Here is a 115,343-nt window from a genome sequence, read left to right as displayed (position 1 = left end):
AAGCCGTAAGCTGTAAGCGAATACACTTCTGCGCGCCGTCGCAGCTCCGCATTGCGAAACTCAGAACCTAGAACTAAGAACTCAATAACCTACAAACCCAAGAACTCAAAACTTTCAACTTTAAACTTTAAACTTTCAACTTTAAACTTTAAACTACTGTACTCCCAATAATGTAACCTTACCATCCATAGTAGAAACAATCAACTCCTTCTTACTTAGAACACGAACGGTATTTACCATGGAGTTATCTATTTTATGCGCCCAGATGGCTTTTTGTTTGGCCGGGTCAATCGCATACACTACTCCATTGCGCGTACCAAAGAAAACCTGTCCGTCTTTTTCAATCAGCATACTGGGCACGTGTTCATAACCAAAACCGGCATTCATTACCCAGGCGGGGTGTTGCTCTGTTTTACTGGTAGCATAAGCCGCAATTGTGTCCTGCATGGTTTTACCATATACATATTTTCCATCGGCCGACATACCTATCGACTCGCGCACCCGTGTTTCACTGTTCTTCCATAATGTATTACCCGATATCGCATCTATCGCATACAAGGTGCGGTTCGGACAAACCACATACACCACGCTGTCGTGCGCTACCGGTATACAAGCCGCTGGTGAAAAGTTAATTACTGAAAAACCGGGATTCCATTGCCAGGCCAGTTGACCATTGCTTCTGTTTACGGCATACAGGTTCTTATCCCAGGCGCCAAAGATCACGTTACTGCCATAGATCAGCGGCGTACTCACAACTGGTCCCTGCAGGCCGGCGAATTTCCAGAAAGGTGTGCCATTCTTTATATTCAATGCATTGAAATTATGATCGCTGCCACCAATGAAAACCGTATCCTTAACGATCACGGGCGAACCGAGTACAGACGCTTCTGTTTTATATTTCCATATCAGCTGACCGGTCAGCAAATTCAAACAATATACATACCCATCTCCTGAACCCAATACTATTTTACCAGCACTTACAGCAGGCGATGAAAAGATAGCGCCGCTTGTTTTATAACTCCATTTCTTTTTACCGGTTTGTTGTACGAGGGCCGTTACCATGCCATTTTGATTTCCAAAGATCACCAGGTTGTTAGCTACTGCCGGTGTGGAGATCACATTGGCATCGGAGGCAAATACCCATTTCGGTTTTACCTGGGCGTATTCTTTATTGATGGCATAAGACGGACGTTCGTAATGCCCGGTCGTATCTGGTTTATGCAACATTACTTTTGTCCAGGGTTGCAGGGGTTCGCTACCAGGGCGGCGTTCGGTGTATACAATAGAATCAGGTGTTACATCAACCAGGTTATAGCCACCTAATGGCGCTTTTGCCCGTAGGTTCGAGCGCCCCATTACACCGGGAATACCTTCAAAATTCAAAGCATGGTTGTTATGTCCATGACCACACATGATCATCAGCGTATTGTACTTCTTTAACCGGTCGGTAACCTCGTACCAGTTATCGAGCGCGTTGTCGATGGGATAGTGGTTACAAAAGATAATAGGTTGATTGCGGGATGTTTTAGCCAGCACGCTATCCAGCCAAACAATGGCATTACGGGGCACATGGCCATCACTCATGCGCACATACGGACCGGAAGCGCAGCCGATAAACCGGATGCCATTGTGATCGAACTGGAATTTATCGTACCCAAATGTGCTGGTATAATGAACGCCGCCGCTTTCACTCCAACCGGCATCGTGGTTACCGGGAATGATGTAATATTTTGGTTTCAGGCTGTCGAGGATCTGTTTGGCCGATGCCAGTTGCGCATCGGTTCCCAGTTCGGTAATATCGCCGGTGATGATCACAAATGCGATATCGTTCAACTGGTTAATATCCCGGATCGTACGCCGCAGGTCTTCCTCGGCCGATCCATTTGGCGACCCAATGTGAGTATCGCTAATATGAATAAAACGAAAGGATTTTATTTGCGCCCGGGTAATAACAGCGCCAAGCAATAACATTGAAATAAAAAATAACCTTTTCATGGGCGCCAAATTAACGTAATAATAAAACCGAATTACCAGCAGAAAACAGCAACCTCATTAAATCCTCATAAATTTATCATGCCTTTTGTAATGTTTGAAACGATTCAACTACCAATAATTAATTGAGTCGTGCCACGGTTCAATTATCAATTATAAACCTTTGAACCACTATGCTGCTCAGCATTTCTACCTGGTGGCAACACCTCGATACCTTTGAAAAGATCCTTTGGGGGATCGCCCTTGCCTTTTCTTCGTTCTATCTGTTACAAAGTATGGTGTCCCTTTCCGGCGGCGATACCGATCATGCCGATGGCCATGGAGACGGTTCCGTCGATCACGACGATGGCGCCAGCTACCAGTTCTTCACGCTCAAGAACATGATCGCCTTTTTCACCATGTTCGGTTGGGTGGGCCTGGCAGCGCATTACGGCGGCATGGGTAAAACAATTACAGTGTTGCTTGCATTGGGTGGCGGTACAGGGCTCGTGCTGCTGATGGTGCTTATACTGGGAAATATGAGCCGCCTGCGGCACAGCGGCACCCTGAAGATCGAAAACGCCATCAACCTTACCGGCAGTGCCTACCTGTTTATTCCGGCCAACCGCAGCGGTATTGGTAAAGTACATATTACGGTACAGGGCTCGTTGCGTGAGTTACCGGCCATGACCGATGATGAAACGGAAATTGCCACCGGTGCCCTGGTGCGGGTAAAGAAGATCATCGACGATCGAATTTTACTGGTAACACTGGCAGAAAACAACCTGCCTTTTAGAATATAAATCATCATTCAACTTCAAACCCCAAAAAAACTACTATTATGGATTACATTCTGATTGTAGCTGCCGTGACCATGCTGTTCCTGTTCATTATGGTCATGTCCATGTTCCGGCGGTACAAGCGATGCCCCAGTGACCGCGTGCTGGTTGTATACGGTAAAGTAGGGCGCTCACAAGATGGTACCGATGGCAACCTGAGCGCCAAATGTATACACGGAGGCGCGGCTTTTATCTGGCCGGTTATACAGGATTACAAATTCCTCGACCTCACTCCTATTTCCATTGAGGTGAACCTTACCAATGCCCTGAGTAAGCAAAACATCCGGGTAGATGTTCCTTCGCGCTTTACCGTTGGTATCTCTACCGAGCAGGGCGTTATGCAAAACGCCGCCGAGCGGTTACTGGGCTTACTGCAACCCCAGATCCACGACCTGGCCAAAGACATCATTCTGGGTCAAATGCGCCTGGTAGTGGCCATGATGGATATTGAAGAGATCAACAGCAACCGCGATAAATTCCTGGCCAACATTGCCTCTAACGTGGAGGCCGAGTTGAACAAGATCGGTTTAAAGATGATCAACGTAAACGTAACCGATATTAAAGATGAAAGCGGTTACCTGGAAGCGCTGGGTAAAGAAGCTTCGGCCAAAGCCCTTAACGAGGCAAAGAAAAGCGTGGCCGAGCAGGATAGAATGGGTGAAATTGGTAAAGCCATCGCCGACAGAGAGCGCGATGTAAGCATGAAGCAAACCCAAAAGGAACGCGACGTACAAATTGCCGAAACACAACGTGACCGCGACTCCATGATCGCCGTGGCAGAAAAAGACAAAGAGATCCTGATCGCTGCCGCTAAAAGAGACGAACAAATTGGTAAGGTAGAAGCCGACAGAGACACGCGTATTAAATCTGCAGCTGCCAACTCTGTTGCCGTACAGGGGGAAAACCTCGCCAAAATACAGATAGCCGATTCAGAAGCTTCGCGTCGTGAAAGAGAAGCAGAAGCCCTGAAGCGGGCAATCGCAGCTGAGAAAGTACAGGCTGCTAAAGCGCTGGAAGAAGCTTACCTCGCCGAGCAAAAAGCAGAAGCCGCCCGTGCCGACAGGGAACGCGCTTCGCAAAACGCCAACATTGTAGTAACGGCCGAAATACAAAAACAAAAAGCCATTATTGAAGCACAGGCCGAAGCAGAAAAGATAAGAGAAAAAGCAAAGGGTGAGGCCGATGCTATTTACGCCAAACTGGAAGCGGAAGCAAGAGGGATGTATGAGATCCTGACCAAACAGGCCGAAGGTTTAGACAGGATCGTTAAAGCGGCGGGCAACAACCCGAAAGATGCAGTACTGCTGCTTATCTCCGATAAACTGCCAGAGCTGGTGAAAATGCAAACAGACGCTATCAAAAACATCAAGATCGATAAAGTAACGGTTTGGGAAAACGGGCAAAATGGGTCGGGCAAAAACTCAACCGCCAACTTTGTGTCGGGCCTGTACAAAGCAGTACCGCCGTTAAAAGATCTTTTCGATATGGCGGGCATGGACCTTCCCGGTTACCTTGGTCATTCAAAAAAAACAGAAGAGAATAATATAACAGAGCCGATCGAAAAAGAATAATTCTTCTTCCTATCTTTAAAGAGTCCGCCAAAGGCGGACTCTTTTATGTTACGATCATCTACCATTCAACTACTTCGTTTTCATTTTTCGTTTTTCCTGTTACCGGTATACCTGTTTGCCGTAAGCCAGGTACCGGTTATTCATGCAGGACATGCGGTATTGATATTTTTCATTTTACACTTACTGGTATATCCATCGAGCAATGGCTATAACTCGTACATGGACCGCGACGAAACGCCTATTGGCGGTATCAAAAATCCCAAACAGCCCACGCGTGAATTATTTTATGTAAGCATGATGATGGATGCGGTGGCCATTATATTAAGTCTTTTTATCAGCTACTGGTTTACTATTTGCATTATAACCTATATCGCCGCCTCCAGGGCGTACAGCTACCGGGGCATCAGGCTTAAAAAGCATCCGGTAGCAGGCTACTTAACGGTAATACTATTTCAGGGCGCCGTAACATACTTTATGGTTTATCATGGAAGCAGTATCGACAAAACACTGACTGTGCCGCCCCTTGACATGGTGGCGGCCAGCTTACTGATCGGAGGCTTTTATCCCCTCACCCAAATTTACCAGCACGAAGCCGACAAAAAAGATGGTGTAATTACCATCAGTGCCTTACTGGGTTACCGCGGCACCTTTGTTTTTGTGGCGTTGGTGTATACATTGGCCATGAGTTTGCTTGCGGTATCGTTCTTCGCGCACAACGAACAAAAAAAGTTTATTGTCTTAGCAACTATGATGCTGCCAATTCTCGTATATTTTTTCAGTTGGGCAGGTTTGGTGTGGAAAGACACGGGCAATGCAAATTTTGCCAATACCATGCGGATGAATATCCTGGCATCTATCTGTACCAACCTCGCATTCCTTACCTTATTAATCTGGAGGGGTTTTGAGTAAAATAATTGCCATCGGTACCGCCGTGCCTGCATTCAGGCACCGGCAGGAAGACATTCTGCAATTCATGCAGCTTATTTATTCGTTTACTGAAGCCGACAAACGCCGGTTACGTTTTTTGTATCACCAAAGCCATATTGATACCCGTTATTCTGTAATACCCGATTACAGCCGGCCCGTGCCGGAGTGGAAATTCTATCCGCACACCGAGAACCTGGAACCATTTCCATCCCTTGAACAGCGCATGACCTGGTTTCACAAGTATGCCCCGCAATTATCGGTGAATGCTGTCCGTGACTGTATAGATGGCAAAATTTCCGAATCGGAGATCACGCACCTGATCACGGTCAGCTGTACCGGACTCAGCGCTCCCGGCCTCGACCTGCAGGTAATGGAACTGCTCGATCTGCCGCGGCATACCGCCCGTTCTTCCATTAATTTTATGGGTTGCTATGCTGGCATTCACGCCTTAAAAACCGCCGATGCTATTTGCCAGGCCGACAAACAGGCAAAAGTACTGGTAGTGTGCACGGAGCTGTGTACGTTACATTTTCAACGGGAGCCAACGATGGATAACATGGCATCGAGCCTGTTGTTTGCCGATGGCAGTGCTGCCGCGGTAGTTACAGCCGATGAACACCCGCTTAAAGGCCTGCATCTCGATGGGTTTTATTCAGAAGTAATGCCCAAAGGCAAAAAAGACATGGCCTGGGAAGTGTCCTCTACAGGTTTTTTGATGACGCTGAGCAATTATATTCCCGACCTGCTGGAAGAAGATTTCACCGGGCTTACCAACCGGGCGCTGGCAAAAAACGGGTTAACCCGCCAGGATATTTCGCACTGGTGCATACACCCCGGTGGAAAAAAGATCCTGGAAACCGTTCACAAAACACTATCGTTTCAGGCAAACGAATTACAGGCATCGTATGATGTAATGCAGCAATATGGGAATATGTCGTCCTCCACCATATTCTTCGTGCTTAAAAAAATGGCATCTGCCCTTCTGCACAACCACAACGGAAAAGAACACATTTTTGGCGCGGCTTTTGGGCCCGGTCTCACAATGGAAACATTTGTGGCATCAACGAATTGCTAATATTTTATTCGGTTTGAACAGGCGTTTCGCGGGTCAGGCAGAAAGTCATATATTACAAACGTGAATTTTCGTCACAGATCATATCAATCCGAATTGCTCGACCGTCCGGATATTCCTTTTGAAGATATAAAACGGAATATGCAGGAGTTAAACTTCATCAACACCTGGCTGGGCGGGCATGCCATCACACTGAATGGCCTGGCGGCACTGATTGATAAAAAGAAACCGGCGTCGGCAGTCACGATCTGTGAAGTTGGCTGTGGCGGTGGCGATAACCTGGTAGCCATAAAGAACTGGTGCGAAAAACGAAAGATCCCGGTTGCTTTTATTGGCATCGACATCAACCCGCATTGTATTGAAGTAGCAGCCAAACGATTACTCAACAATGCTCAATGGATCGCCTCCGATTATAAAGAAGTGGAACTGGAAACACCACCGGATATTATTTTCTCCTCCCTGTTCTGTCATCATTTCTCTGACCGGGAAATGGTAAAACAATTACAATGGATGAAAACCAATGCCCGGCTTGGGTTCTTTATAAATGACCTGCACCGGCACAAGGTAGCTTACTATTCCATTAAAGTGCTGACGAATTTGTTCTCAAAAAGCTATCTCGTTAAACACGATGCGCCCTTATCTGTAGCCCGCGGTTTTACCAGGGATGAATGGATCCAGTTTTTAAGTATTGCCGGCATCCCTGATTTTACAATAGAATGGAAATGGGCCTTTCGCTGGCTGATTGTATCAAAAAACAAATGTGATTAAGCTATAACCCGCAACGTGAGCCTTCAACCCAAATATGATATTGCCATTGTTGGCGGTGGACTGGCCGGTTTGGCCCTGGCCATTCAAGGCGCCCGTGCCGGTTATAAAACCGTGTTGTTCGAAAGAGAGAAATACCCTTTTCACAAAGTTTGCGGTGAATACATCAGCCTGGAAAGCTGGAACTTTTTGCAGGACCTGGGCCTGCCCCTGAGCGATATGCAATTGCCCATTATCAACCGCCTGCTTATTACAACGCCCAATGGGAATTATATAGAATCTACCCTGCCGTTAGGCGGTTTCGGCATCAGCCGGTTCACCATCGATAAACTACTGGCCGATATTGCCCGCCAGGAAGGCGTTACGCTGCTGGAAGAAACCAAAGTGCTGAATGTGGTTTATCGCAACAACAACTTTCTGTTATTCACCAATAAAGGCGATGTAGAAGCAACCGTGGTGGCTGGCGCCTATGGCAAACGCGGCAACCTGGATATAAAATGGAAACGCCAGTTTACCAAAGTAAAACCCAATGCACTCAACCACTACATTGCTGTAAAATACCACATTCGCACCCATCACCCGGCCGACCTGATAGCCCTCCACAATTTTGAGAATGGCTATTGTGGAATTTCCCAAATTGAGGAAAACAAATATTGCCTTTGTTATTTAACTACGGCCGCCAACCTGCGTAAGTGCCGGAACGATATTAGTAGTATGGAAAAGGATATCCTGATGAAAAATCCTTTCCTGGAGAAGATCTTCTCCAATGCAGAAATGTTATATGAAGAGCCGTTAACCATTTCCCGGGTCTCTTTCAATAAGAAAACACAAGTTGAAAACCATGTTTTAATGATTGGCGATACCGCCGGCCTTATTGCACCACTTTGCGGTAACGGCATGAGCATGGCACTGCACAGCAGCAAACTTGCTTTTGAAGAGATCAGTTCGTTTTTACAGGGACGAATTAACCGGTACGAAATGGAAATTCAATACACCGAGCAGTGGGAGAAAAAATTTGGCCGGCGTTTGCAGGCCGGCCGCCTGTTACAAAGCTTCTTCGGAAGTACGATCCTATCCAACGTACTCATAAAAATGGTCAAGCCCTTTCCAAAGTTTGTAGCGTTTCTAATACAGCAAACACATGGTAAACCATTTTAACAAAAAATGGTTATTGCACGCTCTATGGTTACTACTGGTTCACACAAATGGTTACGCGCAGAATTACTATGCGCTTCAGGGCAGTAATTATGCGGGCAGCCTGGGCATCGGCAATAACCCTGCCTCCATTGTAAATACCCCTTACAAATGGGATGTTACCATTTTTGGGGTACAGAAAAAGAATGCCACCAATAGCGTTGTTATTCACAACTGGTCGCTCTTCAGCAATCCGGCTAAATCGGAATATAGTATCAGGGAAGGCGACTTCAAGCGGTTTGTCTATGACGATCTTAATGTAAACCTGCTCAATACCCGCATTGCCCTTAACCGCAAACAGGCTATCGGTTTTGGGTTGAACCTGCGCAGTTATACGCAGGCAAGCACCGGCCCCGTCAACTTTGTAGATACGCTCACCAGCACCCGCGACTTTTTCGACCTTGGCAATTACGACCGTAAACTATCTGCCGATGCCATACACAGCGCCTGGGTAGAATTCTTTGTGACCTGGGCACAAACCATTTGGGACAGAACCGATTCGCGTCTGAATGCCGGTGTTACAGCAAAACTAACCCGGGGTGTCAGCGGCGCCTACGTCAATATCCTGAATGGCAGCGCTACCTCCACCGTACACAACAATATCAACGATTATACCCTGCAAGACGTGTACGCCGAATACGAATATTCGAGCAACTACGATGGCTGGCAAAAAGAAAAAGGTACCCGCCAGAACCTGCGCGACTTTCTAAGCCATTCCCAAACCGGCGTTTCCTTCGACTTCGGTCTTGAATACCTCATTAAACCGCAACAGATCCTCACTGTGTTTGATGATGATACGTATTACGACTACAACTGGAAGATCGGGTTATCGTTGCTCGATGTAGGTTTCAATCCTTATAAATATGGCGTCAACAGCCGCAGGGTAAGTGGTTTTCACGATAACATTACCGATACCGTGCTGGACATCCGGTTCGATGATATCGATAAACTACAGGACTTCAATGAACGCCTAAACGGAATTGCCAAAAACATTAAACAACCCGGCGGTACGTTCCATGTTGTTAATCCCATGCGACTGGTATTGAACGTTGATCATTTTATTACCGGTGCCTGGTATGTAAACGGCAACGCCTCGCTTAATTTGTCTTCCTTAAGCGGCAAGGAACGGCGGCTTACCGAACTGAACATGCTAACCGTTACGCCCCGCTGGGAAACCCGGCGCCTGGGATTTTTTCTGCCCATACAATTCAACACCAAAGAAAAACTGTGGGTGGGCGGGGCCGTTAAATTCGGACCGCTGTTATTAGGCATACACAACTGGGCCAACGTATTCAGTAAAAACAAAATGCAAAATGGCGGCGCCTACCTGGCCCTGGTACTGCGTCCGGGAAAAAACACGGCTACCCGCTTAGACAAAAGACTTGATTGCCCACCCAACTAACTTTCAATAAGTTTTGAAAATTCAGAAACGCGCCTTATCTTTGGGCAGTAAATATGAAACTCGCAGAAGCGCAACAACAATTCATTGCTTCCTGGGGAGCATTCGGTTCACACTGGGGCATTAACCGCACCATGGCGCAAATACATGCGCTGTTGATGATCAGTCCTGACCCACTGAGCCAGGATGACCTTATGGAACAACTCAGCATCAGCCGTGGCAACGTGAATATGAACATTCGTGACCTGATTGACTGGGGCCTGGTAAGCAGGATATTGATCCCCGGTGAACGAAAAGAATATTTCTCGGCAGAAAAAGACATCTGGAAAGTAGCCACGCAAATTGTAAAGGAGCGTAAGAAACGGGAGCTTGATCCCATGCTGCGCCTGCTGGACCAACTGGAAGACATTGAGGGTGATAAAAAAGACAAGCACAGTAAACAGTTTACCGAAACCATTGGCAACATCAGGAAGTTTGGCCAGCAGGCCGACAGAATGCTCGATACCATGGTAAAGGCCGATGAAAACTGGTTCTTAGGCAATCTGCTGAAACTGTTCAAATAACAGCAACTACCAAACAACAAACAATATTAAGCCGGTCACCGGCTTTTATTTGACCCTATACTTTCATTTATTTCTGAAAATATGGAAAATACAGATAAAATATTAATCTACGACGATGATTGTCCGCTCTGTGCAGTCTATACCAGCGCCTTTGTAAAATCAGGATTATTAACCACAGAAGGCCGTAAATCTTTCACCGCCGTTTCGCCCGAACTGTTACATACCATCAACTGGCAACGCAGTGTAAATGAAATACCCCTGCTTGACCCTGGTACCAAACAGGTTTGGTATGGCATAGATGCCTTACTGGAGATACTGGGACAAAAATGTGCGTTGATAAAAACCATTGGCCGGGTAAAGCCCATTAACTGGTTCCTCAAAAAATTGTACAGCTTTATATCCTACAACCGGAAAGTGATTGTAGCCGTTAAAACTTCGCCGCTTAAAGTTGATTGCACACCTTCGTTCAACCTGTTTTACCGCCTGTTATTCCTGGTCACATTCCTGGTAGTTAATACCCTGATGATTTTGCCGGTTCACCAACACCTGTTAACCCAACTCCCCGGTTATTCATTATCGCTTATTCAATTATTGGGGCTGCATGCCAGTATGGTTGCGCTCAATTGTATAGTGGCCTTGTTCCTGCCTAAACAAACCGCCTTCGACTACCTGGGCCAGGTGAACATGCTTACGCTGGTGACCAATTTATTGCTGATTCCACTGGTGCTCACCGATGCTTATATACAACCAGGCAATTGGGTTAATTATGGTTACCTGATACTGGTGTCTATTGTGGTCTTTCACGAATATTTCCGGCGAATGACTTTCGCCAATATGCTCGACCGTTACCAGCTGGTGCTGTCGATCAACCTGGCCTGCATTATGGGTTTGTGCATCTGTTTGTTTATTCCTTTCAACTAATATCTGTACCTGTATGAAACACAAAAAGATCGTTATTGCCGGTGGCACCGGATTTATTGGCCAGGCAATGGCCCGTTATTTTGGAAAAGACAACCATGTAATACTGTTAAGCCGTCATTCGGTAAACAAACAGCAAAACAACCACACTAATAAATTAATAAGAGCGGAAGATGGTTATAACATCACCTACTGGCGATGGGATGGCATACATGTAGAAAAACACTGGCTGCAGGACATTGACGGGGCCGATGTGGTAATTAACCTGGCCGGCAAATCGGTGAACTGCCGTTATACAGAAAAGAACAAACAACAGATCATCGACAGCCGCACGCAATCGACCAAAGCCATTGGCGATGCCATCAGGCAAACCGTGGTTCCACCCAAATTATGGATCAATGCGGCTTCGGCCACTATTTACCAGCATACCCTGGATAAACCCAATGATGAATATACCGGGCTTATCAGCGATGCCAGGAAAGACAATATGCCGTATTCCTTCTTCGACCGGTTACGGTACCGGTACAAAAAATTCAGCGCCCGTTTGCGGCATGGGAAATACAGCGCCGCTTACGAAGCACCTGATAAAGATTTCTCCGTTCAGGTTTGTCACCAATGGGAGAACAGTTTCTTTGATCAGCGAACACCCTTCACCCGTAAAATAGGTTTGCGAATTGGTATTGCGTTAGGCCCTGGCAGCATCATGACGCCCTTTTACAACCTGATAAATGCGGGCTTAGGCGGCCAACAGGGCAATGGACACCAAATGTTCAGCTGGTTACATATTGAAGATCTGTGCCGGCTTGTTGACTGGTGTTATGAACAAAAAGAGATGGAAGGAATTTACAATTGTTGTACGCCCAATGCCGTATCCAATGCCCATTTTATGAAAACACTACGTACCCTGAAAGGCAAACGATCGGGGCTGCCGGTTTATACCTGGCTGCTGGAGCTGGGAGCTGCACTGATAGGCACAGAAAGTGAAATGGTGCTGAAGAGCAGGTGGGCCTATCCCGCCAAATTATTACAGTCGGGCTTTTCATTTAAATATAACGAACTGGAGCACGCGCTTACCAATATTGTTCGCAATACACAAGGAAATGAATAGCACCATAACATTTTACCCCGCCTTTTGTTTACCCGGAAAATATTATAGTTTTGAAATACAACCAACTGCCTAAAATAGTTGTTGTAATGGGTATGGAAACAGGTAGTAAAAAAACGGTGGTCCTGGGCGCATCTGCCAACCCGGGCCGGTATAGTTTTCTGGCTTTAAACAGTTTACGCAAGCACCAGCACCCCGTGGTGGCCATCGGGCGCAAACAGGGAAAGGTGCTGGATGTGGATATTTCCACGGAGAAAAACCCCGAGGAAACGGTTGATACTGTTACGTTATACCTGAACCCTGCCAATCAGAAAGAATACTACGATTATATACTATCCCTGCGGCCAAAACGTATTATTTTCAACCCGGGTACCGAAAATCCTGAATTATACGACCTGGCAAAAAGCAATGGCATCCAGCCCATGGAGGCCTGCACTTTAGTGCTGCTTAGTACGGGTCAATACTAACCACCCCTGGTAATAACCCTTAGTACAACCCATATTTTACACTCAGATCATTTGATTATATCCCCATTGTAAAATAACCGCATACCATTTGCGTTTTAACTTCGTATTGAATCGAAGCGATCGTAGATTTAGTATATCCCTAAGACCCGTACCCTGGCAATCCAGATCCGAACACTAAAACCCGTACAAATGAAAAACCAGAATGCTGTAGGGCTCTTAGTGGCGTGCATGTTTGCATTCCAATCAATATCCGCCCAGCAACAACCACCCGTTATCCTTAACCCCAAACCTGTATTAAGCAGGGCCTCAAGCGTAGGTCAGCTTCCTCCCAAACTGGAATGTAATTTTTCAGTGATCAAAGGGCTTTCTGCCCGTCGTATTGCAGACAAAATAGATCTGGCGCTCGGAAATTTTGAATTCTCCGGCGAACTTGTTGAACGAGTTCAGTCATCGCCCAACGTAATGAACATGAACATCAGGTCAACCAGTATGCCAGGCACTTTTTGCTCCATATCCGTAATTACGCAAAACGATAATACAGAAAAACTGGTAGGCACCATCATCAATCCCAAAGCTGATGAAGTGTTGGTACTAACGGAAGAAAACAACCGGTATTTCTGGGTAAAGAAACAAAAGCAATTTTTCCTGGTTGAGTAACCAATTGATCCGTACCCCCCTGAAAACGCTGAACACCATTTAATCGTCCAAATTCGCATCTGAAATCCAATGAAATCCATTTTTACCGTACTGCTTGGCCTGTCTATTGCCACAGGGGTAAGGGCACAGGTTCCTTTATTAAACAGCTATCCATCGGCAAAAGCTACCATTTACATCGACTTTGACGGCGAATACGTAACCGGTACACCCTGGAACTGGAGTGGGCCTATTGATGCCCAGCCTTCCGGTTTTTCAGCGTCTGCCATTACTGAAATGTTTAACCGGGTGGCTGAAGACTACCGCATCTTTAATGTAAATATCACTACAGACTCTACTGTATTTAAAGCAGCACCCATTTTCCAACGCATCAAAGTAATTGTTACCCCCACCTATCAATGGTATGGTGGCGGCGTTGGCGGTATTGCTTATGTGGGTACTTTTTCCAATGGCGCCGGCACACCTGCCTGGGTATTCAGCGGCCTATTGAGCAACAGCACCAAGAACGTAGCAGAAGCCATTTCACACGAGGCAGGCCATACCCTGGGTTTGCAGCACCAGAGCTCCTATAATGCCAGTTGTGTAAAAACTGAATACAACCCCGGCACCGGTTCCGGAGAAACCAGCTGGGCGCCTATTATGGGCGTAGGATATTATAAAAACCTCACTACCTGGCACTATGGCACCAACACCTATGCCTGTAATTTTTACCAGAATGACCTGGCTATTATCTCCGGGGCTGCCAATAACTTCGGTTTCCGCCCCGATGATGTAGGCGATACCCATTCCACCGCTACTACCATGGGGTTTTCAAATACCGGTTTTGCCACCAGTGGTTTAATTAATTCCGGTACCGACAAAGACGTATTCAAATTCACGCTAACCTCACCCACATACGTACACATAAATGCAATACCAGAGAATGTAGGTGTTAACAATTCAGGTGCTAACCTCGATATTAAATTAAGCCTGCTCAATTACAAAGCAGACACCCTTGATCAATACAACCCCATCGCACTGGTAAATGCCGGCATCGACAGCAACCTGAACAGCGGTACTTATTATCTGGTAATAGAAGGCACGGCCAATGCCAACTTTGTAAAGAACGAAAGCCTCGGTTATTATACGCTCAGCGCTTCGCCCCTTGCCATTTTACCTATACACAAGTTCACCTTATCGGGTAAATCAAATGATGGCATCCACAACCTGAGCTGGATCTATGAAACTGATGAAACAGTTAAAACCATCGAGGTGCAAAATTCAAAAGATGGTATTCATTTTGAAACCCTGGCCCAGGTAAGCCCCGGCACCAAATCCTTTTCGTGGAAGCCATTAACGGACAACGCTCCTTTTTACCGCACCAGGATCATTACAACAGGCGACGATAAATCATACTACTCCAACACCATCACCATACACGACAAAGACGACAATAAAGCTTCCGTAAGAGTTATGAGTACCATGATAACCAACTCAATCATAGCTAATGCCGATAAAGACGCCAGTTACCAGGTATTGGATGGAACAGGCCGGTTATTGCAACGTGGCAGACTGGTTACCGGAACAAATAACATCGATATAACAAATGCACAAAAGGGCCTGATACTCCTTCGTATACAGAGCGATTTGGAGACCAACACCCTTAAGTTAATAAAACAATAATAGGCATCTGATTTGGTGAACAGCGGGTTTTTCGGTAAATTACAAAAACCCGTTTCACTATGATGTTATGGAGAAAATTTAATGGCGACCCGATTGATCTGCCAATTATTGATGCCGTTGAAAATGCCATCAAACGCGAAACTGAAAAGGGCTATCACCTTAAAGTTTGCATCGGCACTGATTCGCAGGTAAAGGGTGCAGAAACAGAATTTGCTACTGTAATTGTTTTTTTACGTGAAGGGCATGGCGGTTTCATGTTCATACACAATGAAAAAACTAAAAAACAGTACAGTATCAAAGAACGCATGCTGGTAGAAGTTGCCAAGAGTATTGAAATCGCTTACGACCTCTGCCACCTGTTCAATCTGTATAATGTAGACATGGAAGTGCATGCGGATATTAATACCAATCCGCATTTCAAAAGCAATGACGCATTGAAGGAAGCCATGGGTTACATACTGGGAATGGGGTTTGCTTTCAAGGCCAAACCCGAAGCATTTGCCAGTAGCAGCTGCGCCAACAAAGTGGTAAACTAACGAACCCTCACGCTGTAAACGGAGGGTTTTTTAATGTTTGGTTGTGAATCACTCTTTTCACAGCTCAGGGCATTGTCACCTCCAAAAGCAACAGATACACCTTCACATTGCCTGATCATCGAACAACAATCGACTTCACTTTATCTACCAGTGGCTTGGGAAACAAATGCGAAATACCTGAAAGCATTTTTACGGTTTGTTGTTGCAGGTACAGTTTTGTATTTACTTTCACTTCCTTACCGAAATAAGTATTCATAACTTTTTCACCGGTAACGATATTGGTAAGATCGTTCAGGTACAGTTTATTGATAGCTATGTCCGATAAGCGCGGCACATAGTATATGCAGTTGTCAAAATAATAATGCGTTACCTGCGAATGACGGCTGGCGCCTTCGCGCAGGATCTTTTCCCCGCCATGCAACAGATTGGCCGACCAGATCATCGCCTGTCCTTTTTTGATCTTCAGCACCTCTTTCTTTAACCCAAGCGCATCGATCATTTTCTGAATAAAGTTCACATAATCGACGGCGTAAGCCATAAACGCTTTTTTCATTTCCACACTGGCGCTGGCTTTTACACCTACGTCTATCATATCGTAAAACGGCAGTTTATTGCTTCCGGGATAATAATGCAGCGGACCATTGGTTTCGTCAATATCTTCAAATGGCACCCAAACCCCGCACATAAACCGCTGCGGAATTGAATTGAAATGGATCATATCTGAATGGGTATCCTGCTGCGTGCCTACCGGAAAATTGAGGGTTTGAAAGGGAAAGGGTTCGCGCTGATATAAAAGCCTGAGTTTATTCAATACGGCTTCCGACGAAGCTACCTTGCGTACATGCTCATTGTATTTCCAGGCATCCTGTATTCGGTAATTATTGTCGGTAATTTTCGCAAACCGGGGCGCCAGTTGTTCAATAATACTATTGGCAGTGGTATCATCGAGCCCAAGGTCGATGATCACATAACCATCATCGGCAAACTTTTTTACAAAAGCTTTATCTGCTTCGCTAAGCGTTGATTTGCTTAACTCTGCTTCAAAAAAAGGAGATTCGGTCCAGGGTAAGTTGGCGTGTTGTTGGTGCATGGCAGGGGTGTTTGACAGTATACTGCCACTCACTTCCCTAAGGTTGGAAAATGCTGAAAAAAAATATTCAACCCGCTAATTAATCGTTATTATTATTCCCGGCCTGTTCCGCTTCGATATTACAGGTTTCAATAAATTGAAGCATTTTATCCCGGCCCATTTTTTTCTCGGCGCTGGTTACAAAACTCTGTGGTAAGAATTGCCAGGTTTTACGCATGGCATCTAAGAAATCCTTTACGTTTTTACTTACTATTTTCTGGGTTTCTTTATCGGCTTTGGTAAATGCCAAACAAAAAGGCACTTGCCACTCGCCCAGGCGATCTATAAATTCAAGGTCGAGCTTTTGGGGGTTATGACGGCTGTCGATCAATACAAATACACTGATCAGGTTTTCGCGTTTGCGCAGGTAATTCTCGATCATCTGTTCCCACTGTTTACGCTGCGATTGCGAAACTTTGGCAAAACCATACCCTGGCAGGTCAACCAGGTACCAGGCATCTGGTTTAACCGAGCCGCCGGCATGAGCCTGAGGATAGCTTTTTATATCAAAATGGTTTATCAATTGGGTTTTACCGGGTGCAGAAGACGTTTTTGCCAGCTTTTGGTTATCAACCAGCATATTTATCAGCGACGACTTACCCACATTACTACGGCCAATAAAGGCGTATTCGGGCCGGTCGGGCTTGGGGCATTTGGTATAATCCGGGCTGCTGATGAGGTAGGTGGCAGATTGAATAATCATACTGCAAGATAGAACTAGTTTGTGGTTTGTTGTTTGTGGTTTGTAGTTCTATTAACTTTGCCACCCATGTCTAAATATTCACACGATAATATAGTGCCCTTCAACGAGTCGGAGCAGAGCAAAAAAGAACAGGTAGCGGCTATGTTTGACCAGATAGCTTTCCGATACGATTTTCTGAACCGTTTTCTATCAGGAGGTATTGACGTAAGCTGGCGTAAACGCGCCATTCGCGAATTGAAAGAAGTTAATCCCCGTAAAGTGCTCGATGTGGCTACCGGTACTGCCGATGTGGCCATAATGACATGGAAATATTTACGCCCGGAAAAGATAATTGGCATAGATATTTCTGAAGGAATGCTCAATTTGGGGCGTCAGAAGGTTGATAAATTATTGCTATCTAAGCAAATAGAATTGTTAAAGGGCGATAGCGAAGCAATAAACTTTCCCAACGAAACGTTTGATGCCATTACCGTGGCTTTTGGGGTGCGGAATTTCGAAAACCTTGAAAAAGGGCTGGCTGAAATGTACCGGGTACTAAAACCGGGCGGTAAGGTGGTTATCCTTGAATTTTCTAAACCCCGTAAAACGGGCTTTAAAAGTTTATATAACCTGTACATGAACGTCATTGCTCCGCGCGCCGGCCAATGGGTATCGAAGAACAAAGACGCGTATCAGTATCTAAATCAATCAGTTAAAGCATTTCCCGAAGGCGAAACATTTCTACATATTTTACAACAAGTTGGGTTTAAGAATACGACACTAAAACGGCTGAGTTTAGGAATATGTACAATTTATTGCGGCAAAAAAACCGCCAATTAAACAGATGGGCAGCAGGGCTATTGCTTTTGATCGCCTCACAACAACAGGTAAGTGCTCAATTAAGAGACTATTTAAACCTACCTGACCACGATAGTAAAAAATACTATCTGGGTATTGGTCTTATTTATAATAATGCCAGGTTCCAGGTAAGCCAACATCCTTCATTCCTTTCGAATGACAGCGTTATGGTGGTGGAACCGGAAAATACCGGTGGTTTTGGCCTGGCAGGCATGCATACCCTTCGTCTGTCGCCCCGGTTTGAAATCCGGGCCATCTTCCCCCAGTTATTATTCGCCTACAAGAATCTCACCTATCATATTAAATATCCGGACCCGTCCAAGGATGAAACGGCCATCATGAGCAAGAAGGTGGAAAGCTTTCTGCTCGGGATCCCCATCCATCTTAAATTCCGCAGTGACCGCATCGGTAACTTCAGGGTTTATATGTTTGGGGGCGGAAAGATCGAGTATGACCTGGCTTCCAATTCAACAGCCCGCAAAGCAGAAGACCTGGTTAAACTGAAAAAATTCGATTACGGAGTGGAAGCCGGCGTTGGGTTCAACTTTTATTTCCCGGTATTTATTCTTTCTCCCGAGATAAAGATCAGCAACGGGCTTGGTAATATTCATTCCCGTGACCCAGACCTTAAATATTCCAGCGCAATTGACAAACTGAACTCGAGGATGATCATTTTCTCGCTGATATTTGAAGGATAAAAAACAGCATACTTATAAAAGCAAACAGGTGTCGCGTAAAACCGGACACCTGTTTTGTTATATGAGCCTCATCAGGTATAGCAACTGAAAAACAATTCTTTTCACCTTTGCATTATATATAATACAAGCGCGTATTATTTATTCTCCTATACTTATGCTTTTCTTTTACATTTGTGCATAAACCCTTTCTGCCTGATTTGCAACCAAACATACCTGCGGATAATAGCCGTTATGCTGGCGTATTGTGGTTTTTCCACTGCGTATGCGCAGGACCGCCTGAAGAAACAGGACAGCCTCAAAAAGTTATTGCCCGCTCAACGGGAGGATACCAATAAGGTTAAACTCCTAAACAGCCTCGCCAGCACGTATTATCAATCCGGAAAAGATTCCATCTATTATTATGCTGAGCAGGCAGTTCAGCTGGCAAAAAAAATTTCGTACCGAAAGGGCGAAGCAAGAGGCGAAGCACACCAGGCCTCCTATTACCGGATGCAGGGGGAATACACTACAGCCGTTAATAAACTATTGCACAGCATCTCCATTAATGAAGAACAGCATGATCTTATAGCTGCCGGTGATCGTTACCTCGATCTGTCGCAGGTATATAAAGACATGGTGGGCGCCACCAGCACCCTTGAGTACATCAATAAAGGAGTGGCGTACAGCCAATATGCTTATAACCTGTTTAACGGCTTACACGATACCTTAGGCATGGTGGAAAGCCTGAACCAGAGCGGTATCCTGTACCGCGACCGGGCGAAAATAAAAGGCCAGGAAAAATATTATGATGCTGCTTTTGCCACCTATCTAAAAGCAGTAGCTATGGTGGAACGATCGGGAATAAACAAAGGCGCTTTAAGTAAATTATACAACAACATCAGCCAGGTATACAACGAGTATTGGAAAGATTATAAAAAAGCGCTGGAATACCTGCTCAAGGCTGAAGCGCTGAACAGCAATGCACACAACCTCAACGGCCTCTCCTTCAATTATGGCAACATTGCACTGGCCTATACAAAACTGAATCAACCGGCACAGTCATTACTATATTCCCGCAAAATGTTGGCAACAGCCCGGCTGCTCAACATGCCCGAACGCCTGCGCAATGCCTACAATTCCATGTACAACTCCTTTGCCGCCACCAAACGGTACGATTCAGCCCTGTATTACTATAAACAGGCCGACGTACTGGACGACTCGCTGAACAATGTGGCAAAAACCAATGAAGTGATTGCCTTGCAAACAAAGTTCGAGACCGGCAAAAAGGAATCGGAAATAAAACGGTTGCATACTGACACCCTTGCCAAGAACAGGCAGATCGGCTTCCTGGTTTCGGCGCTGGTGATCTTTGCACTGCTGGCAGGTTGTATGGTTTGGTTGTATTATCGCATCAGAAAACAACGGCAGCAGATAGCGGGGCAGTCAAAAAAACTGGAAGTAATGATGAAAGAGCTGCACCACCGGGTAAAGAACAACCTGCAGATCGTAAGCAGCCTGTTGAGTTTGCAAACCTATAAGGTACAGGACGAGGAAGCCCTGCTGGTTTTAAAAGAAAGCCAGCAGCGGGTACAGGCCATGAGTTTTATTCATCAACGCCTGTACAAAACCGAATCACTCACCGCAGTGAATATGAAGGAATACCTTACCGACCTGGCCGAATCGCTGGTAACATCATATGGGTTTAACCGCGACGGCTTCGACCTTCACATTGTAGTGGAAAAAGAAATGCTGGATATTGACAAAGCATTACCCATAGGCCTCATCGTCAACGAGCTTATGACAAATGCCCTGAAATATGCTTACCGCAATAGTCATCACCCCGCATTGAAAATTACCCTCACCGAAGAGGATACAAAACTGGTTTGCACCATAAAAGACAATGGACCCGGCATTGACGAACAGCAATGGCAAACAAAGAAAAACTCCTTTGGTAAACAGCTGATAACAGCACTTTGCAAACAGCTGCGGGCACAACAATCGCTGGTAGTTGATGGCGGTACCCAGTTTACTATAACCATTCCAAAACAAGTAGCTTAACAATGCCTGCCGAAAAAGTAAACATCCTGATTGTAGAAGATGAAAGTATTGTGGCGCTTGACCTGGCCAGCGGTCTTGAACACGATGGGTATAACATCGCCGGCATTGCTGATAATGCGGTAGAAGCCCTGCAGTTGTTTAATGAAAACGACGTCGATATTATCTTAATGGATGTGAACATCATCGGGGAAAAAGACGGCATCGATACGGCTGCCGAAATATTGAAACAAAAGGCAGTACCCATCATTTACCTTACTGCATTTACTGATGCAGTTACCATTGAACGGATAAAACAAACCCATCCTGCAGCATTTTTATCAAAGCCTTACAATCTTACCAATGTACGCATAGCCATTGACCTGGCAGTGAACAATTTTGCTGTATCCCGCGAACAACAATCTACCGGAAAGATCATTCCGCTCGATAAAGACGGCAACCGCAGCACCAGCTCGCCTGAGAAAGAGATGATCCTTCGGATACAAGACCATATTTTTGTAAAACACAATTATGCCTTTGTAAAATTAAAACTCAGCGACCTGCTCTATATTGAGGCAGACAATAACTACACGTCCATTATCACTTCCGAAAAAAAGTTCCTGCTGCGGTTATCCCTGATCCAGTTATTGGAAAAGATCAACTACAAGGCGCTGGTTCGCATTCATCGTTCCTATGCGGTAAACATCAACACGATACAGTCATTCAACGAACAGGAAGTAGAGATCAACCAGCAGCACCTGCCTATTGGCAGGAATTATAAGGAAGAATTTTTGAAACAATTCGATTTCAGGTAATATTCGGTCGGTGTATCACCGATGTAAAAAAAGGCAGGCGGCAATAATGCCGCCTGCCTTTTTTTATAATAAGCAGTTATAATCTTAATAATCGTATTCGCGTCTGAACATATTCCATCGTACTCCGGCAGTTAAAACCGAGACATTTCTATTGCTTACCTCTGGTAAACCCGATTTATAATTCCTGATCAATGCACTGCCTTCGAGGAACAGGTTCTCTTTTACTTCATACGATACCAGTACCTGGGCATTTACCCCGGTGGCCAACGGGCCATTCGGTAATTTGTAGCCATAATCTCCGGCAGGGCGGTACGTATTGGGGATGAAGATATTGGTACCCACATTGCTGCTGGCGGTATCGGTCCCCTGTCTCCAAACAATAAGGCGGGCGCTGGTTGTCCATTTAGGATGTGGCTGATACCTGACAATACCGATTGCCTCCACAAAATTAGCGCCCAAAGGATGCGCCAGCGGCTGGTTGTAATGTGTATAATTGGCCACGCTATCGAAGTGGCTGTAAGTAAATGGCCGGGTAAGATTGAACTCACCCTGAAGATCGAGGTTCTTCACTCCAAAAGCATTGATGTATTTCGCACCTGCCTGTATACCAAATTTATTGGCCCACCAGCCATTGCCGGCCTTCAGTTCTTTTGTTACCAGTTCATCGAGCAACAACTGGCCATACAGCTGTACACGTTTGGCTATATTGGCTTTCAGATCGATGCCCACAAAAGCATTGTCGGCACTGCCATTTGCCTGTTCGGCCAAACGTAAAAATATGACCGGATTCAGGTAACTGAACTCAAAATGATTTTTGCGGCCAAAGACCACCGATTCAAAAACACCGATATTCAGCCATTTGGTAACGTCCATACTCAAATGATGCATAGCCGCATATTTTTTATCGAGTATTTTGTTACCCATACTGATATCAACGGTTTGGGGTACCAGCTCGGTGAACAGGTTCATATAGTTGAACTTCCAGATGCGGGTATTGATCTTCAAAAACAGGTAGCTGTTACCAAAGTCGCTCAGGAATAAACTGCGGTAACCATTGCCTATAAAATTTTTATCATATCCGAATTGAAAATCGAGGTATTTGGCTGCCGTAAAATTAATGGAACCGCGGGCATCCAGGTAATCATTACCGGTATTCTTATACGTTTTATAGAAGCCAACACCAGGTACGGCGTCGAATGTACGAACCCTTTCCTGTACAAACAGCGGCCCGCGTTCCTGATTGTCGGTCATATAAGCAGAAAACCCAAGCCTTTTGGCTATCATACCCCTAACGGCAAGTCCTTTTGAGGTGAGAAAAAGCTGATCATCGGATTTATCACCACTTTCCACGGAAAAGGTTTGCTGGAAAACAGGGTTAACAACGAAGAAAAAATCCTTTACATTAACCTCCAATAAATTGGCCTTGGTTTTATAAAATACATTCCACAAACTCTTCTTACTATAAAAATCGCTGGTATCAGTACTGGTTACCCATTCTGAGCTGTTCATGAACAAACTACGCAGGTTATACTGATCTACTTTCGACAGCTGGAGGGCACCCGCTTTATTTAAAGAATCGGCATATTCCCCGGCCTGCACCGCAACTTTCCGGCTCATTGGTTTAAGCGTGGAAAGATTCAGATCATCATTACTTTGCAGCATTATTTCAAGACGGTTCAAAAAAGGCTGGTGTTTGGAACCCTGGGGTAAATAAGTTGACTGTGCAAACAATCCGAAGGGAAATAATAAAAACAGTAAGCGGACAAAAGTTTTTACAATATATTGCATGGCCAGTATTTAAAAATATTATTTTTTCAAGATATGCAAAATTACCTGATAAAAAATATAATGGTCGTGAATGAAGGGGTGTCAGCCGTGAAGGATGTGCTGATCAAAAACGGCCGCATTGAAAAGATTGATGGTAACATTCAACCAGATATATTAGTTACTGAAATTAACGGCCAGGGGTTGCATTTATTACCCGGTGCCATCGACGACCAGGTTCACTTCAGAGAGCCGGGTCTTACCCACAAAGCTAGCATTTATACCGAATCGAAAGCGGCCGTAGCCGGTGGGGTTACCTCCTTTATGGAAATGCCCAATACCATGCCGCCTGTGTTTACCCAGCAGCTGTTAGAAGACAAATACGTCATTGGCGCGAATAGCGCCCTGGCCAATTACTCGTTTTACATGGGCACTTCTAACGACAATGTCGAAGAAGTACTAAAAACAAATGATCGTAAAAAAGATATCTGCGGCATCAAGATCTTTATGGGTTCTTCAACCGGCGGGTTACTGGTCGATAACTACCTTACCCTCGATAAAATTTTTCAGGAAAGCGAGGTATTGATCGCTACCCACTGTGAAGATGAAAAGATCATCAAAGCCAATTATGAGAGAATAAAAAAAGAAAAGGGTACGCTGGATCCGGCAGATCATCCAAGGATACGGGATGAATATGGCTGTTTTGAAAGCTCACTGGTCGCCATTCAGTTTGCCCAAAAATATAATACCCGTTTGCACATCCTGCACATCACCACGGAAAAAGAGCTGGCGTTATTCTCCAACATGAGGCCGCTGGAACAAAAAAATATAACGGCTGAAGTGTGTGTGCATCACCTGCATTTTACCAGCAATGATTATGATACCCTGGGAAATTTAATAAAGTGCAACCCCGCCATCAAAGCACCACACAACCGCGAAGCGCTTTGGCAGGCCCTGCTCGATGACCGGTTAGATGTAATTGCCACCGATCACGCACCACATACCCTCGAAGAGAAAGGCGTGCAAAGAAACGCAGCCGGTTTGCTGACGCTGCCGCCGGTAGAACCGGGCAGTTATGAAAAATCCCATGCCGGTTTGCCACTGGTACAACACAGCCTGCTGCTCATGTTGCATTACGTAAAAGAAGGACGCATAACCATTGAAAAAGTGGTAGAGAAAATGAGCCATGCTGTAGCCAAATGCTACCAGATTGCCGACCGGGGTTACATCAGGGAAGGCTACAAAGCCGACCTGGTAATAGTAAATATTAACGCAACTACCACAGCAACAAAAGAAAACATATTGTATAAATGCGGATGGAGCCCCCTGGAACAATTTACGTTCCCCGCTGCCATTACCCACACTTTTGTAAATGGCAATCTGGTTTATGGAAATGGACAGTGGAATGAATCTAATAAGGGAGAGCGATTGTTATTTAATCGGTAACTTACGAAAACCAAAGAAGGAGCGACAGCATGGAACTGGACAATACCACCTATAACGACCTGTCTGTATTTCAGCATGAGGAAGAATTTTCGATATTCCACCGGCTTTGTTATACCCAAACATCACAGGGGCGCGACTGGCTGTTTAAATTTTTCAGCAACCCCTTCAACGATCTGAAGCCAATCCTGGAAACACAGCAGATCCTTCGGTCAATTATCGCCCATATGGATAACTGGCCCCGGGAAATCAGCAATGGTACCCTGATGGTGATTGAAAAATTCTACGACAGCAATGTAGATGCCATTCCCAATGCCAATTTATTCCATGCAATCACTTATAAAATCCTGAATGTCGCCGACTTTTCCCTCGTGCGCTATTCTATTTCCCACTTTTCAGACCTGGTGAAGGGAATGACAAAACTGGTGGAGTTGTTGGACAACGACCAGGCGCCCCTGATGATCCGTACCTACCTGCGCCGGGCAGCCGATTTAATGAATAAACCCGTATTACAGGAACTGAAGGAACATGAACGCGGCAAACAGTTTACCTTACGCGAAACCTTACATTACGGGGCGTATATAAGAGATGAATTCAGACTGTCTGCCCATGAGCTCATAGCCATTTACGGCCGTATAGACGCCTGGTATGCCATGGCGGTAGCCGTGAAAAAGCTGGGACTTTGTTTTCCCGAGTTTGTAGACCAGCAACAACCGCTTGTTGAAGCCCGTAAGCTGTACCATATTCTTTTATCAACCCCAACCCCTTATGATGTGCAGTTGAGTCCGGGTAATAACTTCCTGTTCCTTACCGGGGCTAATATGGCTGGTAAAAGTACTTTTATCAAAGCCGTGGGCAGTACCGTGTTCCTGGCACACCTTGGTTTGGGCGTACCGGCCGAGTCTATGCGCTTAACCCTGTTCGACGGACTGCTGAGCAATATAAACGTAGTTGATAACATAATAAAAGGCGAAAGCTATTTCTTCAATGAAGTTCAGCGTATAAAAAACACCATCACAAAAATTAACGATGGCCGCAAATGGCTGGTGTTGATCGATGAATTGTTCAAAGGCACCAATGTACAGGATGCCATGAAATGCTCATCCGTTGTGATACAGGGGTTGATAAAAATAAAAAGCTCGCTCTTTATTCTGTCGACCCATTTGTATGAAATAGGGGAAGAATTAAAACAATACCCCAATATTTCCTTCCGCTTTTTTGAAACTTCGGTTAAGGAAGATCAGCTGGAATTTAGTTACCAGTTGCGCGAAGGTATCAGCAATGACCGCCTGGGTTACCTGATACTTAAACGGGAAAAGGTGGTGGATATGCTGGAGAAGTTGTAACAGAAAATGATTATAACAATAAAGGCTATCGATTGATAGCCTTTATTGTTATATTTCTTTAGTTAGCATCTTTTTTCTTATCTAGGACGGTATACAGTGTAGACAACTGTTCGGCCAATGCCTTCTGATATTTAACGGTAGTTTCCAGAATTAATCCGCAGGCGAACAACAGCAGGGCAATGATCTCCAGCGCAGCAGCCAATATAGCAGATGGAACGTGGTACACGTAATGCTCTTCGATGAAGTCGATTACAGGTACAGTACCAATGGCAAGGCCAATAACAGCGAAAATTAAACTACATACCCCAAAAAACAACAGGGGTCTGTAATCTTTGAATAACATGAAAACCACTTTAAGCACTTTAAACCCGTCTGAATAGGTGTTCAGCTTCGAAACGCTTCCGACGGGTCTGTCGCGGTATTCAATGGGAATTTCCACCAACCGGTAATTATGGTGCAGCCCATAAATGCTCATTTCCGTTTCAATTTCAAAACCCTTGCTCATCACCGGGAACGTTTTTACATAATACCGGTTAAAAACCCGGTACCCCGACATGATATCCACCAGATTTGACTTGAACAGAAAATTAATCAGTCCTTTAACCAGATTATTGCCGAAACCGTGGAAAGCCCGGCTGTTCTCTTTTGAATAGGTTCCATTCGACATTCTTTCACCGATGACCATATCCGCTTCATTTTCAACAACCGGCTTCATCAACTCATGCACAAAAGTAAAAGGATAGGTATCGTCGCCATCTATCAGAATGTATATATCTGCATCTATGTTTCTAAACATGGAACGCACTACATTGCCTTTCCCCTGACGACGTTCTTTTACTACAATAGCACCATGAGCCGCAGCTATTTCAGCGGTTTTGTCTTTGGAGTTATTGTCATATACATATATAGCTGCGTCGGGAAGCTGCTCCTTTACATCATTTACCACCTTTCCGATGGTGACAGCTTCATTATAGCAGGGGATTAGAACGGCAGTTTTCATTATTGGCTTTTATAATAAGGATAAAGCAATTAAATTAAGTTATTTTACATTTACCATACCGGTGCAAATGTAACCGTAGTTTGTTAAACAAAAAACTGTTCATGAAAAGAACGCTCCTGCTGATAGTAAGTACCTGTTTGGCTATAATTGTTACTGCACAACAACCTGGCGCCACCATAGATGTACAACACTATACTTTTTCAATCACTTTAAATGATACCAGCGACCTTGTAAAAGGCAATGCCGCCATAGAAATATTATTTATCAAAGACGCGCCAGCCATAGCCCTTGACCTGATCTCTGAAAACAATAACCACAAAGGCCAGACGGTATTACAGGTTACAGAACAAGGAAAACCGCTCCATTTTACCCATATCAATAACCAGCTTACCATACAATTTGCAGCACCGGTTAAAAGCGGGGAACGCAGAAACATCGAAATAGCGTATGAAGGCATTCCTGCCGATGGGCTGGTGATCACCCAAAATAAATACGGCCACCGCGTTTTCTTTGCCGATAACTGGCCTAACCGCGCACACAACTGGTTGCCCTGTGTTGACCATCCGGCCGATAAGGCTTCGCTTGATTTTATTGTAATAGCTCCTGCTCATTACCAGGTAATTGCAAATGGGGTAAAAACCCAAGACACTACCATTAACCAGCTACGGTACACACATTATACCGAAACCACTCCCCTTTCTACCAAAATAATGGTTATTGGCGTAGCCGAATTCGCCATACAACAATCGGGCACGGTGAATGACATTCCGGTATACAGCTGGGTATATCCTGAAGAAAAAGAAAAAGGTTTTTACGACTATGCGCTTGCCGTAGACATTCTACCCTACTTCATTAAAAACGTGGGGCCTTATGCTTTTAAAAAACTGGCCAATGTAGAGTCAACCACCATATTCGGCGGTATGGAAAACGCCAGTGCCATTTTTTATTCCGATGATGCTTCCATTACCGGTACCCGCAAAAGCGAATCGTTACTGGCCCATGAAATAGCGCACCAGTGGTTTGGCGATATGGCCACGGAGGCCGATTGGAGCCATTTGTGGTTAAGTGAGGGCTTTGCCACTTATATGACCATCCTGTATTTCGAACAGAAACATGGTCCTGATACAGCCAAACAAATGCTGGTAAAGAACCGGAATATGGTAATCGATTTCGCCAGGAAGGAAATGCGGCCGGTGGTTGATTCATCTGTTACCAACTACATGAAATTACTGAACGCCAATTCCTATCAAAAAGGAGGCTGGGTGTTACACATGCTGCGCCGCCAGTTGGGCGATGCCCTGTTCTGGAAAGGCATTCAAACCTATTATAGCCGCTATAGCGGTAAAAATGCCGTAACCGGCGATTTGTGTAAAGTCATGGAAGAAGTATCAGGTACAAACCTGCAACCCTTCTTTCAACAATGGCTGTTCAGGGCCGGCCAGCCTAAACTGGATATAACCTGGAAATACAATACTGCTAAAAAAGAGATAAACGTTACAGTTATACAACAACAAAATGAGCCGTATCAATTTCCACTTGAGCTGCAAATCGGAAATGATGGCATAAAGCAGCTGGGTATTCGCAACCGGGAAACCCATATCACCTGGCCTGTAACAGAGAAACCGGGAACGGTTATCGTCGATCCACAGGTTAACCTGTTGTTTGAAGGACAAATAAAAGAGACCCGGTAAACCGGCTACCAGCCTCAGGATCAGGCGGTTTCTTCATTTGCCAGCTTTTCTCCCTGGCTGTTGCCGGTAAATATCTTGCCAGCCATTTTGTATACAATTTGGTTCCCTATCAAAAGGGTATTAAATTGCGGGATTGAAAACCGACTTATGTACACTTGCCCTATCTGCGCTTCTGAGCTTTCTCTTAAATTAAAGCTTTCGTCCAACATCTTTCATTGTAAATCATGTGGATTGGATGTAGCCCCTAAAGTAACTTTTGATAAAAGCTTTGTTTCCGATTACGACCAGGAAAAAGGAAAGCTTGCCTTAAGAGAGCTCCGGATCAATAATTACAAGGAAATTTTCAAACACCTTAAAAAATTCCTTAAACCCAACAGCCGCGGTCTTGAGGTTGGTTGTGCTTATGGTTTGTTCCTTGAAATGTGCCGGGATAACAATATCGCCTGTACAGGAATTGAACCCGAACCCGATCTGGCCGAGCGGGCCAGACAAAGTGGCCACCAGGTAATTACAGGTTTCTTTCCCGACGATTTAAAAGGACAGGTTTCAAATGTTGATTTCATCATCTTTAATGATGTTTTTGAACATATTCCCGATATCAAAAAAACTGTAGAAAGCTGCCATCAATTACTTTCCAAGGATGGCGTTCTAATCATAAACCTGCCGTTGAGTTCAGGCTTTTTTTATAAAGCCGGAACCCTGTTGTATAAACTGGGACGCAAACAACCTATGGAGCGTTTGTGGCAACTGCAATTCCACAGCCCCCATTTTCATTACTTCAACAAAGAAAACCTCACCCGATTCGTGGAGGCTAACGGCTTTAAACTGGATAATTTCCATCATCTTACCACCATTACCAAGGATAGCATAAAACACCGGATAGAGATGGATAAGAATCAATCAATAGTTAAAAAAGCTACCATAGGAATAATAAAATTGTTCCTCCCGTTGATCAACACCCTGCCAAAGGATATTGGCTGCTTTTACTTCAAGCCCATCAAATAAATATTTTTCATTATCTTTCCATACGTATAACCATAAACTTTATTCATGCTTGTCAAAACGTATGGAAGCGCCGTATATGGCGTGGAAGCCATTACTATTACTATAGAAGTAAATGTAATGCCGGGCAACATCCATTATTACATTGTGGGGTTGCCCGATAATGCGGTGAAAGAAAGCCTGCAACGAGTAGAAAGCGCCATAAAGACCAACGGCTACCAAATGCCCCGCACCAAACTGGTTATTAACCTGGCGCCCGCCGATATAAAGAAAAGCGGTTCCTCCTTCGACCTCGCCATCGCCATTGGCATACTCGCCGCCAATAATCAGCTCAAGGATCCCCACCGGTTAAAAGACTATATGATCATGGGCGAACTCAACCTCGATGGAACGGTTCATCCCATAAAAGGCGCCTTGCCCATTGCCATTACGGCCCGCAAAGAAGGTTTTAAAGGCCTCATAGTTCCCAAACAAAATTGCCGTGAGGCAGGTATGGTCAATTCGCTGCCGGTTTACGGCATCGGCCACCTTACCGAGCTGATAAAATTCATGAATGATGAATTAATTATAGAACCGGTAGCTATAAATACCCGGGAAGAATTCTTTGACGCCCAGGAAGATTTTGAATATGATTTCAGCGAAGTAAAAGGGCAGGAATCAATCAAACGGGCGCTTGAGATAACAGCAGCCGGTGGCCACAATGCCCTATTAATAGGACCACCCGGCGCCGGTAAAACCATGCTGGCTAAACGCCTGTCTACCATTCTTCCCCCACTTTCAATAAAAGAAGCGTTGGAGACCACCAAAATACATTCCGTAGCAGGCAAACTACCAGCCCATGCAACGTTGATAGCCAAAAGGCCATTTCGCTCACCTCATCATACCATCAGCGACGTGGCGTTGGTTGGCGGGGGCAGTGTACCGCAGCCCGGTGAAATTTCGCTGGCACATAACGGTGTATTGTTTCTGGATGAATTGCCTGAGTTTAAACGCAGTGTGCTGGAAGTGATGCGGCAGCCCCTGGAAGAACGGCGCGTAAGTATAAGCCGGGCCCGGGTAGCTGTTGACTTTCCGGCCAGTTTTATGTTGATCTCGGCTATGAACCCCTGCCCTTGCGGTTTTTATAATCACCCCGAAAAAGAATGTACCTGTGCGCCAGGCATTGTTCATAAGTATCTGAATAAAATATCCGGGCCTTTACTCGATCGCATAGACCTGCACGTCGAAGTAACCCCGGTTCCCTTCAGCGATTTAAGCAGACAAAGAGACGCAGAACCTTCTTCGGACATACGAGCACGGGTAATAGCCGCACGGGCCATACAAACGGAGCGTTTTAAAAAAAATAACGGTATTTATTGCAATGCCCAAATAAACAGCAAGTTGTTAAGAGAAGTATGCACTCCAAATGCAGCGGGGTTAAACCTACTGAAAGCCGCAATGAATAAGCTTAACTTATCCGCGCGGGCCTATGACCGTATTTTAAAAGTGAGTCGTACCGTTGCCGACCTGGCGGCGAGTGAAACCATTTTAACTGAACATGTGGCGGAAGCTATAACCTACAGGAATCTCGATAGAGAAAGTTGGGGCGGGTAACGGGAAGCACCAATCTATGGCAAAAGAAAAAATGATGGCAAGCAAACATCAGGGATCGTTCAACTAGTTCTGGATCGTTTTAAGCGAAGACGAGTTCCACTCTTCGGTAGAAACAGTGTTTTCGCTTTTGCTCTTAAAGATCCGGGCAAATACTTCACCAAGGATCTGGGCAATTGTTTTACGAACAATACGTATATCTAACCAGAAGTTTGCATTACGAACATAAAAAGCATCAAACTGGTACCGGTGAAAAATGCTTTCAAAATCTTTGGTAGGGCCACGAAATCCTTTGATTTGGGCCAAACCGGTGATACCAGGTTTTACCAGGTTTCTGAATTTATAACCACTAACGGCATCAGCGAATTTATTGCAGTCGGCATTCATATGCGGGCGTGGACCAACAATACTCATCTGACCCATCAGAACATTAAAGAATTGGGGAAATTCATCCAGGCCGGTAACACGCAAAAACCGTCCAATACGGGTTATCCGGGGATCATCTTCGCTGGCCTGACGAATATCAGCTTCCCGATTAATGTACATAGTACGCAGTTTGTAGCACCAAAATACCCGTCCCAGAAACCCAACCCGTTTTTGTTTAAAAAACACAGGGCCCCTTGAATCCAATTTAATAAGCAGCATTAAAACGGGTAATAACCACGAAAGGACCAACGCAATGACCATCAGCGAAGTAACTATGTCAAAACAACGTTTGGCAACGAAATAACCATGCTTACGCTCCAGATACAGCCTGAGGGAAGGTGTCTTTTCTGTAAAAAACTTGACTCTTTTATAAACTAAATTTTCGGGTTGCTCGATCATAGCATAGGTATTATGGTTCTTCAAGGACTTTGTTAACGAAATTAATGCCGTATTAGTGCCTCGTCCTGGCTTTGGGGACACATTTAACATCTAAAAACAACAAAATCGCTTAAACCCCTAAAGATTAAATGTTAAAACAAAATATTACAATCAAAAATCCCACCATTGACAATGCAAACTTAAGAAAGGTTGCACCAAAAAAGGTTTAAAATAATTTTCCTATTTTATTTTATATCAGGCTCTTTCACGAATATTCCTTAAAACAACACGTTTATTGCTAAAACTGCGCACTTATTGGTTAAATCACACAATTTATTCAGATTTTTAGTGATCCCTCAGGCAACGTTTTTAGGCATTTTTACACTCCTTTAGCAGTCAAATGTTTAAAATTGCGATTACATTTGCACAATTAATAAAAAAACACTGTCTGTGAAGGTTAGATTTTGAATAACCGTTATTTAGAAGATGGAATCTAATCCCAAAAAAATTGATTTTTACCTGCTAATACCCTTCTACAATAACCTGCCGGGATTGCTTCAGTCATTGCAGAGTATGCAATATGATGCAGACAAATATGCAGTGGTGATTGTGGATGATGGTAGTGCTCAACCTATTACCCTGGAGGATATATACAGGCAGGTTCCCGGAAATATTCGTATTGAGATTATACAATTGCCTTGTAATAAGGGTATTACAATAGCTTTGAATACCGGGCTTCAATGGATCATGCAACAAAACAACGCCCATTTTGTTGCCAGGCTTGATTGTGGGGATATTTGTGCGCCAGAAAGATTTTATCGCCAGGTAACATTTTTACATGAACACCCACAAATAAACCTGGTAGGCAGCTGGTGTATATTCAAAGACTTTAGCACCAATGTGGCATTCCGGTATATTACCCCTACCAGGCATAAAAAAATAAAAAGGGGTATGCATTTTCGGAATATTTTCATCCATCCTACCGTAATGTGGCGGTTCGATTCGATGAAGGATAACGGTCAATACCCCGATACTTATCCTGACGCAGAAGATTATGGTTTTTTTTACCAGTTTCTGCAAAAGGGTGAAAGTGCCATCATTCCGGAATACCTGGTGACGACCGAAATAAATCATAAAGGTATTTCGCTGAATTCCAGAAAAAAGCAGCTGAATAGCCGAATTAAAGTGGTTAAGGAATACGGAAGAAATAGGGTTTTGCGTTATTTGGGGGTTTTAAAATTAAGATTACTATTGATTATTCCATATAACCTTGTATTTGCAATAAAAAGAGCGCTATATGGAGTATAATAATAATTATATATCAAATGCCATATGATGAATACGGGAACTTGTCTTAAGTCCCTGTAGACAAATGAGTTGCTGTTACCATTAAATCCATTTATTATGAAAATTGTACATGTGGCGGAGGCTTTTGCGGGAGGGATCGTAATGTTTGTTAAATCCTTGGTTGAGAATATGCCTGATGATGAGCATATTATTGTACATGGCGAAAGAGCCCATGTAACACGTTTTACAGAAATCAGAAAACAGTTTGCCAGAACCAATGCCCGTTTTGTCCGGTGGCATTCAGCTCAACGAAGCATCCGTTTATCAAAAGATTTTGCGGCGTTTTTTGAATTATATAAAGTTTTAAAACGGCTGAAAAAACAACATCAGATCGATGCTGTTCACCTGCATTCCTCAAAAAGTGGATTTATTGGAAGAATGGTGTGTAAGGTATTGGGAATCAACAATGTAATTTATACCCCCAATGGTGCCCCTTTCCTGGTAGGCACCAGCAAAATGTCTAACTTTCTTTACAAACAACTCGAACGCCTGGGCAATGGCTTCGGTGGTCAGGTTGTTTGCTGCTCCCCTTCTGAGCAAGAAGAATACGAAAAGGTTGGTATACAAGCCATTACCATCAATAACGGCATCACATTCGAACGTTTCAACGGCCTTGATTTGGAACCATCCAGTAAAAAATTCTGTATTGTAACCAGCGGCCGGATCATCAATCAAAAAAATCCCGCCTTATTCAATAGCATTGCTCAGTATTTCCAGGAGTTTAAACAGTTTGAATTCATTTGGATAGGCGATGGGCCGGAAAGAGCCTTATTAAGCTCCTCCAATATAACCATTACTGGTTGGATGCCCGGCGACGAGGTAGCCCGCATTATCTCCTCAGCCAATGTATACTTATCTACTGCCAATTTTGAAGGCCTGCCTTATGCGGTGCTGGAAGCCCTGGCATTAAGAAAGCCCGTTCTGCTTACCGACAGCGTTGGAAACCGGGACCTGGTAAAATCATGTTTGAACGGTGACCTTTTTAAGCACCACTCTGAAGCTATTGTTAAACTGTTGCAATATTTTAACAATACCAGTATGCTCAATATCATGGGAGAATTTTCTGCCGTGCATGGTAAAGAATCATTTAATGTAAATCATACCTTTACCCGTTACAGGAATTTATACAAGGGCAATAGTGATCACATTAAAAATGATAAGTATTTAAAGCCAGCCCTGGTAAACGCCTAAAATTGATTATACCATGGAGAAGCAACTTAACGGGGTTATGAGTCATGACATGATCAGGCAGCATCTTGATCAGATTCGCACCTTTATTGAATTAGAGCTGGCAGAGAAAAAAGAAACCATTAAAGAACAGGCTGCAGAAATTGAGGAACTGAAAAAACAGTTGCAACAAAAAAACATGGCCATCAGTATGTTTGAAGCCAATACCCGTGAGTTTCAGGAAACGGCTGAAGGCAACAGACAACTTATTAATAAACTATTAGGAGATATCAGCAGGTTGCAAAATGATATAGACTGGTATAGGCGTACGTACGAAAAAAGGAGTTTCCTGGGCACGATCAAGGAAAAATTAAAAAGAAAATAGCCTTTTCCATAACCAACTAATTATATGCTTTTTTCCCGTAGTCTTATTCTCAGATACGTCATATCTATTTTATGTTCTTTCTATCTTGCTCTTGTACTTAATGCGCAAATTCACCTTCGTGATTTCAGTTTAATCCTTATCGGGCTGATATTTTGCGTACTCATCTTTCACTTATTGAGTTATTTGACAGATAAATTCAGCAGCCAGATTTACGACAAACGAATTGCCTTCGTTAGCATTGCGTTGGCCGCTATGCTGCTGTTTATATCACCCAAAGGGCTGAATCCGTCAGTGGAACCAGACAAGATTGCTTCCATCAATGTCACTGCACTGGGTCAAAAGACCGATAGCGCTAAAGCCAGCGAAGTATGGATAGCACAGGTGTCAAACGGCGGCGTTGAATTACCCCTGAATAGTATTCCGTCTCAAAAGGGGTGGGAAGACAAATACAGTGCATTGGTTTCTTACCAACAACAGCCCACTTCTCTTGCGATAGAAATTGAAGAACCGAATAATCTGGAGATCACTTTCAGCACGCATCCCTGGTCGGGAAAGGTGAAAATTGAAGAGGGTAAAAAAACAACCATTCAGGACCTTTATAGCTCACAACCCGGGAAGTATAAATACACAAGCCAGGTGACCCGGGCACAAAAGAGAAAATACTCCCCTGCCGACAAAATATTTATATCCATTGCTTCCTTTCTGGCATTGATATTCCTTTGCTACATATGCTTACTCTTAGGCAAAATAAAAAACAACCTGTTCCTGCTGAACATCATTTTATGTTTTGCCGTTTTTTTTTCATCAGATTACCTGATGCTTACGCTTTTTCAAAAGCAGCTGTTACTGGCACTTAGCATTGGCAGTTGTTTCATCATGCAAACAATAAGGGCAAACAAGTTTATTGCCGGCTACCTGAATCGTAAAAAAATACTGCTGGGAATACCGGTGATACTTTATGCCGGGTTCGCGTTTGTAGGTATCCGGGTTTTCTTTTCCGAATATCCTCTCACCCATCTGATTAACAAAATAGCTTTTTTCAGCCTTTTCTGCGGTTGGCTGACATTCATGGTTTTATTATTCCTGTACCTTACCGACCTGTGTAAATCAAAAATAGCAAGCACAAACATCCAGATAAACAAACAAACACCCCGGGCAACCCTCATAAAGCAATACCTTATTTTTGGAGGAATCATGTTGGCTTGCTGGTCGGTATATCTAATTGCTTATTTCCCCGGCAATATGACGCCAGATTCTTTAGATCAATGGAGGCAGGCAACAGGAATTTTGGATTATAATGATGCACATCCCGTTTTTCACACGCTTATAATTAAGATCTTAATTTCCATCTGGCGTTCACCTGCCATGATTTCCCTGGCCCAAATATTTGCGCTGGTGGCTGTTTGTTCATCCTTTTTCGTATACCTCTCTAAAGCTGGCATACCATTAATATGGCTTGTTATAGCCAGTTTAATAGTGGGAGTAATACCGGCTAATGGCATTTTTTCCGTAATGCTCTGGAAAGACATTCTTTTCTGTACCTCGGTTTTATGGGTTACGCTTATACTTACCGAACTGGCAACAGACACCTATATTTTTAATTATAAAACTACTGTAGTCTTTCTGGCAATCAGTCTCTTTGCAATGGCCCTGCTCAGGCATAATGGAACGTTTGCCGTGTACATTACTATTGCATTCCTGTTTTTCTGGGCCTTTAAAAAGCGGCAAAAGCCTGTTTTGATTGCTGTAGCCATCGCCTTGTTCAGTGTGATCGCTTTTAAAAAAGTAATGATCCCATACGTTTTAAAAATACGGGAGATGCCATCAGGCTATACATTGTATATGCCTGTTCATGGAATGGCCGCTGTAAAGCATTTTGAAGGTGATTTTACGCCGGAAGCAAACAAGTTTATGCTTGATCTCCTTCCTGATAGTATTTGGAAAAACCATTTTGATCCTTACTCCGCCGACTACTATTTATTCTGGACCGGTACCGATTTCCTAAGGAACCTTTCTGATATTCCGACCTCAAAAGTACTGCATGAGTATGCATCCACCTTTGTTAGAAATCCTTTTATAATGAGTAAAGCCAGGTTAAATGGTTCAGAACTGTTATGGGATGTGACTATGGCACAAGGCTCCTTTAATTATATTTATTATACCAACATTGATTCTAACAAGGCTGGATTGAAGCAACACCCCAATCCAATATTAAAGCCTGTTTTGAATCACTATTTAGAGTACACCGAAAAGCATTTTCAACCTGTTTTGTGGCGGCCTGGCATTTATAACATACTGTTGGCGATCCTGCTGTTATCACTTTTCTCAATGCGTAAACGGTATTTACTCATTTTTCTACCTTTAATTGGAACCAATTTTTCTTTAATAGTTGCAATGACGCATCAAAGCTTTAGATATGTTTATTATGTACCACTGATTTTTGGGTTTATATGGTTATTGGCAATTTCGAAAATAATATCACCGGCAAAGATTAAAAACAACACAACCAACTTGTAAAATGAACCCAGCTATACCAATAACCTGCCGGCATCCAACTGCAATAGCGTTGCATCTTTGCCTGAACGCTTTAGCCAAAAATCCATACCTTGTAATAAGGGATGATCTCGTTGGTGCAGAAATAGTTTAGAACGTAATTGAGGCAATCATGCGAGGTATAGCGGATCCAATTTAAGGTGCGCGGGAATTTATAACTATTGCTATTGTTATTGAAGCTGCCATTGGTAAACCGAAAAAAGGGTACCTGTTACTGTTTATTCCCGTATTCGGGACCAATTTTTCGCAATTGCTTTCCATGAGCTTCAAAATTTCAGATATGTTTTTAACGTACCGATTGTCTTCGGGTTCATTTGGCTATTGTCTGTAACAACCATTATGGCGGGGGAAAAATTAAATCAAACAGTTAACGCTGAGTAATTTAAAATGAAAAAAGCCGGTTGAAGCAAATGCTAAGGTGAAATTGCACAAGTGGAATGAATATTGAATTTATAGCATAACGAGAGCTTGAGCCATTTTATTTTTTTTATTTTAACAAAAACTCATGTTACCTAAAGTAATTCATTATTGCTGGTTCGGCGGTTCAGAAATGCCCGAAAGTTATAAAAGTCTCATTGCGGAATGGGAGACATTACATCCATCCTGGTCTATAAAACGATGGGATGAATCAAATGCACCAATGTCTTTACCCTATATCAAAAAGGCAAAAGAGAATAACAATTGGGCTAACATCAGTAATTATGTAAGGTTGTATGCGCTCGGCCGGGAAGGAGGAATATATCTTGATACAGATATGAAAGTTTTGCAGCCGCTTGATAAATTATTGTTGCATAATTGCTTCCTGGGATTTGAATCGGGAAGTAATGAAGGCGGTGAGTTTTGGGTGAACAATGCTATCATGGGGGCTCAGGCCAATCATCCTTTTGTTATGGAATGTGAGCAATATCTTTTGGAACAATTCGATGGAACGGAGCAGGCTAACCTGTCTTCGCCCCAGTTAGTAACCGCCTTACTTAAAACCAGACGAGGGTTGAAACAGTATGGCCGTCAGTCCCTGGATGATATAATGCTTTATGAAAAAGAAGTGTTTTATCCAATACCGGTTGACAAAGCTTATTTGTTGAAAGAGGTCAATGCCTATCCTGAAGAAACAGTCGCAGTTCACCTGTGGGGCAGAACCTGGTTCACGAATGAGATGCTCATTGACGAAATGGATAACCTGAGGCGATATACCCATGAATTGAACGATCTTATTCAGAAAACAACGAAAACACTTACCCAATCACAGAGCGACCTGAACGTGGCAAATTCCAGACTACAGGAAGTTCAGCTTGAGAATACAATGCTTAAAACCATAATTAAGGATTCGTTAGAGAAAAAAATAAATGAATTAATAAGTAACCAGAAAGACATGACCGAACAGCAGGGAAAAATGAATCAGCAACAGGAAGATATTATAATGCAGTTAAGAAAAATGAATCAACGGGAAGGCCTTTGGTCCATTGCTAAAAGGAAACTATTCAATTACAAATAAACACTTTCAAATGCACCCTTTATCCCAGAAGACTGACTTGACATATGGAATTAAATCGACCTCCTATTTTTTTAATGAACATACCAAAAACCTTTTTCCGGGATCTTCTTTTAATAAAGATCCCTTCCGAGAAGATGGCTCTGACCTGGCCATTTGCATGCACGAAATTTCTGATTCAGCCCGACTTATCGACACGCTGTCGTCAATAGAATACTATCTTCTGGATTTTAAAGGGAAAATAATAATTACAACAAACCAACCTGTTTCACATCTTAAAAAAATTGAAGCATATCTTTCAACCAGTACAGCCCCTGTAAGTATAATTGAAGTACAGGAAAATGCCACAGTAGCAGAAGTAAGGAACTTTTTAGCAAATACGCTCAATTACAATTGGCTACTGTTCATGGAGCCGGGTATGTCCTTTATTAAAAACCCGCTTGTTGCTATAAAAAGTACTATCGCTGACCTGGGCGTTAACTTTATAAATTTACCCCTGATAAGTAGCGATCACAGAACGGTGTATTCCCTGGGCGGTACACTTTTAACAGATGAAAATAATCGCTATGTAGGCGGGGGCAATTGTTTCGATTTCAAGCCCGGATTTGAGTATACCGACTATAAAATAAAAAACCCTTTTTTATCGGATAACCTTGCAAGCAATGCCTGTGTGATTAACCGAAAAAATTTTCTGCACGAAGGTGGCTTTACCAGCAATACAACACCAGGTTTGGAAGACGTAGCATTCTCTTTACACCTTTACGAAAAGTCAGTTAAAATTGGGAATATCAACGAATTTGTGTTGATAAATAATAGCCCCTTAACAGAAAATCAGAATCAGGCCAACGGTTTAGGCGTTTTAAACCCTAACGACGACCAGTCCAAAGATTTGAAAATTATTGACGGCGCCGTAATCAAAAACAAATTAAAAACTAAAAAAAGAATTGCCCTGCTCGTAGATATAAAAGACTGGGCATTCGATAATATTGCTAAAAACATAGAGCACAATCTCTCCAAAAAATATGATTTCACCATTTACTACCTGGCCGATTTCGCAGGGGAAAGATGGCTCGAACTGTTTGTTGTTTTGTATAAGGAAAAGCATGATATGATCATGTTTTTTTGGAGACTTGTTACTAAACAGATTTTTAGCGAAGCGAACAAACAATACATTCAAGACCATTTCAATATCAGTAAAGAAACATATGAACGCTATTTAAACAACACCATCATTTTAACCGGTGTGTATGACCATTTGTTTCTGACCCCCGATGGAATAAATAATAGCCTGGATATATTTTCGAATCACGTTGATGGTTATTTTGTTGCATCCAACAAATTAAAACACATATACGATCATATACCGGGGTTTATGAAACCCCATTCAGTTATACAGGATGGGGTAGATACGGACAAATTCCATAGAATCCCAGGCGCTACATTCTCCGATGCATCTGCACCTCTTGTTGTAGGCTGGGCCGGTAATAGCAAATGGGGTATGGACGTAGATGGGATCGATCATAAAGGATTTGAAACGATCATCAATCCTGCCATATCGGAACTGATTGAAGAAGGATACAAGATCAAGCTAATATATGCCGACAGACATGAGCCCAGTACACACATACCGCGCTCAGAAATGAACAACTTCTATAACAAGTTAGATGTTTATATATGTACTTCAGATATTGAAGGCACTCCTAATCCCGTCTTAGAATCAATGGCCTGTGGCATCGGCATTGTAAGCACTGACGTCGGCATTGTAAAAGAGGTTTTGGGTAAAGAGCAACAAAAATTCATACTGGAGGAAAGAACAAAAGAGTGTCTCAAAAAGAAACTCATCACATTAATAAATGATAGAAGTATTTTACACATTCTGGCTGCGGAAAACAAGATCCGTATAAACAACTGGACGTGGAAAAGCAAGTGCGAAAAATTTGAAACATTCTTCGACTACTATTTTTTCAAAAGAGACTCCCAACGATTCCGTATCAAAAGGTTTCCCTTCCCTACCGCTAAGCCCAAAGTAACCCACGAAGAAAATGAACCCGTGAATATTCTTTTTCGATTGAATTTGGATATAATGCAGGAATTAGGTCACTGGAAAGAATTACAGACAGAAACAAAAAACTGGTATTACAACGAATATGAAATATTGCCATTATGGTACAAAAGACTTGGACATATTATAAAAGTATTAACAGGTAAAAGATCGATCAAATCGCTCTTTAAAAAATAACCAATTCTAATATCTGGAGGGAGTTGCCTGAATCAATGCTAAATAGGCCATCATTCAGGCAATTCTTATTCAATCTATCAATCATTCCATATGCTGTGGGACCGCTTAAAAAATAATCTTTTTATTTTAGCCATACCTTTAAGTATTGTCATTTTTTACCTGTCAGATCACTTTCCGGGAAGTTTTTTACAGAAATTATTCCCCCTTGCCTTAAGTACAGGTTGTTATTTTCTTATGAATGGCCCTGCAGCGAATGCATTTATTAAAAGCTTTTCTAAAAAGGATAAAGTAATAATTCTGTTAATTATTATTTATGCCGCCTTTGCTTTTAGCGGTTACAACTTATACCTGAGCGAATACCCGGTAAAAAATCTTTTTAAAAAGACAGTTTTCTTTATAGCTGTTGGTTGTTGGCTATCATTTATTACAATAGCATTCCTTTACTTTACCGAGCTATGCAAACAGGCCCTTTTTAAACAAACTACCCCTAACAACGACGCCCGCCCCTCCCCTACAAAACTTTATTTCAAATTTGCCGGCATTATGATTTTGTGCTGGCTTATTTATTTAGCCGGCTTCTTTCCGGCTAATATGTCTGCCGACTCGCTGGTGCAATGGGAACAGATAACAGGAGTATCTCAGTTGAATAACTGGCATCCTGTTTTTCACACAATGTTCAATAAGTTTTTTCTTAGTATCTATCACAATCCGGTTTCGGTATCCCTTGCGCAGATTTTGTTCATGGCAGGAATTGCAGCAAACTGGTTCCTGTTCCTTTATAAAAAAGGTGTTCCTGAAAAGTGGCTCATATGGGCATCCATTGTTTTTGGATTAATTCCCGCCAACGGTGCCTACTCCGTTACTTTATGGAAAGACATTCCCTTCACCTTTTCTTTATTATGGTTAACACTCGTAATAGCCAAAATTGTTTCAAACGACGGGTACTTCAAAAATAAAATGGCTCACATTGAAGTAGTAGCGGCGCTGGTTACAGCAGCACTGTTCCGGCATAACGGAATACCCATCTACTATCTGGCCATAGCAGCATTACTGATCTATTTTTACAAATTCAGAAAAGCAGGCATCCTGGTGGGCGTAGTAGTTTCCCTTGGTCTGGTTCTGTGGTATAATCATTATATCTCTGATCCTGCACGGGTAGTGGCCACCCCGCCTGCCATTAAACTGGTAGCCCCCATTCATGGAATGGCTGCAGTACGGTACTATGGCGGGCAGCTGTCAGCAGAATCGACACAAGAAATGGAAAAGGTTTTACCCGATTCATTTTGGGTCAATTACTATAACCCCTTTTCTGCAGACGAGTATATTTTCAACAAAATGCCGTTCCTCCAAAACCTGTCAAATTTGCCTACAACAAAGGCAATAAGCTTATACGCCAATACCTTTGTCCATAATCCTTACCTTATAATAAGGGACAGACTTTGTGGAGCGGAACTGGCATGGAATGTATTTGAAGCACCGGGAGCCTATAACTTTAAATACCACACACAAATCGATGAAAATGCGTTTGGATTGAAGTCAGGCGATAATTTCCTGAAAAAAATCCTGATGTTTGGGTTGAAAGCTTCAGAGAAAGTAGCAGATATGTTTATGTGGCGGGCAGGTATATTTAATATACTGGTGCTTTTACTTCTTTTTCTGTTTTTAAGGCACCGGCAATGGTATCTGCTTTTATTCGTTCCTGTTTTAGGATCTGATGCGGCGCTGTTGCTGTCCATGACAATACAAAACTATAGATATGTTTATTTTGTGCCGATGATCTTTGGATTTTTATGGTTGCTTTATATATCAAACTTCAAATCAGCCGGTAACCGGCTTAAGTCATGAAATATTGGATATTAACTACAGAATTTACACAAGAGATTAGCGAAGGCATTGGAGCTTACGTGAACAACCATGCTCAAATATTTGCAGAAAAAGGACATGAGGTACTGATCATTAAAGGCGGGGCAGGTAATGTCGATCAGGTAACTACCGTTTCAAAAAACATTACCCTCCATAACTTTTCACTGAACGGAAGGAAGTCGAACCATATACTGGGTTATAATGGCGCCTTAAGTTACGAATTTGCCAATGAGGTAATAAAACTGTTAGCGTCGCAAACCCCTGACGTAATTGAAGTGCAGGAGTACATGGGTATAGGTTATTATCTGCTATTACAAAAACACATCGGTGAGCCGCTGCTGAAAAACATTCCGGTAATAGTAACCGCACACATGCCTTCATTTCTATTACATGAATATAACCATACACCGGGTTACCTGTTTCCCGAATACTGGAATGGCGAAATGGAAAAGTTCAGCATCCTTGCGGCCGATATGTTCCTGTCACCGGGAAGGCATCTGGTGACATTGTTACGGCAACACATGGAAGCATTTCCATCCCTGGTGAATTATGTTCCTTATCCTTTACAGACGGTATCGAAAACAACTCCGGTTGTTCAAACAAACGAGCATACTTTTGTGGTTGCCGGCCATCTGTCTTATGCCAAAGGCACCATGAAATTACTGGCCGCAGCAGCCGGTTTATGGAAGAAAGGAATGGATTTTCACCTTCATTTCATTGGCAATTCAACAAACATTGTTACTACCGAGCAATTAACCATAAGCGAGTTGATTCGTAAAAAGTATGCCGCACATATTGAAGCAGGCAGGCTGCAGCTTACAGAAACCTTACCCCTGGACAGGTTGATGGCGCATATGGCAGCAGCAAAAGCAGTCATTGTTCCCTCGCTTGTTGATAATCTTCCGCAAGAGGCGCTGTACGCAATGGCGGCAGGGAAAGTAGTATTATCTTCTTCAGAGGCTGGCCTGGATGAATTACTGCAAGACAACCAGTCAGGTTTCATTTTCAATTGGAAACAGCCAAACAGTTTTGAAGAAAAGCTCAACCGCATACTTTCATTAACAGCCACAGAATTGAAAAGCATGGGTGAAAATGCCAAAGCAGCTGCTGCGGTATGTTCTTCCGACAATTATTATACGGTAAAACACCAGTTCATTACAGATTTTATTCAGTCTACACCCATCAGAAAGAATTTTCCAGTCCTCAGGCCCCAGCCCAAACAGGAAAATACGGAAACGCCTGCGCTGCTGGATGGGCTTACAGTAGTCCTCCCCTATTATAACATGGGTGAATTTGTTGAAGAAACCGTTCAATCGATCCTGGCCAGTTCGTACAAAAACATTAAGATCATCATTGTAAATGATGGCAGCACCGACGAAGCCAGTGTTTTAAAACTGAATGACCTACAGCAAAAGTACCCTGCGGTTGAAATAATACATCAAAATAATGCAGGCCTGTCTGAAGCACGCAATACCGGTTTGTACCTTACCAAAACCCGGTATGTAGCATTCCTCGATCCCGACGACACCATTCACCCCGAATACTATCAAAAAAGTACAGCTATTCTTGAAAAGTATGACAATATCGGCTTTGTCAGTTGCTGGTTGAGGTATTTCGAAGCATCGGACGGCACCTGGCCTGCCCAAAACCCTGAAGTGCCCTACCTGCTATATCATAATGCCGTGCATAGCGGCACTGTGTTCAAAACAAAGGATATTCTGCAAACGGGGGGCTACGACAAGGAGTTTGTGTATGGCATGGAAGACTATGAAATGGCCGTACATATGGTATCAAAAGGATTTCATGGTGTTTCTATTCCGGAAACGCTGTACAATTACCGCATCCGACATCAATCGATGGCAAGAGGGTTCACCCTTGATAAAAAACTTTTTCTTTATACGCTTCTGTCAAAAAAACACAAAGCACTTTTTAACAAATACGGCGCAGAAAGTACAAATATTTTAAATGCAAATGGTCCCGGTTATTTGCATGCCAACCCTACCTTTGCCAGCAATTTTTCCATAAAGGCCAGTGCCCCGCCGGATGTGACCACGGAAATAGCAAAAAAGGTATTGAATAATTATCCGGCTTTGCGAAAAATGGCCCGGGGGTTAAAACGCTTATTAAAACCTGGTAATTAAAAAACAGGTGAAAAATAAATGGGGTCCATAGATGGTACGTGGCCAATAAATGCAACAACGAAAAACTTGCTGCTATTCAGAAAATATTGTAATATAATTAATTAACTATTCCTTAGCGCAGGCAATTTGTAATAGTTTATCGCATATTTTATTACATTGTGCCAATTAAATTTAAAAAAATTGAAATTCTGGTTACTTACTACTGAATATCCGCCCTTCCACGGTGGTGGTATTAGTACTTACTGCTACCATACGGCTCAAATGCTTGCTAATTTGAATGTAGATGTAACAGTTTTCATTCCCGACGATTCCGTTGCAGACTATAAAATAGAAAAAAGCCAGGAAGGTGCCCGCATAGTAAGGTTTAATATTAACCGAAGCAAATTACATGAATACATGGGCCATTTTGCCCGGGTTAGCTACGAATTTGCCCTGATCGTACAGCATCTTATCAGTCTTGAAGGAAAGCCCGATGTTATTGAAGCCCAGGACTATCAGGGCATCGCTTATTATTTACTTCAGTTCAAGCACCTCTTATATGAGGATGTAAAGGATATTCCTATTGTAATTACGCTGCATTCTCCGGCGTTCATATACCTCGAATACAACCGGGTGCCCGTTGACCGATTCCCGGAGTTTCATGTATGCCAAACTGAAAAAGAAGCCCTTAGGATGGCCGACCTGATCATTGGCCCCACGGGCTTTCTACTTGAAGCAACGGAACCTTATGTAACCCTTGCCAACAAAAAGAAAGTAGTTCTTCGCAACCCCTATTATACCAAAGAGGCCCCGGCTCCCGGCGCTGTTACCCGCAACAAAATTGCTTTCTTCGGTAAGCTATCGATGCAGAAAGGCAGTTTTGAACTGATGAAATATTTTCAAAAGATGTGGGACAATGGATTTCCCCATCCTTTGAATGTATTCGGCGGAACTGACATTATTTATCATCCCGAACAGCTGACCATGGGCCAGTTGATAGAAGACAAATACAAAAAATACATCGATGAGAAACTATTGCTGTTCCACGGTAAAATAAAACCAACTGAGATCGCAAATGAATTAAGCAGCGCTCATGTTATTATTGTGCCCAGCATTATCGACAACCTGCCCTATGTGATCATAGAAACCATGGCGCTTGGTAAAATAGTGTTGACATCTGTACAGGGTGGGCAACGCGAAATGATAGACCATGGCGTAAATGGATTTTTGTTCGATCATACAATTGAGAACGATTTTGAAGAGAAACTGAAACTGGTGCTGTCGTTGTCCGATGAAAAAATAATCGAAATCGGTAAAGCCGCTCAAAAGAAAGTGGCAGACATGTACGCCCCCGAAAAGGTCGCAAAACAAAAATTACAGTTACTGAACGATACCATTAGAGAAACTAAACAAACAAGAAATTTTCCATTTTTATACCAGAATGAATATAATACCGTTTCAGTTTCCGGCGATCGGTTAAGTGTTATAGTACCCTATTACAATATGGGTAAATACATAAAGGTCACTATACAATCGATAAAACTCAGTAATTATCAGCCAATTGAGATTCTGATCATAAATGATGGCAGTACGGATCACGAAAGTATTGCCGTTTTAGACGAAATGGCTCAGATAGACGGGGTTAAAGTTTTAAATAAACCTAACTCCGGGCTGGCGGAAACTCGTAACTACGGAGCCCGGAAGGCGACCGGCGATCTGATCGCCTTTTTGGATTCGGGCAATACGGTAACGCCTGATTATTATGAGAAAGCGATAAAGATCTTAAAACAGTACGACAATGTGTTCTTTGCAGGAGCATTTATACAATATTTCCAGGATAATAATTTCAAGTACATAACCTATACCCCTCAGCCGCCTTACCTGCTGGTGCATAATCCGGCAAACGCATGTGGGCTGATATATAAAAAAGCTGCCTTTCTGGAAGCTGGCCTGAACGATACAACAGTGGGTTATGGCGTAGAGGATTACGAACATCTAGTTCATTTATTATCAAAGGGATATAACGGCGTTATGATACCTGAGTTCCTGTTTCAGTCCCGGGTACGGCCTGATTCAATGGTCCCGGGAATTAACCGGGAAAAGTGGTTGTACGCTTATAAATATATTGCAGAAAAACATAGCCATTATTACGCTAAATTTGCCAGTCAAATAATTAATTTATTAAATGCGAATGGGCCGGGCTACATGTATGATAACCCTACGTTTAGCCATACGGTTGTTACCAACCCCCAAAGCAATGGCTGGGTATACAGACATACAGTTGAGGTTATTAAAAAGAATAACACTTTAAAAAGAATAGCGTTAAGATTAAAAAAACATTTTAATTAATGATCATTGGTATTTTAACAGATTGGGTGAGGCGGTCGAATAAGGCAGAAAGATTGTGGTTGCTTGCAAAAATTGAGTTTAAATTAAGATACTATGAGAATAAGCTTGGTCTTTTATGGGCATTGATCAAGCCATTGATGGATATTGCGATTTACTATATAGTATTTCAAACCATCATGAAGCAAAATGTACCTGCATTTGCTTCCTATCTTTTTATAGGGTTGATCCTTTGGAACTTTTTTGTTGAATCCACTACCGGAACGGTACAAATTCTCAATACAAAGAAATACTTATACGAATACAGTAACATGAATAAGCTGGAAATATATGTTTCCACGCTGTTGAGTAATACCATCGGGCTTTTCTTCAACTTCATCATGTTCCTGATATTCTATAATTTTATTGAAAGAGGCACAGCATTCAGCACCATCCATACGCTTTGGATACTTCCGCTGTTTATAAACCTGTATATACTTTCTTTAGCCAGCTCATTGATCCTATCCAATATCTATGTAATAGCAAAAGATATTACGCAGGTGTGGCAGGTGTTCTGCTCATTCCTTTTCTTTTTGTCGCCTATATTTTATAAGCTCGACATATTTAAAGCAAGGCTGCCCAAATTCGATTATCTGAATCCTATAGCAGGAATTATTATAAATGCCAGAAAAGCTACCATGGAAGGCACAGCACCTGACTTCGGGCTTTTTGTTTGGGATTTGGGATATGCTGTAATACTGTTATTACTTGGCATATTTCTTTTAAACAAATTAGGATCAAAAGCCGCAGAAAAACTATAATCATGACAAAGGCGCTGGCAATTCAGGCGAAATCAATAAGTAAAACATTCCGGATATCAGAAGACAGCCACAATACTGTAAAACACCGGTTATTCAACCTGTTCAATCCCCCACGTACAAAAAAAGTAGAAGCCCTGAAAACAATGGATTTCGAGATCTACAAGGGGGAATGTATTGGTTTACTGGGCAGGAACGGTTGCGGCAAGTCAACCCTGATCAAATTACTGGCAGGTGTATATCCATCAGATACCGGTAACATCAATATTTTCGGCACCACCTTATTAATGAACCTGGGTGTGGGCATGAGCCATGAACTCACCGCCCGTGAGAACATATATGTATCCGCATCGGTATTGGGTTTGAAGATCAAAGAAATTGATGAAATTTTTGATAAAATAGTAGATTTTGCCGAACTGCGTGAATTCATCGATTCCAAGATCAAATTCTTTTCTTCAGGTATGGTGGCCAGGCTGGCTTTTTCTATTGCGGTAAATGCCGGGGCTGATATCATGTTCCTCGATGAGATCTTCGCCGTGGGTGATATGAAGTTCCAGGAAAAAGCGATCAAAGTATTTGAGTCAAGCTGGATCGAGGGAAAAACGGTTATCCTGGTTAGCCACAGCATGGACACCATAAAAAAATACTGTAACCGCACTGCGTTCATGAAAAACGGCAGTTTGGTTTATTTTGGGAATACAGACAAAGCCATTGAAATGTATGTAGAAGACAATCATTGATAAATAGCGCCATTGAAGCCCCGGCATGCATGCCTATGACTTATATCTACAAATGCAAAACCTTATGATCGTTTCTGTAATAATCCCCTGTTATAACGTTGCCGCGCATATCGAAAAAGTAATAACCAATCTACCTGCCGAAATAGATTATATTATTACAGTAAACGACAGATCGCCCGACGAATCAGAATCCATTCTTCTTCACCTACAAAAGGAGAATAAGAAAATCATATACCTGAAACACGAGGTCAATCAGGGCGTAGGTGGGGCAATGCTGACAGGATTTAAAAAAAGCCTTGAACTGAACTGTGACATCACCATAAAAATGGATGGGGATGATCAAATGGACCCTTCCTATATTCCCGCATTATTAAAACCACTCCTTGAGAACACGGCAGATTTTACCAAAGGGAACCGCTTCCGTGATTTAAATGCCCTGAAAAGCATGCCTTTAGGCAGAAGGATCGGCAATCTCGGACTTAGCTTTTTGATCAAAGGCGCCTCAGGTTACTGGAATATTTTCGACCCTACAAACGGTTACTTCGCTATTAAGAACGACGTGCTACAAAGCTTTAATTTTAAACAGATCCACAAAAGGTACTTCTTTGAATCTTCTGTACTGATTGAATTGTATCACGTAGGAGCTGTGGTACAGGATGTACCCATGAAGGCCCGTTATGGCAGCGAGGTATCTGGTCTGTCTAAAACAAAAACCCTGATCGAATTTCCGCCTAAGCTGATCCTGGCTTTTTTTAGAAGGATAATTTTAAAATATTTTCTTTACGAGTTTAACATTGCCTCCTTATTTATACTCTCCGGGTTACCACTTTTCCTGTTTGGAATCATATATGGTATTGTGATGTACATAAAATACGCCAGCGCATTCATTCCAGCGCCCACCGGCACGGTTGTTATTCCTACCATGCTAATAATATTAGGATTTCAACTGTTGTTAGCTGCAGCCAATTATGATATTACTAATTACCCTAAAAGATAGTACTCCCCAATATAACTATGGGGTAATTACAGGCTTCCTGTAGCTTACAATAAAAGCAATAAAAAAGCCAAATGCCATGTTTCCGTTACTGCGGTCAAAATAGGTTTCGGGAATAAAGGAGAGCATAAAGGCAGCAATCACAAACACGCCAAAATAGTCTTTGTGGCGAATACACTGGCGCAGTGGTTCAAATAAAAATCCCCACAGGAATAACAACAGGCCTACAATACCAAAAGCCACCAGTACATCCAGGTAATTGTTATGCATGTTGCGGCGGGTTTCATAGGCAAAATCAAATTGTTTGGCCTTGTAAATATCCATCATCCGGTCAACTTTATCACCTAACTGTACGCCCCAAACCGGGTTCTGTTTTACCAGTTCCCATCCACAAGTCCATACTGCCAGCCTGATATTGGCCCCATTCCATTGATCGGCAGTAACAGGTACATCAAAATGGCTTTCCTCACCTTTGTGTGTATATTCATATTTGGTGAAAGCCAGCTCCTTAAAGCGGTTCCATGTTTTTGGGAAAACAGTTACCAATACCACTAACACAGCAACAATACCAGCCACCAATAAACCCAGCTGTTTCAGTTTTCTTTTCTGAATAATATACCAGGCAGCCATACAAACAGCACTGCCAAATAAGGTAATAAGGGCAATACGGCTGGCCAAAAAGAAAACAGCCATCAGTAAAATAAACAAGCTGGTATACACCAATCCTTTTTTTGCTACCAGTGGCGATTTCATGAAAAGCAGGTACACGAAGCTGAAAATAGCAATATTGGCCAGTAAGGCTATATAAATGGATTGCTTTTCGATTGCATCAGTGAGGTTATCGTTATACAAATAGGCAGATTCCTTTGCGGCAATGCTTACCACAATGCTCCAGACAAAACAGAACAGGATAGTGATGGTGGTAATAACCGCAAAGGCAAACAAAATCCGCTCTTTTAGCGCCTGTTTTATATACACAAATCCCAGGGCAACAGGAAATACGAATAATGGCAGCCGGATCACCGTCCAGGAAAAACCTTCAGCCACATCTTTCGAACAAAGGGAGCTCACTATATGCAATAAGTAAAACGCGGCCATTGCAAACACTTCCTTACGCTGCCGTAACAGACTCAGTTTTTCACGGAATGAACCATATATAAAAAAGCTGTACAACGACAGAAGAACTACCGACACAACATTAACAGAGGGAATATGGGCCGGATAAAAGGTTACAAAAAAAATCACCACCAGCACATATAACAATTTATCCTTCAGAGTCAATAAGCCAGCCTGATCATCCAATAAAAAAATGGATCGCATATAGGATATCTACTTTAGGGGCAAAAATACAGTTACCCGGTTACTTACAGAATAATAGTCGCGCTTTTAACGAATTCATTATGCCCTTGTTGCACCCTATCACAGCCAAAATAAAAATAATCAAAGGCAACTGCCGGGCATTTTGCTACGAATAATAAGGAAAGGGTATCATGAAAGTCGCAGTCATCACCAGATCAACATTATATACGGTAAAGGGGGGAGATACCTTTCAAATCATCAATACGGCCCAACAGTTAAAAGGGCTGGGAATTGATGTGGACATTAAGTTAACCAATCAACCTGTTCAATACGAACAGTACGACCTGCTGCATTTTTTTAATATCGTGCGGCCGGCTGATATTGTATCCCATATCAACCAGTCGAACAAACCATTTGTGGTATCGCCTAACCTGGTAAATTATCATGAATACGATCAGGTATACCGGAAAGGCCTGGCGGGCCATCTGTTCCGCTTTTTATCCCCAAACCGCATAGAATACATAAAAACGATCGCCCGCTGGGTACAGGGCAATGATATACTGGCCACATCATCTTATTTATGGCAAGGGCATAAACGAAGCATAAAGAAAATACTGCAACAGGCAGCGCACATATTGCCCAACTCTAAAATGGAGTATGATCAGCTGGCTGAATATGGTGCCCCATTACCCGGTTATACCCTTATTCCCAATGGTATTGACCCATCCTTATTTACCTGGAACAACAGTTTACCTAAAGACCCGGGCCTTGTTTTGTGCGTGGCAAGGATCGAGGGCCTCAAAAACCAGTTGAACCTGATAAAAGCGTTGAACAATACCAGGTATCGTTTGGTGGTCATTGGTAACCCGGCCCCTAACCAGCTCAATTATTATTCTGCCTGCCGCAAACAGGCAGCGGCTAATATTTCCTTTATAAACCAGTTGCCACAGGAAGCACTGGCCAACTGGTATCAAAAAGCGGCCATACACATACTGCCCAGCTGGTTCGAAACCTGCGGGCTCTCGACCCTTGAAGCAGCCGCTATGGGTTGCCAGGTTGTGATCACCGACAAAGGCTATACCCGTGAATATTTCGGGAATGAAGCCGCCTATTGCGATCCGGCCTCTCCGCAAAGCATGCTGGCAGCCGTAGAAAAAGCAGCCAGCACAACCGGCACCGACACGCTCAGAAAAAAAATATTTGAACAGTATACCTGGCAGCAAGCCGCCAGTAAAACAGCTGCCGCTTATAAACAAGTATTACAACAATGACATTACGGATAGGCATATTAGGTACCAGGGGCATTCCCAATAATTACGGCGGGTTTGAACAATTCGCAGAATACCTGTCAACCGGGCTGGTGGAGAAAGGACATGAGGTGTTTGTCTACAACTCTCACAATCATCCCCATACAGAACGCACCTGGAAAAACGTACAGTTGATCCATTGCTACGATCCCGAGCACAAGCTGGGAAGTTTCGGACAATTCATATACGATTTCAACTGCATCATCGATGCCCGGCGCAGGAACTTCGATGTGATCCTGATGCTGGGTTTTACCAGCAGTTCAGCCTGGGGTTGGTTCTACCCCCAACAAAGTACACTCATCTTCAATATGGATGGGCTTGAATGGAAACGCACCAAATACTCCAAACCAGTACAGAAATTTTTATTACTGGCCGAAAAACTGGCCGTGCGGTTCAGCCATTATCATATTGCCGATTCAGTGGTTATTCAATCTTACCTCAAAAATAAATACGCCATCGCAAGTGAACACATTCCTTATGGCGCCGAAGTACATTATAATGAAGAAGAAAGCCTGCTGCAGGAGTTTGGTGTAAAAAAACATTCATACTTTTTGTTGATGGCCCGTATGGCCGCAGAGAACAATGTCGAAATGATCCTTGATGGCTTTCACACCAGCAACAGCCAACATAAATTCCTGGTGATCGGTTCGGTCAACAACAAGCTTGGCCGGCACCTGGTACAAAAATTCAAACACGATCCCCGGATCGTATTCACTGGTGGCATTTATAACGACCCGCAAAAAATACACTCGCTCAAATTTTATTCTACCCTGTATTTTCATGGCCATAGTGTGGGTGGAACCAACCCTTCCCTGCTCGAAGCCATGGCCAGCCGCTCATTGATTGCAGCGCACGACAACCTGTTCAATCGTGCGGTATTACAACAGGATGCTTATTATTTTTCTTCTTACCACGAAGTAAAAGAAGTTATTGAAAACACCTGTCGCAACGGCCGTGAAGCAGCCATGATCAATAATAACCTAAAAAAAATACAGGAACAGTTTAACTGGAACAACGTGATCAGCAAATACGAAAGCTTTTTAAAACGCTGTGTACGGGAAAAAGTTAGTAGGGAGTTGAAAAGAGATGCACCTATTAAAGTAGAGGGTTCGCGGTACTAAGGTCCGGTTCCAGGTTCCAGGTTTCAGGGAGCCCTGAAAATCAAATTTTCCGGATCTGCAATTGTCTTCCCTGCAACATGAAGCCTGCAATCCGTAACTCCTTCCTATATTCATTATTCATTCTCTTTAATAACATCATATTCAGGAAACACGGCAGTAAACGCCATTATCCAGATAACGTATTCTGCTATATTGGTAATAAAACTACCGGTGAACTGGTAAATAAACACAAACACGAACAACAACAGCCGGTAATAGTTACACCATACTTTGGTATATACAAACAATATACATTCCGCCAATATGCGTACCGACAATCCAATCCAGCCGAAAATGGCCAGGGTTTCAGCGGCTGCATTGGGAATGGCTACGCGCGCGGTATCGGTTCCATACCCATAAAAATCACGGATCAGCTCAAATCCCAGTATTTTTATTTGCCCCGGGCCAATACCCCACAAATAACTTTTCTTTGCCAGCAGTTGATCTGCCAGCCAAAAAGCATCAAAGGTTCTGCCCTTACCCGATGGGTCTTTACCGGAAACCACATTATCGAGGCGAACAAAAAGAATATTATCGGGAAAGAAAATAAAGCCAACAGCCAGGGCACTCAGGATCACTATACCTATAAGCCCAAGCAGACTTATTACCCGTTTGTTATGCAGAAACTTTTTATAGTACGATACAAAAGTTATCACAACCGCTATAGCAATGGCGCTGATCACACCTAACGAAAATGACAAGACCAGTGGCAGCAACAACATTACCAGCAACAACCACGCATTGATGGTATTTCTGAAAAAAAGCAACTGCAACAGAAAGAAGAAAAAGAGGGGCGTAAACAACAATGCATAATAGGAAGGCTCATAGGTTAGCAGGCTCAACCGCCTGAAATCAGTCACCCCCGTAGTAAGGAATTGTTTCATCCAGAAAAGATCATAGAGGGGCGTAAACAACAAAGGAATGGCTATCAGGCAACATATAAAATTTATAACCAGCAGGTGGTGAAATATTTTGCCGGGCTGTTCGCATCTGATAAGAAAAGTATAAACAGCCTGGCAAAAAATATAAACCAGGGTCATGTTAAGCAGGGAAACAAAATAGCTGTTCGCATCAACGCCAATAGCCAGGTGGATCAGTACAACCGGCAGCATAACCAGCAGGAATGGCCATAACACTTCCCGTTTACGGGTTATTATCATCCATATATACAAAAGCGGACTTAACAACGCCGTGTAGGTTAACCCAAAAGGCAGCCCCCATGAATTAATAAAAAAGTAAATAAAAACAACGGGAAAGAATTTATTGATCCGCATGCGTTGTAGTATAGGTTTAATGTACCCTGGCACTGAGATAGCCGGCCAGTTTATTTTTAAATAGCTCCCGGTTAAAGCCCGCCGTTATAAACAATTCGGTCAGTAACACACTGATGACGGTACCCACAGAACCCCATACCGGCACCAGCAACAGGTTACAGATAACATTCAATACCGTTCCCCCCGTTAACACACGCAGGTAACTTTTTTTATGATCGGCAGCCATCAATAACTGACTGGCCGGAACATGCAAACAAACAATAACAGGCCCAAGGCAAAACAACCGCAGCAGCAACACTGCATTGCCGCTTTTAGCCCCTAAAAAGAAGGAAATAATAATAGATGAAAAGCTAAACAACAACACACAACCTGTAAATACCAGTAATAAAAAAGGCACGTACACCGATCTGAAAAAAGGACGGGTCGCCGTCTTTCCCTTTTGCAGCAGCTGGCAAAGGGGTGGGTATATAACCTGAGAGAACATGACCGGCACCTGCCGGGTAGCGAGGAATATTTTCTCTGCTACGCTGTAATAACCTGCAACCAGGTCATTGGTGAACAGCCGTAATATAAACACGTTTATGCTTAGAAAGGTATTTATAGAAATGTTGGAAAGCATTACAGGCCATCCTTCTTTCAATTCCTGAACAACATCACGCCACAAAGGCCGTACTATGGGTAATTTACAAAGCCTGATAGCCTGAAATATGCTGGCAATTCCTGCCACCAGACTGCCGGCACCCATAAACAAAATAAAGAACCGGTGATCTGCCCGTTGGCGGATGAATGCAAAAACCAGTGCTACAAACAGCAAACGGGCCAGCAACGTGTAAATAGTAATGTATTTCATTTTTTCCACGCCCTGAAAAAACCAGCTTACCAACAACGATTGCCCCAGTACCCAGGTAAAACCAAACAGGTATAATTGAAAATGTTGCTTAAAAAAGGGAACAAGGGTAACAAGCAATAATAATACTACGAATAACACCCCGCAGATCACCATTTTGGCCGCCAGTACGGTAAAGAAAAGCCGGCTGTTTTTTGTAGCATCATCCCGGTGCAGTGCAAGAGCGCGGGTGGCGGTTAAATTAAATCCATAATCAGAAACCGTACAAAAAATAAGCAGCACTACCTGGGCCACCGCAACAATGCCATATCCATCGGCGCCTATGCGGTTAATCACAAAAGGCATTACCAGCACCGGAAGCAAAAAATTGGTTCCCTGCAAAATGCCCAGGGCCATAAAATTCGAAAAAATACGGCTGCGTCTGCTGCGGATTTCCTCCATATATGATTTAATTCAGAAAATACTAAATGTCAAATTATAACAATTAACGCAACCCCTATATATAATTTTTCGTATTGGTGAATCATGAAACAGGTTAAATTAATACCCACCCCTGCAGACGAACTGGATTTATCGGCACTGTTTAAACCGGCGACTTCATTTTTGAGGCAGTACGGAAAATTATTACTCCTAGTTGCCTTAGCCGGCTTACTGGCGGGGTTTGTCCGATTCATGAAAACACCCAATCTGTATACCTCTTCATTGGTACTGCAACCCACCATTTTAACTGAGCCCGAACAAATGGCGGTGATCAATAACTGGTGCGAATTGATCCAAAAAAAGGAACGGCCCATACTGGCCAAACAGTTTAACATGGACCTTACCCTGTTAAGAAAGGTAGAAAGAGTTACAGCCGAAGAATTACAAAAAAGCTTTGCGCCCAAGAATTTTACCGCCTTTACAGTTAATGTTGTCGTACGCGATACGGCCGTTTTACAACCCTTACAAAAGGGAATCCTGTACGCATTGGAAAACAGTGAATACATTAAAGAAAAGCTGGCCAGCCGCAGAAAGATCCTTGGCGCCATGACCCAAACCGTAGAACAGGAAATTGCCCGACTGAATAAGTTGCATGGTATTATTGAAACCAGTTTACGCCAACCGGGCAATACAGGCAACCGGGTGTTGTTGAACGTTTCTGACATCAGCGCACAAATAGCCGAGTTACAGGAAAAAAAATTCAACTATGAAGAAGAACTTTCCTTTTTATCGGCCGTGAATGTGTTACAAAATTTTTATACGCCACTTAACCCAACTTTCCCGGTATTATTAAAACAACTGGCGGTGGGGCTTTTTGGCGGTTTGTTCCTGGGCATGTGTATCAGTTTTTATTTACATTACAGAAGAAAAATGTCGATTTAAACTGATGCCCAAAAACAACCTGATCAATAATCTTCTTTACTTCTTTTTCCTGGGCTTCCTGTTGACTGCCGTAGCGGCCTTCAGGGCTTATAGCAGTATTGCTATTGGATTGATAGTCGTTACATCTTTTATCTATAACAAAACCACTACCGGCGCCTGGTTCAATAAATCATTGTGCAACCTGTACATGTTTTTTTGCAGCCTGTTCTTTTTACTGCAAATAATTCCCATCGCTTATACTGACAATATTGCCCAAAGCTGGCGGCATATAGAGGTAAAAAGCGCCCTGTTGTTTATTCCACTTTGTTTCTTCAGCTGCCGGTATTTAAATAAGGACAGGTTTCATGCATTGATGAAGCCCTATGTTTTTATGCTGGTTATAATACTTACCTGGTGTTTGGGCATTAGCTTCATTAAATACCACTACCATCAGGCACCTGTCTATATTTTCTTTTATCACGAACTATTGCTCGACCTCGGACATCATGCCATTCAGTTTTCAATACTTGTGTATGCCGGGTTGATCTTTCTGTTGCAGGAAATAACGCTGGGACGATACGTAGTGAATAAGGCAATACATTTTTCGCTGCTGGCATTTTTGATTGGCGCCCTGTTTTTGTTATCGTCAAAACTGGTGATCTGTTTTATGCTGTGCAGTCTTGTTTATTATGCCATTATCGAGGGAAGAAAAAATGTAAAGACCCGATGGGCAATTACGGCAGTAGCCGTTGCAGGCATCACCATCAGCAGCCTGATCCTGTTCACAAAAAACCCCATTAGTTACCGCTTCAACGACATCATGCACAGCAACATGCATGTTATGGAGCAAAAGAAGTTTGAACCAAGGTTCTATTTTAATGGTGTGGCGTTCCGCCTGCTGCAATGGCGTTTTGTAAAAGAAATAACTCAGGAACACCGGGCCTGGGTTATGGGTGTAACACCTGCCCATGCACAACTATTGTTAAATCAAAAGTATGTAGAGGCCAATATGTATGCCGGCAGGCCAGGCACCCCCGATCATGGATACCAGGACTTCAATACGCACAATGAGTGGCTGGAGTCGTTTTTACAAACGGGCATTATCGGATTGCTCACCTTTTTCGGAATTTGTTTTTCCATGATTGCCATGGCTATTCAACAAAAGAGCCGCACGTTATGGGCAATTGTACTTTTAGTACTGGCCTATTCTTTTCAGGAAGCAGTTTTTGAGACCCAGTACGGGCTGGTGGTCTTTCTGTTCTTGCCCCTGTTTTTTTACTTTGGGGAGAAGTCTGCTGAAAAGCAATAACTTACCAATCGTTTATACATCCGGAAACCGCGAATCAGACCTGGGATAAAAAACCTGGAACCAGGAACCCGGAAACGGGAACCTGAAACCCGGAACTGATTGCACTTTTCCCGGTTTTACCTGCACTCTTTCCCGCCAGCAAGGCCATTCAGGCAGATTTATATAAATTGTATATTAATTCGTCGCCCCTGGATAAACATTCCCATCGACAAACTGTTAATTGCAATTATGAAGATTTTACTAACGTATTTAAAACCATACAGATGGCTGGTTTTGCTCACGCTTTGTCTGGCCGCTGTAAATACCGGGTTCTCCTTATTCGATCCGATCATTTTCGGTCACCTGATCAACCTGGCTAACAATTATTTAAAAAATCCCAAAGACTATCCTGGCTATACCTTTTTTACAGCAACAGCCCCCTATCATGGGGTAGTTTGGTTGTTACTGGCTTCTATAGGCGTGGCCATGATAAGCCGGATTGCCAAAAACTTCCAGGACTATTTCCTGAATGTGATCGTTCAAAAGTTTGGCGCCAAAGTATTTACCGATGGGTTAAAACACGCCATGCGCCTCCCCTACCAGGAGTTTGAAGACCAGCGCAGCGGCGAAACCCTCAGCGTACTCACCAAGGTGCGGGCCGATACAGAAAAGTTCATGAATTATTTCATCAACATCCTGTTCGGTGTATTGGTAGGCGTGGTATTCGTAATGTTTTACGCATCCTTTTTTATCAGCCCATACATCGCCATCGCTTACGTGGTAGGCATCGGCTTACTAACGTATATCACCAACCTGTTGAGCAGAAAGATAAAAAGCATTCAAAAGACCATTGTAGCACAAACAACCTCGCTGGCAGGTTCTACCACCGAATCGCTCCGTAATATTGAGCTGGTAAAAAGCCTGGGGCTTACCAACCAGGAAGTGAGCCGGTTGAATAGAAACACCTACAAGATCCTGGGGCTGGAACTGACCAAGGTAAAACGCGTACGCAGTATCAGCTTTGTACAGGGAACCTTTGTGAACACCCTGCGTCAGGTAATCCTGTTTATCTTAATGTACCTCATTTTTCATAATCAGATGAACGCAGGTCAGCTGGTAACCATGCAGATCTTCTCGTTCTTTGTATTTGGACCTTTGCAGGAGATCAGCAACATCATCATCAGTTATCGCGAGGCCGAAGCCTCCCTGAATAACTTTCATAACCTGATGACAAAAGCGCCCGAGCGTCAGCCGGAACATCCCAAACACCTCGGCGATATTCAAACGCTTGATTTCAAAGAGGTTGGGTTTAAACACCAAACCGCCCAGTCACGCGCCATCGACGACATCAGTTTTGCTGTAAAAACCGGAGAAACCATTGCCTTTGTTGGCCCTTCCGGTTCAGGTAAAACAACCCTGATGAAATTACTGGTAGGTTTGTACCGCCCGCAACAGGGAAACATCCTGTACAATGGCATCGATGAAAACGACATCAACTACGAAGACCTGCGCAACCAGATCGGGTTTGTAACACAGGATACGCAATTGTTCTCAGGTACTATTAAAGAGAACCTGTTGTTTGTAAATACGTCCGCTACAGAGGAGGAACTGATGGATGTGCTGAAGAAAGCCTCTTGCATGAATTTGCTGGCCCGTGCAGAGAAAGGCCTCGATACCATGATCGGTGAAGGCGGTTTAAAACTGTCTGGCGGTGAAAAACAACGGCTTTCAATAGCCCGCGCCCTGTTGCGCAAACCACGGTTATTGATCTTTGATGAAGCCACATCAGCACTCGATTCATTAACTGAAGAAGAGATCACCAACACGATAAAGGATGTTTCTTCCAAACGCAATCAGATCACGATCATGATCGCGCACCGGTTGTCGACCATCATGCACGCCGATCGCATTTATGTGCTCGAAAAAGGCGATATCGTAGAAACGGGCAGCCATGAAAGCCTGATCGAAGAAAAAGGCCTCTATTATGCTATGTGGCGGCAACAGATCGGTGAACGGAAAAAGATCGGATCTCCGGTAGCTTAATTATAGTTTTTAGTTTGTTAGTTCTACAGTTAAAAGCCGAAAGCTCAACCATTCCAGTTGAACTTTCGGCTTTTAACTTTAAACCCTGAACTTTAAACTTATTTGTAAATTTGCACCGAAACAATCCAATAGCATCATGCCTGCATCCAAACCCAATTACCTATGGAGTATGTTAACCATGAAATGCCCGCGGTGCCGCAGAGGACCTATGTACAATAATAACAATCCATGGAATTTAAAAAAGGTGTTCGACATGCCCACGCATTGCCCCGAATGCGGTCAGAAATATGAAATGGAAGTAGGTTTTTGGTACGGAACAGCTTATGTAAGTTATGCGTTATCGGTGGCCCTTTCGGTATCTACATTCGTTGCCTGGTGGGTGCTCATTGGTATGTCTACAACCGACAACCGGTTCTTCTGGTGGCTCGGCATCAATATTTTCTTACTGATCTTTTTACAACCCTGGCTCATGCGACTGAGCCGCGTCATCTATCTCTACTTCTTTGTACGTTACGATCCCAATTATAAAAGCACCAAATCAAAGTCATTTGATTATGAAACGGGATCTTATTATGACGAAGAAGGCAATAGACAATAGACAAAATAAGCTATCAATATATTTCTTACCAAAAGAGCCATCCGCCAGTTTCGGATGGCTCTTTTGTTCAATTAACTACAAATAACTAAAAGTAAATTTTAATGAAGCGCGTATTCTTAACCATAGCGGCATGTAGCAGTTTTTGTGTAGCTATTTCACAATCCGTACAAAACAAAAAAGAAGTAAAACGGTACGAGTGGACCGACCGGAACAACAATACCATTTACCGAAGTGACTCCATCACAAAAAAGGGATTTACCCTCATCTTTTTAGTGCAGGACTCCGCATTTAATACTGTTACCCAGCAAAAATTAACCGATGCCTTTTTTACTGTTTACCCCCAGGAAGTAAAACGCTTCAATAAGAAGGCATTAAAGAAAATAGTGTTCATCATTGATCCCGCTTACGATGGAGTGGCAGCCGCCAGCAATGGCATTATTCGCTGTAACCCCGGTTGGATGAAAGCCCACCCCGAAGACATCGACGTGATCACCCACGAAGCCATGCACATTGTGCAGGACTACCATAAAGGCAATACACCCGGCTGGCTAACCGAAGGCATCGCCGATTATGTGCGTTTCAAATACGGCGTAAATAATGAAAAAGGCGGCTGGCAGCTTCCCGCTGTAAAACCCGATCACCACTATACCAGTGCCTACCGTGTTACCGCCCGTTTTCTGGCCTGGGTAGAAAGCAATTATGATAAAAAGATCGTCGATAAACTGAATGCCGCTGCCTACAACGGAACCTATGAAGCAGGATTATGGGCGCAATACACCGGCAAAACGGTTGATCAGCTATGGGATTTATATGTAAAAGCACAGGAAACGGCAAGCTAGGTGCGTTTTAGCAGAATATTAGCCCCTAGTTTTGTAACCGTTCAACTTTATTAAATAAAGAAAAAATCGCACATGAAGAAACGCTTCCTGTTGTTATGGATGTTGCCCTTATCCTTATTTGCTCAACAAAAAAATGTAGTTCAATATGTAAACCCGCTTATAGGCACCCAACGGATGGGACACACCTTTCCCGGCGCCACCGTTCCCTTCGGCATGGTACAACTGAGTCCCGATACCGATACCATTCCTTATGAAATGAACGGGAAATACAACCCCGATGTATATAAATATTGCGCAGGTTATCAGTACGACGATAAAACCATTGTAGGTTTCAGCCATACCCATTTCAGCGGTACCGGCCACAGCGACCTGGGCGATTTCCTGGTAATGCCCACTGTGGGCGCGCTGCAATTGAACCCCGGTATAGCCACCGATACCAAAACAGGTTTTCGTTCGGCGTTTTCCCATGCCAATGAAAAAGCTGAAGCCGGTTATTACAAAGTAAAGCTCGATGATGACAACATCACCGCTGAATTAACTGCCACTACACGCACCGGCTTTCACCAATACACCTTCCCTAAAACAAACGATGCGCACATCATCCTCGATCTTATGCATGGCATTTATAATTACGAGGATAAAGACGCATGGACCTTTGTTCGGGTAGAGAACGATACCCTGGTTACCGGTTACCGCCAAACCGCTGGCTGGGCACGCACCCGCACCGTTTATTTTGCCATGACCTTTTCGAAACCATTCAAAGAATATGGTTGTAAAGACTTCAGCAAAAAACAGGTGTACCGCGGTTTTTGGGGAAAGTTCAATCAAACCAAAAACTTCCCTGATCTGGCCGGCAAACAATTGCGTATGTTCTTCAACTTTAATACAGAAGAAGGCGAGAAAATAAAAGTAAAGATGGCGCTGTCATCGGTAAGCACCGAAGGTGCTTTATTGAACCTGAGAACAGAAGCGCCCAACTGGGATTTTGAAGAAACAAAAGCAGCTGCACAGGCCGCCTGGAATACCGAGCTGGCAAAGATCAATATAGAAGCTTCAGAAGCAGAGAAACAAAACTTCTATACCGCTTTATACCATGCCTTCCTGGGACCTACCGTATATATGGATGTTGACCGTAAATACAAGGGCCTGGATCAGAATGTGCATACCGCTGCCAACTTTACCAATTATACTACCTTTTCACTGTGGGATACCTACCGGGCCCTGCACCCCTTCTTCAACATCATACAACCTACCCGCAATGGCGATATGGTAAATAGTATGCTGGCGCATTATGACCAAAGCGTATTGAAGATGCTGCCCATTTGGAGCCATTACAGCAACGACAACTGGTGTATGAGTGGATATCACAGCGTATCGGTAATTGCAGATGCCATTTTAAAAGGCAATACCTCGTTCGATGCCAAACATGCGCTGGAAGCCTGCGTAACAACCGCCACCCACTCCAATTATGAAGGCATTGGCAGTTATGTAGAAAAAGGATTCATCCCCGATGAAAAGCTCGGCACTTCTGCATCCACTACCCTGGAATATGCGTATGACGACTGGTGTATAGCCCAGGCCGCCAACAAACTGGGCCGCACAGATCTTTATGAAACTTTCAGCAAACGTGCAGGCAGTTATAAAAACATCTTCGATGCAAATGTTGGTTTTATGCGCGCCCGCAAAGAAGATGGCAGCTTTAAAAATGATTTTGATGCGTTAAGCACCCATGGTCAGGGATTTATTGAAGGCAACACCTGGAACTACAGCTTCTTTGTTCCCCAGGACCCCGAAGGATTGATAACCCTGATGGGCGGTAAAAAGAAATTCAGCGCCCGCCTCGATACGCTGTTCACCATGTACCTGCCTGATAAATATTTTGCTGAAACGGAAGACATTACCCGCGATGGCATTATTGGCACTTATGTACACGGCAATGAACCGGCTCACCACGTGGCCTATCTGTATAATTTTGCCGGTCAGCCCTGGAAAACACAGGAACGGGTAAGAATGATCCTGAAACATCAGTATAAGCCAGCGCCTGATGGCCTGGGTGGTAATGACGACTGCGGACAAATGAGTGCCTGGTATCTTTTTTCAACCCTGGGCTTTTATCCGGTTGCACCTGGTGCCACAGTATATCAGTTAGGCAGTCCAGCCATCAACAAAGCCGTATTACAACTCGAAAACAAGAACACATTCACCGTAGAGGCCATTAACCAAAGCGATAAAAATGTGTATGTACAAAAAGTGGTATTGAATGGCAAACAACTGGAACAACCCGCCATTACGCACGAAGACATTATGAAAGGAGGAACACTTACCTTCTATATGACTGACAAACCGAAGAAGTAGGAACGTTACTTTCAATAAAATTAAAAGCCCTGGTAGTAACTCCGGGGCTTTTTATATGATCAAGGGTTAGTAAGTAATGTATTCAAACGTTAATTTACACCATTTATTTTATATACGCAATAGTTGACCAGTTGAAAAGTTAACAAGTTAACCAGTTGGCGACTTATTAACCACTCGTTATTGTCGCGCCGCGGCCTTCTGCCCTTACTTCTTCAGCAGTACTGTAAATATACTTCCTATACCGATCTGACTTTCGCAAGAGATACGTCCATTAAGTTCTTCAACGATCCTTTTAACAATAGAAAGCCCCAATCCATTCGATGCTTCCCCATCTGTTGGTCTCGATGAGATCTTGCTGTACTTCGAGAACAGGTAAGGCAATTCTTCTTTTTCAATGCCCACACCTTCATCCCGCACCTTTATACCAATATGATCGTGCTCATCATGAATGCTTATCCAAACGTTTTTGCCCTGGGGCGTATACTTAACAGCGTTCGATAACAGGTTTTCACAAATGCGGCCAACCAGGTAACGATCGCTTAAAATGAACAACTTTTTACCCGTAGCCTCTGCCTGCAGGCTGATGTTCTTCTTTTGGGCCATCGGTTTAAAGTTATCTACCATTTCTTCCGCAAATGCCCGCAGGTCAAACTTCTCCAGCAGTAGTTTATGGCTGCCAACATCTTCCCGTTCTACGTCCAGTATTTGCCTGATGAGGCGTTCGCCATACATGCCCGCCTGTAATATACGGTCCATGGCCTTTTGTTGTTCGGGTGTTAACCGATCGGCATTGTTTTGCATAACCTGTCCCCAGATCTGGATGGTGGCGAAAGGCGTGTTCAGGTCGTGCGATACTATACTGATAAGCGAATTCTTCTCGTAGTTTAATTCCGATAGCTTTTCGTTCTGCTGAATAATAAGGTCATTGGTTTTCTGTAACTGGCGGTGAGCATTTCTTTTAATTACAAACCCAATGGCAATCAGGATCCCGATGATGGCCAAACCAACGGCCACCAGGGTAAGCTCCCGGGTACGGATGGTTTCTTTTTCTACCTTTTCCTGCAACAGTTTATTTTCCGCTTCCCGTTCACCGGCATGAAAACGTTCCTGCAGGGCGGCAATGGTTTTGTACGTATCACTATGCAGGATAGCCGTATCCAGCGAATACCATTTTTTTATGTACTCGTAGGCTTTATTGTATTTACCCTGGTACTCGTATAATTTAGCGAGTATGCTATAGGTATCCGCCTCTTTACTTTTTGATTCCAGCTGTTGCGCCAGTTCCATAGCACTTTGCGCATATTTTACTGCAGAGTCATACTGGTGCTTTTCTATATATATGTCAGCCAGGTTAAGCCGGGCTACCCATAAACCGCTGTAGTCGCCGTCGTTGTTATGTCTTATCAGGTTTTGCCAGAAGTAAGGCAGGGCTTCATCAAATTTCTTTTCCTTGAAATATAAATTACCCAGGTTATTATAGGTGCTGGATAAACTGACCTTTCCCTGGCGATCGAGTGTTTTGCCCAGTTGTATGGCCCTGTTCAATAATAGATGCGAACTGTCGTATTGTTTTAGCTGGGTATAAATAACCGCCAGGTTATTGTACGTATTAATAAGCGAAGGGATCTTTCCATCCAGTTCCGACATGCGGGCGCATTGTAAATAAAACGCCTTTGCCTTTTCAGGTTCGCGAATGGAGAAATAGGCAATGGCCAGATCGCTTAAAGCAGCCATCTCATATTCCGGTGCGTGTATTACTCTCGCTGCCTGTAGCGACTGCAGGTAATATTCAATGGCCTTTTCGTAGTTATTGCTCAGGTCTTCATAAATGCCCTTGAGCCGTAATGATAAAACATTACCCTTATTGAATTTTAACTGATCGGCCTCTTTTGAAATGTAATCGGCGTAGTAATGAATGGAGTCTATCTTGTCTTCAGAGAAATCAAGGCAACGGTCATACAAACTTTTTAATTGTGTTGTATCAACCTGCGCAAATGAACATAAGCAAGTAATCAAGGCCCCAAGTAATAGGAAGTATTTCACCGGTATTACCGAATTATACCACCAAATTAAGGGTTTTTACTTATTAACTCAAGTAATTAACGTAATAATGTAAAGATAGGTCGGGGCAATCTCTTTAATAAATGTATGAAAGACATGAAATATCAGTCAATCAGCTTGTTCTTAAGTGCAAATTTTACCAATCCTACAGTATTATTAACCCCCAGTTTGGCAATCAGGTTCTTCCGGTGGGTTTCTACCGTACTTACGCTTAGAAATAGCTTTTTGGCGATGTCTGAATTGCTGTACTCTTTGCAAATAAGGGTAAGCACTTCAATTTCGCGTTTGGAGAGTATTTCGTCTACCTTTTTATCTTCAATGGTCACTGTATTCCGGAAGTCCTGGTTAGTATCCAGAATATTGATCTCCTTGCTGAAGAATTTATTACCGCCGGCCACTGTTTCCAGTGCGCTGGTTAATTCGGCAATATTGGTATTCTTTAAAAGGTAACCCTGTATATCGTATTTAAGCAGCTTGTGAATATAGCGGGTGCCGCGCATAATGGTAAGGTAGAGGATCTTCAGCCCGGGCTGTATTTCGCGGATCTTTTTTAGCAGTTCTTCTTCACCAATATCGGGTAAATGAACATCCAGTAACAGGATGTCGATTTCCGTATTTGGCAATTGGCTCAACAAACTTTCACCGGTAAATGCTGAACCTATGACCTCAATGCCGGATTGATTGTTCAGCAACAACACCAGGCCTTCAAGGTATAATTCGTGATCATCTGTTATAAATACCTTCAACATAATCGAATTTAAGAAGATCGGCTGGTTATCAGGATTAATGGTTAGGTTACCGATCTAAAGCAAATTAAAACTATTTACAGCAGGGTAACAAAAAACGGAGCTATTCCAGTATTGAATTTCCTCATTCCGTAAAAGGAAATGCCCGTCCAAAACCACACTCCAGGCCAATCAAACAGGCAGATACGGGAATTTCTTTCGTTCAGATGTCTCTTTAGCAAATTTTAGCATGCTTTAGCTCCTGATTAGCTATAAACAGCAAAGCTTCCCCACGTCAGCGGGGAAGCTTTCATTATACGGATTAAACTTTCTACGTTATCGTGTCTTCAGCATAGGCCGTACCTGCTGGGTTACGCCGTTTTGGAAACGCGCGTAATAAACCCCATTAGGCATTCCATACGCATCGAATGTTACAGTATAGGTACCGGCTGTATATTCTTTATCTGTAAGCGTTTTTACAACCCTGCCCATGGTATCCATCACCTGTACCAGCGTATGACCGCCCTTTGTAGTAAAGGTTACTTTGGTTGTTTCAACAAATGGGTTCGGATAGTTAATGATCAGCTGTTCTCCATCATTCCTGAGGTCATCGACTGCAGTAAGACCGCATGCCTCATTTATACACAAAGGAATGTTTTGGAAGTTCTTAAATAAAATGGTTTGCAGATCGCCATCGTTTACGCAGAACCATTGTCTCAAAATGGAAGCATAAATGCTTCGGAAGTCGTACTGATAAGGAACGTTGTCGTTTTGTTTGGGATCTGCTGCAATGGTAGGGTTGGTACCAATGATACCCGGCCGTACTTTCTTTCCAAATACAAATACCGGTGCGGCGGCGCCGTGGTCGGTTCCCCGGCTTGAGTTTGAATTTATACGGCGGCCAAATTCCGAATAGGTAAAACCGATAACCCGGTCTTCGATGCCCAGTCCTTTAAGATCATCCATAAAACATTTGATACCATCTGAAAGACGGGCCATCAGTCTCGCGTGGTCACCCGTAGTGGTATCGCCTGTTTCAACCTGGTTTGCGTGCGTATCGAAGAAGCCATCGGCTGTAACTTTGTATATCCTGGTTTTTAATCCGCCTTTTATCAATCGGGCTACTATGCGCAACTGTTGCGCCAGGCGGTTATCGCTGGGGTATGAACCCTGCGTGGTAACTCTGGCGGCAGCGGCCTTGATCACGTTGGAGTACACTTCGGTTTGCCCCATGATCATTCTGATATATTCCAGCTCCTTACCCCAGGGTGTATTGGGTACAGGATCACCAACATTGTCCAGAAAATCATAAAAGCTGGTAGGGTCGGTGATGTTCATTCCCATTGGAAATGTAGGTCCCTGTAACTCCAGGGTTGCCACAGATCCTATCTGAATAGCCAGCGGATCGGGCATTTGCGCAGTAGGGTAACCGTTGGGGAAGTTCGGGAACTCCAGGTTCAGGTAACGGCCAGCCCAGCCGCTATATACTACCTGATCTGCATCGGAAGCACTCATCCAGATATCCGTAGCCCGGAAGTGCGAAAAGTTAGGTGAAGGATAACCCACCGACTGTATAATAGCCAGTTTGCCTTCATTATACAGGGTTTGCATACCCGTCATACCGGCATGCAAACCGGTTTTTGCCGTCCCATTTAAAGGAAGCACTTTGTTTTGTGGGATCGCAATGTTTTTGCGGGCGTTATAATAGTTTCCGTAATTTTCAATAGGTATCACCATGTTCAATCCATCGTTACCGCCAACCATCTGTACTATTACCAGTACTTTGTCGGTTTCGGTGGTGTTGCCCATTAAGGCCTGTACCAATGGATTTGCTTCCGTGAAGGCTTGCACTGAAAAGCCATTTAACACGGCGGGTAATGTTATAGACGCAGGTAGGGCGTTCTTTAAAAAGGATCTACGCTTCATAAGATCGGTTTGAATGTTAAGCTAATTGGTACTCAGCCAGGTTCATTAAGTATTTGAATAGGCTCTGCAGGCGATTGAATATTACCGTGTATACAGCTGACCCCGGAGCCGCGATAGGACTTGAATCAGCATACGCGCCCCATGCATTGGTCCAGTAGCCATCATCAGTCTGGCCGGAGAGCAGGATCTGTTGTTTGATACCCGCCTTTGCCGCATCGGACATCGGAACACGGTAGAGTACTGTCAATACTGCATCTATCAGGGCATTCGGATCCTGGGCAACAGTGCGGTCGAAATTGTTATAAACAAAACCTACCGGATCGATAATCAGCTTTAAACCATTACGATCATACCCGTTCAGGATCAATTGATCAATCACTTTCTCACGTCTGGGCATGGTATCGTGGTTGATCCATGTTTCATAGAACATAGGGATCTGGTAGTAAGCAGGCCATCCAGCCACGTTGGGTGGGTCGCCAATATCCTGTTGCATTTGCGCCGACTGATCTTGCAGGTAGTCCCACATGTAATACTGATTAACGTAATCAGCTGCATCGGGGAATACCACATTAAATTCCCGCACCATGCCTACAATCATTTCGAGGGGGCTTTTGATCAAACAACCCTGGCTAAGCGGATCGAAGAAATGTTCGCTTTTCAACAGGGTGCTCACTACAGGTTTTAATTCCCAGTTGCTGCTAACTAACAGCTGGGCCAGTGGCTTAATAACATTGGTATAAGTATCAGGCTCAATTGTGTAATAAACAAACCATCTATACAGTTTTTTTACAATAAATTCAGAAACCTCCGTCGTTTTGGCGAAGATCATATTAATGAGGTCATCTATTTCGGCTTCACCGCCCGTTGCACCACTGCGGCCGGCAATTACGGTACCGTTATAGAAGGAAGAGAAAGTTTTACTGGTGGTATCGTGGTCCTCTGGCTTAAAAGAGATGATTTCAGTATCCATGTCAATCTTCCAGCCGGTCAGTAACCGGGCGGCAGCCTTTACATCATCTTCATTATAATTGGGATTGTTTTCCTTACCAAGGGTAAACAGCTCCTGCAACTCCCGCGCATAGTTTTCATCCGGAGCGGATTTGGAATTCAGGTATCCGTTCAGGTAACGCAACATCGCAATATTCAGCGTTACGTCTTTTACCATTTTCTTGAAGTTACCCAATGCACTTCCCCGTAACAGCTGACTGATGAGGTAGGTAAAGGTGGGTCTTTCGGTCATGCCTATTTCCGTTACCCAGTGGTTGTGCCAGAATAGGGTCATTCTTTCGCGAACGCTTCTGTCCTGGTTGATCATTTGACCTACCCACCAACATTTCAGGGATTTAACCCGTTGACCATTGGGAACAACACCTTTTGAAACACTGTTCACCCAGGTAGCACCCTGTGCTATGGTAAGATCTGGGTCACCGGCTTCAATGTCGGTATTGTCGTAATTTTTTACAGGGGGTGCGGGCAGGGTTGTAGGTACGTTCAACAATTCATCAACCGCCGCTGAAACTAACTTACCAGTAAAATAATCGATGTCTGCTTTTGTAGCCCCGAACATGGTCCGCTTTAACAAGTGAGCGGCCTGGTCTGCGCTAAGGGTACCTGCTTGAGGTGTCCAGTTGGAATAAATTTGACGTAAGCCGGCATAGTTTTTCGCAGAAGGAGCCATAGCTTTTCTCTTCAGCGTGAAGAATTCTCTTCTATCCATAAGGTTGATTTTGGAAGATCGCTTCGTCGTAGTCGGCCTTTTGACTATGTGAAGACAATCCATTTATATGAGCTGTGTTTAAACAAAAATTTTGCCACTTGATGATTTGGGGATAAGTGACGTACATTTTCATAACTACCTCGTACATGTACGTGCACAAAAAAAGCTGCCTCTTAATGAGAAGCAGCTCTGTACATAGTAACGATTTTTACTAATTAAAATTTTCTATAATCCCTGCTATACCCTGTCCCCCGCCAACACATGCAGTAACAATACCATATCTCTTGTTCAATCGCTTCATGTCATGTGTTAACTGTATCGTTAACTTACAGCCGGTGCATCCCAGCGGATGCCCTAACGCTATAGCACCACCGTTTATGTTAACGATGTCAGGATTAATTTCTAATTTTCTGATTACAGCCAGCGCTTGCGATGCAAATGCCTCATTCAATTCAACCAGGTCAATCTGACCCAGACTCATATTAGCCTGTTTTAGTACCTTAGGTACAGCTTCTACAGGGCCAATACCCATAATGCGCGGATGTACCCCCGCCGAAGCGCAGGCCACCAGGCGGGCAATGGGTTTCAACCCCAGTTCGTTTACCATTCTTTCACTCATTACAATAACAAAGGCTGCCCCATCACTGGTTTGTGAAGAATTACCGGCGGTTACCGAGCCACCGGCTGCAAATACCGGTTTCAACTTATTCAAAACCTCCACACTGGTATCCTTACGTGGCCCTTCATCCGTATCTACTACATAATTGCGGGTTTGCTTTTTATTCTTTTCATCCAGGTACACTTCTTCTATGGTTATCGGCAGAATACCGCTTTTGAAATACCCCTTATCAATGGCATTGATAGCTTTCTGGTGCGACTGATAAGAAAACTGGTCCTGGTCTTCGCGGCTCACATTATATTCTTTGGCTACTGCTTCGGCAGTTAAACCCATGCTCAGGTAATAATCGGGTTCATCTTTGGCAATGCTATAAGCAGGCACGGTTTTCCAACCGGCTGTAGGTACCAGGCTCATGCTTTCAGTACCACCGGCAACAATACATTCAGCCATGCCCATCCGTATTTTAGCGGTGGCAATAGCAATCGATTCCAAACCCGATGCACAGTACCGGTTCACCGTCATACCCGGCACGCTAAAACCCAGTGCCCGGGCGGCAATGATCCTGCCCACCTGCAAACCCTGTTCAGCTTCGGGTACCGCATTTCCTACAATTACATCATCAACACGTTTGGGATCCAGTTGCGGAACAGAAGCCATCAGCCCTTTTATCACATCAACGGCGAGGTCATCGGGCCGGTAAAACCTGAACCCGCCTTTTTTGGCTTTCCCTACCGCAGTGCGGTAACCAGCTACTATATACGCTTCCATAGTTTATAGTTTAATATTTGTTAGTTATTGCTTTCTTCCACCCAACCTTGTGCTCACCTCTCCTCGTTCACCAAACTTAGACGAAGGCAGGCCAACTAGTTGCATAAGCAACCTTCTGTATCAAAGTTAATGATTGCCATTAGTAATACAAAATGGCATCCGGTTAACAAATTCCGGTCACCGGGATAACTAATTACAAACTATTCACATGTCTATCATTCTGCCCTTTTGCCCCCTGAAACCTGCACCCTGTAACCTGAAACTGAGTTATCTTCGCACCTCATTATGTACAACTTACTTCGCCGCCTCTTATTTTGCTTTCCAACAGAAACAGTTCACCATTTTTCCATGAACATGATGAAAATGGGCTGTTCCGTAGGACCGATCCGTAAATCCATTTCCAACCAGTTTTCGCCTGCAAACGGGTCATTATCAAAAGAATTATTTGGCCTCCGGTTTAAAAATCCCGTAGGACTGGCAGCCGGGTTCGATAAAAACGCCCTGTACCTCACAGAGCTGGAGGCCCTCGGCTTTGGATTTGTTGAAATTGGTACCGTAACTCCCAAGCCGCAGGCCGGGAATGATAAACCACGTCTTTTCCGCCTGCCCAAAGACCAGGCCCTCATCAACCGCATGGGTTTTAATAATGACGGCGTACAGGTAGTAGCCCAACGCCTGAAAGAGTGGCGGGAGAAGCACGCGCAACTGATCATCGGCGGAAATATCGGTAAAAACAAAGTGACACCCAACGAAGACGCCTGGAAGGATTATGAGATCTGCTTCCGCGCCCTGTTCGATTGCGTTGATTATTTTGTGGTGAACGTAAGCTCCCCTAACACACCCGGACTGCGGGAATTGCAGGAAAAAGATTCACTCCGCAAGATCCTGTCGCACTTACAAACCATCAACCGCCAGGAAAGTGGTGCAGAAACCGGTCGCAAACCCAAACCAATATTATTAAAGATAGCCCCCGACCTTACCCCCCAACAGATCGACGATGTAATTGACCTCGCCCTGGAAATAAAACTCGACGGACTGGTAGCTACCAATACCACTATCAGCCGGGAACAATTACACACTACCGGTCAGGAACTGGAAACCATCGGTGCAGGCGGATTGAGCGGAGCCCCCGTTCGCAAACGCGCAACCGAGATCGTTCGCTATATTCACGAAAAAACCAACGGACAAATACCGGTTATAGCCTCAGGTGGAATATTCACTGCAGCAGATGCCAAAGAAAAGCTCGCCGCAGGTGCTTCCCTGGTACAGGTATGGACCGGCTTTATATACGAAGGACCAGCCATTGTAAAAAATATCTGTAAAGGATTATTAAGTTAACGTTACCAGTTTTTGGTAACCGGCCACTTGTAATATTTAGACCTCACCCCCTACTAATGATGTACTGTGCAAAAAAAGGTTTTACCCTATTTTTGCGCTTCACCTTTAGAACCGACCACCATGCAAGAATTGTTTACTGTAGATGCCTTTATCAGTCTGTTAACCCTGACTATATTGGAGATCGTGTTAGGCATCGACAACGTGATCTTCGTATCTATTTTAATGGGCCGCCTTCAGAAAAAGGAGCAGTTGAAAGCACGCCGTATCTGGATGTTTGCCGGTATCGCCGTTCGTATCTGTTTGCTAATGGGTATTGGCTGGCTTGTAAAGAACGGGGACGCAGAATTGTTTGGCTTTAATTTCCGTGGCCACCACTATCCATTCAACCTGCGTAATGTAATTATGCTCGCCGGTGGTTTATTCCTGTTATATAAAACTGTAAAGGAAATACACCATAAGCTGGAAGGTGATGAAGGCATGTATGAGAGCAAGAACAGCAAATCGTCGTTTGGCGCCATCATAGCCCAGATCATAATTATCGATATGGTGTTCTCATTCGACAGTATTATTACTGCCGTTGGTTTGGCGCAGCATGTACCCATCATGATCGTGGCCGTTATCATTGCCATGATCATCATGTTCTTTTTCTCGGATAAGATCGCCACGTTTATCCATAAGCATCCTACTTTAAAGATGCTGGCCCTGGCCTTCCTGTTAATGGTTGGTTTCAGCCTGTTTTTTGAAGGGTTGGAACCTCTTCACAAAAGCCACATCGATAAAAGTTATATCTATGTTGCCATGGCCTTCTCGTTTGGCGTTGAAATGCTGAACATGTGGATGTTTAAAAGAGCCAAAAAACAAAAGGTTGAATTAAACGAACCTATTGTTAAGAAGGAAGAACAGAATACGGTGTAAAAGGCAGAGGGCAGAAGGCAAAGAAATCCTCGCTTTATACTTAATAATATCTTTTCCAGGTGTCTGTTATTGCAGACACCTTTTTTTATGTACTTCATCTCTGCCCTCTGCCTTCTGCCCTCTGCCCTCTGCCCCTATTGCCCTTCTGCCTTCACCAACACTGCCGCTACCATACCGGCGGTTTCCGTACGCAGGCGGGTATTGCCCAGCGTAACGGGCATAAAATAATGTTCGGTGGCAAAGGCTACTTCTTCGGGGCTAAAATCTCCTTCAGGGCCAATTAAAACCAATTGCGATGGAAGGGAGCTGTTCACCAGTGCGGCCAGGGGTTGTTTATCGCCCGGCATACAATGCGCAATAAATTTTTGTGTAGTGCCAATGATATCTTCCTGTTTCAGCAGCTGACCAAACCCTACCGGCTGGTGTAACACGGGCAGCCATGCCTGTTGCGATTGCAGCATGGCGCTTACCAGTATGTTCTGCATGCGATCGAACCGGAAATGTTGTTTTTCCGTTCTGTCGCACAGAAGGGGAATAATTTCTGTTATGCCTAATTCGGTTGCTTTTTCAAGGAACCATTCAAAACGGCTGGCGTTTTTAAGGAGGGAAATAGCGATGCTTGTTTTACGGCCTGTTTGTGGTATGAACTGTTCGTTCAATACCGATACCCGGCAGCGCTTTTTATGATCGTCTGTAATAGCAGTAAGTAATAAGAAACCTTTTCCATCGGTCAAATGCAGCTGCTCCTCTTTTTTCATGCGCAGCACATTCACTATGTGTTTAGAGGTATCTTCATCCAGTTCTATTTCTTGCTGTTTGGCAACAATATTCGGGATATAAAAAAGCGGCAGGTTCATTATAGGTTCTTTGCTGCAAATTAAAGCAAAAGTTAAGCCCCGACGGTACCGCCGGGGCTTAAATATCAAATATTGAATATCGAATTAAAACGGGGCATCGTCGTCATCACCGTAAGGCATATCATTCATTTTGCTGCCTGCCTGTATATACAGTTTGGCGCCATCATTGCCACCACTGTCGGCGCCGCTACCACCGCCATCAGGCACTGGTTTCCAGCTGCCGCCACCCATACCCAGGCCACTGAAATCATCGCCATCAAACTCCACAAACTTCTGGATATGCAGTTGTGCCCGCAGTTTAATGGTTTCCAGTGAACCGTTACGGTGTTTGGCTATCCGCACGTGGGTTTCGCCTTTATTGCTTTCTCCCATTTCATTGGAAGTAATATCATAGTATTCGGGACGGTAAATAAACATTACCATGTCGGCATCCTGCTCAATGGCACCCGATTCACGAAGGTCACTCAACTGTGGCATCTTGTTACCATCTTTACGCGTTTCCACCGCACGGCTTAACTGCGACAGGGCAATGATTGGAACGTGTAACTCTTTCGCCAGCATTTTTAAGTTACGTGAAATGGTACTGATCTCCTGCTCACGATTCGTGTTCTTACCATTACCGGCGCCGCTCATCAGCTGTAAGTAGTCGATGATGATAAGGCCGATGTTGTGTTTGGTTTTCAAACGGCGACATTTTGCACGCAGCTCAAATACGTTCAGGGCGGCTGTATCGTCGATAAAGATAGGCGCCTGCGCCAGTTTTTGGATCCCCTTGGCGTACAGCTGTTTCATTTCATGATCTTCCATCTTACCACGCGAGATCTTTTCGAGCCACACTTCGCTTTCTGCGCTCAGGATACGGGTAACCAGCTGTGGGGAGCCCATCTCAAGGCTGAAGAATACAACAGGCGTTGGACGGGTACCGTTCAATGCGGCATTACGCGCCAGGTTGAGGGCGAACGCCGTTTTACCTACCGCCGGACGGGCAGCCAGGATGATCAGATCCGAACCCTGCCAACCATAAGTCACTTTATCCAGTGAAGGGAAACCGCTTGGCACCCCGCTGATATCATCGGTTTTGTGACGCAGGTCTTCGATACGCTGTACGGTTTGCACCAGTACGGTATCGATACTGTCATAGTTCTTCTTCATGTGGTTGTTGGTGATCTCGAACAGCTTTGCCTCGGCTTCATCAAGCAGGTCGAACACATCGGCGCTGTCTTCATACGCGTCACCAATAATTTCACCACTGATCCGGATCAGTTCGCGTTGAATGAACTTCTGTAAAATGATCTTTGCATGCGCTTCTATATTGGCAGAAGAAACAACCGCATTCGTTAAACGGGTTACGTAATAGGGGCCGCCTACCATCTCCAGCTCTGTTTTACTGCGCAGCTCTTCCACCACTGTTAAAATGTCGATTGGCTGGCTTTTTTGCTGCAGGCTTTGCATGGCCCGGTATATCCGCTGGTGCGCATCTACATAAAAGCACTCTGGCTTTAATATTTCCACAGCTACGTCAAAGGCAGTCTTTTCGAGCATGATGGCGCCCAATACAGCCTCCTCCAGGTCTTTTGCCTGGGGCGGAACCTTGCCATATACCATGGTACTCAGGTCAACAGAACTGCGGCGGTTTCTTTGTTTTCGGTCTTTGTTGTTAAGGTTCGTTAAATCCATCGTTAGCGGTCTACTAATTTACCATTGGTTTGAAAAAAATTACAAACAGGATTTCTCAAGGTGCTGAAGTGAGTTTGGTCTGGTTCCACTTCTGATTTATTCTGCCAACCAATGACGCTCTGGGTTAGTGTTGATGGATAAGGTTTGTTACGCGATTATTAATGCACTGTTAACGCAATGTTACCCCACAAGGTCAGGACGGCGAATATATACCCCTCTCATACCCGGAAAAAAGAATTGCCGTTCTATATTTAATAACAACAATCCACAGGTGAACCCACAAAAATAGGGCACTTATCCACAGCATCAAGTATATATATACACAATTTACAAAAGTTTGCCACCTTTGTTCAGTCGAAATCCACACACCCTGTTGGTAAGAATTATAGACTGAATATTTGGTGATGAGAGCGGGTAAATAAGATGCAGGCTGGATGGGATTTTCCGCAATATGCCTGGTGAAAACGCTTATCCATACAGCATTTTCAGGTTGCCCGGTAGCTGTAACCGCCTATTTCCGGATATTTCAGCCATCGATCAACCCGTAAAGAAGCCACCCGTCCACTTTCCAGCACCTTTTTGAACCAGTGGCATAAAATTGGCGTATATATACTACAGGATACAGAAATCACCTGTCGTCAAACAAAAAGATGTGATTCAGATTTTATATTTACTTTAAGAACCGTAAATTAGACTCTTTAATTTCAATACCGACCATGCGTGTATACCAGTTACGGCATTATGAAGTAATGATGCCTGAAGAAAATAGCAAAGAAGCACAGCACCTGCTGTACTATGAACGGCTATGTTATGACCTGCTCACAGCCCATGCTATCAGCTTTTCACACTCTGTAGAGGTTATGAAGCTGCAAAATGGCCGTATTGAACAACGTCCCGGCCGTATCCACCGCATTCTAAGCGCCGCCGAAATTCCCCCCTTCTGTTTTATCGTTTGTAAAAATTAATAACACCTGTAAGCCACAAATACAGCTGAAAGCTGTAAGGTAAAAGCCTAAAGCAAATACCGCTTCGCCACAAATTATTCAGTCTCCTTTATTTGCTACAAGCTGATATTCAGCCTTGTACCCCATTTATTTACCATCTGTTTATTTAATTCACACTTAACAGAGAAGACGCAAACCCGGCTTAAGGGTCATTTTGACCATATTTTTGCCATCTTTCATCCTGGGGTCATCTTAGGGTATTCCTAAGGTCATCCTAGGGTTATCCTTGGGTTCAAACCTTAGGATAACCCTGAGAAGAGCCTAAGAACACCTAAGGAAAACCCTAAGATAAATGAAGGCTAAAATATGCCCGAAATTCAGCTCATAGCCTTAAGCCCAGAACTAAACCCAAGAACCTAGAACCCAAGAACCAAAGAACGCAGGAACTAAGAACTAAGAACTAAGAACCTAAAACCCCGGTAACTTGAAACCTGCCCCCCTTAACCTATCTTTGCTGCCATCGTTGAACAATTAAAATCATAGACTGATTCATGACTATCTCCTATAACTGGTTGCATGATTATTTACCAGTAACCATTGATCCCGAGCGGCTTAGCAAATTATTGACCTCAGTTGGACTGGAAGTGGAGAGCCTGGAACGGTATGAAAGCCTGAAAGGCGGGTTACAGGGACTGGTAATTGGTGAAGTGCTGGCTACCGAAAAACACCCCAATGCCGATAAATTAACGGTTACCAGGGTAAATATCGGATCAGGCGACCCCCTGCAAATTGTTTGTGGCGCGCCCAATGTGGCAGCCGGTCAAAAAGTGGTGGTGGCTACCGTGGGTACAACCATCTATCCCAAAAAAGGCGATCCCCTGACTATGAAAATAGCCAAGATCCGTGGGGTGGAAAGCTATGGAATGATCTGTGCCGAAGACGAGATCGGGCTGAGCGAGGACCATGCCGGTATTATGGTTTTACCGGCCGATGTACAAGTGGGTATCCCCGCCGCCGATTACTTCAAGATATATACCGATTGGATCTATGAAATTGGGCTCACCCCCAACCGGATGGATGCCATGAGCCACCGCGGTGTTGCCCGTGATGTATGCGCTTATTTGAGCTACCACGATAATCAGGACCTGAAAGTAAAAGCCCTGGCCACCGACAATTTCAAGGTAGCAAACACTTCTTTGCCCATTGCCGTGACCATCGAAAATACCAATGCCTGCCAGCGTTACAGCGGCGTAAGCATTTCAGGGGTTACCGTAAAAGAAAGCCCGCAATGGTTGCAGGATAAACTCCGCGCCATTGGTCAGCGGCCTATTAATAATATAGTAGACATTACCAATTTCATCCTGCATGAAACCGGTCAGCCCCTGCATGCTTTTGATGCCGATAAGATCGCCGGCAAAAAGGTGCTGGTGAAAAACCTGGCCGAAGGAACACCCTTTGTTACACTCGACGACAAAGAAAGAAAAGTGAATGCCGAAGATCTCATGATCTGCAACGGCAATAGCGAACCTCTGTGCTTTGCAGGTGTATTCGGCGGTGCACAGAGCGGCGTAACCGCTTCTACCCAACATGTATTTTTGGAAAGCGCCTGGTTCAACCCGGTTGATATTCGTAAAACGTCTTTCCGCCATAACCTGCGTACCGATGCAGCTACCCGGTTCGAAAAGAATGTAGACATCAGCAATACCGTAAATGTGGTGAAACGCGCAGCCCTGCTTATTAAAGAACTGGGCGGTGGTGAAATCTCGTCTGAGGTAGTTGATGTGTATCCCAACCCCGTACAGCAACCGCAGGTTCAATTGAAATATTCTTTCCTGCGCAAACTGAGCGGTAAAAGCTACCCTGCCGATGCCGTAAAAAAGATCCTGGTTAGCCTGGGTTTCGACATTATAAAAGACAGCGCAGAAGATGTAGTGGCAGCAGCGCCCCTCAGCAAACCCGACATTCACCTGCCGGCCGATATCGTGGAAGAGATCATGCGTATCGATGGCCTCGATAATGTAGAGATCCCCAAAGCCATTACCATTTCTCCTTCGGTTGAACCCAACCGCGGCAAACATATTTATCGCGAAAAAACCTCCGACTACCTGGTTGGTTTGGGCTTTAATGAAATATTCACCAACTCCATTACCAATGCCACTTACTTCGATGAAGCAGAGCTGAGCACAGCGGTAAAACTGTTGAACAACCTGAGCGCCGATCATAACATTATGCGCCCCTCCATGCTGCAGACCGGACTGGAAGCAATTGCGCATAACCTGAACCGAAAAAACAACGACCTGCGTTTCTTTGAATTTGGTAAAACCTATAGTACGCAAGGCCCCGGCAAGTACAGCGAACGTGAACGTGTATGCCTGTACATAACCGGTCAGGTGCAGGATGATGCCTGGAAAGGCAAAGGAACAGCTTCAGATATCTTCTATCTGAAAGGTGTTGTGGCTCGAATATTGCAACTGACTGGCATCTCTAAAGCAAGCTTCGCTCCTGTACCTGATGAAAACAACCTGGTTAACACTTTACAGGTGACCATTAACAAAGATGTAATTGCAACACTTGGACAGGTAACTTCACAGGAACTAAAGCGGTTTGATCTGAAGCAGCCGGTTTTCTATGCCGACCTTGACTTTGAACTGATGCTGAAGTATATTTCCGCCAACTCTATAAAAGCAAAAGAATTACCACGCCAGCTGCCTGTGCGCCGCGATCTGGCTATGGTAGTGCCCAAATCCCTTCCCTTTGCAGACGTTGAAAACACCGTGAAAAAGGTGAAAATCGACAAGTTACAGTCGATACAACTGTTCGATATTTTTGAAAGTGAAAAACTGGGGGCCGATAAAAAATCCCTTGCAGTCAGCTTTACTTTCCTCGATGAGGAAAAAACCCCCACCGATAAAGATATTGACGGTATGATGAATAAAATTATGAATGCCCTGGAGACGAATCTGCAGGCAGAGATCAGAAAATGATCAACGCCTGTAAGGCCACAACCAGGCAAAAATTTGTTCAATGGAGGGATTACAGGAACAACTGAAACGAATCACAGATAAATTGCAGCAGGTGGTACATAGTTATCAACTGCTGCAAAAAGAACATGAGCAATTGAGCCGGGAAGTGGTTACACTGCGCGATAAGGAAAAGGCCCGGTTAATACGCATTGACGAACTGGAGATGAAAATGACGGCACTACAAACCGTTACCGGTCAGTTGAATGACGGTGAGAAGAAAGAGGTAGAAAAAAGAATTAACCGCTACATCCGGGATATTGACCGGTGTATTGCCTTGTTAAGCGAGTAAGCTGGTTTAAATCCTTTTTACCAGTCGCATCTTCATTTCATCATCTCCCTGGGAAAGCTCAAGGGTATAAACGCCATAGGGCAGATCATTCAACCCTTTCCAGGTAACTGTCTTATCGCCTTGAGGGATGTTGGTTTCGAGCCGGCTACATTCGTAACCACGTTCATCGCGTAATATCGCTTTCAAACTGGATTGGATGGGTGCCATCAACTCCAGCGTAAGCATGTCGATGAAGGTGTTCGACCTGATTTTAGCGAACATGTTAATCGTTTGGTTTTGGTGAGAAATCATAGAATACGAAAATTGCATTTAACCATCCAAAACGATCCTTTTAAAGTCCAGAGGTATTCCTGTGAATTGTGTGTGAATAAATGTAAAACAAGCTTTTCAAAATTGCAAGCCCATGGAAGAATTAATTCCCATAAATGTTTTAATAGGCGACCGTACTTATCGCATCAAGATTGCCCCACACGATGAAGAGGTGGTTCGCAAAACCCTGAAGCTGATCAACGATAAAATACTGGAATTTAAGACCATGTTTGCCGGAAAGGATATGCAGGACTATGTGGCCATGGTAGTTCTCTGGTACGCCACCCAGCAAAAAGCCGGCGACAGCCAGCCACTGGTTGATAATCAGACTGCTGAACAACTTGGTGTCATCGAAAAGCTGTTAGACAGAATGCTGGTTGACTAAAGAGGTTGCCGGGTACCGGTTTCCAGGTTGCAGGTTTCAGGTTGCAGGTCGCAGGTTTCAGATTATAGGTTACAAGAAGTTTCAACTATCGGGAGCCAGGCAATTAATTAGCATTCTGAAATTCAAGCCCTGGAACCTGCAACCTGTAACATGAGAATGGTCTTCTTAAAAAAATCAGTTACCGGCTCCTGGCACCCAGTAACTGGCATCCGGTAACCACCCTTCAAATCGCCCAAAATCCCCATCTACAAACATCTGACTTCAAAATGCTTGCAGCAGTGGTGCCTCTTTTTTTGTATTTTCGCACATTCACGCCTCACTATGGTATACTTGCCAAATGTAGAGAGGGAGAGATAATGTAGAATTCTTTAAACATGTAAAACACAATTGATCAAGGTATGTTAACCGCTATAATAGTAGGTTTATTGGCCCTGGGCGCAGGAATTGGCCTGGGTAAAGTCATATTTGCCAAAAACACCCAACAAAAAATCGAAGAGGCCGAAAGTCAGGCCCGCAAACTCGTTGCCGATGCGCAAACGAATGCCGAAACCATTAAACAACAAAAACAGCTCGAAGCAAAAGAAAAGTTCCTGGCACTGAGGGCCGAATACGATAAAGAAGTAAATGAGCGCAACCGTAAACTGAGTGAAACCGAGAACCGCGCCCGCCAGAAAGAACAGAGTATCAATGCCAAAAGCGACCAGCTGGACAAACAGATCAAGGAAAACGAAGCGATAAAAGAAAACCTGAACCGCCAGATAGAAGTAGTGAACCTGAAGCGTACCGAGCTGGAAAAACACCAGGAAGAACACATCCGCCGCCTTGAAAAGATTGCCGGTTTAACTGCAGAAGAAGCTAAAAAACAATTAGTTGAAAGTTTAAAACAGGAAGCCCACACCCAGGCCCTGGCCCTGCAACAGGAAATTGTTGATGACGCCCGTCAAAAAGCCAACAAGGAAGCCCGCAAAATCATTATTCAAACCATTCAGCGTACCGCTGCTGAGCAGGCTATCGAAAACTCCATCACTGTATTCAACCTCGAAAGCGATGAAATAAAAGGCCAGATCATTGGTCGTGAAGGCCGTAACATCAGGGCTATAGAAGCCGCTACCGGTGTTGACCTGATCGTTGACGATACTCCTGAAGCCATCATCCTGTCTTCATTCGACCCTCTGCGCCGGGAAATTGCCCGCCTGAGCTTGCAAAGACTGGTGGCCGATGGCCGTATTCACCCGGCCCGTATTGAGGAAGTGGTAGAAAAAACCCGCCGTCAGATCGAAGAGCAGGTAATTGAAATTGGTGAGCGTACTGTAATTGAATTAGGTATCCACGGTTTACATAAAGAGCTGGTTCGTATCGTAGGTAAAATGCGTTTCCGTTCTTCATACGGTCAAAACCTGCTGATGCACAGCCGCGAAGTAGCCAACCTGTGTGGTATTATGGCTGCTGAACTGGGCTTGAACCCCAAACTGGCCAAACGCGCCGGTCTGTTACACGATATTGGTAAAGTACCCGATGAGGAGTCTGAACTGAGCCACGCCCTGCTGGGAGCCAAACTGGCTGAAAAATATGGTGAGAACCCCGCTGTAGTGAACGCTATCGGCGCCCACCACGATGAAATGGAAATGCAATATGTGATCTCCCCCATTGTACAGGCCTGTGACGCCATCAGCGGCGCCCGTCCTGGTGCCCGCAGAGAGATCATGCAACAATACCTGCAACGTATTAAAGAATTAGAAAATCTGGCGCTGAGCTACCAGGGGGTTGAAAAAGCCTACGCTATTCAGGCCGGCCGTGAGTTACGGGTAATTGTAGAAGCAGAAAAAGTAACCGATAACGACTCAGACAAACTGAGTTTCGACATCGCCCAGAAAATTCAGACCGAAATGACCTATCCCGGACAGATTAAAGTTACCGTGATCAGGGAGAAAAGGGCTGTAAACGTAGCCAAGTAAGAAAAAATATAGGAAAATCGGGGGTTTTAGGAAATTTAGGATGATAAATTCGATTTTTTAATTACCTTTGCCTCCCCAAATTTTAACGTCATGAATGCAGCAGTTCAATTTGTACATGAGCAGTTGACAGGTAAAAAAGAGTTCCCGAAGTTTAAAGCGGGTGACAATATAACTGTGAACTATAAAATTATCGAAGGTGGTAAAGAGCGTATCCAGAGCTTTCGTGGCGATGTTATCAAACGCCAGGGACAAGGTGGTACTGCTACATTTACTGTACGTAAAATCTCCGATAGTGTAGGTGTTGAAAGAACATTCCCCATTTATTCACCCAATATTGATTCTATTGAGTTGAATAAAACAGGTCGTGTTCGCCGTGCTAAGCTTTTCTACCTGCGTGAGCGCAGTGGTAAGAGCGCTCGTATTAAAGAGAAACGCATGAACACAGCTGTAGTAGCTAAATAACTACACATGTACATAAATTAGTTAAAAGCGTCCCGATGAACCGGGGCGCTTTTTCTTTTATAAACAAGCTACGCTACTTTGTTAACCGGTAGCAAAAAGGTGGTTTTCCCCTTAGTATCATGTAATTTGCACGACTTTTATGCGTTTTACTTTGCAAAAGGGCGTAATTTTGTTTTCTCACTATTAAAATGTTTATCATGTTACTGAGTAATGTAAACCTGTTGTTCATCTCAATGCCTGGTGGTAGCGAGTGGTTGTTGATTGTACTGGCAGTGTTGGTGCTGTTCGGTGGACGCAAAATACCTGAATTCATGCGCGGTATTGGCCGTGGTATCAGGGAATTTAACGATGCTAAAAACAACGTGAAGAAAGAAATCGAAGACGGTATTAACGAGAAGGATACCAAACAACCCTCCTCTACACAAGCTCACTAGTTCAGACTCGCATAATTTATTCTGTAACCGATTTGTATAATCAATCCCGGTAACAACCTTTGTTTAAGTATCACTCAATAGCGCAATATCACCAGGACCTGGTTTCTGGCGCAACTACTTGTGTAGACGCGGTTCAATATTACCTGCAGCAAATCGAAGCCCGCAGGAACCTCAATGCCTATGTGTATATTTATGCAGAGGAAGCGTTGAAACGGGCGGCAGAACTGGATACCAGCCGCAAAGCCGGTAAGCCTTCCGGTAAATTACACGGTGTGGTAATAGCACTGAAAGATGTAATTGCCTATAAAGACCATCCGCTTACTGCCGCATCAAAGATCCTGGAAGGGTTCAAGCCCGTTTTTAATGCTACAGCTGTTGAAAGATTACTGGCCGAAGAAGCCATTATAATAGGTGCCACCAACTGCGATGAGTTTGCCATGGGTTCCACCAATGAAAACTCATCGTATGGTAAGGTGCTGAATGCCCTGGATGAAACCAGGGTGCCTGGTGGTTCTTCAGGCGGTTCAGCCGTAGCCGTTCAGGCCAGCCAGTGTATGGTAAGCCTGGGCAGCGATACAGGCGGCTCCGTTCGCCAGCCAGCTGATTTTTGCGGTGTGGTAGGGCTTAAACCCACTTACGGCCGCATTTCCCGCCACGGCCTTATTGCCTATGCCTCCTCTTTTGATCAAATAGGCATTTTTGCCAACAATGTTCCCGATGTAGCCCAGGTACTGGAAGTAATTGCAGGCCCCGATGATTTCGATAGCACGGGCGCCCGGCAACCGGTAGATGCATACAGCGAACTCACCCCGCTGCCCGCTAAACCGATCAGGATCGCTTATTTCAAGGAAGCCCTGGAAAGCCCGGCCCTTGATCCGGAGATCCGTGATTCCATTCTGGAGTTCACTAAAAAGCTGCAGGCCGATGGCCATACCGTAGCGCCTGTAGACTTTGAATACCTCGACTTCATTGTTCCTGCCTATTATATTTTAACCACTGCTGAAGCCTCCTCAAACCTGTCGCGGTACGATGGCGTAAAGTATGGCCACCGCAATGTGGAAAAAAATATCTCTTTAACAGAGTTTTATAATGCCACCCGGTCAGAAGGTTTTGGCTGGGAAGTAAAAAGACGCATCATGCTGGGAACCTTCGTTTTAAGCGCAGGCTACTACGATGCGTATTTTACGAAAGCACAACAGGTACGCAAACTGCTGGTTGAAAAGATAAACCTGATCTTCAGCCAGTTCGATGCGATCCTTCTCCCCACGGCCCCCTCTACCGCCTTTACCATCGGCGAAAAGACGGAGGACCCCATCTCCATGTACTTAGCTGACATTTTTACAGTATTTTCGAACCTCACTGGTATTCCCACCATCTCTATCCCGCTCTTTTGGCACAGTAATGGCATGCCTTATGGGTTGCAGATTATGACGAACCAATTTTCCGAGTTATATTTGCTCCAGCTATCCCAAAAGTGGATGCAGCAGTTCAGACATGCCGGCTAAATGAAAAGCCTAAACCCCTTCGACCCCCGGCTCTAATTTGTTCTGTTTCTCCAAAGAATCCTAAGAAAACTCTCATCCGTTTCATCCTGTGTAGAACATATCTCAATCCATACCACCGGGTCGATCATTATTAGTTTTAAATAACGAAAATGAAACGAAAACTTTTTATTTCGGGTATTTTAGGCCTGGGATGGTTATGCATGGCATACAGTAATGATAACGGGATAGCAAAAACACCGGCTAACGGTGGTAAAAAGCTTAACACGGTTGTTCTTTCACAACAATTCGAATACCCCGGAAAAATTGCCACTGACTCAGCCGATCCCAAGGAAGAAGATCTAAACACAGCATTTACGCTGGGTTATAATTCGGCCAATGGCATTCGATTAAATCCCCGTGCTATTTCATTTGTGCAGGATTACATGGAAAAGAATGGCGAAGACCTTCGTAAAATGAAGAGCTGGGCCAAACCGTATTTTAACATGATCGATGGCATATTGAAGAAATATGGTCTTCCGTCGGAATTAAAATACCTCTGTGTAATTGAATCGGAATTAAAGTCAACCGCCACCTCCTGGGCAGGCGCTGTGGGGCCCTGGCAGCTTATGCCGCAAACCGCCCGCGATTTAGGCCTGAGAGTAGGACGCGGGGTAGACGAGCGTAAAAGCTATGCTAAAAGCACCCATGCAGCAGCCTTGTACCTGCGTGATCTATACAGAGAATTTGGCGACTGGTTACTGGTAATAGCCGCTTACAACGGCGGACCCGCTAACGTATACAGCGCCATTAAAAAATGCCAGGGCAGCCGTAACTTCTGGAAACTGCAAAATTACCTGCCTGCCGAAACCCGGATGCACGTAAAGAAATTCATTGGCACCCACTATATTTTTGAAGGCCAGGGCAGTGTAACCACACTTACCAAGGCAGAAGTGACCGAACAAATTGGCATTACCGCCACCCACCTGCTCAATCGCCGCTTAACAACCGATGAGCTGGACAACGCCAAAAGCACAGAAGTGTCAGGCAAATACAATTCTGCCGCTATTGCAAAGAATATTATGATGGATTTGAGCGAGTTCAACCGGTACAATCCCGACTTTGACGCCATTATGGCCAGCAATGATAATGCCTATGAGCTAAAATTGCCCGCCGATAAAATGGACCTGTTCATTGCCAATAAATATATTATCCTCAACGAAAGCGTGCAGATGATGCTGACCGGGGCCACAGTAGGAAAATAACATTGGTATACAAGTAATGGCCTGTGCCACGGTTCTAAACCATGGTACAGGTCGTTACTTACTACCCAGTACCTTCTTAATCGCTGCTGCCTTTAACAGGCATTCTTCATATTCCTTTTCGGGATCGCTGTAAAATGTAATGGCAGAACCTGCCTGAAAGGAAAGATATTTATTGGCCGCATTATACATTATACTCCTGATCACTACATTGAAATCAAAATCGCCATCGGGAGTTATATACCCTACCGCACCGGAGAAGATACCGCGCCGGGTCTGTTCGTATAGTTCAATCAGTTCCATAACCCGCTTTTTGGGTGCGCCGGTCATGGAGCCCATGGGGAAGGTTGCTTTTACCGCATCAATAAAATGAATATCGGGGCGCAGCTGTCCACTAACGGTGGAGATCATTTGATGCACCTGCGGAAAACTGTAAATACCAAACAACTCATCCACCTGTACCGATGCTTCCTCACAGATCTTCGACAGGTCGTTACGCACCAGGTCAACGATCATAACATTCTCTGAACGGTCTTTGGGACTGTTGTACAAATGTTCTTTACTTCTTACATCTTCCGCTGCATCGCTGAGGTGGCGTTTTGAAGTGCCTTTTATGGGTTGGGAATAAATGCGATTACCTTCTTTTTTCAGGTAACGCTCGGGGCTGGCGCATAGTAAATATTGCTGCCCGGTTTTATAATACGCCGCAAAGGGATTGGGCGAAGTATAACTCAGGGAATTATATACCTGCAACGGATCGATGGAAACCAGTTCAGCAAAAAATTCCTGGCAAAAATTGATCTCATAACAATCGCCCCGCAGAATATGCTGTTGCAATTGCTGAATGGTGGTGATATAATCTGCTTTGCTTATACGGCTATTGATGAGCGTAGCCAGCGGCTGACTGGGTTCACGGATTGGCTCAACCGCACATATTTCATGAAAGACCGATTCGTGCCGGTTGCCAAAGGTGCCAATCTGCAGTTCGCGTTCGCTTAATTGCAGTACTACCTCGGGAATAAAAAAACAGAGGTCGGGGAAACCGATGCGGTCGGTATTGTTACTGACCAGGCCTTCCGTTTCATTTTTCAGATCATAGCTGAAATGCCCAAACAGCCAGTCGGGGTTCTGCCCATACAATTGCTTCAACTGTTCAAATGCAGTACCAGCCGCGGTTGCAAGGGTTTGTACAGCCCCTGCCGCAGCCATACATTCAATGCTATGATGCGGTAAATTGTAATGCTGGTTGTCGAGAAAACAACAAATGTTGAACTGGTTTACCCAGCTCAACATTTGTAATTTGGTTCGCTGAAAATCAGCGACGGGAAATGATATGTATTGTCTGCGCACTGTAGAAACAGGGTGAGCAGTAAAAGAAGTAACCACTAAAAGTCCTCCTCGTCGTCGTCGAAGCCACGGTCGTTGAAGAGATCAAGGTCTTTGAACTCATCATCAAGGCCCAGGTCATCGTCGTCATCTCCTTTGCCTTTTTTACCTGTGCTGCTGCTGCTGCTTCCACTGCCACTGCTGGCTTTTTTTCCTTTTGATTTGGGTAAATCAAATTCTTCGAAGTCGGGATCCCAGTCTTCGTCTTCTTCGGGTTTGTCCCAATCATCCACTTCATCATCGAGATCCGCATCATCGTCGTCATCGTCTTCACCCTCTTCATCAGATTTCTTAGAAGAAGCTTTACCGCCTTTTTTAGCGGCCTTCGGCGTGTCTAACTCTTCGTCTTCCAAGTCTTCATCATCCTCATCTTCTTCTTTCTTTGGTTTTGATGAGGCTTTTTTCGGAGTTTCCTTAGAAGACTTTGGTGCAGAGTCTCCGCCGGTCTTTTTTTCCTTGTCAGATTTTGCTGCCATTGTCTGGTAAGATTGTGGTGTAAAATTTCGGCGAAGTTTTTAATTCACCAAATTTTTTAGAATAATTTTTGTCTCAAAAAATCCGAAGTGAAAACTACTGAATTTCTATCAATTGTTCACGTCCCGGACCGTTGGAAATATAATTTATATTCACACCAAGATATGAATTTATAAACGATACATATTCCTTCATTGTTGCAGGTAATTCACCAGCCGATCTGAACTTATCTGTCGCAACTTTCCAGCCTTTGAAACCTTTCAGTTCAGGAGTAATTGACAGTCTTGTCATTTGGAACGGGATCTCCTTAGTACTCTTGCCATTAACCATGTAAGAGGTACATACTTTTAACTCATCAAAAGCGTCCAGCACGTCTGCTTTTGTCATAACCAGTTTTGTTACCCCGTTCACCATGCAGGCAAAATTCAGGGCCACCAGGTCAATCCAGCCACAACGTCTGGGGCGACCCGTAGTAGCGCCAAACTCATTACCGATACGGCGCAGTTCTTCACCGGTTTCATCGTGTAACTCGGTAGGGAATGGTCCGCTGCCAACACGCGTACAATAAGCTTTTGTTACGCCTATTACGTCGTTGATCTTTTGGGGCGCTACACCTAAACCGGTACATACACCGGCCGAAATAGTGTTTGATGAAGTTACAAAAGGAAATGTTCCGAAATCAACATCGAGCATACTTCCCTGCGCACCCTCAGCTAAAACTTTTTTGCCCTGGCTGATCTTCTCATTGATGAAGTATTCGCCGTTTACGATCTTGAATTCTTTCATAAACTCAAGTGCTTCGAAGAACTCTTCTTCCCAGGCAGAAATATCTTCATGGAAATTGAGGCTATCCAGCAGCCTCTGGTGCTTCAGCCGCAGGCGGATATATTGGGTGGTGAAACTTTTATCTAACAGATCGCCTACGCGCAAACCGTTCCGTCCTGTTTTATCCATGTAAGCAGGTCCAATCCCTTTCAGGGTAGAACCGATCTTATCATTTCCTTTTGATAATTCAGATGCTTTGTCCAGTGCACGGTGCGTTGGCAATATCAAATGCGTTCTTTCTGAAATAAATAAATTCTTCCGGTAGTCAATACCAAACGCTTTCACGGTTTCGCACTCCCTTTTTAAAGTAACCGGGTCTAATACAACCCCATTACCAATCAGGTTAACTGTATTCTCATGAAAAATACCGGAAGGAATTTGATGGAGAACAACTTTTTTTTCGTTTACATATAACGTATGGCCTGCATTGGGACCTCCCTGAAAGCGGGCAATAACATCATAATTGGGAGCAAAATAGTCCACGATCTTGCCTTTGCCTTCATCGCCCCATTGAAGACCTAATAAAACATCAACCATTATTAAATATTTGAATAATTTGTAGCAAACGGGGGCAAAAATAGGTTAAAAACACAAAGCGATTTTGAGATTTTGCGATTTCATGATTTCGGAATTTCAAAATCAGGATCAAGATTTAGAAATTTTTAAATTTCGCCATCCATAAATCTCAAAATCTCTAAATCCCGAAATCAGAAATAGCTATTGCTGTTCCGTATCGTACCTGTCAACTGTTTCAATACCAGGCAGTTTCTTCAAACTGTCTACCAAATCATCCAGTTCCTCTTTATCATGCACATACACCCTGATGTTCCCATGGAACAAACCTTCCCGGGCCTCAATGGTCATGGCATTGATATTGATCTTCATTTCGCCCGATATTAAATTGGTGATCTTGTGTATTACACCCACATCATCCAGCCCAACTATCTTTAAGCCGGTAAGGAATGAGATCTCCTTATTTTTTGCCCATTTTGTTTTTACAACCCGGTGCCCGTAATTGGCCAGCAAACGCGCCGCATTCGGACAATTGGTGCGGTGTATGGTTAACCCCTTGCCGGTACTCACAAATCCAAATACGTCATCACCGGGGATAGGTTTACAACAATTAGCCAGGGTATACATGATCTTGTCGCTGCTTTCGCCAAAGATGATCAATTCGGCATCTTTCTTTGGCAGCGCATGAATAGCATCGGGTTTGGGTTCCGGCCGAATGGGTTTGGGTGGTTCCAGTTTATCGCCCAGCACGTGGAATTCGCTCAGCTCTTTCAGGTCAATGGCCTTTACAGAGATCTGGTAATACAGATCGAGCGGTGAGGGTAATTTATAAAAAGAGGCAAGTATATCTACATTATGTTGGTTGAAGGCCGCCCCCATGTTTTCAAGCTTGCGCTGCAACACGTACTTGCCTTCATCGGCCACCTTTCTTTTTTCTTCTTTTAACGCATCCTTGATCTTACTCTTCGCCTTGGCGGTAACCACAATATTCAGCCAGTCTTCATTTGGCTTTTGCTTGGAAGAGGTAATAATCTCTACCTGGTCGCCGCTGCGCAGCTTATGGCTGAGGGGCACCAGTTTGTGGTTTATTTTAGCACCAATACATTGCGAGCCCACCACACTGTGGATGGCAAAGGCAAAGTCAAGGGCTGTACTATCAACCGGCAGCATTTTTACATCGCCTTTGGGCGTGTATACATATATTTCTTCAGCCAGGAAGCTGGTTTTGAAATCGTGCAGAAAATCGATGGAATCGCTGTCCTGGTTATTGAGTACTTCCCGGATCTGCTGGAACCATTTATCGAAGCGGTTTTCGTCTGCCGTTCCTTCTTTATACTTCCAGTGTGCGGCCAACCCTTTCTCGGCAATCTCGTTCATTCGCCGGGTGCGCACCTGAATTTCCACCCATTTCCCCTGCGGGCCCATTACGGTGGTATGCAGGGCTTCGTACCCGTTCGATTTGGGATTGCTCAGCCAGTCGCGCAACCGCTCGGGACTGGGGGTGTATTCATCGGTAATTACTGAATATACCTTCCAGCAGCCTTCTTTTTCCTGTTCCAGCGGAATATCTAAAATAACCCGGATGGCAAACAGGTCATACACTTCCTCAAAAGCCACCCCTTTCTTTTTCATCTTGTTCCAGATGGAGTGGATGCTTTTTGGCCGGCCATATATTTCAAACTGATACCCGGTTTTATCGAGTTTCTCCTTAATTGGCTTTATGAATTCATTAATGTACCGCGACCGTTCCCGTTTGGTTTCTGCCAGTTTACGGGCAATTTCTTTATAGGCTTCCGGTTCCAGGTACTTCATGGCCAGGTCTTCCAGCTCGGTCTTAATATTATATAAGCCCATACGGTGCGAAAGCGGCGCATATACATACACTGTTTCCGAAGCTATCTTCAATTGTTTTTCCCGCTTCATACTATCGAGCGTACGCATGTTATGCAGGCGGTCGGCCAGTTTAATAAGAATAACGCGGGGGTCGTCGGTGAGGGTAAGTAAGATCTTTTTGAAATTCTCCGCCTGCGCCGATGCGTTGACGTCAATAATATTGGAGATCTTGGTTAACCCGTCTACAATACGGGCGATTTCGGTACCAAATTCCCGTTCAATATCCTCGAGGGTAACATCGGTATCTTCAACGGTATCGTGTAACAGCGAACAAATGGTAGAACGAACACCCAGGCCAATCTCTTCAATGCCTATGCGGGCAACGGCCAGGGGGTGAAGAATATAGGGTTCGCCGCTTTTCCGGCGCATAGTCTTATGCGCATCGGCAGCCATTTCAAATGCCCTGCGCAGTAATTCTTTATCGCCCGGTTTTAATTTGGGTTTTAAAACGCGTAACAGAGCCCGGTATTCACGAAGTATTAGCTTTTTTTCCTGCTCTTCATTCAAATTATATTTCGGTATCACAGCAACAGAATCCATAGTTAACGAATTTACGTAAAAATGCCCTATGTTTGCAACCCCAAAACAGTTCGGGAGTGTTAAGTTCTAAGTTTTAAGTTATTTGTCCTAAATGCCAGATTTCCGACTATTATCAGAAATCTTGATGGCAAAACCAAACTTAAAACTTTAAACATAGAACTTAAATCTAAGAAAAAGCGCATGTGGTGAAATTGGTAGACACGTCAGACTTAGGATCTGATGCCGCGAGGTGTGGGGGTTCGAGTCCCTCCATGCGCACCAAACCAAGGGCAGGCCGTTTTAAACGGCCTGCCTTTTTTTATTATATGCTTTTATTGCCAGTCGGCAGGGTGGCCCACTTTTAAATAAAAACTGATTATTGAGGCTGACAAAAGTCATTTGGGGTACGGGTATTTATCATACGGTGCATTGGTAAACTTGCTAACTTTATAGAGCCTTAATACTTTATGTATGCAAACCATCCTTTTAGCGGTGGATTTTTCGCCCGCATCCCGCAATGCAGCTGTATTTGCAGCAGAAATGGCCAAATTACTACATTCCAAATTGCTTCTTTTCCATGCCTATATGCTCCCCACTCCCATCAGCGAGGTGCCATATGCCATGATCACCGTAGATAACCTCCAAAAAGAAAATGAGGATCAAATAAAAAAAGAAGCCGACTGGATACACGATAACTACGGACTGGAGGTAGAATGGCTGGTTCGTATTGGGATTGCTTCCGATGAAATAAAAACCCTCACCAAAGAAAAAGAAATTGGTCTTATAATAATGGGTATGAAGGGGGCCGGCGGTCTTGATAAGATCATTGGCAGCACTACCATCAACGTATCCCGGAAAGTAAAAACCCCCGTGCTCATAATACCCCACGATGCCGCCTACTCCCCCATAAAACATATTACATATGCCAGTGATTTCTCTTATAAAACCAGCACCCGGCTGTTTAATACCCTGCTGGAGCTGGCCCGGGCATATGGGGCAAAAACACACATTTTATTTGTCCGGCAGGGCCACGGCGGAAATTCCGAACAGGAACTAAACGGCAAAAGAAGCAGTGAAATTATTTTTGAAGGATATGACCACGAATACGCCACCATTGAAGAACCATCTGTAAATCAAGGAATTAGTAAATATTTACAACAATATTCCAGCGAATTACTGGTGATGGTAGCCCATAAACACACCTTTTTGGAAAGGGTATTTTCGAAAACCCATACCACGGCGATGGCCTATGAAACCCATATTCCCCTGTTAATTTTGCAGGATAAAGATTAACGGGCAATATCCACCCCTACTCGTTTTGACCACGTTATCTGTTTGCCTTACCTTTGCAACCCAATTTAAAAAATAGCGCTATGGCAACAGTTACCAGAGAGAATATCGGACTGCTGAATGATAAGATTACCATAAAAGTAGCCGGAGCAGATTATCTGCCTTCTTTTGAAAAAGCACTCAAAAATTATAGCAAACAAGCCAATATACCAGGTTTCCGCAAAGGCATGGTACCCACTGGCATGATCAAGAAAATGCATGGCCAGTCAGTATTTGCCGATGAGGTGATCAGAACTGTAGAGAAAGAACTCGGTACCTATATGCAAAATGAAAAGCTGGAGATCTTCGCCCAGCCTTTACCACTTGCTACTGACAATGCTCCCAAATTAGACATGAACAACCCCACGGAGTACGTGTTTGATTTTGAAGTAGGCTTAAAACCTGCATTCAATGTAGCTGACCTGTCGAAAGAAAAAATGACCCGTTATAAAGTAACGGCAACTGACGACATGATCAATGAAGAAGTGAACCGTTTACAGGTACGTCATGGCAAACTGGTTGATCGCGATGCAGTATCTGAAGATGACAATGTATTGAATGTAACCTTCACCGAAACCGATGCAAACGGTAACGAAGTGGAAGGCGGCATTAAAAAAGACAATTCTTTCCTGGTAAAATACTTCGCTGAACCAGTACGCAGCACCCTTACCGGCAAGAAAAAAGACGATGTATTCAACATTCAGTTAAATAAAGCCTTCGACGAAAAAGAAAGAGAATGGGTACTGAGCGACCTCGGCCTCGACAAACACGACGAAGCTGCCGCTGCTAAATTCTTCAACGTCACCATCACTAAAGTGGGCCTGGTTGAAAAAGCAGAACTGAATGAGGAAACCTTCAAAGCCATCTATCCCAAAAAAGAGATCAAAACCGAAGCTGAATTCCGCAATGAAATAAAAGCTGAGATTGAAAGCTACTGGGATAAACAAACGAAGAACCATTTACAGCACGAAATTTACCACGTGCTGGTAGATCATACCAAGATCGAGTTCCCCGAATCATTCCTGAAACGCTGGATGCAAACCGGTGGCGAACAACCTAAAACACAGGAAGAAGTAGAACAGGAATACCCCACCTTCGTTAATCAGCTTAAATGGACGTTGATCACCGACCAGCTGGTACAGCAAAACAACGTAGAAGTGAAGAACGAAGACATCGAAGATTTCGCCAAACAACAGTTATTCGGTTACATGGGCATGAACATGCAGGATGAAGAACAACCCTGGATTGCAGAATACATCACCCGCATGATGAAAGACCGTAAATTCGTTGAAGACGCTTACCACCGTATTCAAACCGAAAAGGTGTTTGACCTGGTTGAAACAAAAGTAAACGCTGCCGAAAAACCAGTTACGGTAGAAGAGTTCAGCAAAGAAGCTGAAAAACATCAGCATCACCAACATTAGTAGCGTACAATCTCTTGTATAATAGAAAAGCCTGGAATTTAATTCCGGGCTTTTTGTTTATTGAGTAAAACAGCCGCAAGCTGTAAACTTCAAGCCCCCAGGAAATTCCCCAACGCATCCAGTTTCTCATTCCAAAACCGATTGTATTGCGTTACCCATTCCGCCACCTCTTTTAACCGGTTAAAATCAACAGCACAAAAGCGCTCCCGCCCCTGTTGTTTAATCACAACCAGGCCACATTCCGTTAATATTTTTATGTGTTTTGAAATAGCCGGTCTGCTTATTTCAAAATTCTCAGCCACCCCGTTTAAGGTCAGTGATTTATTGGCCAGTAAGCCAATGATCTCCCGACGGGTGGGGTCGGCAATTGCCTGAAAAACATCACGCCGCATATAAATTGTTTAAATAACTACCCGGGTGTAAAATTATGTGTAACTGACCGGTTAACAAAGCGCGCCGGTACAGGAAACCATATAGGATAACCAGTTGAGATCCTTAACCTCGAAACGAGACATAACAATTTGATTAAAAGCCCCTTATCTAATTAGCAGCCCAATAATAAACACTTGATATTTCCGTTTATAATGTCTATCTTTTTGAGTCTGTTTATTCAATATCCTGAGAACCACTATCCTATCTAAATACCCTTGAATGAAATACCCTTTACTCGCAGCATTTTCGCTGCTCGTATCCATGAAAACGCTTGGACAGGAGATCATACGACCTGTTCAGCTAAAAAGCGGTCCCCTTACCTGGAACAAAAACCTTCGTAACGATCTACATCTTACCGATTCCTTAACCAGACATCACTTCAGGAACAGGTACTATGCGCTTATTCAGTTCAATAAACTTCCCAATGAAGAACAGCGGAAAAGCCTGGCGCAGGAAGGAGTTTTGTTATACACATACATTCCCGACAATACCTATTTAGCCGAAATAACCGACCGGATTACCCCCGGTCAGTTAAAAAAAGAAATAATCAGCGGCGTATTTACCCTGGAAGCAAAAACTAAAATTGCTCCTGTACTGCAAAAACAGTTGGGCGAGGCAATGCGTGATCCCGATAAACTGATAGCGGTAAATTTTTACGGAAACGTTGATAAGGCTACCGTCATTACCGAACTAAAGCAATCCGGTGCCCAGATCATTGAAACCAAAATACAACCGCCCCATGTAGTGTTTATTAGTGCTACCAATGAAGTGGTGCAAAAAATAGCAGCCCTGCCCTTTGTAGCGTATATAGGCAGCCAGCAAATGAAGCCGGTGGCGCTTAACTACAGAAACCGGCCGGCACATGGCGCTGGTGTTTTGGGCACCGTAGCAGGCCGTAACCTGCAGGGCTCGGGTGTATATATTGGCATTGGCGATGATGGCGATGGCGGCACTAACATTGACAATTCCGTGCATCTGATCAACAGAAACCAAACGCCAGCCACTTTTCATGGCACCCATACTATGGGTACACTTGCCTCCGCAGGTATTTTAAACCCAAAGGTAAAAGGCAGTGCCCCCAAATCGATGGTCATTGGTCAGTTCTACAGCGACATTCTGGTGAACTCACCCTATTATGTAGCCGACTATGGCATGGTTATCACCAATAACTCATACTACACTGCAGCAATAGGTTGTCCTGGTCAGGGCGATTATGATGTGTTGAGTAACTACGTAGACTGGCTCATGAATAGCAACCCCACCATATTGCACGTATTTGCAGCAGGCAATGATGGTGGTAATACCTGTAGCCCCTACGCGCCCTCTTTTGCCACAATAAAATCAGGTTTCCAAACCGGTAAGAACGTATTGACGGTAGGCGCCAATGATAACGCTAACTATGCCATTGCAAACTTTTCAAGCCGTGGCCCGGTTGATGATGGCCGGTTAAAACCGGAAGTGGTTGCAGGCGGAAACGGCATTACCTCCACCACTCCCAACAACACGTTGGGCGTTGACTGGGGTACCAGTATGGCTGCACCAACGGTAGCCGGCACCCTGGGACTGGCCTACGAACGTTATCGCCAGTTACACGCGGGAGCTAACCCTACTGCCGCATTGATAAAGGCAGTAGCCTGTAACGGTGCTGATGACCTGGGTAATCCCGGTCCTGACTTTACCTTTGGCTTTGGTAACCTGAATGGCGTTAACGCAGTAGAAGCACTCGAAAACAATACCTATTTCAATGGAGTAACCAATAATGGCGGCTCGCAAACTTTTACCATAACAGGCGTACCGGCCGGTACGGCACAGGTCAAAGTATTGTTGTACTGGAATGATCCGGCAGCCGCGCCCTATACTGCCACTACCCTGGTAAACAACCTCGATCTCACAGTTACTGCTCCGGGCGGCGCTGTTCACTTTCCATTAGTGCTCGATCCTTCAGTAGGCGGCATAAACAATGTGGCAGTAGAAGGCATAGATAACCTGAACAATATTGAACAGGTGGTTATCAACAACCCGCCGGCCGGCGATTTCACCGTAACCGTTGCCGGTACCAATGTGCCAATGGGACCACAGGATTATATAATTGCCTACCGGGTTATTGCCCCCGAAATAAAAGTCACTTATCCCTTTGGTGAAGAAACCTGGGTGCCCGGTGAAAATGAATACCTCCGCTGGAGCGCCTCAGACCCGGATGTAAATAAGTTCACCATTGAATACACCGATAATAACGGCGCTACCTGGACGACCCTCGACAACAACGTTCCTGCTACCAGCCGTATTTACAACTGGACCGTTCCCTCTACACCAACCACAGCAGCAAGGATCCGTGTGAACCGCAACGGGACCGCTTATACAGATGCAAGCGATTATACATTCACTATATTAGGGCAACCTGCTGTAACCATCACCAATGCCTGTACAGGGTATCTAAACCTGAGCTGGGGTGCCATACCCACTGCAACCAGTTATGATGTCATGATGTTGAAGGGGATGGAAATGAGCACGATTGCCAATACAACAAGCACCAGCTACTTATTAGGCGGGCTGAACAAAGACAGCGTTTACTGGCTGGCCGTACGCCCCTTACAGGGTTCAACACCAGGCCGGCCTTCACTGGGGCAATACATTGTACCTGCCGGCGGTGCCTGCGCTTCCCCAACTTTTGACAATGACCTTACTCCGGACCTGCTGATAGCACCAGTAACCGGTCGTATGTTTACCTCCTCACAATTAGGCGCCGTTGCACCGAAGGTTCGCATAAAGAATATAAGTTCAGCAGCGTCGTCAGGAACATTCAATATCAGCTACCAGATAAACGGCGGAACACCTGTAACAGAGAGCGCCACACAAACCATAGGGGCCAACGGTACCTATACGCATACATTCGCTGCGCCCTTCGATTTCTCCGTGGAAGGAACCTATACCATAAAGACCTGGGTTGATTACAGCAGCGATCCTTCGCACCTTAACGATACCCTGGTAACAGTAGTAAAGAACCTGAGAAATGACCCCATTGTGTTAAGTCCTTCTTATACGGAAGGGTTTGAAGGGGCTACCGAACAAAGTTATACAACCGGTGCGCTTGGTTTTACCGGTGTTGACCGTTGCGATTTCTTTGCCGGCAGCAGCAATGGCCGGGCCCGTCCCTTTATAAATTCTGGTTTTGCAAGAACCGGCAACCGCGCAATTACACTCGATCAGATCTATAACCTGGGCAGTATCCAGACCGATAGCCTCATCACTACCTTTAACCTGAGCAACTACACCGGTGGTGCCCAGGTATGGTTCACTTTCTATGTACAAAATCAGGGCATCGATTATTCATCGGTTGATAACAGAGTATGGATCCGGGGCAGTGAGCACAACGCCTGGATACCTGTTCTTAACCTCCCTTTCAGCTCAACAGATTTTGGCATTTACCGGGCTGCTACCCCCATTAATATAACCGAAACGCTGGCGAATGCCTTCCCGGCCCAATCGGTAAGCAGCAGCTTTCAGATCAAGTTTGGAGAACAGGGTTATACCTCCACCAATTCGGTGGTTGTTAATGAAAACCTGGATGATGGTTATACGTTTGACGATGTTACCCTCTTTATTACCACTGATGATGCCACTGTAAAGCAAATAGTAAACCCGGCAACAAACAATGTATGTGCCTTCAGCGCTGCAGAACCCATCATCATTCAGGTAAAGAACAACAGCAACGGAACACTCAACAATGTGCCCGTTTCGTACCAGGTTGATAATGGTGCAGTGATCACTGAAACCATTTCTTCCCTCACAGCAGGCCAGGTGTTAAATTATACTTTTGTACAAAAGGCCAACCTGTCGGCCTTTAAACCATACACCTTAAAAACGTATGTTAACTACGCTACCGACTCCTACCGCGACAACGACACGGTAACCACCAGTTTTTCAACCAAACCACTCATCACGAGCTATCCTTATCTCGAAGGTTTTGAAAGCAACAATGGCAACTGGTATACCGGTGGACAGAACAGCAGCTGGCAATGGGGCACACCGGCGGGATCTATCATAAACAAAGCAGCCAACGGAACAAAGGCATGGGTTACCAACTTAAACGGCAACTATAACAACACTGAATTATCGTACCTGTACTCGCCCTGCTTTGACCTGAGTGGATTAACAACACCCGTGCTTTCATTCAGCCACATCTTCCGTACAGAAGACGATTGTACCTGCGACCTGCACTGGGTTGATTACAGCCTCAATGGCGTAAGCTGGACCAGACTGGTCAATGCGGGCAGCGGTACCAACTGGTACGACTTTGCCGGATACCCATCCTGGCAAAAGTCTGACCCTGTTTGGCATGTATCCAGCGTCAATATTCCTACGCACGGCACCACCGTTCGTTTCAGGTTTGCCATGGGTTCTGATGACGGAATTACTTATGAAGGTGTAGGCATCGACGATGTGCACATTTTTGATAAAGCAACCATTTACAATGGCGCCAATATTACCAGCGGCTTAACACAAACAGTGAGTGGTACCGGCTGGACAAACTTCAATGCCGGCAGCAACCGGGTGGTATCTATAAACCCGCATGGGCAAAACCTGGGTAATACAGATGTGCGTGTGTACATCAACAACAGCGGTGTACGCAATGATGGACAACAATATTATCTCGACAGAAATATTGTTGTGCAACCCACCAACGTACCAACAGGTCCGGTAAGCGTACGTTATTATTTCCTGGAAACCGAAGCCCGCAACCTGATGGCCGCTACCGGTTGCAGCAGTTGCAGCACTATATCAGATGCCTACGCAGCCGGCGTTACCCAATACAGCAATGCCCAGGCAGAAGAAAATGGCAACCTGACTGATAATACAACCGGCACCTATACCTACATCACGCCATCGAATGTAGATATTATCCCATACGACAATGGGTATTATGCCGAATACCAGGTAAGCCACTTCTCTGAATTCTGGATTAACAGCGGCGGTACCGGTCAAAACACCCCATTGCCAATGGTACTGGGTATGTTCACTGCAACAAAAAATAACGCCACCGCTTTATTACAATGGACAACCCTGCAGGAAACCAATACCCGTGAGTTTGTTATTGAAAGAAGTTCCGATGGCATCCATTATGAAGCAATTGGCTCCGTACCTGCAAACGGCAATACCAGTTCAGTAACCAAATACCAGTTTACCGATAAACAAATGGCAACAGGTGTTAATTATTATCGCCTTAAAACAGTGGATATAGATGCGAAAGGTGCTTACTCATCTGTACGTACACTCAATAACTCCGATAATGATTTCACCATCAGCCTGCTGCCCAACCCGGCAACCAAAGGCATGGTGTACGTTAATACCTCAGTAAACTGTAACCGTATTGAAATACGCGATGCGATTGGCCGGCTTATAAAAACCGTGCATGTAAAAGGAACCAATATTCCGGTCGACATTCAACAGTTGCACAAAGGCATGTACTTTATTACCGTAGTAACAGATAGCGGTAAAAAAATAGAAAAGCTGTTTGTTGAATAAGACGAAATAGGATGTAAGAAATAGGAAATAGGAAGTACGAAATTCGTACTTCCTATTTTTTTGCTTCGGTCGCCGAAGCCTTGGCGTAGGAGACCTTCGGTCGCCGAAACTTTAGCGCAGGAGACGATCACCGTAGCCTTGGCGAAGGTGATTTACATCTTACGTTCTACCTCCTACTTCTTACCTCCTGCTCCCCACTCGCTCTTTTTACCATTTCACCAACTAGAGTTATTTTTGCCAACCAAAAATTCAAGCATTGAAGCAGACAGGGGAACCCGTAAACAACAACAGGAAATCGGCAGGCTGGTTATGGTTTTTAATAGGAATAGGATTTGCCATGTTATGGCCTTCTGCTGCCGTAGCCACCAAATTTGGCTTGCAGGTGGCACAACCATTTGTGATTTGTATAACCCGCTTTTTTATTGCCGGTTTATTAATGCTGCTCATTTCACATGGCATTTTACGCAAACGGCTTCCGCAAAAAAACGAATGGAAACAATTAGCCATCTATGGCCTGCTGAATATTTCGCTGTACCTGGGATTGTATGTACTGGCCATGCAACACGTATCGGCTGGTTTAGGGTCCCTGGCCATTGCCACCAATCCCGTGCTCATCAGCCTGATGGCTACCCTGATCTTCGGTCATCGCTTACGGCTGGTTACCATCGCCAGTCTCCTCTTATGTATGGGTGGCGTACTACTGGCTGCCTGGCCTTTGTTCAAACACAGCTTTGCCACACCCGGCGGCATTAGTTTGTTAATGCTTAGCATGATCATTTATTCAGCCGGTGTTATTTACTTCTCCAAACAAAAATGGGGCGATCTGCATATACTCACCATCAATGGCTGGCAAACCCTGTTGGGTGGATTGTTTCTGTTACCTGTAGCCATTGCCACGTATGATAAAACAAAAAATGTATGGGGTTTTAAAATGATGGCACCCGTGCTGTGGCTGGCCATCCCCGTATCCATCATTGGCGTTCAACTCTGGTTGTACCTGTTGAGAGACAATGCGGTAAAAGCTTCCTTCTGGTTATTCCTTTGCCCGGTGTTCGGGTTTATTATAGCCAGTGTTATGATGCAGGAACCCATTGGCCTGTTAACCATTATCGGAATGCTGTTGACGCTGGCCGGGTTATACCTCGTTCAGAAGAACAAATCCGAATAACTAACAGCTGTTTTGCTAAAGAGCTATTGCAGAAATCTTTCCTGATTGCGTAAATGGTGTTTCCTATTGCGTAAGCCGGGAACACCCTTTTGGGAGAACTTTGCGCAAATTCATTTGCGCAAACCACATGAAAGGAATTTACGCTTTAGCACTGTTACTACTGGCAACACTACATGGAATAGCTCAACAGGCCACTGTAAAAGGTATTGTGAAAAACGAAAAAGGCGACACCCTTACTTCCGCTTCTGTTTTCATTAAAGGAAAAAAAATAGGCACCGTTACCACTTCAACCGGACAATACGAATTAATAAATCTGAATCCCGGCTCCTATACGGTACAGGTTTCTTTAATTGGTTATGAACCTGCCATTAAAAAAGTAAGTCTTACTGCAGGAGAAAACCAAACCATAGACTTTACCCTGAAAGCCACTCAATATGAACTGCAACAGGTAGAGATCACCGGCCGCCGCGAAACCGGCTACAAGAACACTACTTCTTTCATCGGTTCCAAAACAGCTACACCCCTGAAAGACCTGCCCCAATCGGTAAGTTATGTTACCAAAGAAGTGATGCAGGACCAGGCGGCTGCCCGCGTAGGTGATGTAGTAAAGAATTTCAGCGGGGTAAACCAGTTTACCGCCAATAACGACATTGCCATCAGAGGCTTCCGGGTTTCTTCAAGCAATGCCACCATGCTGGTAAACGGCTTAAGAGCCAATTCTTCCTTCTGGAAACAACCACCGGCTAATTACCTGGAAAGAGTAGAAGTGATCAAAGGACCGGTATCAGCGCTTTTTGGGAACGCTTCTCCCGGGGGTACCATTAACCGGGTAACCAAAAAGCCCCTCGATCAAACCAGAAATTCCGTTTCCTTTATCACCGGCAGTTTCAATACATTCAGGGCACTGGCCGATGCAACCGGCCCCATGAACGATAGCAAAACGTTGTTGTACCGCATGAACATTGCCTATGAAAATGCCCAGTCGTTCCGCGACCTGCAGTTTGAAAAGAACATTGTACTGGCGCCCTCCATCAGCTTTTTACCAACAGATAAAACCCGGTTGAACTTTGACCTGGTGTACAATAAATCGAACAGCCGTATAGATCGTGGTCAGTCAGTATTCACCGACGATCTGTACTCAACGCCCATTTCCTTATCATTGAATGCGGTGAACGATCATTTGAATGAAGAACAATACAGCATCACCACTTCATTAACACACAACTTCACCAGCAACACCTCCTTCAACATAGCTTTTATCAGAACCAGCTATTCTGAAGACCTGTTTGAACACCGCAGCTCCAATACGTACGCAAGGGATATTTATGGTAAACAGGTGCCATTCCTGATCGAACGCCAGGTGTTCGACAGAAAGTCAAGGGCCTTCAACGATAACATCTCCACCTATTTCACCCACAAGATGAATACGGGCATCCTGGAACATAAGATTGTAATAGGTTATGACTATGCCCAGGACAAATTACCTATTGGCGCCGCACAGCTAACCGCGTCGGGCTATCTGAAAAAAGACGGTACAACAGCCGCGTACAGCTCAAAAGACTCGGCCAACTTTGTAACCTATAAATACAAAACCCAGATCAATGGCGTTGACACCACCTTAAACCTAATGAAGCCCAACGTACCCACATACGATCTGGCAAAGAATGAGCACAACATCGAAGATGTTTCCAAATACGTATATGCACCGGCCTCCAACGAATCTACCATTCCTCACTATAACTACCTGAATGGCGCTTACGTGCAGGACCAGATCACGCTCGGGAAATTACAGGTGTTATTGGGCTTGCGCTATGAGTGGTACACCGACAGAAAGAATTATACAAAGGCCGAGGAAAGCAAGGTTAACCAAACAGCATTATTGCCCCGTTTAGGTGTGGTATATGCAGTAACGCCCAACATCAACGCGTACGCCATGTATACCCAGGGTTACAACCCGCAACCTACATCAGCTTTCTCACCTACTTCCGGCGGACCATTCGATCCACTGGAAAGCAACATGGTGGAAGCCGGTTTTAAATCAGAATGGTTCAACAAACATTTATCAATAACTACCTCCATATACAGGATCGAGCAGTTAAATGCTTTATATCCTGCACCGGCGCCGGCGCCTGTTGACAGTATGATACAAATAGGAAAAGAAACCTCGAAAGGTTTTGAATTTGAAATGGTAGGGCAACTGACCGACAACTGGAATGTAGTGCTGAACTATGCTTATAACGAAGCAAAATTGACAGAAGCAGGTGGCGCCGATAAAGATTTTGTAAACCAGCAAAAACCCAATGCACCCAAAAACCAGGGCAACATCTGGACAAAATATTCTTTCAAAAGAGGCGGGTTGAAAGGATTTGGAATAGGCGCAGGCGCCAACTTCGTTTCAAAACGATATCTGTCACTGAACCAGGCCCAAACCATTCCGGGTTATGAATTATTGAACGCAGCCTTATATTATAAAATTGATAAATTCCAGATCCAGTTCAACCTGAACAATATCCTGGATAAAACGTATTGGGTTGGTGGTTACGATTATGTACGATTATTCCCCGGGGCACCCCGGAACTGGCTGGCAACCGTAGCTTATACGTTTTAAGGCCTAAATGTCGTTTGGTCAGCGACTTAATCGGTAATTTGAGACCTTTAGCCGTCAGGCACCTAAGTTCTTTACATGAGTGTACACAGTTAGTGCCCACTAAGGGTTTTACTTATCCCTTGCAGACAGTATCCGGATTTCTTTGCTGTTTAGCAATTTTGGTGGAACTTCTGGTTAAGTAAATATTAAGCCTTTATCTGGTTGTATATATGCCACGACAAATACAGCCAGATTAAGGCTCTGATTAGTGGAAGTCTCGTCACAACGGGACTTCTTTTTTTATTTTTATATAATATCTAGCAATGACGTTGAAACAGATTTTTGGCAAACTGCATTTATGGTTAGGACTGGCATCTGGGCTGGTGGTGTTGATTGTAGCAGGCACCGGCATACTGCTGGTGTTTGAAGATGAGCTGGACGAATGGGCCAACAAAGATTTTTACGTTGTTGACGTACCACAAAATGCACAACGGGTATCGTTAGACAGTATGTACCACGTTGCCAAAGCGTATGACTCTTCTATAAAGGTAACCCGTATGTACCTGGAGAGCAAGGCGCCTGAACAGTCAGTGATCTTCTATGCCAAAAAGAAAAAAACACATACCTGGCACATTGCCGTTAATCCGTATACCGGTAAAATAATCAGGGCAAGGGAATTTGATAAACGCTTTTTTGGGGTGGTACTGAACCTGCATCGTCATTTATGTATGGATGAAACAGGCAAAGTAATCACCCACGCCTCCTGTCTCATTTTTGTGCTCATGGTCATTACCGGCTTGATCTTATGGTGGCCCAAACGCTGGCATATACTGAAACAACGCACCCGCATTGCCTGGTCATCAAAATGGAAACGGCTGAACTGGGACCTGCATGCAGTAGGTGGTTTTTATGTACACCTGGTGTTGTTGTGTATTTCATTAACAGGGATGGTGTTTGCTTATCCCTGGTTCAGCAACTTCGTATACCAGTTAGCCGACGGCAAACCAGCACCTAAAAAAGAAGCCCCTTCCAATACCATTAAAGCGCCTATTAAAGCCGGCTTCTACGAATCGTTGTACGAGCAGGCAAATGCGAAGCTGCCCTACAAAGGACGCGTCACCATTCTGTTGCCCGAGAAAGACAGCCTGGCTATTACAGTTAATAAAATGAACCGGGAAGCAGCTGTAGATAATGTGATCGATGTACTTTATTTTGAAAAAGGCACCGGCCGCCTGCTCAAAGAATCCCTGTTTAAAAATTCATCAACAGGCAACAAGATCCGCCGCATGAACTTACCCATTCATACCGGCAAACTGTTTGGCTGGCCAACACAGATCCTGGTGCTGATTGCCGCCATGGTAGCATTCTCGCTGCCAATAACAGGTTTCTCAATTTGGATGGGAAGGAAAAAGAAGAAAGCAAAAGGGACCAGGAACCCGCTGCGTACAGTACCTACGAAGGAAGAAAGTGCGGTAGTTTAAAAGAAAAATATAATCATAATAAAAAGCCCCGATAGCTTTAGCTCATCGAGGCTTTTTATTTATTTGAATGTTGTAAGATCAGGGTTTTCTTCCTAACAATTTAATAAACCGGAAATGGGATTGCACTGCCCCATTGAACGAGGGTATACAATTGTATGGAATGTTAAATTCTTCACACTTACTTTTTACAATTTTACTCAGGGCAGGATAATGAATATGACTGATGCGGGGAAACAGATGGTGCTCTATCTGATAATTCAACCCACCGGCGAACCAGGAAACCAGTTTATTATTGGGTGAAAAGTTGGATGTGGTCTTCAACTGATGGATGGCCCATTCGTTTTCAATTTGTGTTGTTTCGTTCAAGGGAGCAAACGTAAATTCAGTTTCTTCCACCACATGCGCCAGTTGAAACACAATAGCCAGGGTAAAACCCAACCCAATGTGCAGACTTAAAAAAAACATCAGCCACTGCTGCCAGCCAATAAGAATAATCGGCAACGCAATGTAAAAAAACAGGTACAGCACTTTACTGATCCAGAAAACAATATGGTCCGATGTTTTCATTTTCTGCAATTCTGTATTATGTACTTTCTGCCTGAAATATTTTTCAAAATCCTGGAACAGGATCCAGATCATAGAACTGATGGCGTACAACAGCGGTGTGTATATATGCTGAATTCTGTGCATCGGTACCCATTGTTGCGAGCTGCACATTCTTATAAAAGGCGATTTAGCGATATCATCATCGATGCCGTCAACATTCGGGTACGTGTGGTGAATAATATTGTGTTTATGTCGCCAGATAAAACTGTTGCCGCCCAGGGCATTTAAAGTTAAACCCAGCATATCGTTTACCCAGCTTTTTGAGGAATAGCTGCCATGGTTGGCATCGTGCATAACGTTGAACCCTATACAGGCAGATAAAAAACCCAATACCAGGGCCATTGAAATAACTGCTGCTACTGGCAGGGTGAAAGAAATTAACAAAACATATAATGTAATGGCGACAGCAATCAGAATAATGGTTTTTGAATACAAACCCCAGGTACCGGTCTTCTTTAATTCTTTTTCCTTGAAGTATCTGTCTGTAGCCATTTTCAAAGACTGAAAGAAAACTGCGTTCTTATTATTGAAGATGACTTTTGACATATTGGGTATTTTAGGTGAGAACGGTTAAAAGTACCTTTTATTTCTGGTGTAGGTATGTCACTCCATTTTTATTTATTACCAGTAGTAGTTTTTTGTTGAGGGTTGCCGGTGCGGCGTTTTGGTAATGCCGTGATGGAGGGGGAAAGTTTAACAGAATGTTTTATAAAAATCGCTTTTGCATAAATGCTCTACCAGAACCAGACTTTAGATATTTTTCAAATGCAAAAGCCTTGTATTTGTCTTTGAAAGCACAATAGAAAATAAGCTGTACAGGTAAAAGAGGCTTTGTTACAGGTACATGTCCATTGGTGTGTCTTTGAAATCTTTCTTTTAGGTCTTGTGTACAACCTGTATAGGTGGAACCATCAAAGCAGCGAAGAATGTAAACATAGTACATAACAGATTATTTTGGTTTAAATCTGCTACTATGCCTTAAATGATGCGGCGGACTGCGCTCTAAGTTAGCCTACGTGCTAAATGCCTTTGCGATATGTATTAGCGGACCGCGTCCGCCGAAGCCCGCCAAAATTCAACGATCTAAAAAATCCAGGGTGAACCCGCCTACGCTAAAGCTTCGGCGGGCGAAGGCGGAGACTGAGGGATTCGAACCCTCGATACGGTTTCCCGTATACACACTTTCCAGGCGTGCTCCTTCAACCACTCGGACAAGTCTCCTTTTAAAAGGGCAGCAAAAATACAGTTTCAATCATTAGCCCCCGAATATTTTTTTCGCATTTTCTGAAGTAGCGGCTGCGGCGGCCGAAACCGGTATTTCTTTTACCTCGGCAATCTTTTCCACCACATATTTCAGGTAACTGCTTTCATTCCTTTTTCCCCTGAAAGGTACCGGCGTCAGGTATGGCGCATCGGTTTCCAGCACCAAATGGTCCAGGGAAACGGCTTTTACCACTTCACGTAAATGGGTATTTTTATAAGTTACCACACCCCCTATTCCCAGGTAAAAACCCAGGTCAATGATCTGTTGCGCCTCTTCCAGGGTACCTGTAAAGCAATGGAAAATGCCCCGCAGGCTGCCTTTCTGGTGCTCCTGAACGATGCGGATGCTATCGGCCATCGAATCGCGGGAATGGATCACAATCGGCAACTGGTACTGCAAAGCCCATTCAATTTGCTGATGAAAAACTTCGTGCTGGGCTTCTACAAAAGTTTTATCCCAGTAATAATCCAGTCCAATTTCGCCTACTGCTTTAAAAGGGCGTTTGCCCAGCCATTCACCTATCAGTGCTAATTCCTGTTTGTAATCATCTTTTACAGAACATGGATGCAGCCCCATCATGGCAAAACATTTACCGGGGAAATCAGCTTCCAGTTGCAGCATGGCATTGTGGGTCTCGCTATCAATAGCCGGAAGGTAAAAACGCTGAACGCCTTCATTTTCAGCCCGCTCAATAACTGCCTTAATATCCGTTGTAAACTCCTCACCGTATAAATGGGTGTGAGTATCAATTAATTGAAGATTCATATCGGCCGCAAAATTCCCAAAAAAATTTATGATTCTCTTAAACTATTTACATACACCTTCGTCATACAGCGCAATGGTTCATCATATGAAAACTTTACTGTCCACCCTGTGTCTTTTCGCAGTTTTGTTATCGGCTTGTAAAAAGCAGGATGATGAAAGTGGCACCAATGGGAAAGAAGCATTTGCATCGGCTGCCGCCGAGTCAGATGCAACCGCCGAAGAAGTATTCGATGATGTATTCAATAATGTGATGGGCGTCAGTCCCGAGGTTGGCATTGGTGGTACAGGCGTATTTGGCCGCATGGATGTGAGCTCCGGAAGACTGGAAGGGATTGATTCTACCCCCTGCTATACCTTGACAATCAAACAATTAACTACTGCAACCCGGTTCCCTTTACAAATAACCATCGACTTTGGCAACGGTTGTAATGCCCGCGATGGAAGAACCCGCAAGGGTAAGATCACCGTTGTTTATACCGGCAACTTATTTATTTCAGGCAATTCCGCCACCACTGTTTTCGATAATTATTATCTCGATAATATCAGAGTAGAAGGTACACATAAGCTTGCCAATACCGGAACATCCGATAAAAAAAGTTATACTACACAGGTCATCAATGCAAAGCTGAGTCAGTCTAACGGCGATAATATTCAATGGAATAGCAAAAAAACGGTAACCCAGGCCGAGGGTGGAGCTACGCCGCTTATTGGTGTTGATGATACATACAATGTAACCGGCCAGGCTTCCGGATCGGTGCAATTGAACGGAAAGTACTTTCAATGGTCAACCTCTATTACTACTCCTTTGCTAAAAAGATTTTCCTGCCGGTGGATCTCCAAAGGAACCCTTAGCTTGAACAAAGGAAATGACGCGGTGGCAGTGCTGGACTATGGTACAGGGAATTGCGATAATAAGGGTTCTTTCACGGTAAATGGCTCGATCCACGAAATTACTTTGCATTAATCAAAAAAGTTTATACCTTTAATTCAGTTTTCATAGGGTACGGATTAAAAACGGGCCAGGGTGTCTACCCAGGCCCAACTTTTTTTTAGGACATACTGTCGCAAAGTCCTGCTTTTCCCACTAAATTTTAGCTGGTTTTTTACAGACCTATAGCTTCAAAACGATATCCCTGTTCACTAAAGTATTGCAATGTTTTTGGGAGTGCTTCTTTCAATCGGGGGAAGGCTTTCTCACTATCGTGAAAAACGACTAGGGAACCAGGTTGTGCTCCTTTAATAACGTTTAAGAAGCAGGCCTCACCTGACAGGGTAACATCGAAGTCACCACTGAGAACGTCCCACATAATTATACTGAAGTTATTATTCACCGGGGAGTTACGGATACCCGTTAATAGCTTTACCTGAAATCGGGTGATCCTGCCGTATGGAGGTCGAAACAAATTGGAGTCTATATATTTTCCTGCAGCCAGAATGTTCTGGAGGTACAGTTCATCTGTAACCTTCCATCCATTCAAATGATTATTGGTATGGTTACCTGTACGATGCCCTTCCTCCAATATTCTACGATAAATTTCCGGATGGGCGGCAACGTTCTTACCAATGCAAAAAAAGGTGCCCTTTGCATTGTATTGCTTTAACTGATCAAGTACAAATGGAGTCACTTCCGGGTGGGGGCCATCGTCAAAGGTGAGATACAAAGTTTTCTCCTTAACGGGTATGTCCCAAACACAACTCGGATAAAGCTTCTTCAGCCACCAGGGTGTTTTTACAAAATACAACATGCTATTCCTGTCCTCTGCAACAAAAATAATTGAATTTACTGTGCGTAACCGGTAATGTGTACCACTTTCTCCTTGTACTTATACACCTTTCCATTTTTTTTAAGAAATACCTCCTGCGCAGGTTCACTGGTTAGTATTGGATGGAGATATTCTTTTACTTTATCATCTTTGATCACCGGCGTACTGCCAAAGGAGATCGCTTCTTCAATATAACCATGTAACAATGGCTGCATTTCACCATAAAATAAATTATTACCGGCGTATATATCGCAACCTATCACCTTATCGCCACTCATACATACAAAACCGGTTATGGAACTGTCGCCCCTGTTGAAATGCTCCTGAAAGAAACGCATGTAGGCATCCTGCTCTGGCGTATACTTTTTATCGTTACGTCGGGCCAGGTAAGCCAGTGAGGCCGATTTGGTGCCGCTTCGCTCCATCTGGGAAAATACTTCCTTCCAAACCAATACCTGGTTGTTTGTTTGCCCCAGCACCTTTCGCAGGGCAGGATCGGCATAGTTGTTATAAGCAAACTTTTTCTCTTTTTCACTCCACCGGCCCTCTTCCACACACATCACAGGAACGTACTGATCTTTGGGTGAAGGCGGCAGCACGGTGTCCTTGGCTACCATTCTGTCTTGCCGGCCACCCAAAATAATCTCGCCAGAGCTTATATAAACCGGTTTAGGGCCATTATTATTAATTCGTAACCAATGTACGTTCTCCGTTGCTGCGGTGCCCCGTTCGGTTACTACAGCCGTTCCACTGGCAATGGCCCGGCTCAAAGAAACCAAATCGGGCGCTTCCGGGCCAGCACCGCCCGGTCCCTTTGGCCTGATGGGAATGATCTTTAAATTTTTGTACGTCCAGGCGCTGTCATAATCCACAAACAGGGTTTGATAGGTTAATTGCGCCGGAACAATTTTATATATGAACAGGAAAAAGAGCAGTAGTAACTTTTTTACCATGCAATAAAGATACTGGGGGAAAGGCAATGAGCAATAGCCAACGGGCTGAAGGCAGAGGGCAGAGGGCAAAGAGCCTCGACGCGGCCCTCTTGTCAACTGGTCAACCTATCAACTTTTCAACTTGTTAACCTGTCAACCCGTCAACAAATCAACAGATCAACTTACCTTTGCGCCCTATGGCAAAAAAAGTAAGGGTACGATTCGCGCCCAGTCCAACTGGTGGCCTTCACTTAGGTGGGGTAAGAACGGTTTTATACAATTATCTGTTTGCCCGCCAGCATGGGGGCGATTTTGTGTTGCGTATTGAAGATACCGACCAAAGCCGCTACGTACCGGGCGCCGAAGAATATATTTACGAATGTTTAAAATGGTGCGGACTGCAACCTGATGAAAGTCCGCAGGTGGGTGGCCCTTTTGCCCCTTATCGCCAAAGCGAGCGTAAAAGCCTGTACAGACAATATGCTGAATTCTTAGTACAGGAAGGAAAAGCCTACTACGCATTCGACCGGCCCGAAGAACTGGATTCGATGCGCGAACGGTTTAAAACAGCCGAAAATCCTTCTCCCCAATACGACCATAAAGTACGGCAGGAAATGCGTAACTCCTGTGCGCTTACTTTCGAAGAAACTGAGCGGTTGATCGCTGATGGCGTTCCCCACGTGATCCGTATTCGCATGCCGGAAAATGAAACAGTGTCCTTTACCGATATGATCAGGGGTGAAGTAAGTTTTCATACCGGACTGGTAGATGATAAAGTATTATTAAAAGCCGATGGTATGCCTACCTATCACCTGGCGGTGGTAGTTGATGACTACCTCATGAAAATAACCCATGCCTTCAGAGGGGAAGAATGGTTGCCCAGTGCACCCGTTCATATTTTATTGTGGAAATACCTGGGCTGGGAAGCCGATATGCCCCAATGGGCACACCTGCCACTGATCTTAAAACCCGATGGCAATGGCAAACTGAGCAAACGCGATGGCGACAGACTGGGCTTTCCCGTTTTTGCCATGAACTGGACGGCAAAAAAAGAAGACGGCACTACTGAATTAACTAAAGGCTTTCGTGAACTGGGCTTTTTACCCGAAGCCTTCATCAATATGCTGGCCATGCTGGGCTGGAACGATGGTACCGACCAGGAATTGTTTACCCTCGATGAACTGGTTCAGAAATTCTCCATCGACCGCGTTCATAAAGGCGGTGCCAAATTCGACTTTGAAAAAGCGAAATGGTTCAACCATGAATGGATAAAGAAGGCAGATACTGCCAGCCTGAAAGCCGATGTACGCCGCATCCTTGCCGACCATGACATGTCGATCATCGATGATGAGCAACTGGGCAAAGTGATTACCCTGGTAAAAGAGCGTTGCGCCCTGATGACTGATTTTGTTGAGCAGGCGGGTTTCTTTTTTCAAACACCGCAGAAATGGGATGTTGATGCCATAAAACCCAAGTGGAACGAAGCCAAACAGGCTTTCTTTGGAGATGTTATCAATTACCTGCAACAACAAACCAACTGGAATGGCGCCGACCTGGAACATGGGTTTAAAGAACTGGCCGCCGCCAAACAAATAAAAGCCGGGGAAGTATTAATGCCACTGCGCATAATGCTGGTAGGGGGCAAATTTGGCCCGGGCGTTTTCGATATTGCAGCCATTATTGGGAAGGAAGAAACTATTGTTAGAGTAAAGAAAGTTCTGGAATTATTGTAACTTGTTTGGGTTATCAGCTGCAAGGCTAAAGCCAAAAGGTTAAAGCTGAAAGCAAACACAGCTACTGTTAATAATCATTAAACCTGCTTCAATGAGAAACTTTAGGGAACTAAAGATCTGGCAAAATGGTATTGAAATAGCCATTAAAACGTATCGTGTTACTGAAACGTTTCCAAATGAAGACAAATACGCTATTGTTCAACAGATGAATAAAGCGGGAGTATCAATTGCTTCTAATATTGCAGAAGGATGCAGCAGAAAAAGCCAAAAAGATTACTCCCGCTTCTTAGAAATTGCACTGGGCTCTACATATGAGTTAGAAACCCAGGTTACTATAGCAGAACAACTAAACAAGGGAAATCAACAATTACTGCAGGAGTTAAAAACAGTATTAATAGAAGAACAAAAAATGATTACTGGGTTTCAACAAGCCATCCTCAATTTCAAATAAATCCACTTAACTGGCTTTCAGCTTTTGCCTTTAACCTTTTGCCTTTAACCTTTTGCCTTTAACCTTTTGCCTTTAACCTAAAAAGCTACTCCCTTCTAAAAGCTCCTGTGCTTAACCACCCACTGACTTATATACGATGCTATCTCCGTAGTCGGCGTTCCGGGAGCAAATAACTTCCCCACTCCCAGGGCATTCAACTCGAGCATATCTTCTTCAGGAATAATTCCCCCGCCGGTAAGTAATACATCATCCATTC

91 protein-coding genes and 2 tRNA genes (1 of these 93 cut by a window edge) are annotated in these 115,343 nt (G+C 44.1%); 64 read left to right on the top strand and 29 right to left on the bottom strand.

Annotated features, from left to right (window positions below; all coding sequences use genetic code 11):
- Positions 1-153: 153 nt before the first annotated feature.
- The gene (locus BMX95_RS06825; protein ID WP_081201222.1) at positions 154-1,995 is read right to left on the bottom strand and encodes an outer membrane protein assembly factor BamB family protein; all 1,842 of its coding nucleotides are present in this window, start codon (positions 1,993-1,995) and stop codon (positions 154-156) included.
- A gap of 170 nt (positions 1,996-2,165) precedes the next feature.
- On the opposite strand from BMX95_RS06825, the gene BMX95_RS06820 reads away from it, so the two are divergent.
- From BMX95_RS06820 to BMX95_RS06755, 14 genes are all read left to right on the top strand, one after another.
- Positions 2,166-2,774 carry a hypothetical protein gene (locus BMX95_RS06820; protein ID WP_081201221.1) on the top strand — a complete coding sequence of 203 codons (609 nt, stop codon included), beginning with the start codon at positions 2,166-2,168 and terminating at the stop codon, positions 2,772-2,774.
- Positions 2,775-2,812: 38 nt separating this feature from the next.
- Positions 2,813-4,381 carry a flotillin family protein gene (locus BMX95_RS06815; RefSeq protein ID WP_081201220.1) on the top strand — a complete coding sequence of 523 codons (1,569 nt, stop codon included), beginning with the start codon at positions 2,813-2,815 and terminating at the stop codon, positions 4,379-4,381.
- Positions 4,382-4,426: 45 nt separating this feature from the next.
- Complete coding sequence (locus BMX95_RS06810) at positions 4,427-5,290, top strand: UbiA family prenyltransferase (protein WP_081201219.1); 864 nt, start codon at positions 4,427-4,429, stop codon at positions 5,288-5,290.
- The gene (locus BMX95_RS06805) at positions 5,283-6,383 is read left to right on the top strand and encodes a type III polyketide synthase (protein WP_081201218.1); all 1,101 of its coding nucleotides are present in this window, start codon (positions 5,283-5,285) and stop codon (positions 6,381-6,383) included. Before BMX95_RS06810 ends, BMX95_RS06805 begins: the two co-directional genes overlap by 8 nt.
- Before the next feature lie 60 nt (positions 6,384-6,443).
- On the top strand, positions 6,444-7,148 hold the full coding sequence (locus tag BMX95_RS06800) for a methyltransferase domain-containing protein (RefSeq protein WP_081201217.1): 705 nt from the start codon (positions 6,444-6,446) through the stop codon (positions 7,146-7,148).
- A 15-nt stretch (positions 7,149-7,163) separates the two neighbouring features.
- Positions 7,164-8,303, top strand: a complete 1,140-nt coding sequence (locus tag BMX95_RS06795; RefSeq protein ID WP_081201216.1) for an NAD(P)/FAD-dependent oxidoreductase — start codon at positions 7,164-7,166, stop codon at positions 8,301-8,303.
- A complete protein-coding gene (locus tag BMX95_RS06790) occupies positions 8,287-9,741 on the top strand; it encodes a DUF5723 family protein (protein WP_081201215.1) in 1,455 nt (484 codons plus the stop codon). Before BMX95_RS06795 ends, BMX95_RS06790 begins: the two co-directional genes overlap by 17 nt.
- A 53-nt stretch (positions 9,742-9,794) precedes the next feature.
- On the top strand, positions 9,795-10,301 hold the full coding sequence (locus BMX95_RS06785; RefSeq protein WP_081201214.1) for a GbsR/MarR family transcriptional regulator: 507 nt from the start codon (positions 9,795-9,797) through the stop codon (positions 10,299-10,301).
- A gap of 81 nt (positions 10,302-10,382) precedes the next feature.
- A complete protein-coding gene (locus tag BMX95_RS06780; protein WP_081201213.1) occupies positions 10,383-11,222 on the top strand; it encodes a thiol-disulfide oxidoreductase DCC family protein in 840 nt (279 codons plus the stop codon).
- A gap of 13 nt (positions 11,223-11,235) precedes the next feature.
- Positions 11,236-12,327 carry an epimerase gene (locus BMX95_RS06775; RefSeq protein ID WP_081201212.1) on the top strand — a complete coding sequence of 364 codons (1,092 nt, stop codon included), beginning with the start codon at positions 11,236-11,238 and terminating at the stop codon, positions 12,325-12,327.
- 50 nt (positions 12,328-12,377) lie between these two features.
- Complete coding sequence (locus BMX95_RS06770) at positions 12,378-12,791, top strand: CoA-binding protein (RefSeq protein ID WP_242673152.1); 414 nt, start codon at positions 12,378-12,380, stop codon at positions 12,789-12,791.
- A gap of 189 nt (positions 12,792-12,980) precedes the next feature.
- Positions 12,981-13,448 (top strand): hypothetical protein, encoded by a 468-nt coding sequence (locus BMX95_RS06765; RefSeq protein WP_081201211.1) that lies wholly within the window; start codon positions 12,981-12,983, stop codon positions 13,446-13,448.
- A gap of 69 nt (positions 13,449-13,517) precedes the next feature.
- Positions 13,518-15,107 carry a zinc-dependent metalloprotease gene (locus BMX95_RS06760; protein ID WP_081201210.1) on the top strand — a complete coding sequence of 530 codons (1,590 nt, stop codon included), beginning with the start codon at positions 13,518-13,520 and terminating at the stop codon, positions 15,105-15,107.
- Between the two features lie 62 nt (positions 15,108-15,169).
- The gene (locus BMX95_RS06755) at positions 15,170-15,643 is read left to right on the top strand and encodes a ribonuclease H-like YkuK family protein (protein WP_081201803.1); all 474 of its coding nucleotides are present in this window, start codon (positions 15,170-15,172) and stop codon (positions 15,641-15,643) included.
- Between the two features lie 115 nt (positions 15,644-15,758).
- Here the strand turns inward: BMX95_RS06755 and BMX95_RS06750 are convergent, their stop codons facing one another.
- Together BMX95_RS06750 and yihA are read right to left on the bottom strand one after the other, a co-directional pair.
- Positions 15,759-16,733: a phytanoyl-CoA dioxygenase family protein gene (locus BMX95_RS06750; protein ID WP_081201209.1), complete on the bottom strand. Its 975-nt coding sequence runs from the start codon at positions 16,731-16,733 to the stop codon at positions 15,759-15,761.
- A 79-nt stretch (positions 16,734-16,812) separates the two neighbouring features.
- Complete coding sequence (yihA, locus tag BMX95_RS06745) at positions 16,813-17,475, bottom strand: ribosome biogenesis GTP-binding protein YihA/YsxC (protein ID WP_081201208.1); 663 nt, start codon at positions 17,473-17,475, stop codon at positions 16,813-16,815.
- A 66-nt stretch (positions 17,476-17,541) separates the two neighbouring features.
- On the opposite strand from yihA, the gene ubiE reads away from it, so the two are divergent.
- The 4 genes from ubiE (at position 17,542) to BMX95_RS06725 (ending at position 21,838) form a co-directional block, all read left to right on the top strand.
- Positions 17,542-18,294 (top strand): bifunctional demethylmenaquinone methyltransferase/2-methoxy-6-polyprenyl-1,4-benzoquinol methylase UbiE, encoded by a 753-nt coding sequence (ubiE, locus tag BMX95_RS06740; protein WP_081201207.1) that lies wholly within the window; start codon positions 17,542-17,544, stop codon positions 18,292-18,294.
- On the top strand, positions 18,258-19,010 hold the full coding sequence (gene porT / locus BMX95_RS06735) for a type IX secretion/gliding motility protein PorT/SprT (RefSeq protein WP_081201206.1): 753 nt from the start codon (positions 18,258-18,260) through the stop codon (positions 19,008-19,010). Before ubiE ends, porT begins: the two co-directional genes overlap by 37 nt.
- Positions 19,011-19,241: 231 nt before the next feature.
- Positions 19,242-21,047, top strand: a complete 1,806-nt coding sequence (locus tag BMX95_RS06730; RefSeq protein ID WP_081201205.1) for a histidine kinase dimerization/phosphoacceptor domain -containing protein — start codon at positions 19,242-19,244, stop codon at positions 21,045-21,047.
- Between the two features lie 2 nt (positions 21,048-21,049).
- The gene (locus BMX95_RS06725) at positions 21,050-21,838 is read left to right on the top strand and encodes a response regulator (RefSeq protein ID WP_081201204.1); all 789 of its coding nucleotides are present in this window, start codon (positions 21,050-21,052) and stop codon (positions 21,836-21,838) included.
- 84 nt (positions 21,839-21,922) lie between these two features.
- Here BMX95_RS06725 and BMX95_RS06720 read toward each other — a convergent pair whose 3' ends face one another.
- Positions 21,923-23,626 carry a hypothetical protein gene (locus BMX95_RS06720; protein WP_081201203.1) on the bottom strand — a complete coding sequence of 568 codons (1,704 nt, stop codon included), beginning with the start codon at positions 23,624-23,626 and terminating at the stop codon, positions 21,923-21,925.
- A gap of 33 nt (positions 23,627-23,659) precedes the next feature.
- Between BMX95_RS06720 and BMX95_RS06715 the strand changes: the two genes are divergently transcribed.
- Entirely contained in the window at positions 23,660-25,048 is a 1,389-nt protein-coding gene (locus tag BMX95_RS06715; RefSeq protein WP_081201802.1) for a dihydroorotase, read from the top strand.
- Positions 25,049-25,077: 29 nt separating this feature from the next.
- The gene (locus tag BMX95_RS06710; protein WP_081201202.1) at positions 25,078-26,391 is read left to right on the top strand and encodes a MutS-related protein; all 1,314 of its coding nucleotides are present in this window, start codon (positions 25,078-25,080) and stop codon (positions 26,389-26,391) included.
- Between the two features lie 58 nt (positions 26,392-26,449).
- Here the strand turns inward: BMX95_RS06710 and BMX95_RS06705 are convergent, their stop codons facing one another.
- Entirely contained in the window at positions 26,450-27,391 is a 942-nt protein-coding gene (locus BMX95_RS06705) for a glycosyltransferase family 2 protein (protein ID WP_081201201.1), read from the bottom strand.
- Positions 27,392-27,492: 101 nt separating this feature from the next.
- On the opposite strand from BMX95_RS06705, the gene BMX95_RS06700 reads away from it, so the two are divergent.
- From BMX95_RS06700 to BMX95_RS06690, 3 genes are all read left to right on the top strand, one after another.
- On the top strand, positions 27,493-29,082 hold the full coding sequence (locus tag BMX95_RS06700; RefSeq protein WP_081201801.1) for a M1 family metallopeptidase: 1,590 nt from the start codon (positions 27,493-27,495) through the stop codon (positions 29,080-29,082).
- A gap of 231 nt (positions 29,083-29,313) precedes the next feature.
- Complete coding sequence (locus tag BMX95_RS06695; protein ID WP_165758963.1) at positions 29,314-30,087, top strand: class I SAM-dependent methyltransferase; 774 nt, start codon at positions 29,314-29,316, stop codon at positions 30,085-30,087.
- A gap of 45 nt (positions 30,088-30,132) precedes the next feature.
- Positions 30,133-31,677 carry a YifB family Mg chelatase-like AAA ATPase gene (locus tag BMX95_RS06690; RefSeq protein ID WP_081201199.1) on the top strand — a complete coding sequence of 515 codons (1,545 nt, stop codon included), beginning with the start codon at positions 30,133-30,135 and terminating at the stop codon, positions 31,675-31,677.
- A gap of 63 nt (positions 31,678-31,740) precedes the next feature.
- On the opposite strand, the gene BMX95_RS06685 is transcribed toward BMX95_RS06690, so the two are convergent.
- Positions 31,741-32,499 (bottom strand): sugar transferase, encoded by a 759-nt coding sequence (locus BMX95_RS06685; protein WP_165758962.1) that lies wholly within the window; start codon positions 32,497-32,499, stop codon positions 31,741-31,743.
- Between the two features lie 465 nt (positions 32,500-32,964).
- Here BMX95_RS06685 and BMX95_RS06680 point away from each other — a divergent pair, with 465 nt between their 5' ends.
- From BMX95_RS06680 to BMX95_RS06625, 12 genes are all read left to right on the top strand, one after another.
- The gene (locus tag BMX95_RS06680) at positions 32,965-33,786 is read left to right on the top strand and encodes a glycosyltransferase (RefSeq protein ID WP_081201197.1); all 822 of its coding nucleotides are present in this window, start codon (positions 32,965-32,967) and stop codon (positions 33,784-33,786) included.
- 96 nt (positions 33,787-33,882) lie between these two features.
- Positions 33,883-35,016, top strand: coding sequence for a glycosyltransferase (locus BMX95_RS06675; protein WP_081201196.1), 1,134 nt, complete (start codon positions 33,883-33,885; stop codon positions 35,014-35,016).
- A 13-nt stretch (positions 35,017-35,029) separates the two neighbouring features.
- Complete coding sequence (locus tag BMX95_RS06670) at positions 35,030-35,377, top strand: hypothetical protein (protein WP_090519323.1); 348 nt, start codon at positions 35,030-35,032, stop codon at positions 35,375-35,377.
- A 174-nt stretch (positions 35,378-35,551) separates the two neighbouring features.
- Positions 35,552-37,894 carry a hypothetical protein gene (locus tag BMX95_RS06665; RefSeq protein WP_177193682.1) on the top strand — a complete coding sequence of 781 codons (2,343 nt, stop codon included), beginning with the start codon at positions 35,552-35,554 and terminating at the stop codon, positions 37,892-37,894.
- Between the two features lie 541 nt (positions 37,895-38,435).
- Positions 38,436-39,425 (top strand): glycosyltransferase, encoded by a 990-nt coding sequence (locus tag BMX95_RS06660; RefSeq protein ID WP_081201193.1) that lies wholly within the window; start codon positions 38,436-38,438, stop codon positions 39,423-39,425.
- A gap of 157 nt (positions 39,426-39,582) precedes the next feature.
- Positions 39,583-41,661: a glycosyltransferase family 4 protein gene (locus BMX95_RS06655; RefSeq protein ID WP_165758961.1), complete on the top strand. Its 2,079-nt coding sequence runs from the start codon at positions 39,583-39,585 to the stop codon at positions 41,659-41,661.
- Positions 41,662-42,204: 543 nt separating this feature from the next.
- The gene (locus tag BMX95_RS06650) at positions 42,205-43,506 is read left to right on the top strand and encodes a DUF6020 family protein (RefSeq protein WP_133053952.1); all 1,302 of its coding nucleotides are present in this window, start codon (positions 42,205-42,207) and stop codon (positions 43,504-43,506) included.
- Entirely contained in the window at positions 43,503-45,665 is a 2,163-nt protein-coding gene (locus BMX95_RS06645; RefSeq protein ID WP_081201190.1) for a glycosyltransferase, read from the top strand. Before BMX95_RS06650 ends, BMX95_RS06645 begins: the two co-directional genes overlap by 4 nt.
- A 180-nt stretch (positions 45,666-45,845) precedes the next feature.
- Positions 45,846-47,993: a glycosyltransferase gene (locus BMX95_RS06640; RefSeq protein WP_133053951.1), complete on the top strand. Its 2,148-nt coding sequence runs from the start codon at positions 45,846-45,848 to the stop codon at positions 47,991-47,993.
- A complete protein-coding gene (locus tag BMX95_RS06635) occupies positions 47,993-48,790 on the top strand; it encodes an ABC transporter permease (RefSeq protein ID WP_081201188.1) in 798 nt (265 codons plus the stop codon). Before BMX95_RS06640 ends, BMX95_RS06635 begins: the two co-directional genes overlap by 1 nt.
- A 2-nt stretch (positions 48,791-48,792) precedes the next feature.
- Complete coding sequence (locus BMX95_RS06630; RefSeq protein WP_081201187.1) at positions 48,793-49,527, top strand: ABC transporter ATP-binding protein; 735 nt, start codon at positions 48,793-48,795, stop codon at positions 49,525-49,527.
- Between the two features lie 64 nt (positions 49,528-49,591).
- The gene (locus BMX95_RS06625) at positions 49,592-50,524 is read left to right on the top strand and encodes a glycosyltransferase family 2 protein (protein ID WP_165758960.1); all 933 of its coding nucleotides are present in this window, start codon (positions 49,592-49,594) and stop codon (positions 50,522-50,524) included.
- Between the two features lie 15 nt (positions 50,525-50,539).
- Here BMX95_RS06625 and BMX95_RS06620 read toward each other — a convergent pair whose 3' ends face one another.
- Positions 50,540-51,841 (bottom strand): O-antigen ligase family protein, encoded by a 1,302-nt coding sequence (locus BMX95_RS06620; protein ID WP_081201185.1) that lies wholly within the window; start codon positions 51,839-51,841, stop codon positions 50,540-50,542.
- A 170-nt stretch (positions 51,842-52,011) separates the two neighbouring features.
- On the opposite strand from BMX95_RS06620, the gene BMX95_RS06615 reads away from it, so the two are divergent.
- Together BMX95_RS06615 and BMX95_RS06610 are read left to right on the top strand one after the other, a co-directional pair.
- Positions 52,012-53,091 (top strand): glycosyltransferase family 4 protein, encoded by a 1,080-nt coding sequence (locus BMX95_RS06615; RefSeq protein WP_081201184.1) that lies wholly within the window; start codon positions 52,012-52,014, stop codon positions 53,089-53,091.
- Positions 53,088-54,248 carry a DUF1972 domain-containing protein gene (locus BMX95_RS06610; protein WP_081201183.1) on the top strand — a complete coding sequence of 387 codons (1,161 nt, stop codon included), beginning with the start codon at positions 53,088-53,090 and terminating at the stop codon, positions 54,246-54,248. The genes BMX95_RS06615 and BMX95_RS06610 overlap by 4 nt, the downstream gene beginning before the upstream one ends.
- Before the next feature lie 113 nt (positions 54,249-54,361).
- Here the strand turns inward: BMX95_RS06610 and BMX95_RS06605 are convergent, their stop codons facing one another.
- Both BMX95_RS06605 and BMX95_RS06600 read right to left on the bottom strand, forming a co-directional pair.
- Complete coding sequence (locus BMX95_RS06605; protein WP_081201182.1) at positions 54,362-55,561, bottom strand: O-antigen ligase family protein; 1,200 nt, start codon at positions 55,559-55,561, stop codon at positions 54,362-54,364.
- Between the two features lie 16 nt (positions 55,562-55,577).
- Positions 55,578-56,849 (bottom strand): oligosaccharide flippase family protein, encoded by a 1,272-nt coding sequence (locus tag BMX95_RS06600; protein ID WP_081201181.1) that lies wholly within the window; start codon positions 56,847-56,849, stop codon positions 55,578-55,580.
- Positions 56,850-57,080: 231 nt separating this feature from the next.
- Here BMX95_RS06600 and BMX95_RS06595 point away from each other — a divergent pair, with 231 nt between their 5' ends.
- From BMX95_RS06595 to BMX95_RS06570, 6 genes are all read left to right on the top strand, one after another.
- Positions 57,081-57,770 carry a hypothetical protein gene (locus BMX95_RS06595; RefSeq protein ID WP_133053950.1) on the top strand — a complete coding sequence of 230 codons (690 nt, stop codon included), beginning with the start codon at positions 57,081-57,083 and terminating at the stop codon, positions 57,768-57,770.
- Between the two features lie 4 nt (positions 57,771-57,774).
- Positions 57,775-59,058 (top strand): O-antigen ligase family protein, encoded by a 1,284-nt coding sequence (locus BMX95_RS06590; protein ID WP_081201179.1) that lies wholly within the window; start codon positions 57,775-57,777, stop codon positions 59,056-59,058.
- A gap of 228 nt (positions 59,059-59,286) precedes the next feature.
- On the top strand, positions 59,287-61,080 hold the full coding sequence (locus tag BMX95_RS06585) for an ABC transporter ATP-binding protein (RefSeq protein ID WP_081201178.1): 1,794 nt from the start codon (positions 59,287-59,289) through the stop codon (positions 61,078-61,080).
- A 136-nt stretch (positions 61,081-61,216) separates the two neighbouring features.
- The gene (locus BMX95_RS06580; RefSeq protein ID WP_081201177.1) at positions 61,217-61,678 is read left to right on the top strand and encodes a DUF983 domain-containing protein; all 462 of its coding nucleotides are present in this window, start codon (positions 61,217-61,219) and stop codon (positions 61,676-61,678) included.
- 101 nt (positions 61,679-61,779) lie between these two features.
- Entirely contained in the window at positions 61,780-62,517 is a 738-nt protein-coding gene (locus BMX95_RS06575) for a basic secretory protein-like protein (protein WP_081201176.1), read from the top strand.
- A 72-nt stretch (positions 62,518-62,589) separates the two neighbouring features.
- Entirely contained in the window at positions 62,590-64,872 is a 2,283-nt protein-coding gene (locus tag BMX95_RS06570) for a GH92 family glycosyl hydrolase (RefSeq protein WP_081201175.1), read from the top strand.
- Positions 64,873-65,076: 204 nt separating this feature from the next.
- Here BMX95_RS06570 and BMX95_RS06565 read toward each other — a convergent pair whose 3' ends face one another.
- From BMX95_RS06565 to BMX95_RS06545, 5 genes are all read right to left on the bottom strand, one after another.
- Positions 65,077-66,834, bottom strand: coding sequence for a tetratricopeptide repeat-containing sensor histidine kinase (locus BMX95_RS06565; protein WP_081201174.1), 1,758 nt, complete (start codon positions 66,832-66,834; stop codon positions 65,077-65,079).
- Between the two features lie 203 nt (positions 66,835-67,037).
- Positions 67,038-67,682: a response regulator gene (locus tag BMX95_RS06560; protein ID WP_081201173.1), complete on the bottom strand. Its 645-nt coding sequence runs from the start codon at positions 67,680-67,682 to the stop codon at positions 67,038-67,040.
- Positions 67,683-67,994: 312 nt separating this feature from the next.
- The gene (locus tag BMX95_RS06555) at positions 67,995-69,584 is read right to left on the bottom strand and encodes a DUF1501 domain-containing protein (RefSeq protein ID WP_081201172.1); all 1,590 of its coding nucleotides are present in this window, start codon (positions 69,582-69,584) and stop codon (positions 67,995-67,997) included.
- 16 nt (positions 69,585-69,600) lie between these two features.
- A complete protein-coding gene (locus tag BMX95_RS06550; protein WP_165758959.1) occupies positions 69,601-71,301 on the bottom strand; it encodes a DUF1800 domain-containing protein in 1,701 nt (566 codons plus the stop codon).
- Between the two features lie 211 nt (positions 71,302-71,512).
- Positions 71,513-72,688, bottom strand: coding sequence for a thiolase family protein (locus tag BMX95_RS06545; protein ID WP_081201170.1), 1,176 nt, complete (start codon positions 72,686-72,688; stop codon positions 71,513-71,515).
- 285 nt (positions 72,689-72,973) lie between these two features.
- On the opposite strand from BMX95_RS06545, the gene BMX95_RS06540 reads away from it, so the two are divergent.
- Both BMX95_RS06540 and BMX95_RS06535 read left to right on the top strand, forming a co-directional pair.
- Complete coding sequence (locus tag BMX95_RS06540; RefSeq protein ID WP_081201169.1) at positions 72,974-74,026, top strand: quinone-dependent dihydroorotate dehydrogenase; 1,053 nt, start codon at positions 72,974-72,976, stop codon at positions 74,024-74,026.
- A 120-nt stretch (positions 74,027-74,146) separates the two neighbouring features.
- Complete coding sequence (locus BMX95_RS06535) at positions 74,147-74,941, top strand: TerC family protein (protein ID WP_081201168.1); 795 nt, start codon at positions 74,147-74,149, stop codon at positions 74,939-74,941.
- 134 nt (positions 74,942-75,075) lie between these two features.
- Here the strand turns inward: BMX95_RS06535 and BMX95_RS06530 are convergent, their stop codons facing one another.
- Positions 75,076-75,798 carry an RsmE family RNA methyltransferase gene (locus tag BMX95_RS06530; protein WP_090519321.1) on the bottom strand — a complete coding sequence of 241 codons (723 nt, stop codon included), beginning with the start codon at positions 75,796-75,798 and terminating at the stop codon, positions 75,076-75,078.
- An 84-nt stretch (positions 75,799-75,882) separates the two neighbouring features.
- Positions 75,883-77,475, bottom strand: coding sequence for a replicative DNA helicase (gene dnaB, locus BMX95_RS06525; protein ID WP_081201166.1), 1,593 nt, complete (start codon positions 77,473-77,475; stop codon positions 75,883-75,885).
- 716 nt (positions 77,476-78,191) lie between these two features.
- Here dnaB and BMX95_RS06520 point away from each other — a divergent pair.
- The 3 genes from BMX95_RS06520 (at position 78,192) to BMX95_RS06510 (ending at position 81,731) form a co-directional block, all read left to right on the top strand.
- Entirely contained in the window at positions 78,192-78,440 is a 249-nt protein-coding gene (locus BMX95_RS06520) for a hypothetical protein (protein WP_081201165.1), read from the top strand.
- A gap of 530 nt (positions 78,441-78,970) precedes the next feature.
- Entirely contained in the window at positions 78,971-81,403 is a 2,433-nt protein-coding gene (gene pheT / locus BMX95_RS06515) for a phenylalanine--tRNA ligase subunit beta (RefSeq protein WP_081201164.1), read from the top strand.
- A gap of 40 nt (positions 81,404-81,443) precedes the next feature.
- A complete protein-coding gene (locus tag BMX95_RS06510; RefSeq protein ID WP_081201163.1) occupies positions 81,444-81,731 on the top strand; it encodes a hypothetical protein in 288 nt (95 codons plus the stop codon).
- 6 nt (positions 81,732-81,737) lie between these two features.
- Here BMX95_RS06510 and BMX95_RS06505 read toward each other — a convergent pair whose 3' ends face one another.
- Positions 81,738-81,992: a hypothetical protein gene (locus tag BMX95_RS06505; RefSeq protein WP_133053949.1), complete on the bottom strand. Its 255-nt coding sequence runs from the start codon at positions 81,990-81,992 to the stop codon at positions 81,738-81,740.
- 142 nt (positions 81,993-82,134) lie between these two features.
- Here BMX95_RS06505 and BMX95_RS06500 point away from each other — a divergent pair, with 142 nt between their 5' ends.
- The 6 genes from BMX95_RS06500 (at position 82,135) to BMX95_RS06475 (ending at position 88,022) form a co-directional block, all read left to right on the top strand.
- The gene (locus BMX95_RS06500) at positions 82,135-82,425 is read left to right on the top strand and encodes a cell division protein ZapA (RefSeq protein WP_081201161.1); all 291 of its coding nucleotides are present in this window, start codon (positions 82,135-82,137) and stop codon (positions 82,423-82,425) included.
- A 398-nt stretch (positions 82,426-82,823) separates the two neighbouring features.
- Entirely contained in the window at positions 82,824-84,380 is a 1,557-nt protein-coding gene (rny, locus tag BMX95_RS06495) for a ribonuclease Y (protein WP_242673151.1), read from the top strand.
- Positions 84,381-84,470: 90 nt separating this feature from the next.
- Entirely contained in the window at positions 84,471-84,842 is a 372-nt protein-coding gene (rplS, locus tag BMX95_RS06490; RefSeq protein ID WP_014221740.1) for a 50S ribosomal protein L19, read from the top strand.
- Positions 84,843-85,039: 197 nt separating this feature from the next.
- Positions 85,040-85,276: a Sec-independent protein translocase subunit TatA/TatB gene (locus BMX95_RS06485; protein WP_242673150.1), complete on the top strand. Its 237-nt coding sequence runs from the start codon at positions 85,040-85,042 to the stop codon at positions 85,274-85,276.
- Positions 85,277-85,335: 59 nt separating this feature from the next.
- Complete coding sequence (gene gatA, locus BMX95_RS06480; protein WP_081201159.1) at positions 85,336-86,781, top strand: Asp-tRNA(Asn)/Glu-tRNA(Gln) amidotransferase subunit GatA; 1,446 nt, start codon at positions 85,336-85,338, stop codon at positions 86,779-86,781.
- Positions 86,782-86,930: 149 nt separating this feature from the next.
- Positions 86,931-88,022, top strand: a complete 1,092-nt coding sequence (locus tag BMX95_RS06475) for a lytic transglycosylase domain-containing protein (RefSeq protein WP_242673149.1) — start codon at positions 86,931-86,933, stop codon at positions 88,020-88,022.
- Positions 88,023-88,076: 54 nt separating this feature from the next.
- On the opposite strand, the gene BMX95_RS06470 is transcribed toward BMX95_RS06475, so the two are convergent.
- The 4 genes from BMX95_RS06470 to BMX95_RS06455 form a co-directional block, all read right to left on the bottom strand.
- Positions 88,077-89,312, bottom strand: coding sequence for an anthranilate synthase component I family protein (locus BMX95_RS06470; protein WP_242673148.1), 1,236 nt, complete (start codon positions 89,310-89,312; stop codon positions 88,077-88,079).
- A gap of 92 nt (positions 89,313-89,404) precedes the next feature.
- The gene (locus BMX95_RS06465) at positions 89,405-89,881 is read right to left on the bottom strand and encodes a hypothetical protein (protein ID WP_081201156.1); all 477 of its coding nucleotides are present in this window, start codon (positions 89,879-89,881) and stop codon (positions 89,405-89,407) included.
- A gap of 94 nt (positions 89,882-89,975) precedes the next feature.
- A complete protein-coding gene (locus BMX95_RS06460) occupies positions 89,976-91,241 on the bottom strand; it encodes an adenylosuccinate synthase (RefSeq protein WP_081201155.1) in 1,266 nt (421 codons plus the stop codon).
- 180 nt (positions 91,242-91,421) lie between these two features.
- A complete protein-coding gene (locus tag BMX95_RS06455) occupies positions 91,422-93,650 on the bottom strand; it encodes a RelA/SpoT family protein (protein ID WP_081201154.1) in 2,229 nt (742 codons plus the stop codon).
- 176 nt (positions 93,651-93,826) lie between these two features.
- On the opposite strand from BMX95_RS06455, the gene BMX95_RS06450 reads away from it, so the two are divergent.
- The 3 genes from BMX95_RS06450 to tig all read left to right on the top strand — a co-directional run bounded on the left by BMX95_RS06450 (position 93,827) and on the right by tig (position 96,382).
- Positions 93,827-93,911 (top strand) — tRNA-Leu (locus BMX95_RS06450).
- Between the two features lie 189 nt (positions 93,912-94,100).
- Positions 94,101-94,922 (top strand): universal stress protein, encoded by an 822-nt coding sequence (locus tag BMX95_RS06445; RefSeq protein ID WP_081201153.1) that lies wholly within the window; start codon positions 94,101-94,103, stop codon positions 94,920-94,922.
- Positions 94,923-95,002: 80 nt separating this feature from the next.
- Entirely contained in the window at positions 95,003-96,382 is a 1,380-nt protein-coding gene (tig, locus tag BMX95_RS06440; RefSeq protein WP_081201152.1) for a trigger factor, read from the top strand.
- Between the two features lie 89 nt (positions 96,383-96,471).
- Here tig and BMX95_RS06435 read toward each other — a convergent pair whose 3' ends face one another.
- Positions 96,472-96,774, bottom strand: a complete 303-nt coding sequence (locus BMX95_RS06435; protein ID WP_081201151.1) for an ArsR/SmtB family transcription factor — start codon at positions 96,772-96,774, stop codon at positions 96,472-96,474.
- A 259-nt stretch (positions 96,775-97,033) separates the two neighbouring features.
- Between BMX95_RS06435 and BMX95_RS06430 the strand changes: the two genes are divergently transcribed.
- From BMX95_RS06430 to BMX95_RS06415, 4 genes are all read left to right on the top strand, one after another.
- The gene (locus BMX95_RS06430; protein WP_081201150.1) at positions 97,034-102,337 is read left to right on the top strand and encodes a S8 family serine peptidase; all 5,304 of its coding nucleotides are present in this window, start codon (positions 97,034-97,036) and stop codon (positions 102,335-102,337) included.
- Positions 102,338-102,593: 256 nt separating this feature from the next.
- A complete protein-coding gene (locus BMX95_RS06425; protein WP_081201149.1) occupies positions 102,594-103,505 on the top strand; it encodes a DMT family transporter in 912 nt (303 codons plus the stop codon).
- 127 nt (positions 103,506-103,632) lie between these two features.
- On the top strand, positions 103,633-106,113 hold the full coding sequence (locus BMX95_RS06420) for a TonB-dependent receptor (RefSeq protein ID WP_081201148.1): 2,481 nt from the start codon (positions 103,633-103,635) through the stop codon (positions 106,111-106,113).
- A gap of 302 nt (positions 106,114-106,415) precedes the next feature.
- Positions 106,416-107,573: a PepSY-associated TM helix domain-containing protein gene (locus tag BMX95_RS06415; RefSeq protein ID WP_081201147.1), complete on the top strand. Its 1,158-nt coding sequence runs from the start codon at positions 106,416-106,418 to the stop codon at positions 107,571-107,573.
- 78 nt (positions 107,574-107,651) lie between these two features.
- On the opposite strand, the gene BMX95_RS06410 is transcribed toward BMX95_RS06415, so the two are convergent.
- From BMX95_RS06410 to BMX95_RS06395, 4 genes are all read right to left on the bottom strand, one after another.
- The gene (locus BMX95_RS06410; protein WP_081201146.1) at positions 107,652-108,725 is read right to left on the bottom strand and encodes a fatty acid desaturase family protein; all 1,074 of its coding nucleotides are present in this window, start codon (positions 108,723-108,725) and stop codon (positions 107,652-107,654) included.
- Positions 108,726-108,885: 160 nt separating this feature from the next.
- Entirely contained in the window at positions 108,886-109,122 is a 237-nt protein-coding gene (locus BMX95_RS35805) for a GIY-YIG nuclease family protein (RefSeq protein WP_081201145.1), read from the bottom strand.
- 191 nt (positions 109,123-109,313) lie between these two features.
- A tRNA-Ser gene (locus tag BMX95_RS06400) sits at positions 109,314-109,400 on the bottom strand.
- Positions 109,401-109,434: 34 nt separating this feature from the next.
- Positions 109,435-110,208, bottom strand: coding sequence for a TatD family hydrolase (locus BMX95_RS06395; RefSeq protein WP_081201144.1), 774 nt, complete (start codon positions 110,206-110,208; stop codon positions 109,435-109,437).
- Between the two features lie 85 nt (positions 110,209-110,293).
- Here BMX95_RS06395 and BMX95_RS06390 point away from each other — a divergent pair, with 85 nt between their 5' ends.
- Entirely contained in the window at positions 110,294-111,172 is an 879-nt protein-coding gene (locus BMX95_RS06390; protein WP_081201143.1) for a hypothetical protein, read from the top strand.
- A gap of 139 nt (positions 111,173-111,311) precedes the next feature.
- Here BMX95_RS06390 and BMX95_RS06385 read toward each other — a convergent pair whose 3' ends face one another.
- Positions 111,312-111,953: a polysaccharide deacetylase family protein gene (locus BMX95_RS06385; RefSeq protein WP_081201142.1), complete on the bottom strand. Its 642-nt coding sequence runs from the start codon at positions 111,951-111,953 to the stop codon at positions 111,312-111,314.
- Positions 111,954-111,988: 35 nt separating this feature from the next.
- Positions 111,989-112,924, bottom strand: a complete 936-nt coding sequence (locus tag BMX95_RS06380) for an ARPP-1 family domain-containing protein (protein ID WP_081201141.1) — start codon at positions 112,922-112,924, stop codon at positions 111,989-111,991.
- A gap of 176 nt (positions 112,925-113,100) precedes the next feature.
- Here BMX95_RS06380 and gltX point away from each other — a divergent pair, with 176 nt between their 5' ends.
- Together gltX and BMX95_RS06370 are read left to right on the top strand one after the other, a co-directional pair.
- Positions 113,101-114,636, top strand: coding sequence for a glutamate--tRNA ligase (gene gltX, locus BMX95_RS06375; RefSeq protein WP_081201140.1), 1,536 nt, complete (start codon positions 113,101-113,103; stop codon positions 114,634-114,636).
- Positions 114,637-114,727: 91 nt separating this feature from the next.
- Positions 114,728-115,087 carry a four helix bundle protein gene (locus tag BMX95_RS06370; protein WP_081201139.1) on the top strand — a complete coding sequence of 120 codons (360 nt, stop codon included), beginning with the start codon at positions 114,728-114,730 and terminating at the stop codon, positions 115,085-115,087.
- Positions 115,088-115,182: 95 nt separating this feature from the next.
- On the opposite strand, the gene BMX95_RS06365 is transcribed toward BMX95_RS06370, so the two are convergent.
- Positions 115,183-115,343 carry the end of a cobalamin B12-binding domain-containing protein gene (locus tag BMX95_RS06365; protein WP_081201138.1) on the bottom strand. Its footprint extends 259 nt past the window's final position, so 161 of the gene's 420 nt are visible here — the last part of the coding sequence; its start codon lies beyond the right edge, outside the window — the gene reads right to left on this strand; its stop codon occupies positions 115,183-115,185.

This window comes from Niastella yeongjuensis (assembly GCF_900110245.1).
In the GTDB taxonomy this organism is placed as follows: Bacteria; Bacteroidota; Bacteroidia; order Chitinophagales; family Chitinophagaceae; genus Niastella; species Niastella yeongjuensis.
This window is presented reverse-complemented; position numbering and strand designations above follow the sequence as displayed.

Coding starts and splice junctions, on each gene's coding strand:
- BMX95_RS06825 (WP_081201222.1), bottom strand. CDS start 1,995: ATGAAAAGGTTATTTTTTATTTCAATGTTATTGCTTGGCGCTGTTATT.
- BMX95_RS06820 (WP_081201221.1), top strand. CDS start 2,166: ATGCTGCTCAGCATTTCTACCTGGTGGCAACACCTCGATACCTTTGAA.
- BMX95_RS06815 (WP_081201220.1), top strand. CDS start 2,813: ATGGATTACATTCTGATTGTAGCTGCCGTGACCATGCTGTTCCTGTTC.
- BMX95_RS06810 (WP_081201219.1), top strand. CDS start 4,427: ATGTTACGATCATCTACCATTCAACTACTTCGTTTTCATTTTTCGTTT.
- BMX95_RS06790 (WP_081201215.1), top strand. CDS start 8,287: ATGGTAAACCATTTTAACAAAAAATGGTTATTGCACGCTCTATGGTTA.
- BMX95_RS06785 (WP_081201214.1), top strand. CDS start 9,795: ATGAAACTCGCAGAAGCGCAACAACAATTCATTGCTTCCTGGGGAGCA.
- BMX95_RS06780 (WP_081201213.1), top strand. CDS start 10,383: ATGGAAAATACAGATAAAATATTAATCTACGACGATGATTGTCCGCTC.
- BMX95_RS06775 (WP_081201212.1), top strand. CDS start 11,236: ATGAAACACAAAAAGATCGTTATTGCCGGTGGCACCGGATTTATTGGC.
- BMX95_RS06765 (WP_081201211.1), top strand. CDS start 12,981: ATGAAAAACCAGAATGCTGTAGGGCTCTTAGTGGCGTGCATGTTTGCA.
- BMX95_RS06760 (WP_081201210.1), top strand. CDS start 13,518: ATGAAATCCATTTTTACCGTACTGCTTGGCCTGTCTATTGCCACAGGG.
- BMX95_RS06755 (WP_081201803.1), top strand. CDS start 15,170: ATGTTATGGAGAAAATTTAATGGCGACCCGATTGATCTGCCAATTATT.
- BMX95_RS06750 (WP_081201209.1), bottom strand. CDS start 16,733: ATGCACCAACAACACGCCAACTTACCCTGGACCGAATCTCCTTTTTTT.
- yihA (WP_081201208.1), bottom strand. CDS start 17,475: ATGATTATTCAATCTGCCACCTACCTCATCAGCAGCCCGGATTATACC.
- ubiE (WP_081201207.1), top strand. CDS start 17,542: ATGTCTAAATATTCACACGATAATATAGTGCCCTTCAACGAGTCGGAG.
- porT (WP_081201206.1), top strand. CDS start 18,258: ATGTACAATTTATTGCGGCAAAAAAACCGCCAATTAAACAGATGGGCA.
- BMX95_RS06730 (WP_081201205.1), top strand. CDS start 19,242: ATGCTGGCGTATTGTGGTTTTTCCACTGCGTATGCGCAGGACCGCCTG.
- BMX95_RS06725 (WP_081201204.1), top strand. CDS start 21,050: ATGCCTGCCGAAAAAGTAAACATCCTGATTGTAGAAGATGAAAGTATT.
- BMX95_RS06720 (WP_081201203.1), bottom strand. CDS start 23,626: ATGCAATATATTGTAAAAACTTTTGTCCGCTTACTGTTTTTATTATTT.
- BMX95_RS06715 (WP_081201802.1), top strand. CDS start 23,660: ATGCAAAATTACCTGATAAAAAATATAATGGTCGTGAATGAAGGGGTG.
- BMX95_RS06710 (WP_081201202.1), top strand. CDS start 25,078: ATGGAACTGGACAATACCACCTATAACGACCTGTCTGTATTTCAGCAT.
- BMX95_RS06705 (WP_081201201.1), bottom strand. CDS start 27,391: ATGAAAACTGCCGTTCTAATCCCCTGCTATAATGAAGCTGTCACCATC.
- BMX95_RS06700 (WP_081201801.1), top strand. CDS start 27,493: ATGAAAAGAACGCTCCTGCTGATAGTAAGTACCTGTTTGGCTATAATT.
- BMX95_RS06690 (WP_081201199.1), top strand. CDS start 30,133: ATGCTTGTCAAAACGTATGGAAGCGCCGTATATGGCGTGGAAGCCATT.
- BMX95_RS06685 (WP_165758962.1), bottom strand. CDS start 32,499: ATGATCGAGCAACCCGAAAATTTAGTTTATAAAAGAGTCAAGTTTTTT.
- BMX95_RS06680 (WP_081201197.1), top strand. CDS start 32,965: ATGGAATCTAATCCCAAAAAAATTGATTTTTACCTGCTAATACCCTTC.
- BMX95_RS06675 (WP_081201196.1), top strand. CDS start 33,883: ATGAAAATTGTACATGTGGCGGAGGCTTTTGCGGGAGGGATCGTAATG.
- BMX95_RS06670 (WP_090519323.1), top strand. CDS start 35,030: ATGGAGAAGCAACTTAACGGGGTTATGAGTCATGACATGATCAGGCAG.
- BMX95_RS06660 (WP_081201193.1), top strand. CDS start 38,436: ATGTTACCTAAAGTAATTCATTATTGCTGGTTCGGCGGTTCAGAAATG.
- BMX95_RS06655 (WP_165758961.1), top strand. CDS start 39,583: ATGCACGAAATTTCTGATTCAGCCCGACTTATCGACACGCTGTCGTCA.
- BMX95_RS06650 (WP_133053952.1), top strand. CDS start 42,205: ATGATTTTGTGCTGGCTTATTTATTTAGCCGGCTTCTTTCCGGCTAAT.
- BMX95_RS06645 (WP_081201190.1), top strand. CDS start 43,503: ATGAAATATTGGATATTAACTACAGAATTTACACAAGAGATTAGCGAA.
- BMX95_RS06635 (WP_081201188.1), top strand. CDS start 47,993: ATGATCATTGGTATTTTAACAGATTGGGTGAGGCGGTCGAATAAGGCA.
- BMX95_RS06630 (WP_081201187.1), top strand. CDS start 48,793: ATGACAAAGGCGCTGGCAATTCAGGCGAAATCAATAAGTAAAACATTC.
- BMX95_RS06625 (WP_165758960.1), top strand. CDS start 49,592: ATGATCGTTTCTGTAATAATCCCCTGTTATAACGTTGCCGCGCATATC.
- BMX95_RS06620 (WP_081201185.1), bottom strand. CDS start 51,841: ATGCGATCCATTTTTTTATTGGATGATCAGGCTGGCTTATTGACTCTG.
- BMX95_RS06615 (WP_081201184.1), top strand. CDS start 52,012: ATGAAAGTCGCAGTCATCACCAGATCAACATTATATACGGTAAAGGGG.
- BMX95_RS06610 (WP_081201183.1), top strand. CDS start 53,088: ATGACATTACGGATAGGCATATTAGGTACCAGGGGCATTCCCAATAAT.
- BMX95_RS06605 (WP_081201182.1), bottom strand. CDS start 55,561: ATGCGGATCAATAAATTCTTTCCCGTTGTTTTTATTTACTTTTTTATT.
- BMX95_RS06600 (WP_081201181.1), bottom strand. CDS start 56,849: ATGGAGGAAATCCGCAGCAGACGCAGCCGTATTTTTTCGAATTTTATG.
- BMX95_RS06595 (WP_133053950.1), top strand. CDS start 57,081: ATGAAAACACCCAATCTGTATACCTCTTCATTGGTACTGCAACCCACC.
- BMX95_RS06590 (WP_081201179.1), top strand. CDS start 57,775: ATGCCCAAAAACAACCTGATCAATAATCTTCTTTACTTCTTTTTCCTG.
- BMX95_RS06585 (WP_081201178.1), top strand. CDS start 59,287: ATGAAGATTTTACTAACGTATTTAAAACCATACAGATGGCTGGTTTTG.
- BMX95_RS06580 (WP_081201177.1), top strand. CDS start 61,217: ATGCCTGCATCCAAACCCAATTACCTATGGAGTATGTTAACCATGAAA.
- BMX95_RS06575 (WP_081201176.1), top strand. CDS start 61,780: ATGAAGCGCGTATTCTTAACCATAGCGGCATGTAGCAGTTTTTGTGTA.
- BMX95_RS06570 (WP_081201175.1), top strand. CDS start 62,590: ATGAAGAAACGCTTCCTGTTGTTATGGATGTTGCCCTTATCCTTATTT.
- BMX95_RS06560 (WP_081201173.1), bottom strand. CDS start 67,682: ATGTTGAAGGTATTTATAACAGATGATCACGAATTATACCTTGAAGGC.
- BMX95_RS06555 (WP_081201172.1), bottom strand. CDS start 69,584: ATGAAGCGTAGATCCTTTTTAAAGAACGCCCTACCTGCGTCTATAACA.
- BMX95_RS06550 (WP_165758959.1), bottom strand. CDS start 71,301: ATGGATAGAAGAGAATTCTTCACGCTGAAGAGAAAAGCTATGGCTCCT.
- BMX95_RS06545 (WP_081201170.1), bottom strand. CDS start 72,688: ATGGAAGCGTATATAGTAGCTGGTTACCGCACTGCGGTAGGGAAAGCC.
- BMX95_RS06540 (WP_081201169.1), top strand. CDS start 72,974: ATGTACAACTTACTTCGCCGCCTCTTATTTTGCTTTCCAACAGAAACA.
- BMX95_RS06535 (WP_081201168.1), top strand. CDS start 74,147: ATGCAAGAATTGTTTACTGTAGATGCCTTTATCAGTCTGTTAACCCTG.
- BMX95_RS06530 (WP_090519321.1), bottom strand. CDS start 75,798: ATGAACCTGCCGCTTTTTTATATCCCGAATATTGTTGCCAAACAGCAA.
- dnaB (WP_081201166.1), bottom strand. CDS start 77,475: ATGGATTTAACGAACCTTAACAACAAAGACCGAAAACAAAGAAACCGC.
- BMX95_RS06520 (WP_081201165.1), top strand. CDS start 78,192: ATGCGTGTATACCAGTTACGGCATTATGAAGTAATGATGCCTGAAGAA.
- pheT (WP_081201164.1), top strand. CDS start 78,971: ATGACTATCTCCTATAACTGGTTGCATGATTATTTACCAGTAACCATT.
- BMX95_RS06510 (WP_081201163.1), top strand. CDS start 81,444: ATGGAGGGATTACAGGAACAACTGAAACGAATCACAGATAAATTGCAG.
- BMX95_RS06505 (WP_133053949.1), bottom strand. CDS start 81,992: ATGTTCGCTAAAATCAGGTCGAACACCTTCATCGACATGCTTACGCTG.
- BMX95_RS06500 (WP_081201161.1), top strand. CDS start 82,135: ATGGAAGAATTAATTCCCATAAATGTTTTAATAGGCGACCGTACTTAT.
- rny (WP_242673151.1), top strand. CDS start 82,824: ATGTTAACCGCTATAATAGTAGGTTTATTGGCCCTGGGCGCAGGAATT.
- rplS (WP_014221740.1), top strand. CDS start 84,471: ATGAATGCAGCAGTTCAATTTGTACATGAGCAGTTGACAGGTAAAAAA.
- BMX95_RS06485 (WP_242673150.1), top strand. CDS start 85,040: ATGTTACTGAGTAATGTAAACCTGTTGTTCATCTCAATGCCTGGTGGT.
- BMX95_RS06475 (WP_242673149.1), top strand. CDS start 86,931: ATGAAACGAAAACTTTTTATTTCGGGTATTTTAGGCCTGGGATGGTTA.
- BMX95_RS06470 (WP_242673148.1), bottom strand. CDS start 89,312: ATGTTGAGCTGGGTAAACCAGTTCAACATTTGTTGTTTTCTCGACAAC.
- BMX95_RS06465 (WP_081201156.1), bottom strand. CDS start 89,881: ATGGCAGCAAAATCTGACAAGGAAAAAAAGACCGGCGGAGACTCTGCA.
- BMX95_RS06460 (WP_081201155.1), bottom strand. CDS start 91,241: ATGGTTGATGTTTTATTAGGTCTTCAATGGGGCGATGAAGGCAAAGGC.
- BMX95_RS06455 (WP_081201154.1), bottom strand. CDS start 93,650: ATGGATTCTGTTGCTGTGATACCGAAATATAATTTGAATGAAGAGCAG.
- BMX95_RS06445 (WP_081201153.1), top strand. CDS start 94,101: ATGCAAACCATCCTTTTAGCGGTGGATTTTTCGCCCGCATCCCGCAAT.
- tig (WP_081201152.1), top strand. CDS start 95,003: ATGGCAACAGTTACCAGAGAGAATATCGGACTGCTGAATGATAAGATT.
- BMX95_RS06435 (WP_081201151.1), bottom strand. CDS start 96,774: ATGCGGCGTGATGTTTTTCAGGCAATTGCCGACCCCACCCGTCGGGAG.
- BMX95_RS06430 (WP_081201150.1), top strand. CDS start 97,034: ATGAAATACCCTTTACTCGCAGCATTTTCGCTGCTCGTATCCATGAAA.
- BMX95_RS06420 (WP_081201148.1), top strand. CDS start 103,633: ATGAAAGGAATTTACGCTTTAGCACTGTTACTACTGGCAACACTACAT.
- BMX95_RS06415 (WP_081201147.1), top strand. CDS start 106,416: ATGACGTTGAAACAGATTTTTGGCAAACTGCATTTATGGTTAGGACTG.
- BMX95_RS06410 (WP_081201146.1), bottom strand. CDS start 108,725: ATGTCAAAAGTCATCTTCAATAATAAGAACGCAGTTTTCTTTCAGTCT.
- BMX95_RS35805 (WP_081201145.1), bottom strand. CDS start 109,122: ATGTACTATGTTTACATTCTTCGCTGCTTTGATGGTTCCACCTATACA.
- BMX95_RS06395 (WP_081201144.1), bottom strand. CDS start 110,208: ATGAATCTTCAATTAATTGATACTCACACCCATTTATACGGTGAGGAG.
- BMX95_RS06390 (WP_081201143.1), top strand. CDS start 110,294: ATGAAAACTTTACTGTCCACCCTGTGTCTTTTCGCAGTTTTGTTATCG.
- BMX95_RS06385 (WP_081201142.1), bottom strand. CDS start 111,953: ATGTTGTATTTTGTAAAAACACCCTGGTGGCTGAAGAAGCTTTATCCG.
- BMX95_RS06380 (WP_081201141.1), bottom strand. CDS start 112,924: ATGGTAAAAAAGTTACTACTGCTCTTTTTCCTGTTCATATATAAAATT.
- gltX (WP_081201140.1), top strand. CDS start 113,101: ATGGCAAAAAAAGTAAGGGTACGATTCGCGCCCAGTCCAACTGGTGGC.
- BMX95_RS06370 (WP_081201139.1), top strand. CDS start 114,728: ATGAGAAACTTTAGGGAACTAAAGATCTGGCAAAATGGTATTGAAATA.